The organism is Pseudomonas sp. MNR3A (assembly GCF_009650575.1).
In the GTDB taxonomy this organism is placed as follows: Bacteria; Pseudomonadota; Gammaproteobacteria; order Pseudomonadales; family Pseudomonadaceae; genus Aquipseudomonas; species Aquipseudomonas machongensis.
The window spans coordinates 226,736-325,614 of the sequence record NZ_VZZS01000002.1 but is presented as its reverse complement, the minus strand read 5'-3'; the positions used below and the strand labels follow the sequence as shown (position 1 = coordinate 325,614).

At 64.1% G+C, this 98,879-nt stretch carries 93 protein-coding genes and 1 tRNA gene (1 of these 94 cut by a window edge); 46 read left to right on the top strand and 48 right to left on the bottom strand.

Going from position 1 to position 98,879, the window contains the following annotated elements; translation table 11 throughout:
* The 3 genes from F6X62_RS01755 to F6X62_RS01745 form a co-directional block, all read left to right on the top strand.
* A partial coding sequence (locus tag F6X62_RS01755; RefSeq protein WP_153772510.1) for an isochorismatase family protein occupies positions 1 to 351 on the top strand: 351 nt, incomplete at its 5' end.
* Positions 352 to 466: 115 nt separating this feature from the next.
* Positions 467 to 1,285: an alpha/beta fold hydrolase gene (locus F6X62_RS01750; RefSeq protein ID WP_153772509.1), complete on the top strand. Its 819-nt coding sequence runs from the start codon at positions 467 to 469 to the stop codon at positions 1,283 to 1,285.
* A 268-nt stretch (positions 1,286 to 1,553) separates the two neighbouring features.
* On the top strand, positions 1,554 to 1,838 hold the full coding sequence (locus F6X62_RS01745; RefSeq protein WP_081255182.1) for a HigA family addiction module antitoxin: 285 nt from the start codon (positions 1,554 to 1,556) through the stop codon (positions 1,836 to 1,838).
* 89 nt (positions 1,839 to 1,927) lie between these two features.
* Here the strand turns inward: F6X62_RS01745 and F6X62_RS01740 are convergent, their stop codons facing one another.
* The 12 genes from F6X62_RS01740 to F6X62_RS01685 form a co-directional block, all read right to left on the bottom strand.
* Positions 1,928 to 3,715: a monovalent cation:proton antiporter-2 (CPA2) family protein gene (locus F6X62_RS01740; RefSeq protein WP_054893705.1), complete on the bottom strand. Its 1,788-nt coding sequence runs from the start codon at positions 3,713 to 3,715 to the stop codon at positions 1,928 to 1,930.
* Between the two features lie 222 nt (positions 3,716 to 3,937).
* Positions 3,938 to 4,954, bottom strand: a complete 1,017-nt coding sequence (locus tag F6X62_RS01735; RefSeq protein WP_153772508.1) for an alpha/beta hydrolase — start codon at positions 4,952 to 4,954, stop codon at positions 3,938 to 3,940.
* Between the two features lie 33 nt (positions 4,955 to 4,987).
* Complete coding sequence (locus F6X62_RS01730; protein ID WP_065861739.1) at positions 4,988 to 5,242, bottom strand: DUF2790 domain-containing protein; 255 nt, start codon at positions 5,240 to 5,242, stop codon at positions 4,988 to 4,990.
* A gap of 143 nt (positions 5,243 to 5,385) precedes the next feature.
* A complete protein-coding gene (locus F6X62_RS01725) occupies positions 5,386 to 6,873 on the bottom strand; it encodes a YifB family Mg chelatase-like AAA ATPase (RefSeq protein ID WP_153772507.1) in 1,488 nt (495 codons plus the stop codon).
* Between the two features lie 380 nt (positions 6,874 to 7,253).
* Positions 7,254 to 8,000 (bottom strand): hypothetical protein, encoded by a 747-nt coding sequence (locus F6X62_RS01720; protein ID WP_218572542.1) that lies wholly within the window; start codon positions 7,998 to 8,000, stop codon positions 7,254 to 7,256.
* 159 nt (positions 8,001 to 8,159) lie between these two features.
* On the bottom strand, positions 8,160 to 8,411 hold the full coding sequence (locus F6X62_RS01715; RefSeq protein WP_153772506.1) for a DUF3077 domain-containing protein: 252 nt from the start codon (positions 8,409 to 8,411) through the stop codon (positions 8,160 to 8,162).
* 27 nt (positions 8,412 to 8,438) lie between these two features.
* On the bottom strand, positions 8,439 to 8,687 hold the full coding sequence (locus F6X62_RS01710; protein WP_054893665.1) for a hypothetical protein: 249 nt from the start codon (positions 8,685 to 8,687) through the stop codon (positions 8,439 to 8,441).
* A gap of 488 nt (positions 8,688 to 9,175) precedes the next feature.
* Positions 9,176 to 9,343, bottom strand: coding sequence for a hypothetical protein (locus F6X62_RS01705; RefSeq protein WP_153772505.1), 168 nt, complete (start codon positions 9,341 to 9,343; stop codon positions 9,176 to 9,178).
* Positions 9,333 to 9,719, bottom strand: coding sequence for a DUF2493 domain-containing protein (locus tag F6X62_RS01700; protein WP_063542109.1), 387 nt, complete (start codon positions 9,717 to 9,719; stop codon positions 9,333 to 9,335). The genes F6X62_RS01705 and F6X62_RS01700 overlap by 11 nt, the downstream gene beginning before the upstream one ends.
* 20 nt (positions 9,720 to 9,739) lie before the next feature.
* Positions 9,740 to 12,454 (bottom strand): magnesium-translocating P-type ATPase, encoded by a 2,715-nt coding sequence (mgtA, locus tag F6X62_RS01695; protein WP_153772504.1) that lies wholly within the window; start codon positions 12,452 to 12,454, stop codon positions 9,740 to 9,742.
* A 286-nt stretch (positions 12,455 to 12,740) separates the two neighbouring features.
* Positions 12,741 to 12,992, bottom strand: a complete 252-nt coding sequence (locus F6X62_RS01690) for a hypothetical protein (protein ID WP_153772503.1) — start codon at positions 12,990 to 12,992, stop codon at positions 12,741 to 12,743.
* Positions 12,993 to 13,354: 362 nt separating this feature from the next.
* Positions 13,355 to 13,618 carry an accessory factor UbiK family protein gene (locus tag F6X62_RS01685; RefSeq protein ID WP_065861730.1) on the bottom strand — a complete coding sequence of 88 codons (264 nt, stop codon included), beginning with the start codon at positions 13,616 to 13,618 and terminating at the stop codon, positions 13,355 to 13,357.
* Positions 13,619 to 14,030: 412 nt separating this feature from the next.
* Here F6X62_RS01685 and glnK point away from each other — a divergent pair, with 412 nt between their 5' ends.
* The 3 genes from glnK to sutA all read left to right on the top strand — a co-directional run bounded on the left by glnK (position 14,031) and on the right by sutA (position 16,519).
* The gene (gene glnK / locus F6X62_RS01680) at positions 14,031 to 14,369 is read left to right on the top strand and encodes a P-II family nitrogen regulator (protein WP_002555808.1); all 339 of its coding nucleotides are present in this window, start codon (positions 14,031 to 14,033) and stop codon (positions 14,367 to 14,369) included.
* Between the two features lie 47 nt (positions 14,370 to 14,416).
* Positions 14,417 to 15,751: an ammonium transporter gene (locus F6X62_RS01675; protein WP_054891597.1), complete on the top strand. Its 1,335-nt coding sequence runs from the start codon at positions 14,417 to 14,419 to the stop codon at positions 15,749 to 15,751.
* A 438-nt stretch (positions 15,752 to 16,189) separates the two neighbouring features.
* Positions 16,190 to 16,519 carry a transcriptional regulator SutA gene (sutA, locus tag F6X62_RS01670; RefSeq protein ID WP_054891598.1) on the top strand — a complete coding sequence of 110 codons (330 nt, stop codon included), beginning with the start codon at positions 16,190 to 16,192 and terminating at the stop codon, positions 16,517 to 16,519.
* Positions 16,520 to 16,611: 92 nt separating this feature from the next.
* Here the strand turns inward: sutA and F6X62_RS01665 are convergent, their stop codons facing one another.
* Genes F6X62_RS01665 through F6X62_RS01640 form a run of 6 tightly spaced genes read right to left on the bottom strand, consistent with a single transcriptional unit; the run spans position 16,612 to position 21,222 of the window.
* A complete protein-coding gene (locus F6X62_RS01665; protein WP_151925470.1) occupies positions 16,612 to 17,307 on the bottom strand; it encodes an HAD family hydrolase in 696 nt (231 codons plus the stop codon).
* Positions 17,304 to 18,203 (bottom strand): tyrosine recombinase XerC, encoded by a 900-nt coding sequence (xerC, locus tag F6X62_RS01660; RefSeq protein WP_063542116.1) that lies wholly within the window; start codon positions 18,201 to 18,203, stop codon positions 17,304 to 17,306. The genes F6X62_RS01665 and xerC overlap by 4 nt, the downstream gene beginning before the upstream one ends.
* On the bottom strand, positions 18,203 to 18,913 hold the full coding sequence (locus tag F6X62_RS01655; RefSeq protein WP_054891601.1) for a DUF484 family protein: 711 nt from the start codon (positions 18,911 to 18,913) through the stop codon (positions 18,203 to 18,205). Before F6X62_RS01655 ends, xerC begins: the two co-directional genes overlap by 1 nt.
* A 13-nt stretch (positions 18,914 to 18,926) precedes the next feature.
* Complete coding sequence (gene dapF, locus F6X62_RS01650) at positions 18,927 to 19,757, bottom strand: diaminopimelate epimerase (protein ID WP_112897096.1); 831 nt, start codon at positions 19,755 to 19,757, stop codon at positions 18,927 to 18,929.
* A gap of 4 nt (positions 19,758 to 19,761) precedes the next feature.
* Entirely contained in the window at positions 19,762 to 21,009 is a 1,248-nt protein-coding gene (gene lysA, locus F6X62_RS01645) for a diaminopimelate decarboxylase (RefSeq protein ID WP_151925471.1), read from the bottom strand.
* 9 nt (positions 21,010 to 21,018) lie between these two features.
* On the bottom strand, positions 21,019 to 21,222 hold the full coding sequence (locus F6X62_RS01640) for a lipoprotein (protein WP_054891604.1): 204 nt from the start codon (positions 21,220 to 21,222) through the stop codon (positions 21,019 to 21,021).
* 211 nt (positions 21,223 to 21,433) lie between these two features.
* On the opposite strand from F6X62_RS01640, the gene cyaY reads away from it, so the two are divergent.
* The 3 genes from cyaY (at position 21,434) to rnk (ending at position 22,531) form a co-directional block, all read left to right on the top strand.
* Positions 21,434 to 21,766: an iron donor protein CyaY gene (gene cyaY, locus F6X62_RS01635; protein WP_054891605.1), complete on the top strand. Its 333-nt coding sequence runs from the start codon at positions 21,434 to 21,436 to the stop codon at positions 21,764 to 21,766.
* A 1-nt stretch (position 21,767) separates the two neighbouring features.
* Positions 21,768 to 21,989, top strand: a complete 222-nt coding sequence (locus F6X62_RS01630; protein WP_054891606.1) for a DUF1289 domain-containing protein — start codon at positions 21,768 to 21,770, stop codon at positions 21,987 to 21,989.
* Positions 21,990 to 22,120: 131 nt separating this feature from the next.
* Positions 22,121 to 22,531, top strand: a complete 411-nt coding sequence (gene rnk, locus F6X62_RS01625; protein ID WP_054891607.1) for a nucleoside diphosphate kinase regulator — start codon at positions 22,121 to 22,123, stop codon at positions 22,529 to 22,531.
* Between the two features lie 10 nt (positions 22,532 to 22,541).
* On the opposite strand, the gene F6X62_RS01620 is transcribed toward rnk, so the two are convergent.
* The 3 genes from F6X62_RS01620 to F6X62_RS01610 form a co-directional block, all read right to left on the bottom strand.
* Positions 22,542 to 25,400 carry a class I adenylate cyclase gene (locus F6X62_RS01620; protein ID WP_153772502.1) on the bottom strand — a complete coding sequence of 953 codons (2,859 nt, stop codon included), beginning with the start codon at positions 25,398 to 25,400 and terminating at the stop codon, positions 22,542 to 22,544.
* Between the two features lie 226 nt (positions 25,401 to 25,626).
* Positions 25,627 to 25,872: a TIGR02647 family protein gene (locus tag F6X62_RS01615; protein ID WP_112897099.1), complete on the bottom strand. Its 246-nt coding sequence runs from the start codon at positions 25,870 to 25,872 to the stop codon at positions 25,627 to 25,629.
* A gap of 47 nt (positions 25,873 to 25,919) precedes the next feature.
* Positions 25,920 to 26,225, bottom strand: a complete 306-nt coding sequence (locus F6X62_RS01610; protein ID WP_054891610.1) for a hypothetical protein — start codon at positions 26,223 to 26,225, stop codon at positions 25,920 to 25,922.
* A 146-nt stretch (positions 26,226 to 26,371) separates the two neighbouring features.
* On the opposite strand from F6X62_RS01610, the gene F6X62_RS01605 reads away from it, so the two are divergent.
* A complete protein-coding gene (locus F6X62_RS01605; RefSeq protein WP_153772501.1) occupies positions 26,372 to 27,031 on the top strand; it encodes a glutathione S-transferase in 660 nt (219 codons plus the stop codon).
* Positions 27,032 to 27,147: 116 nt separating this feature from the next.
* Here the strand turns inward: F6X62_RS01605 and argH are convergent, their stop codons facing one another.
* On the bottom strand, positions 27,148 to 28,542 hold the full coding sequence (gene argH, locus F6X62_RS01600) for an argininosuccinate lyase (protein WP_063542128.1): 1,395 nt from the start codon (positions 28,540 to 28,542) through the stop codon (positions 27,148 to 27,150).
* A 309-nt stretch (positions 28,543 to 28,851) separates the two neighbouring features.
* Here argH and F6X62_RS01595 point away from each other — a divergent pair, with 309 nt between their 5' ends.
* The 7 genes from F6X62_RS01595 (at position 28,852) to rsd (ending at position 35,255) form a co-directional block, all read left to right on the top strand.
* Positions 28,852 to 29,592 carry a LytTR family DNA-binding domain-containing protein gene (locus tag F6X62_RS01595; protein ID WP_054891613.1) on the top strand — a complete coding sequence of 247 codons (741 nt, stop codon included), beginning with the start codon at positions 28,852 to 28,854 and terminating at the stop codon, positions 29,590 to 29,592.
* A gap of 115 nt (positions 29,593 to 29,707) precedes the next feature.
* Positions 29,708 to 30,649 carry a hydroxymethylbilane synthase gene (gene hemC, locus F6X62_RS01590; protein ID WP_153772500.1) on the top strand — a complete coding sequence of 314 codons (942 nt, stop codon included), beginning with the start codon at positions 29,708 to 29,710 and terminating at the stop codon, positions 30,647 to 30,649.
* Complete coding sequence (locus F6X62_RS01585; protein WP_063542134.1) at positions 30,646 to 31,413, top strand: uroporphyrinogen-III synthase; 768 nt, start codon at positions 30,646 to 30,648, stop codon at positions 31,411 to 31,413. Before hemC ends, F6X62_RS01585 begins: the two co-directional genes overlap by 4 nt.
* Positions 31,414 to 31,459: 46 nt before the next feature.
* Positions 31,460 to 32,560, top strand: a complete 1,101-nt coding sequence (locus F6X62_RS01580; RefSeq protein ID WP_054891616.1) for a uroporphyrinogen-III C-methyltransferase — start codon at positions 31,460 to 31,462, stop codon at positions 32,558 to 32,560.
* Positions 32,557 to 33,798, top strand: coding sequence for a heme biosynthesis HemY N-terminal domain-containing protein (locus F6X62_RS01575; RefSeq protein ID WP_153772499.1), 1,242 nt, complete (start codon positions 32,557 to 32,559; stop codon positions 33,796 to 33,798). The genes F6X62_RS01580 and F6X62_RS01575 overlap by 4 nt, the downstream gene beginning before the upstream one ends.
* A 264-nt stretch (positions 33,799 to 34,062) precedes the next feature.
* A complete protein-coding gene (locus tag F6X62_RS01570; RefSeq protein ID WP_153772498.1) occupies positions 34,063 to 34,563 on the top strand; it encodes a disulfide bond formation protein B in 501 nt (166 codons plus the stop codon).
* 221 nt (positions 34,564 to 34,784) lie between these two features.
* The gene (gene rsd / locus F6X62_RS01565) at positions 34,785 to 35,255 is read left to right on the top strand and encodes a sigma D regulator (protein WP_153772497.1); all 471 of its coding nucleotides are present in this window, start codon (positions 34,785 to 34,787) and stop codon (positions 35,253 to 35,255) included.
* 9 nt (positions 35,256 to 35,264) lie between these two features.
* Here the strand turns inward: rsd and F6X62_RS01560 are convergent, their stop codons facing one another.
* Entirely contained in the window at positions 35,265 to 35,930 is a 666-nt protein-coding gene (locus F6X62_RS01560; protein WP_153772496.1) for an FKBP-type peptidyl-prolyl cis-trans isomerase, read from the bottom strand.
* A 226-nt stretch (positions 35,931 to 36,156) separates the two neighbouring features.
* Here F6X62_RS01560 and F6X62_RS01555 point away from each other — a divergent pair, with 226 nt between their 5' ends.
* The gene (locus F6X62_RS01555; RefSeq protein ID WP_153772495.1) at positions 36,157 to 37,284 is read left to right on the top strand and encodes an AlgP family protein; all 1,128 of its coding nucleotides are present in this window, start codon (positions 36,157 to 36,159) and stop codon (positions 37,282 to 37,284) included.
* Here F6X62_RS01555 and F6X62_RS01550 read toward each other — a convergent pair.
* Positions 37,260 to 37,742, bottom strand: a complete 483-nt coding sequence (locus F6X62_RS01550; protein ID WP_153772494.1) for a TIGR02444 family protein — start codon at positions 37,740 to 37,742, stop codon at positions 37,260 to 37,262. The two genes, F6X62_RS01555 and F6X62_RS01550, sit on opposite strands and share 25 nt — an antisense overlap.
* Before the next feature lie 70 nt (positions 37,743 to 37,812).
* On the opposite strand from F6X62_RS01550, the gene F6X62_RS01545 reads away from it, so the two are divergent.
* From F6X62_RS01545 to F6X62_RS01525, 5 genes are all read left to right on the top strand, one after another.
* A complete protein-coding gene (locus tag F6X62_RS01545) occupies positions 37,813 to 39,723 on the top strand; it encodes an ATP-binding cassette domain-containing protein (protein ID WP_063542148.1) in 1,911 nt (636 codons plus the stop codon).
* Complete coding sequence (locus tag F6X62_RS01540) at positions 39,723 to 40,310, top strand: mechanosensitive ion channel family protein (RefSeq protein ID WP_054891622.1); 588 nt, start codon at positions 39,723 to 39,725, stop codon at positions 40,308 to 40,310. The genes F6X62_RS01545 and F6X62_RS01540 overlap by 1 nt, the downstream gene beginning before the upstream one ends.
* Before the next feature lie 133 nt (positions 40,311 to 40,443).
* Positions 40,444 to 41,076 (top strand): LysE family transporter, encoded by a 633-nt coding sequence (locus F6X62_RS01535; RefSeq protein ID WP_054891623.1) that lies wholly within the window; start codon positions 40,444 to 40,446, stop codon positions 41,074 to 41,076.
* 134 nt (positions 41,077 to 41,210) lie between these two features.
* Positions 41,211 to 41,453 carry a DUF2789 domain-containing protein gene (locus tag F6X62_RS01530; RefSeq protein ID WP_054891624.1) on the top strand — a complete coding sequence of 81 codons (243 nt, stop codon included), beginning with the start codon at positions 41,211 to 41,213 and terminating at the stop codon, positions 41,451 to 41,453.
* 70 nt (positions 41,454 to 41,523) lie between these two features.
* Positions 41,524 to 42,162 carry a hypothetical protein gene (locus F6X62_RS01525; protein WP_054891625.1) on the top strand — a complete coding sequence of 213 codons (639 nt, stop codon included), beginning with the start codon at positions 41,524 to 41,526 and terminating at the stop codon, positions 42,160 to 42,162.
* Positions 42,163 to 42,171: 9 nt separating this feature from the next.
* On the opposite strand, the gene F6X62_RS01520 is transcribed toward F6X62_RS01525, so the two are convergent.
* From F6X62_RS01520 to F6X62_RS01500, 5 genes are all read right to left on the bottom strand, one after another.
* Positions 42,172 to 42,609 carry a CBS domain-containing protein gene (locus tag F6X62_RS01520; RefSeq protein WP_063542152.1) on the bottom strand — a complete coding sequence of 146 codons (438 nt, stop codon included), beginning with the start codon at positions 42,607 to 42,609 and terminating at the stop codon, positions 42,172 to 42,174.
* Between the two features lie 156 nt (positions 42,610 to 42,765).
* Positions 42,766 to 44,496 (bottom strand): dipeptidase, encoded by a 1,731-nt coding sequence (locus tag F6X62_RS01515; protein ID WP_153772493.1) that lies wholly within the window; start codon positions 44,494 to 44,496, stop codon positions 42,766 to 42,768.
* Between the two features lie 157 nt (positions 44,497 to 44,653).
* Positions 44,654 to 44,730, bottom strand: a tRNA-Arg gene (locus tag F6X62_RS01510).
* Between the two features lie 131 nt (positions 44,731 to 44,861).
* Positions 44,862 to 45,107, bottom strand: a complete 246-nt coding sequence (locus F6X62_RS01505) for a DUF3077 domain-containing protein (RefSeq protein WP_153772492.1) — start codon at positions 45,105 to 45,107, stop codon at positions 44,862 to 44,864.
* Between the two features lie 10 nt (positions 45,108 to 45,117).
* The gene (locus F6X62_RS01500) at positions 45,118 to 45,366 is read right to left on the bottom strand and encodes a hypothetical protein (RefSeq protein ID WP_054891629.1); all 249 of its coding nucleotides are present in this window, start codon (positions 45,364 to 45,366) and stop codon (positions 45,118 to 45,120) included.
* 532 nt (positions 45,367 to 45,898) lie between these two features.
* On the opposite strand from F6X62_RS01500, the gene F6X62_RS01495 reads away from it, so the two are divergent.
* From F6X62_RS01495 to F6X62_RS01460, 8 genes are all read left to right on the top strand, one after another.
* The gene (locus F6X62_RS01495; protein ID WP_054891630.1) at positions 45,899 to 46,648 is read left to right on the top strand and encodes a GntR family transcriptional regulator; all 750 of its coding nucleotides are present in this window, start codon (positions 45,899 to 45,901) and stop codon (positions 46,646 to 46,648) included.
* Positions 46,645 to 48,369 (top strand): fumarate reductase/succinate dehydrogenase flavoprotein subunit, encoded by a 1,725-nt coding sequence (locus F6X62_RS01490; protein ID WP_063542162.1) that lies wholly within the window; start codon positions 46,645 to 46,647, stop codon positions 48,367 to 48,369. Before F6X62_RS01495 ends, F6X62_RS01490 begins: the two co-directional genes overlap by 4 nt.
* Positions 48,370 to 48,543: 174 nt before the next feature.
* Positions 48,544 to 48,789 carry a ferredoxin family protein gene (locus tag F6X62_RS01485; protein WP_008096634.1) on the top strand — a complete coding sequence of 82 codons (246 nt, stop codon included), beginning with the start codon at positions 48,544 to 48,546 and terminating at the stop codon, positions 48,787 to 48,789.
* Positions 48,790 to 48,909: 120 nt separating this feature from the next.
* Complete coding sequence (locus F6X62_RS01480) at positions 48,910 to 50,316, top strand: ABC transporter substrate-binding protein (protein WP_153772491.1); 1,407 nt, start codon at positions 48,910 to 48,912, stop codon at positions 50,314 to 50,316.
* A 24-nt stretch (positions 50,317 to 50,340) separates the two neighbouring features.
* Entirely contained in the window at positions 50,341 to 51,123 is a 783-nt protein-coding gene (locus F6X62_RS01475; RefSeq protein ID WP_065861707.1) for an ABC transporter permease, read from the top strand.
* Positions 51,123 to 51,980 (top strand): ABC transporter ATP-binding protein, encoded by an 858-nt coding sequence (locus tag F6X62_RS01470; protein WP_063542168.1) that lies wholly within the window; start codon positions 51,123 to 51,125, stop codon positions 51,978 to 51,980. The genes F6X62_RS01475 and F6X62_RS01470 overlap by 1 nt, the downstream gene beginning before the upstream one ends.
* Positions 51,977 to 52,942, top strand: coding sequence for a HEAT repeat domain-containing protein (locus F6X62_RS01465; protein ID WP_153772490.1), 966 nt, complete (start codon positions 51,977 to 51,979; stop codon positions 52,940 to 52,942). The genes F6X62_RS01470 and F6X62_RS01465 overlap by 4 nt, the downstream gene beginning before the upstream one ends.
* A complete protein-coding gene (locus F6X62_RS01460; RefSeq protein WP_153772489.1) occupies positions 52,942 to 53,217 on the top strand; it encodes a gamma-butyrobetaine hydroxylase-like domain-containing protein in 276 nt (91 codons plus the stop codon). The genes F6X62_RS01465 and F6X62_RS01460 overlap by 1 nt, the downstream gene beginning before the upstream one ends.
* An 88-nt stretch (positions 53,218 to 53,305) precedes the next feature.
* On the opposite strand, the gene F6X62_RS01455 is transcribed toward F6X62_RS01460, so the two are convergent.
* Positions 53,306 to 54,169, bottom strand: coding sequence for an ABC transporter ATP-binding protein (locus F6X62_RS01455; protein ID WP_054891637.1), 864 nt, complete (start codon positions 54,167 to 54,169; stop codon positions 53,306 to 53,308).
* On the bottom strand, positions 54,166 to 55,746 hold the full coding sequence (locus tag F6X62_RS01450; protein ID WP_153772488.1) for an ABC transporter permease: 1,581 nt from the start codon (positions 55,744 to 55,746) through the stop codon (positions 54,166 to 54,168). The genes F6X62_RS01455 and F6X62_RS01450 overlap by 4 nt, the downstream gene beginning before the upstream one ends.
* Positions 55,747 to 56,044: 298 nt before the next feature.
* Between F6X62_RS01450 and F6X62_RS01445 the strand changes: the two genes are divergently transcribed.
* Positions 56,045 to 57,085, top strand: coding sequence for an ABC transporter substrate-binding protein (locus F6X62_RS01445; protein WP_153772487.1), 1,041 nt, complete (start codon positions 56,045 to 56,047; stop codon positions 57,083 to 57,085).
* Positions 57,086 to 57,106: 21 nt separating this feature from the next.
* Positions 57,107 to 58,012 (top strand): TauD/TfdA family dioxygenase, encoded by a 906-nt coding sequence (locus F6X62_RS01440; RefSeq protein ID WP_054891639.1) that lies wholly within the window; start codon positions 57,107 to 57,109, stop codon positions 58,010 to 58,012.
* 86 nt (positions 58,013 to 58,098) lie between these two features.
* Here F6X62_RS01440 and F6X62_RS01435 read toward each other — a convergent pair whose 3' ends face one another.
* Positions 58,099 to 59,013, bottom strand: coding sequence for a LysR family transcriptional regulator (locus F6X62_RS01435; protein ID WP_153772486.1), 915 nt, complete (start codon positions 59,011 to 59,013; stop codon positions 58,099 to 58,101).
* Between the two features lie 192 nt (positions 59,014 to 59,205).
* Between F6X62_RS01435 and F6X62_RS01430 the strand changes: the two genes are divergently transcribed.
* The 4 genes from F6X62_RS01430 to gabT all read left to right on the top strand — a co-directional run bounded on the left by F6X62_RS01430 (position 59,206) and on the right by gabT (position 66,471).
* Positions 59,206 to 61,545: a TonB-dependent receptor gene (locus F6X62_RS01430; protein WP_112897113.1), complete on the top strand. Its 2,340-nt coding sequence runs from the start codon at positions 59,206 to 59,208 to the stop codon at positions 61,543 to 61,545.
* Positions 61,546 to 61,562: 17 nt separating this feature from the next.
* A complete protein-coding gene (locus tag F6X62_RS01425) occupies positions 61,563 to 63,239 on the top strand; it encodes an aryl-sulfate sulfotransferase (RefSeq protein WP_153772485.1) in 1,677 nt (558 codons plus the stop codon).
* Positions 63,240 to 63,571: 332 nt separating this feature from the next.
* Entirely contained in the window at positions 63,572 to 65,014 is a 1,443-nt protein-coding gene (gene gabD / locus F6X62_RS01420) for an NADP-dependent succinate-semialdehyde dehydrogenase (protein ID WP_054891643.1), read from the top strand.
* 179 nt (positions 65,015 to 65,193) lie between these two features.
* Positions 65,194 to 66,471, top strand: a complete 1,278-nt coding sequence (gene gabT, locus F6X62_RS01415; RefSeq protein WP_063542182.1) for a 4-aminobutyrate--2-oxoglutarate transaminase — start codon at positions 65,194 to 65,196, stop codon at positions 66,469 to 66,471.
* Positions 66,472 to 66,538: 67 nt separating this feature from the next.
* Here the strand turns inward: gabT and F6X62_RS01410 are convergent, their stop codons facing one another.
* Positions 66,539 to 71,290, bottom strand: a complete 4,752-nt coding sequence (locus F6X62_RS01410) for a dermonecrotic toxin domain-containing protein (RefSeq protein ID WP_153772484.1) — start codon at positions 71,288 to 71,290, stop codon at positions 66,539 to 66,541.
* 245 nt (positions 71,291 to 71,535) lie between these two features.
* Here F6X62_RS01410 and F6X62_RS01405 point away from each other — a divergent pair, with 245 nt between their 5' ends.
* The gene (locus tag F6X62_RS01405) at positions 71,536 to 72,861 is read left to right on the top strand and encodes a response regulator (protein WP_125930998.1); all 1,326 of its coding nucleotides are present in this window, start codon (positions 71,536 to 71,538) and stop codon (positions 72,859 to 72,861) included.
* Positions 72,862 to 72,871: 10 nt separating this feature from the next.
* On the opposite strand, the gene F6X62_RS01400 is transcribed toward F6X62_RS01405, so the two are convergent.
* Positions 72,872 to 73,861, bottom strand: coding sequence for a sensor domain-containing diguanylate cyclase (locus F6X62_RS01400; RefSeq protein WP_151925496.1), 990 nt, complete (start codon positions 73,859 to 73,861; stop codon positions 72,872 to 72,874).
* Between the two features lie 140 nt (positions 73,862 to 74,001).
* Positions 74,002 to 75,186 (bottom strand): delta-9 fatty acid desaturase DesA, encoded by a 1,185-nt coding sequence (gene desA / locus F6X62_RS01395; RefSeq protein ID WP_153772483.1) that lies wholly within the window; start codon positions 75,184 to 75,186, stop codon positions 74,002 to 74,004.
* Between the two features lie 252 nt (positions 75,187 to 75,438).
* Here desA and dibA point away from each other — a divergent pair, with 252 nt between their 5' ends.
* Positions 75,439 to 77,334, top strand: a complete 1,896-nt coding sequence (gene dibA / locus F6X62_RS01390; RefSeq protein ID WP_063542190.1) for a phosphodiesterase DibA — start codon at positions 75,439 to 75,441, stop codon at positions 77,332 to 77,334.
* A 15-nt stretch (positions 77,335 to 77,349) separates the two neighbouring features.
* On the opposite strand, the gene F6X62_RS01385 is transcribed toward dibA, so the two are convergent.
* From F6X62_RS01385 to tcyJ, 9 genes are all read right to left on the bottom strand, one after another.
* Positions 77,350 to 77,994, bottom strand: coding sequence for a methionine ABC transporter permease (locus F6X62_RS01385; protein ID WP_153772482.1), 645 nt, complete (start codon positions 77,992 to 77,994; stop codon positions 77,350 to 77,352).
* Positions 77,984 to 79,093 carry a methionine ABC transporter ATP-binding protein gene (locus F6X62_RS01380; RefSeq protein WP_153772481.1) on the bottom strand — a complete coding sequence of 370 codons (1,110 nt, stop codon included), beginning with the start codon at positions 79,091 to 79,093 and terminating at the stop codon, positions 77,984 to 77,986. Before F6X62_RS01380 ends, F6X62_RS01385 begins: the two co-directional genes overlap by 11 nt.
* 1 nt (position 79,094) lies before the next feature.
* Complete coding sequence (locus F6X62_RS01375; protein ID WP_065864446.1) at positions 79,095 to 79,895, bottom strand: MetQ/NlpA family ABC transporter substrate-binding protein; 801 nt, start codon at positions 79,893 to 79,895, stop codon at positions 79,095 to 79,097.
* Complete coding sequence (locus F6X62_RS01370) at positions 79,888 to 81,276, bottom strand: LLM class flavin-dependent oxidoreductase (RefSeq protein WP_054925365.1); 1,389 nt, start codon at positions 81,274 to 81,276, stop codon at positions 79,888 to 79,890. Before F6X62_RS01370 ends, F6X62_RS01375 begins: the two co-directional genes overlap by 8 nt.
* A complete protein-coding gene (locus F6X62_RS01365) occupies positions 81,276 to 82,457 on the bottom strand; it encodes an SfnB family sulfur acquisition oxidoreductase (protein WP_153772480.1) in 1,182 nt (393 codons plus the stop codon). Before F6X62_RS01365 ends, F6X62_RS01370 begins: the two co-directional genes overlap by 1 nt.
* Positions 82,458 to 82,549: 92 nt before the next feature.
* Positions 82,550 to 83,791 (bottom strand): SfnB family sulfur acquisition oxidoreductase, encoded by a 1,242-nt coding sequence (locus tag F6X62_RS01360; protein WP_153772479.1) that lies wholly within the window; start codon positions 83,789 to 83,791, stop codon positions 82,550 to 82,552.
* 330 nt (positions 83,792 to 84,121) lie between these two features.
* A complete protein-coding gene (gene tcyN / locus F6X62_RS01355; protein WP_054891653.1) occupies positions 84,122 to 84,883 on the bottom strand; it encodes an L-cystine ABC transporter ATP-binding protein TcyN in 762 nt (253 codons plus the stop codon).
* Between the two features lie 2 nt (positions 84,884 to 84,885).
* A complete protein-coding gene (gene tcyL / locus F6X62_RS01350; protein ID WP_054891654.1) occupies positions 84,886 to 85,554 on the bottom strand; it encodes a cystine ABC transporter permease in 669 nt (222 codons plus the stop codon).
* Positions 85,551 to 86,345: a cystine ABC transporter substrate-binding protein gene (gene tcyJ, locus F6X62_RS01345; RefSeq protein ID WP_054891655.1), complete on the bottom strand. Its 795-nt coding sequence runs from the start codon at positions 86,343 to 86,345 to the stop codon at positions 85,551 to 85,553. Before tcyJ ends, tcyL begins: the two co-directional genes overlap by 4 nt.
* Before the next feature lie 283 nt (positions 86,346 to 86,628).
* Here tcyJ and epsC point away from each other — a divergent pair, with 283 nt between their 5' ends.
* Positions 86,629 to 87,567: a serine O-acetyltransferase EpsC gene (gene epsC, locus F6X62_RS01340; RefSeq protein WP_153772478.1), complete on the top strand. Its 939-nt coding sequence runs from the start codon at positions 86,629 to 86,631 to the stop codon at positions 87,565 to 87,567.
* Between the two features lie 312 nt (positions 87,568 to 87,879).
* Positions 87,880 to 89,841, top strand: coding sequence for a choline transporter BetT (gene betT / locus F6X62_RS01335; protein ID WP_176717885.1), 1,962 nt, complete (start codon positions 87,880 to 87,882; stop codon positions 89,839 to 89,841).
* A 132-nt stretch (positions 89,842 to 89,973) separates the two neighbouring features.
* On the opposite strand, the gene tauD is transcribed toward betT, so the two are convergent.
* From tauD to tauA, 4 genes are all read right to left on the bottom strand, one after another.
* Positions 89,974 to 90,807, bottom strand: a complete 834-nt coding sequence (gene tauD / locus F6X62_RS01330) for a taurine dioxygenase (RefSeq protein ID WP_153772477.1) — start codon at positions 90,805 to 90,807, stop codon at positions 89,974 to 89,976.
* 123 nt (positions 90,808 to 90,930) lie between these two features.
* On the bottom strand, positions 90,931 to 91,770 hold the full coding sequence (gene tauC / locus F6X62_RS01325) for a taurine ABC transporter permease TauC (RefSeq protein ID WP_153772476.1): 840 nt from the start codon (positions 91,768 to 91,770) through the stop codon (positions 90,931 to 90,933).
* Positions 91,767 to 92,558 carry a taurine ABC transporter ATP-binding subunit gene (gene tauB, locus F6X62_RS01320; RefSeq protein ID WP_054891660.1) on the bottom strand — a complete coding sequence of 264 codons (792 nt, stop codon included), beginning with the start codon at positions 92,556 to 92,558 and terminating at the stop codon, positions 91,767 to 91,769. The genes tauC and tauB overlap by 4 nt, the downstream gene beginning before the upstream one ends.
* A gap of 58 nt (positions 92,559 to 92,616) precedes the next feature.
* Complete coding sequence (gene tauA / locus F6X62_RS01315; protein WP_153772475.1) at positions 92,617 to 93,588, bottom strand: taurine ABC transporter substrate-binding protein; 972 nt, start codon at positions 93,586 to 93,588, stop codon at positions 92,617 to 92,619.
* Positions 93,589 to 94,072: 484 nt separating this feature from the next.
* Here tauA and F6X62_RS01310 point away from each other — a divergent pair, with 484 nt between their 5' ends.
* The 5 genes from F6X62_RS01310 to ssuD form a co-directional block, all read left to right on the top strand.
* Positions 94,073 to 95,425, top strand: coding sequence for an OprD family porin (locus tag F6X62_RS01310; RefSeq protein WP_054891662.1), 1,353 nt, complete (start codon positions 94,073 to 94,075; stop codon positions 95,423 to 95,425).
* Positions 95,426 to 95,590: 165 nt separating this feature from the next.
* Positions 95,591 to 96,229, top strand: coding sequence for a peroxiredoxin (locus F6X62_RS01305; RefSeq protein WP_054891663.1), 639 nt, complete (start codon positions 95,591 to 95,593; stop codon positions 96,227 to 96,229).
* 253 nt (positions 96,230 to 96,482) lie between these two features.
* Positions 96,483 to 97,076: an NADPH-dependent FMN reductase gene (gene ssuE, locus F6X62_RS01300; protein ID WP_054891664.1), complete on the top strand. Its 594-nt coding sequence runs from the start codon at positions 96,483 to 96,485 to the stop codon at positions 97,074 to 97,076.
* A 95-nt stretch (positions 97,077 to 97,171) separates the two neighbouring features.
* Positions 97,172 to 98,137, top strand: a complete 966-nt coding sequence (locus F6X62_RS01295; RefSeq protein ID WP_153772474.1) for a sulfonate ABC transporter substrate-binding protein — start codon at positions 97,172 to 97,174, stop codon at positions 98,135 to 98,137.
* Between the two features lie 60 nt (positions 98,138 to 98,197).
* A protein-coding gene (ssuD, locus tag F6X62_RS01290) for an FMNH2-dependent alkanesulfonate monooxygenase (protein WP_112897126.1) crosses the window boundary here: on the top strand, positions 98,198 to 98,879 show its 5' portion. It continues 467 nt past the right edge of the window; only the first 682 of its 1,149 coding nucleotides appear in the window; the start codon lies at positions 98,198 to 98,200; its stop codon lies off the right edge, out of view.

Below are 98,879 nucleotides of genomic sequence, written 5' to 3'. Positions count from 1 at the left end.
AACGAAGATTTCGTCAAGGCGGTGAAGGCCACCGGCAAGAAGCAGCTGATCATCGCCGGTGTCGTGACTGAAGTGTGCGTGGCCTTCCCGGCACTGTCGGCCCTGGCCGAGGACTTCGAAGTGTTCGTGGTGGCCGATGCCTCCGGCACCTTCAACGAGATGACCCGCGATGCCGCCTGGCGCCGGATGGAAGCTGCCGGTGCGCAACTGATGACCTGGTTCGGCGTGGCCTGCGAGCTGCACCGTGACTGGCGCAACGACGTCGAAGGCCTGGCTGCGCTGTGCTCCAACCACATCCCGGACTACCGCAACCTGATCACCAGCTACAACGCCCTCACCGCGGGCAAGTGACCCAACCAATGGCCGGTCGGTACGCCTCGTGAGCGACCGGCCAGCCGCGCGATGGAATGTTCCTCGCGCCCCGCACTCAAGATCCAGACCTACCCGACTTTCAGGAGATTCCGAGATGAGCACACTAGTTACCCGCGATGGCACCGCGATCTATTACAAGGACTGGGGCAGCGGCAAGCCCGTGCTGTTCAGCCACGGCTGGCCGCTGGACGCCGACATGTGGGATGGCCAGATGGAGTTCCTGGCCAGCCGCGGCTATCGCACCATCGCCTTCGACCGCCGCGGCTTTGGACGCTCCAGCCAGCCGTGGAACGGTTACGACTACGACACCTTTGCCGACGACATCGCCCAGTTGATCGAGCACCTGGACCTGCGTGACGTGACCCTGGTCGGCTTCTCCATGGGCGGTGGCGATGTCACCCGCTACATCGCCAAGCAGGGTAGCGAGCGTGTGGCCGGGCTGGTGCTGCTGGGTGCGGTGACGCCACTGTTCATCAAGACCGCCGACAACCCCGAGGGCGTCGACAAGTCGGTATTCGACGGTATTCGCGACGGCCTGCGTGCCGACCGTGCGCAGTTCATTTCCGACTTCGCCGCGCCGTTCTATGGCATCAACCACGGGCAGAAAGTCTCCCAGGGCGTGCAGGCCCAGACCCTGAACATTGCCCTGCTGGCCTCGCTCAAAGGCACCATCGACTGCGTGACGGCGTTCTCCGAAACGGATTTCCGCCCGGACATGGCGAGGATCGATGTACCGACACTGGTGATCCACGGCGATGACGACCAGATCGTGCCGTTCGAGACCACCGGCAAGAAAGCCGCCGAGATGATCGAGGGGGCGCAGTTGAAGGTGTATCAGGGTGCACCACACGGCTTTGCCGTGACCCACGCGCAGCAATTGAACGACGACTTGCTGGCGTTTCTGGCGAAGTGACTGGCTGAGGCCGGGCCTGCGCAACTGCGGGATTGAGGGCGACTGGAGACAGTCGCCCTTTTTGCTGTTTGTGTGGTGGGTTTTCGCAGGTATCAGATCACGCCAGTGCATAGGAAGGCTCTCACGCCTTAGGCGGAAAGCTGAAACTCCCCTCCGGAACGCCTTCCCTCCAGAATTGTGCAGTCTGTATAGAGGGGCTGGTGTTTCGCTTTGTCGGCACTGATGCAGAGCTTGTGGACTATCTGGACTATCACTAGGAGGCACTGTCATGCCCATGCATAACCCCCCCCATCCAGGTGAAGCGTTGCGCGAGGATGTCCTGCCGGCGATTGGCCTGAGTGTCTCTGCGCTTGCTCGTCATCTCGGTTATTCCCGAGGTCAACTGTCCACTGTGATGAACGGGCGCGCAGCTATCTCCGCCGATCTTGCGTACCGGCTTGAATTGGCTGGTCTGGGCAGTGCCCGCCAATATCTGGCAGAGCAGGCGGCGTATGATCTATGGCAGGCTGCTCATCGTGAGCACCCGCCTATCGCGCGGCTGGGATTTGCTTGAGCCGAAGCTGATTTTCACCCTTCCTGGCACGGCGTCGAGCAGGTGCCGTGTCGCCGCAGGGGCTACATGGAGGCCCTGCGGCATACAGCTCAGTCGCTATCCGATTCGAACAACCGCTCCAGCTCCACCCTGGCCTCCTTGGCCGTCTGCATCACCTTCGCCCGGTCATCGCGAACCCGTCCCTGTGCTTCCAGCACCTGCTGGTCATGCTCGGTGAAGCGCTGAATGCGGTCTGCCGCCTGGGCCTCGCTCAGGCCAAGGCCGATCAGGGTCAGGCGGGTCATCTCCAGGCTCGAGTAGAAGGTCTCGCGAATCGGCTCGGCGCCGACGTCGAGCAACTTGTGCACGTGCTGGCGGTTACGCGCCCTGGCGATCACTTTCAGGTGTGGGTACTCATGCTTGACCCGCTCGGCGATGCGAATGGTCGCTTCCGGATCGTCGGTGGTGATGACGAAGTACTCGGCCTCGCCGACCTTGGCCGCATGCAGCACCTCGGGGCGCATCGGGTCGCCGTAGAACACCGGGGCCTGTTCGAAGGTGCGGGTCATCTCGATGGCATCGACCGAGGTGTCCAGGGCGATGAAGGAGACTTTCTGGGCCCGCAGGATACGCGCCACGATCTGGCCCATGCGGCCCATGCCGATGATCACCACGCGCGGGGCGTCGGCCTGGATCGTGCGGTATTGCTCTGGCACTTCGCGGGCTGGCGCCGGGCGCTTGATCAGGCGCGAGCTGGCCAGCAGCAACATCGGCGTCAGGGCCATCGACAGGGTGATGGTCATCAGCAGCAGATCGTAGGTGTAGGTGTCGAACAGGTTCTGGTCCTTGCCCAGCTTGAACACCACGAAAGCGAACTCACCGCCCGCCGCCAGCACCAGCCCCAGGCGCAGCGCGCTCAGGTTGCTCAGGCCGCCCACCGCACGGCCGACCAGCATCAGCAGTGGCAGTTTCACCGCTACCAGCAGCAGGGTCAGGCCCAGCAACAGCGCGGGTGCCTCCAGCAGCAGGCCAAGGTTGGCGCCCATGCCAACGCTGATGAAGAACAGCCCCAGCAGCAGGCCCTTGAATGGCTCGATCTGCGACTCCAGCTCGTGCCGGTATTCCGAGTCGGCCAGCAGCAGGCCCGCGAGGAACGCGCCCAGTGCCATGGAAATGCCGGCTTCCTCCATCAGCCAGGCGGTGCCGATCACCACCAGCAGCGCGGTGGCCGTGGACACCTCCGGCAGGCCGGTACGGGCGACGATGCGGAACAGCGGGCGCAGCAGGTAGCGTCCGCCGACGATGACGATGGCGATGCTGCCGAACACCCGCAGGCCATGTTCGATGCTGTCGCCGTGGCTGGTGTCCGGCCCGCTGGCCGCCAGCAAGGGCACCAGCGCGATCAGCGGGATTGCCGCGATGTCCTGGAACAACAGGATGGCAAAGGCCAGGCGCCCATGGGGGGCGTTCAGTTGCTTGCTTTCGGCCAGGCTCTGCAGGCCCAGCGCGGTGGATGACAACGCCAGGCCCAGGCCGAGCACCACGGCTGCTGGCAGGGATTGGGCAAAGCCGAACAGGGCGATGGCACCGATGATCGCGCCAGTCAGCACCACTTGTGCCAGGCCTACGCCGAACACCGCCTTGCGCATCAGCCACAGACGTCGGGGGGAAAGTTCGAGGCCGATGATGAACAGCAGCAGGACTACGCCCAGTTCAGAAATGTGCGCCACGCTCTCGGTGTCGCGGATCAGGCCCAGTGCTTGTGGTCCGATGGCCACGCCGGCGAGCAGGTAGCCGATGACGGCACCCAGTTGCAGGCGCTTGGCAAGGGGCACGGCGACGACGGCGGCAAGCAGGAAGATCACTGCGGTCTGCAGGATGCTGCCTTCATGTGGCATGGGTAGAACTCCAGGAGGCTTGGATGAAGCGCTGTGTGAGCAGGCGCCGGGGACGGTAGGCATTTTCGTCTCGGCGGGGGGAGGGGGCAACCGTCGGGGGTGGGAAGCAGCGTTCAGGATCTGGAGCCTTTGTAGCCCTCACCGGCCTCTTCGCGGGCAAGCCCGCTCCTACAAATGTGGGAGCGGGCTTGCCCGCGAAGAGGCCGGTGAGGCCACCTATCGTTATTGCAGATGTTCCTTCAGCGCCTGCGCCGCCTGGCCCATCGCGCTACGAGTTCCGGGCACCTGCCCCAGCACGTTCAGCAATCCGAAGTCATGGATCATGCCGTTGTAGCGCACGGCAGTCACCGGCACACCGGCAGCATCGAGCTTGCGGGCGTAGGCTTCGCCTTCGTCACGCAGCACATCCATCTCGGCAGTCTGCACCAGTGCTGGTGGCAGGCCTTTGAGTTGATCCAGGCTGGCCCGCAGCGGCGAAGCATGGATGTCGTCACGCTGGCGCGGGTCGGTGGTGTAGCTGTCCCAGAACCACTGCATCATGTTGCGGGTCAGGAAGTGCCCTTCGGCAAACTGGTTGTAAGACGCATTGTTGAAGTTGGCATCGGTGACCGGCCACAACAGCGCCTGGAAGCGCAGCTTGGGTGTACCCGCTTCCTTGGCCTTGATCGCCACCACCGCCGCCATGTTGCCGCCGACGCTGTTACCGGCCACGGCCAGTCGGCTGCCATCGACACCGATTTCCTTGCCGTGCTCGGCTACCCAGCGGGTCGCGGCGTAGGCCTGGTTGATTGCGGTGGGGAACTTGGCTTCTGGCGATGGCGTGTAGTCGACATAGACCGCCGCCGCGCCGGAGCCGATCACCAGATCATGGATCAGCCGCTCGTGGGTCGGGTAGTCGCCCAGCACCCAGCCGCCGCCGTGGAAGAACATGAACACTGGCAGCTCACCCTTCGCGCCTTGCGGGCGCACCACGCGGATGTCCAGCGGCTTGCCGTCGATCTGCAGCGTGCGACGCTCGACCTCGATACCCGAGAGGTCGACCTTGACGCTGGCCTGCGCACCGCTGAGCACGGCCCGTGCGTCTTTGGGCGCCAAGGTTTCCAGCGGCTTGCCGCCACCGGCGGCCAGCGCGTCGAGGAAGCCCTGGGTGGTGTGCTCGACGCCGGGGCTACCGGCGGCGAAGGCGCTGTTGACGGCGAGGGCCAGCAGGCCGGTGGTCAGGGTGCGGGACAGTTTCATGGTTCAAGCTCCTCTGGTGTCGGGCCGTGGTGTTCAGTTCTGGTTGGCGGCGGTGGTGGGGTGGATGTAGCTGACCTTCTGCACCTGGCCGCTGCTGTCGCGGTAGGTGAGGGTGGCGGCCGAGGCATGGCTGCGGGTGCTGTTCGGGGCATCGACCGCGATGACCTGGGCGATGTCCAGGTTCATGCCGTAGTGGTACGGCGTGGCCTCGATGGACTGGGCGAAGGCGCCTGCAGTGGTGCCGAGGGTCAGGGTGGCGATGGCGAAGGCTTTGCGAAGAGTGGTCATGATCGTTCTCCAAGGGTTCGGTAAGGGGTCAGCGACTGCTTGCTGCTTGAAGTGAATATTGCGCGCAAATATTTAGTGCGCAAAATATATTTCCGCTATGGAGAAGATTGAGTGGGGTAATCGGTGGTTGTGCGGACGTCGGGTCAACTACCGGGGCGGTATTGCAGGGCCTCAGCCAGATGGGGGCGGGCGATGCGCTCGGCTTGTTCGAGGTCGGCCAGGGTGCGGGCAACCTTGAGCAGACGGTGAGCGGCGCGCAGCGAAAGGTTGAGTCGCTCGCACGCGCCCTCCAGCCATGACTGGTCGGCGGCTTTCAGGTCGCAATGTTTGCGCAGGCCTGGCATATCGAGAAACGCGTTGGCACAACCCTGGCGACGCTGTTGCCGCTCGCGGGTCTGGGCGACCTGGGTGGCGACGCTGGCGCTGGTCTCGCCACTGGGCTGGTGGCTGAGGGTGGTGCTTTCGCGTGCGACCGTCAGGTGCAGGTCGATGCGGTCGAGCAGCGGGCCCGAGAGCTTGTTGCGGTAGCGCTGGATCTGCTCAGGGCTGCACCGGCAGCGGGCTGCCGGGTCGCCCAGGTAGCCGCAGGGGCAGGGGTTCATCGCCGCTACAAGCTGAAAGCGCGCAGGAAAGCGCACCCGGTCCCGGGCCCGTGAAATCACGATCTCGCCAGACTCCAGCGGCTCGCGCAGCACCTCCAGCACACGCCGTTCGAACTCGGGCAGTTCGTCAAGAAACAGCACCCCATGATGGGCCAGGGTGATTTCCCCAGGCTGCGGCCGACTGCCGCCACCGACCAGTGCCGGGCCCGACGCGCTGTGATGAGGATGGCGAAACGGCCGCTGCGGCCAGCAGTCGATCGGTGCCTTGCCGCTGACCGACTGGATGGCCGCAACCTCCAGCGCCTCGTGTTCGTCCAGCGGTGGCAGCAACCCTGGCAGGCGGCTGGCGAGCAAGGTCTTGCCAGTGCCGGGTGGCCCGGTGAACAGCAGGTTGTGCGCCCCCGCCGCCGCGACCAGCAGGGCGCGCTTTGCCGCGATTTGCCCCTGTACTTCGCTGAGGTCCGGATAGGGGCGCGCGCGCAGTGTCAGTCCATTGGCGGCATAGGCTGGCAGCGGTGCCTGGCCATTGAGGTGCGCTACCAGCTCTTGCAGATGCCCGACCGCATACACCACCAGCCCGCTGGCCAGGCTCGCCTCCTCGGCATTCTCCCGCGGCACCACCAGTGCCCGCCCGGCCTCCCGCGCCGCCAGCGCCGCTGGCAGCACGCCCTGCACCGGGCGCAACGCCCCGGATAGCGCCAACTCTCCCAGGCATTCGAAATCGACCAAGGTCGCCACCGGCACCTGGCCATTGGCGGCGAGGATGCCCAGGGCGATGGCCAGATCGTAGCGCCCGCCATCCTTGGGCAGGTCGGCTGGCGCGAGGTTCTGGGTGATGCGCCGGGCCGGGTATTCAAGGCCCGAATTGACGATGGCACTGCGTACCCGGTCCTTGCTTTCCTTGACCGTGGCCTCGGGCAGGCCGACCAGGGTGAGGTTGGGCAGGCCGTTGGCCAGGTGGGTTTCGACGCTGACAGCGGGTGCCAGCACCCCGACCTGGGCGCGGCTGTGGACGAGGGCGAGAGACATGGACACTCCTTGGTCACTGGGGATGCCGCGTCCTGCGGCAGGGGCAAGGATAGTGTCGGTGGCCGGATATGCAGGGGAAAGAGTACGACGGGGTTTTGCCGAGGGCTTGAGGCTCGGTTTCGAGAGGTGGTGGCTTGGCCCCTTGGCGTTTGGTGCGAGTGTTGTGGCGCCGGATGGGAAGCTGTATTTCTATAGCGAGTCGGCGTTGGTGCCCAAGGAGCGGGAGATTGTGGCTGGGAAGGCGGGGTAGTGCAAAAACAACAGGCCAGACGTTATGCACGGTCGAAGTAAGCTCTGGTGGAAAGGGTTGACTTTAAAAATACGCCTGGAGGTGTGGGTTGTTCTATCTGCTTACTGCACCCCCTCCATCCTTCACAGCGCTACATTCGCTGTGCCATTAGCAGATCCAGCAATGACTGTAGTTGATCCTTACTGTGTGACTGCGAGTTCTCGGCGTGCGCAATCAATGTGCTCAGGTCTTGTTCGTAGCTGTCTGGCAGTTGAGCCTCCATGATCGGCGGCAGGCTTTTGTAGTAGTCGAGGATGCCCTTGAGGGTCTTTGGTGACAGATAGCCGTTGCGGTTGTAGTCGTCCATCAATTGCGCAGAGACGGCGCGCGCCCAGGCTTGATACTGATCGTCGGAAGCGGTCAAGGCCGCCCTGCGTTCATTGACTGTGAAGGCGCCGCTCTCATCATGGATGATCAGGGACAACTGTTCGCGGGACAGGCTGCTGAAAGGATTGGCGCCTTTGCCCTCTAGAAAGGCAGTCGCCTGCCGGGCTTGCTGCAAGCGTTGCGGATCATTGGATTGCGGCAGTTCGGCGTCGCGAGCGGTCTTGGTCTGTTCGAATACGGGGCTGTGAATCGGCTGGGTCGCGCGCGCGGCGATGGTCGCCAGGCTCTTGCGGTCATTGCTGGTGTCGCGCTCGGCGGCACGTGTTGCAGCTTCGCTGAGCATCTGCGCCAGTGAAGACAACTTCGCGGTGTCGGTGCTAACCGCTGCCGGTACGGCAGTTGTGTTCGACTTGGCGCCGGCTTTGGCTGACTCATCCAGCGACTTTACCCGACTGTCCTGAGCGTTTGCGGTGGGTGCGGATGGTATGCCTGTGCCATTGATGCTGGTCATGCTGACCTCCTTGTTAACTCGACTTCTCCATTTGAGGCAGTTAACGGCGTGGTGGAGGAATACTTTAATGACCGGACTTTTGCGTTGGTTTTCATGGAAATGGGAGGTCATTCACTAGCGCCTTCGATGCCGGATGGCATCGAGGCGATTGGCCTGGTCTCAGTCGCCAGCGTTGCGGCTGACTTCAAGATCATTCAACAACGCCTTGGCCAGGGCGCTGAGGTAGTGCAGGGCGGTGATTGCCGCAGGGTTTGCCTCCCCTGTGAACTGATCGCTCAGATCACGTGTACAGCCCACCAGCACTGAGATTTCTTCGATGGCGCGCTCATAGGGGACACCGGGCTGTACGCGAAACATCTCGAGAAAGGTGGCAACACCTGCGGTGGTGCGACCGGATTGGTTACCGCTCATGTTCATCACTCCTTGACGGGCTCAGGGTCACATCCGGTTCAACGCATGTTCGATCAGCGCGCGAGCCGTTTCGGCGGAGTGCGCGGCGTTCGACAGCATGTGCAGGCCGGGTACACCGGCATAGGTCCGGCAGTGTTCGTCGATGGTTTCGGCGACACCGCGCAACAGCTCGCTGGCGTGGGCCAGGGCGTCGGGAGGAGTCATGTCGGTGTGGATGGAGAAGTAGGGGTTGTTGATGAGCTTGAGGCGGGGTGGGTCGGGGACGAGTTTCTTCATGGTTCAACTCCTGGACGACATCTGGAGCTGCCACCAGAACCCTTCTCACGGATTAGGGTGGCAGCCGTGCACGAGGTGAGAAGTCCGTGGTCCAGGGACACGGCCAGGTCGAAACCTGCTCGCGCACGGCTACCATGACGGGAAGCCATTCCTGAAACACTTGGGCTTCTCACACCCAGCCGCCAATGTGGGCGACCCAGCGAAGTTATCCCTGAGGCATTTCCCCGACAATTAAGAGGCTTCCGCGAAGCGCGTAGGATACTTCCCAAGGTCTACGGATCGAAGGCTCCTGCTAGAGGTTTCCGATCTTTCGTACGTTGACGGCCGCTGCGCGCCCGATCGCGGGACAAGCCCGCTCCCACAGGGGGCACAGCCACCGGAGTCGGTGCAGCACTTGTGGGAGCGGGCTTGCCCGCGAAGCAGACACCGTGGTGGGTGGCGCCGGCTATGCCGGCGTTCACTGCGCCCCACGAGCCTGTTGCGGCGCATCATCCAGACAACCGCGCCTCGACCCCAAACAACACCACCAACACACCACTCAACACCAAGGTCACGATCACAAACAGCACATTGCGCCGCGCCGCCCGGGCCTGGGCGGGTGGCAGGTCGTGGGTGAGCGAGAAGCGGGCTCGCTCATCAGGCTTTTCAGGCGTCATGGCAATGCTCCTCTCGCTCGGGTTGTCGTGGTTGCCTGCCGCAGATCACCTGCACACCAGCGCCGCGAGCCCTGGCCAGCAGCTCCTCGGTGTCGTCGCCCCCGGGCAGGGCGAGCAACAACTCGGGGCGGCTGTCGGTGAACATGAACAGGTTGCGCAGGCGTTCGGCCTGCTTGCCGTGCAACTGCCAGTTGGGCGGGTAGCGCACCAGGTCGGCGCCGTGCTCGCGTGCCCAGCTTTCGATCTCGCCGCCGAGGAACTGGCTGCCGCCGTGGATCAACACCCGGATCGGCCGCTGGCGCTGGACGTCGTCCAGCGCCTGGCGGCAGCGCCGGGTGTCGGCGTAGTTGCGTCCCGCACAGATCAGTACGCGCATGGTCTGCTCTCCCTGCAGGTTCAGAACCACTGTCCGAAGCGGCGGATGTAGAGGGTTTTCATGGTCTGTGCGACCACGCAGTAGCCCAGCAGGGTGGCGACCAGCCAAGGGAAGTATTCCCACGGCAGCGGCACCAGGCCGACCATAGCGCCCACCGGCGAGAACGGGATGTAGATCCCCAGCGCCATCACCAGGCCCGTGGCCAGGATCACCGGCAGCGCTGCTGTGCTCTGGAAGAACGGCACCTTGCGCGTGCGCAGCATGTGCACCACCAGGGTTTGCGACAGCAGGCCTTCGATGAACCAGCCAGACTGGAACAGCGCCTGCATCTCGACACTGTTGGCGGCGAACACGTACCACATCAGGGCAAAGGTGGTGATGTCGAAGATCGACGAGGTCGGGCCGATCCACAGCATGAAGCGGCCGATGTTGCGGGCATCCCACTTGCGCGGTTCGCTGAGGAACTCCTTGTCCATGCGGTCCCACGGCAGCGACAGCTGGGAGAAGTCGTACATCAGGTTCTGCAGCAGCAGGTGGATCGCCAGCATCGGCAGGAAGGGAATGAACGCACTGGCCACCAGCACCGAGAACACGTTGCCGAAGTTGGAACTGGCGGTCATGCACAGGTACTTCATGATGTTGCCGAAGGTTTCGCGACCTTTGAGCACGCCCTCCTCAAGCACCATCAGGCTTTTTTCCAGCAGGATGATATCGGCCGATTCCTTGGCGATATCGGTGCCGCTGTCTACCGAGATACCGACGTCGGCGTCGCGCAGGGCGGCGGCGTCGTTGATGCCGTCGCCGAGGAAGCCCACGGTGTGACCGTTGGCCTGCAGCGCCTTGAGCACGCGGGACTTTTGCAGTGGGGTGAGCTTGGCGAAAACGGTGCGTTCTTCGACCTGAATCTTCAGGGTGGTGTCGTCCATGCGCTCGATGTCCTGGCCGAGCAGCGGCAGGCCGGGCTCCAGGCCGACTTCACGGCACACCTTGCAGGTGACCACCGGGTTGTCGCCGGTCAGCACCTTGACCCTTACACCCATGTCGCGCAGGGCGGCAATGGCTGGGCCGGCGGTTTCCTTGGGCGGGTCGAGGAAGGTCAGGAAGCCCTGGATCACCAGGTCGCGCTCGTCGTCGGTGTGGTACTGCGCCTTGCCTTCGCTTGCCGGAATGTCGCGGGTGGCGACCACCAGCACGCGGAAGCCGTCGCGGTTGAAGGCATCGGCGCTGGCCAGCAGGCGCTGGCGCCGACGCTCATCGAGGGCCACGACGCTGTCACCTTCCTGCACATGGGTGGCGATGGCGAGCATTTCCTCGACGGCGCCCTTGCTCACCATCAGGTGATCGCCCAAGGCGTTCTTCACCACGACCGAAAGGCGACGGCGAATGAAGTCGAACGGCAACTCGTCGACCTTGGCGTAGGCGTAGGGCGCCTGGAACTCACGCTCCTGGCCTGCGAAGTGCAGCACGGCCTGGTCCATCAGGTTGCGCACGCCGCTCTGGTGGTGGCTGTTGAGCCAGGCCAGTTCCAGCACGCGTTTGTCGCGCTCACCGTCGATGCGCACATGGTGCTCGAGGATGATCCGGTCCTGGGTGAGGGTGCCGGTCTTGTCGGTGCACAGCACATCCATCGAACCGAGGTTCTGGATGGCGTTCAGGCGCTTGACCACCACCTTGCGCCGGGCCATGGCCACGGCGCCCTTGGCCAGGTTGGCGCTGACGATCATCGGCAGCATTTCCGGGGTCAGGCCCACGGCCACGGCGAGCGCGAAGAGGAAGGCATCGCCCCAGTCGCCCTTGACCAGGCCGTTGATCATGAACACCACCGGTACCATCACCAGCATGAAGCGGATCAGCAGGCTGCTGACGCTGTTCACGCCGCGGTCGAAGGCGGTCTGGCTGCGCGAGCCGGAGATGGCCTTGGCCAGGGAGCCGAAGTAGGTGCGCCGGCCGGTGGCGACCACCACGGCGCGGGCGCGGCCGCTGACCACGTTGGTGCCCATGAAGCAGATGTTCGGCAACTCGAGCAGGTTGTCCTGGTTGCCGCTGTCATCGGTGGCGGACTTCTGCGCGACATTGCCCAGGGTGTCGTACTTCTCGACCGGCAGTGCCTCGCCGGTGAGCACCGCCTGGCTGATGAACAGGTCGCGTGATTCGAGCAGGCGGATGTCGGCGGGGATCATGTCGCCCGCCGAAAGCTGCACGATGTCGCCGGCCACCAGTTCGTCCATGGGCACTTCGCGCAGGCGCGGCGGCTGGCCGAACTGTTCGCGGCGCAGCACGGTGGCGGTGGTGCGCACCATCGCCTTGAGGGCGTCGGCGGCCTTGTTCGAGCGGTACTCCTGCCAGAAGCGCAGCAGGCTGCTGAGGCTGACCATGGTCATGATGATGATGACCTTGGTCAGGTCGGCGTCGTCCGCTTCACCTGCGCTGATCGGCATCCAGTAGTCGGTGACGAAACTGATCCCGGCCAGGGTCAGCAGGACGTAGATGAAGGGGTTGTGCAGGGCCTTGAGCAGTTGCACCAGGGCGTGGGGTTGCTGGTCGTGGGCCACCTGGTTGGCGCCGTCGCGCTGCAGGCGCTTGGCGGCTTCGTGTTCGGTCAGGCCATGCTCGCTGGCATCGAGGTTGGCGAGGGTGACGGACAGGCCATTGCGCGCTTCACGGGCGGCGCGGGTGGACAGGCGGGTTTCGCGTTCGGCCTTGGCCGATGGGGTGTTGCGGTGTTTGACGGTCATGTTGCTGTGCTCCTGCCGCTGCGGCGGCACGACACACAGACGTTTCACTCAGGGGGTGAACGTAGGCATGTCGGGTCGCAGAAAAATGCTTGGTTTTTCCGACAGTTGTCTGTCCGCTGCCGAGAGTCGGAAGTTGTTTCGGCAGCGAACTTTCTACTCGCGCAGTCCATGTTTGTATTCCTCGTTGATAAATAATGGGCAATAACGGTCCGGCGAACTTTCAATGTTGAAAGTTCGATCAAAAGTTACTGTTCAATATCAGTTGTTCAGTGGAGTGTGTGGGGTCTCAGGCGAGCGCAAAGCGTGCCAGCGGCCCCCGTCTACCTGGTGGGTCCTGGCTGTCGTCGTGGTGCCAGTGCAGGCGCAACTGGAGTTTTCCGTGGCAGGGGTGTGCCTGCCATACGGCACGCAACTGCGGGCCGCGCACGGCGGCCGAGGGCTGGGCTGGAGCGCACGGGCCACGAGGCGGCCAGGCGCGGGCCTGCAAACGCGCGAGGCAGGCGTGCAGGCGATGTGAAACGAATGACGTGAGGTTCATGAGCTTGCCTCCAACCGGCGGACACCGGCTGTGGCAAGTCACGGCGGAGCATCAGGCTCTGGCGCGGCTTGCCCGACCAGGGTGTCGGGACCGGTGTTCCGGTTCAAGTGCCTGACCGGGCCGTGCGGCGGCGGTCAGGCAGCGACTAGATACTGTGTCCATTGAATTCTTCAGTGAATGGAAAAAAGGCCCCTTCTCTCAGGGGCGAGCGAACTTTATTCAAGGGTAGTATCGAAGTCAACCGGGGAGGTGAACTTTAAATAAGTTTCATCTTGTTTGAATGCTCCCTGGTGTTTGTAGGAAGCGTTTGAAGTTTGCGGCCGGCCTCTGCGCGGAGGCCGGCCGTATATCCCTCAGGGTGGCTAGTCCTGGGCTGGTGGCGCCATGCGCGCTTCCAGCTCGGCCACTTGCTTCTCCAGGGCTTCGAGGCGCGCGCGGGTGCGCGCCAGGACCACCATCTGGCTGTCGAATTCTTCCCGGCTGACCAGGTCCAGTTTGCTGAACGCGCTCTGCATCAGGATCTTGAACTGGCTTTCGAGTTCGGCGCGCGGCTGCGCGGTGTCGCCGCTGAACAGGCGCGAGGCCTGGTCGCTCAGGGCGTCGAGAAGGGCTTTGGGCGCGAGCATGGGTCAGGCTGTTCCGTGGCGTGTGAAAGGTGGGCAGTGTAGCACGGCGCATTTCGACGGTCGGACGCACACTTTTTGAGCAGCTGCCGGCGGCTCGATGCACCAGAATCGTGCAGCTTTCAGCGTACTGGCCATGGGCTAATCCCGAGCATTGTGCGCAACTACTTGTTTTCCGGCCCTTTGCCGGATCTGGCAAGGTTTCTGCAAAGGCCTCTGTGCGCCATGCACTGATGCAGTCCCTTGTGATCGGGCAGTGTGCAGGCGGAGCCGCAAGGCTCCCTCTTCACTCGCCGAAAACGTGTGTCGGTGGGGGAATGGAGCCGACGACGCGTTACAAAGCCAGGCGCTGCGCTTAGACTTGAGACGGGTTTGTTTTCCTGGGGCAAGTCCACCAAATCGGGAGAAGAGTTTCATGAAGCTAGTCACTGCCATCATCAAGCCGTTCAAGCTGGACGACGTGCGCGAGTCGCTGTCGGAAATCGGCGTGCAAGGCATCACCGTGACCGAAGTCAAGGGCTTCGGCCGGCAGAAAGGCCACACCGAGCTGTACCGTGGCGCCGAATACGTGGTCGATTTCCTGCCCAAGGTCAAGATCGATGTCGCCATCGATGACAAGGACCTGGACCGGGTGATCGAAGCCATCACCAAGGCGGCCAACACCGGCAAGATCGGCGACGGCAAGATCTTCGTGGTGAATCTGGAGCAGGCGATCCGCATCCGTACCGGCGAGACCGATACCGACGCGATCTAAGCGACACAACAAGCCTCACCAAACCCAAACGCCCCAGGAGAAAACAAATGACTCTGCGCAAGATCGCAGGGCTAGGAGCCCTATTGTCCCTCGTAATGCCTGGCCTGGCCCTGGCAGAGGAAGCAGCCGCCCCGGTACTGAACTCCGGCGACACCGCCTGGATGCTCACGGCCACGGCGCTGGTACTGTTCATGACCATCCCGGGCCTGGCCCTGTTCTACGGTGGCATGGTGCGCTCCAAGAACCTGCTGTCGGTGATGATGCAGTGCTTTGCCATCACCGGTCTGATCAGCATCCTGTGGGTCATCTACGGCTACAGCATCGCCTTCGATACCACCGGTATGGAAAAGGGCGTGCTCAACTTCAACTCGTTCATCGGCGGCTTCTCCAAAGCCTTCCTCGCCGGTGTGACGCCGTCTGGCCTGACCTCGGCCACCGCGCTGTTCCCTGAGGCGGTGTTCATCACCTTCCAGATGACTTTCGCCATCATCACTCCGGCACTGATCGTCGGTGCCTTTGCCGAACGCATGAAGTTCTCCGCCATGCTGGTGTTCATGGGCGTGTGGTTCACCCTGGTCTATGCGCCGATCGCGCACATGGTCTGGAGCGGTGACGGCGCACTGATGTGGGACTGGGGCGTACTGGACTTCGCGGGCGGCACCGTGGTGCACATCAACGCCGGTATCGCAGGCCTGGTGGCGTGCCTGGTACTGGGCAAGCGCAAAGGCTACCCGACCACGCCGATGGCTCCGCACAACCTCGGCTACACTCTGGTCGGCGCTGCCATGCTGTGGATCGGCTGGTTCGGCTTCAACGCAGGTTCCGCTGCAGCGGCCAACGGCACTGCCGGCATGGCCATGCTGGTGACCCAGATCGCCACCGCCGCCGCCGCGCTGGGCTGGATGTTCGCCGAGTGGATCGGCCACGGCAAACCAAGCGCCCTGGGCATCGCTTCGGGTGTGGTCGCCGGCCTGGTCGCCATCACTCCGGCTGCCGGCACCGTCGGCCCGATGGGCGCCCTGGTAATCGGCCTGGCGTCGGGTGTGATCTGCTACTTCTGCGCCACCAGCCTCAAGCGCAAGCTGGGTTACGACGACTCGCTGGATGCCTTCGGTGTGCATGGTATCGGCGGTATCGTCGGCGCGATTCTCACCGGTGTGTTCGCAGCACCGGCCCTGGGCGGCTTCGGCGCGGTCACCGATATCGGTGCGCAGGTCTGGGTCCAGGCCAAGGGCGTGATCTTCACCGTGGCCTACACCGCCATCGTCACCTACGTGATCCTCAAGGTGCTGGACGTGGTAATGGGCCTGCGGGTCAACGAAGAAGAAGAGTCGGTCGGCCTCGACCTGGCTCAGCACAACGAGCGCGGCTACAACCTGTAACCGCCCTGCAGTAAAAAACTTGCCCGGCTTGTCCGGGCATTTTTTTGCCTGATTTTTACCGTTTCGCCGATAGGCAAACGGTTTATCCGGCACGTTCGTGACGCAGGCAGAAAACTTACAGAAAAGCGGGTACTGATGGAGCTTTGTTTTTTCTCCCGGCGCGCTAGAATGCGCGCCGGAAGGGTGTTTGCAGTGCCTTCCACACACTTCGCCACGCTTTGCTAGGCTTGCCAATAGCGCAAGGCCAGCAGCGGTGGCTCAAGGATTTCGTCAGATCCCGCCAGGAGCTGGGATCTGCTGGGTGAAACGCCCTCACCAGGGGCCGTACATCCAAGGCAGTGGCCAACCCACGGCCAGTTGAATTTTCACTGGTGGCTGCCGGTCTACGGCATCACTGGTCTATAACTAACCTGCTTTTCGCAAGTCATGAGGTAGAACATGAGCGACGACGATCTGGAAAATGATGACCTCGAAGTAGGCGACGAAGACGAGGGTGATGAGGCCCTTGAAGCGGCATCCGACGACGGCGCGGAAGACGCCGGCGACGACGACAGCAGCCCTGCACCTGCCGCCAAAGGCAAGTCCAAGGCGGCAGTCTCGGTAGACGAGATGCCGAGCATGGAAGCCAAGCAGAAGGAACGCGACGCGCTGGCGCGCGCCATGGAAGAGTTCCTGGCACGCGGTGGCAAGGTCCAGGAAGTCGAGGCCAACGTGGTCGCCGATCCGCCCAAGAAGCCGGACAACAAGTACGGCAGCCGCCCTATCTGAGTGGCTGGATACAAAAAAAGCCCGCGGTCGCTGCGGGCTTTTTTGTGGGTGGAATTTGGGTGTTCGTGCGGGCTTGCCCCGCGATAGGGCGGTCAGCGCCAGCGTGCCAGCACCTCGGGCAACTGCGACAGGCGCTGGATCTCGGCATCGGGCGCCTGCTCGCCGGCCCAGGCCTTGCCCTGGGGGTTGAACCAGACTGCGCGTAAGCCGGCGCGTTGGGCCCCGGCGATGTCGTCACCCGGATGATCGCCGACATGCACTGCGGCACTGGCCTCCACTTCACCGCGCTTGAGGGCTTCGCGGAAGGGCGCAGGGTCGGGCTTGCCGATCCCCAGGTCCTCGGCGCACAGGGCGAAGCGGAAGTAGTCCGAAATCCCCAGCCGCCGCACATCGGCATTGCCGTTGGTCACGACGCCCAGCACATAGTGATGGCGCAGGATCTCCAGCACCGGCTGCACTTCGGGAAACACCTCGACCTGATGCCGGGCATGCAGGAACACCTCGAAGGCCTCATTGGCGAGCGACTGGGCGTGTTGCTCGCTGTAGCCGACCTCGGACAGTGCGTGGAACAGCACACGCCGGCGCAGGGCGCTGATGCGGTGCTTGAGGCCCGGTTCGGCCTGCACCAAGCGTTCGCGGATGGCATACAGGTGCTCGACCGGCACACCGCCCAGGGTTGGGGCATTGGCGGCAAGCCAGTCGCGCAGGACGGTCTCGGCACTGGTGATCACCGGTGCGGTATCCCACAGGGTGTCGTCCAGGTCGAAGGTGATCAGCTTGATACTCATGAGTCGCTGCCTTTGCTGCGTTTGGCTCGGGGATGGGCGCTGTCGTAGACGGCGGCCAGGTGCTGGAAGTCCAGGTGGGTGTAGATCTGCGTGGTGCTGATGTCGGCGTGACCGAGCATCTCCTGTACCGCGCGCAGGTCCTGGGACGATTCGAGCAGGTGGCTGGCGAAGGAGTGGCGGAGCATGTGCGGGTGCAGGTGCTGGCCCAGTTCGCGTTCTCCGGCGACCTTGACCCGCAACTGGATGGCCCGTGGTCCCAGGCGCTTGCCTTGGCGGGTGACGAACATCGCACCGTCGCGTGGCGCGCTGATCCCGCGCAGTTTCAGCCACGCCTGCAGCGCTTCACGCGCCTTGCGCCCGACCGGCAGGACGCGGGCCTTGCCACCCTTGCCCTGCACCTGGACCAGTCCGCCGGCCAGGTCCAGTTGTTCGAGGTCGAGGTTGGTCAGTTCCGACAGGCGCAGGCCCGAGGAGTAGAACAGTTCGAGAATGGCCTGGTCGCGACGGGCGATGAAGTCGTCGTCGACGCCGCCGTCGAGCAGTTGCAGGGCGCGGTCGGTGTCGAGGGTCTTGGGCAGGCGACGCTCACCCTTGGGCGGGGTCAGGCCGTTGGCCGGATCGTGCTGGCACAGCCCCTCACGGTTGAGGTAGCGATACAGGCCGCGCACCGCCGAGAGCAGGCGCGCCAGGCTGCGCGATGACTGGCCGTGGTGGTGCAGGCGTGCGATCAACTGGCGCAGTTGCTGGATCTGCAGGGCCTGCCAGCTGGCGATGCCCTGGGTGTTGCAGAATTCGACCACTTTTTCCAGGTCGCGGCGGTAGGCCAGCTGGGTGTGCTCGGACACCTGGCGCTCGTTGCGCAGGTGCGCGCAATAAGCTTCCAGCTGGCGTTCCATCAGCGTACCGAGCGCAGCGTCTGGGTGAAGCGCGGAACCACGCGACCGAGGACTTCGGCGATGTAGGTGAGGAACAGGGTGCCGACGCTGCTCTTGTAGTGCTGCGGGTCGCGGCTGCCAATGGCCAGCACGCCGTGCAAGCCCTGATGCTCCAGCGAGGCGACGGCACTGGAGCCGACGTCCTTGCGCTGGTCTTCGCCGAACAGGAATGCCAGCTCATGCTCGCGCAGGTTGCCGCTGACCGTCTTGCCACTGCCCAGCAGCCCACCGATGGCTTGTTGCGCCTCGGCACTGCTGACCCAGCGGCCGACCGGGGCGGCGTTCTCACCGAACAGGATCAGGCTGACGAAGGGCACCTGGAACTCCTGGCGCAAGCTGTCTTCGACCGCCATTACCACTTCCTCCAGGCTGCTGGCGTCGAGCAGGTCGAGGATGAGGCGGCGGGTCTTGTCGAACAGTCGGTCGTTGTCGCGGGCCACATCCATCAATTGCGACAGGCGATGGCGCATCTCGATGTTGCGGTCACGCAGCAGCTTGAGCTGACGTTCCACCAGCGACACGCTGTCGCCGCGCTGGTGGGGGATGCGCTGCTCGATGAGCAGTTCGTCATGTTCGGAGAAGAAGGTTGGGTGGGCACGCAGGTAGGCGACCACCGCCTCGGCGTCGAGGTCGGCGGCTTGCTTGGGTACAACCTGTGGCTGATCGGTCATGGCGGATACTCGCTTAGAGACGAACCTGTCCTTCGTAGACGCGTACGGCTGGGCCGGTCATCAATACCGGTTTGCCGGGGCCAGCCCATTCGATGCTCAGGCGCCCGCCTGGCAGGTCGATGGACACGGGAGAGTCCATCCAGCCCTGGGCGATGGCTGCCACGGCGGCGGCGCAGGCGCCGGTACCGCAGGCCTGTGTTTCGCCGGCACCGCGCTCCCAGACCCGCAGGTTGGCACGGTGGCGGTCGACGACCTGGATGAAGCCGGCGTTGACCCGCTGCGGGAAGCGCGGGTGGTGCTCGATCTTGGGGCCCAGCTCATGCACGGGGGCACTGCGCACGTCATCGACGCGCAGCACCGAATGCGGGTTGCCCATGGACACGGCGGCGATCGAGTGAACCTGGCCATCGACTTCCAGTGGATAGCTCAGCGCCTGCTGGTCGGCAACGAAGGGGATATCGGCCGGGATGAAGCGCGGCGGGCCCATGTCGACACAGACCTGGCCGTCGTTCTGCACATCAAGCTCGATGACACCGCCTTTGGTTTCGACGCGGATACGCTTCTTCGCGGTCAGGCGCTTGTCCAGTACGAAACGGGCAAAGCAGCGCGCGCCGTTGCCGCACTGTTCGACTTCGGAGCCATCGGCATTGAAGATCCGGTAGCGGAAATCCACTTCCGGATTGCTTGGTGCCTCGACGATCAGCAGCTGGTCGAAGCCGATGCCGGTGTGGCGATCACCCCACTGCTTGGCATGCTTGGGCTGGATGTGCGCGTGCTGACTGACCAGGTCCAGGACCATGAAGTCGTTGCCCAGCCCGTGCATCTTGGTGAAACGCAGCAGCATGGGTTCACTCCGGCAGCAGGCTTTCGCCGGCGAACAGTTCGGCAATGGTCTCGCGGCGGCGGACTTCGAAGGCCTGGTCGCCATCGACCAGGATTTCGGCGCAACGGCCACGGGTGTTGTAGTTCGAACTCATGACGAAACCATAGGCGCCCGCGGACTGCACGGCCAGCAGATCGCCTTCGGCCAGGTTCAGCTGGCGGTCCTTGGCGAGGAAGTCACCGGTTTCGCAGATCGGGCCGACCAGGTCGTAGGCGCGGCCTTCGCCTTCACGTGGCTTGACCGCGCTGACGCCCATCCAGGCCTGGTACAGCGCCGGACGGATCAGGTCGTTCATCGCTGCATCGATGATGGCGAAGTCCTTGTGCTCGGTGTGCTTGAGGTATTCGACGCGGGTCAGCAGCACGCCGCCGTTGGCGACGATGTAGCGGCCCGGCTCGAACACCAGGGCCAGGTCGCGTGCGCCGACGCGTTCACGGATGGCCTTGATGTAGTCGGCCACCAGCGGGGGTTGTTCGTCGCGATAGCGCACGCCAACGCCGCCGCCCAGGTCGAGGTGACGCAGGTGAATACCGCAGTCGGCAAGGCGGTCGACCAGGTCGAGCAGGCGGTCGAGGGCGTCAAGGAATGGGTCGACGGTAGTCAGTTGCGAGCCGATGTGGCAGTCGACACCGACCACGTCCAGGTTGGGCAACTGTGCGGCGCGCACGTAGATGGCTTCGGCATCGGCGATGGCGATACCGAACTTGTTCTCTTTGAGACCAGTGGAGATGTACGGGTGGGTGCCGGCATCGACGTCCGGGTTGACCCGCAGCGAGACCGGGGCGACCTTGCCCATTTCGGCGGCCACCACTTGCAGGCGCTCGAGTTCGTCGGTGGATTCGACGTTGAAGCAGTGCACGCCGACTTCCAGCGCGCGGCGCATGTCTTCACGGGTTTTGCCGACGCCGGAGAACACCACACGGTCGGCCCGGCCGCCGGCGGCCAGCACACGCTCCAGTTCGCCACCGGAAACGATGTCGAAGCCCGCGCCAAGGCGTGCAAGCAGGTTCAGCACGCCGAGGTTGGAGTTGGCCTTGACCGCGAAGCACACCAGGTGCTCGACGCCTTGCAGGGCGTCGGTATAGCTACGGTACTGGCCCTCGATGTGGGCGCGCGAGTAGACGTAGGTGGGCGTGCCGAAACGTTCGGCGATGGCCGACAGGGCCACGCCTTCCGCGAACAGTTCACCGTCGCGGTAGTTGAATGCGTCCATTGGATTTCCTTACTGCTCTGGCGACTGCTCTGGCAGCGATTCTTCGTCTTGCGGGGCGGCCTTGGCCGGCTGCGCGTGCTGGTGCGACGACTTGCGTGCGCTCTTGCCGTCCTTGCCGTCTTCAGGCAGGTACAGGGGGCCTTTCTGACCGCAGGCCGAAACGAGGCAGGCTACAGCGACCAGCGCCGCAATGGAGGAAATCAGGCGCTTCATGGGTGAAATCCTTTGAAATAAGCAGTATTGCGCCCGAGTATACCGAGCGACCAGCGGATTGCCTATGCAAGGGCCGGTCCGTCGGGCGGGCCAGGCTTGCTGGCTGTGAGGGTTGGGCTCGGTGCTGCCGGTCGCTAGTCTTTGCAATCAGCGCCCAGCGGTCGTATCGTGCCCGGCTTGCGTGTGTGCAGCCATTTTCGAGGTTCCTGCAATGAGTTTGAGCGAAGCGCGTTTCCACGACCTGGTCGACGCGACCCAACAGGCCCTGGAGGATCTGTTCGATGAGACCGACCTGGATCTGGACATGGAAAACTCCGCCGGTGTCCTGACGATCAAGTTCGACAACGGCAGCCAACTGATCTTCAGCCGCCAGGAGCCGCTGCGTCAGCTGTGGCTGGCCGACCGCTCGGGCGGTTTCCACTTCGACTATGACGAAGAGAGCGGCAAGTGGGTCTGCGAGAAGAGCGAAGAACTGCTCGGTGAGATGCTTGAGCGCATCGTCTGGGAGCGAGTCGGCGAGAAGCTGGACTTCGACGAGATCTGAGATGAGCGAGCAACCGCGGCCGCCCAAGCCGCTCTACAGCAACGTCAGCCCGGCCGTGCCTTCGCCGTGCATCAGCGTCTGCCGTCTCGACGAGCGTCGGGTCTGCACCGGATGCATGCGGCATGTGGAGCATATCCGTGAATGGCGTTCGGCCGATGACGAACGGCGGCGGCAGATCTGCCGCGAGGCCGATGCGTTGAGGGCTTCGACGCCACAGGCTTGAGTATTTGCCCGGCTGTGGTAGTGTCAATCCGGTACTGGCCGCGCCAGAAGCATTCTCAAACCCCGCCCTTGGGCGGGGTTTTGCTTTATCTACAGCTTGAAATACTTCGTTGAAAGGAGTCTGACTGGACCATGAGCACCAAGCCTTCCCTCATCCTCACCCGACTGGACGTGCAGCGTCTTGAGCGTCTGCTCGACAGCCTCGACGAAAGCACGCCGGGTGTGCTCGCCCTGCAGGACGAGCTGGACCGCGCCGAACAGGTGGTCGGCCACGAGGAGGTCCCGGCGGGCGTGGTGACCATGAACTCGCGCGTGCACTGCCGCGAGGAAGCCACCGGCAAGGATTATCACCTGACCCTGGTCTACCCGAAGGATGCTGGCGTGGAAGGCAACGTCTCGATCCTGGCGCCGATCGGCTGTGCGCTGCTGGGGTTGTCGGTGGGCGACCAGATCGACTGGCCGGCGCCGGGTGGCAAGACGCTCAAGCTCAAGCTGCTCGAGGTGGAATACCAGCCTGAAGCGGCGGGTGATTTCGACCTCTGAACGGCATCACCTACAAACCAGCCTGTAGCTGCTCCAGCCCATCATTGAGCGACTGCTCCAGTTCGCGTTTGTAGCGCAGGAACAGCACCGTCGAGCCCTGTTCGTCCTCAAGCAGTTCGGACAGATCCAGGTCGGTGATGTAGCAGCGGTAGTTCCCGGCGCTGCGGCGCTGGCGCAGAATCTGCCGGGCGACCACGGCATACAGCTGGTCGCCGTGATCGAGCTGGGAAAACTCCTGCTGGTCGCAATACAGCGTGACATGCACGTCATCTCCCGCGCCTGCCTGGAGAATCGCCTGCACTTCGTAGTACGGCTGGCCGCCCGCGACCTGTGGCGCGGGCCGAGGCTCCAGGGCACGGCATTTGCCTGGGCCGTTGGGCAGTAGCTGGTAGTAGAGGATGTCCAGCGCGGCCTGTTGCAGGCTGTCGAGTGGCAGTTGGGCATCGCGGCGTACCACGACCGACTGCAGAAAGCGTTGCAGGGGCAGCAGCAGGTGGCTTTCGTCCTGCAGTGGCAGCCGCTGCTGCCAGAGTGCGTTGTACTCGTCGAGTACGTAGAGTTCGGCCCAGCCTTCGTGCAGGCGATAGAACACCTGGATGCAACCCGGCTGGCCCTGCTCCAGCACCAGCGGCAGGTCGTGGTCCTGCAGGGCGTTGGCATCGAGGTACAGCGGGCTGTACTGGCTGCGCTCCTCGCCGAGGTGGGCGAGCACGGCATCCTGGTCGTCCAGGGTAGTCAGGCTGACCTGGCCGGGCACCAGGTCCAGCACATGGGTGTGCTGCGCCACCTGCAGCAGGTAGCGGTGGTTCAGGCCCTGATCCAGCAGCGACTGCACGGTCTCGAAGATGTCCTCGACGCGCTGGGCGATCGCTTGCGCGCGGTTGTGGCAGAAACAGCGCACCCGTAACCGCGGACGCTGCGTGCGTGGGCCTTGGCTGTTGAGAAAATCACGCAAGCAGCGCATCAGCGCGTGCTCGCCGTCGTAGCGCTGCACCAGCACTTCGTTCCAGCTGTTCAGGGTGATCTGGTCGAAGGTCAGCACCAGGTTTTCGCGCACCCCGGCATAGCTCAGCGAGTCGGTGCGCTCGGTGGTCATCAGGATGTTCAGGTCGCGGTGATGACGCAGCGGGTCGATGCCAACGTTGACCAGCAACAGGATTTCGTCGGCCACGCTTGGTTGCAGGAGGCGGATTTCGCTGACGGTTTCCAGCGGTAGCGCGATGGTCTGCTGCAGGCTTCCCAGCAGGTTGAACAGCTCGAATTCGCTCAGGTCGCTGACACCAGGGTGCAGAGCCAGGCGGGTGCTGCTGTCGATGACGCCGTTGCGGTGCGCCCAGGTCAGCAGTTCGAGCAGTTCGCGGCAGCGTTTGATCGGGCTGAAATGTTCCCACTCGTGCACGCCCAGGTTGCCGTTGTACAGGCCCCAGTGGTGGGTGCCTGGCTCCTTGCGGTTGGGCGACTGGACGAGGGTGAGCGTGTCTTCGGCGACGTCCGGGGCGATGCCCGGGTTGATGACCTCGATCTTGCCGGCGCGGCGCTCGAAGGCCGCGTACAGGCGCCGGCCCAGCACGTTGAGGTCGCGTTGATCGGCGCGGCTGCTGGCGTTCTGGTCGCGGGCGAACTGGCTGAGGAAGCGGTAGCTGTAATTCAGCTCGGACACCAGCTCGCGACGCTCGACCGCCACCTGGCGGACCTTCCACTGGCTGCGGCTGTCGAGCAGGGCCAGTTGGCGCTCGTCCCAGCCCCACTCCTCGGTCAGGCGCTCCAGGAGCTGGCGCTGCCAGCCGGTGCTGCGTGTGCGGGCCAGGGCGCTGAGCTTCTTGTTGACCTTCAGGTAGAGGCTGCGTCGCACCAGCTCCAGGCGCGCGTGCTCGCCGCGGCGCTGCAGGTACTGCTCGATCCGCCGGTAGACCATGACATAAGGGTCCAGCTCGTCGAGGTCCAGGCGGTTGGCGAACACCGCACGTTTGTAGTCCAGGCTCAGGCAGCGCACTTCGGGGTGCTCGCTGGCGTAGACCTCGGTCAGCAGCAGCTTGAGCAGCGATTTGTAGGGCGAGTCGATGCCCTTGAACAGTTGCCACAGCCCGGCGCCGACGAACTCACCCGGCGGGATGTGCGCCAGGTGGCCGAGGTCGAGGTCGTCCTGGGAGCGAATGAAGCGCTTGGACAGCAGCGTCTGGGTGTAAGCCTGGTAGTTGTGCTCTTCGTAGACCGGCACCAGCCACCACAGCGGCGTGCGTCCGGCCAGCCAGATCGCCGTGCGATAGAACTCGTCGAGCAGCAGGTAATGCTGGGTGGTGCCGCAGTCGTCCGAACTGAGCTGGCTGTCGCGTTCGCCCTGGACAAAGCCCTGGGGCTCGATCAGGAAGAAATGCGCCTCGGCGCCTTGGGTAGCGGCCCAGGCCTCGAGCAACTGGCATTTGCGCCGCAGCTCGGCCAGGGCGCCCTCGCCAATCCCCGGCGCATGACAGACCCACAGGTCCATGTCGCTTTGCTCGGCCTGGGCCAGGGTGCCGAGGCTGCCCATGAGGAACAGCCCGTGAATCGGCCGTGGCGGGTTGCCGTGGCGGGCCTTGTAGGTGAAGGAGCGGGTCAGGCGCTGGGCCTCGGCCAACAGATCGGCGTCCGGCTCGAAGCCCGAGACGCCCGCTGGCGTGCTGCCCGACACATAGCCCGGCAGCAGCGGATGATTGACGTGGAAGAACAGCGGCAGCAGCGTCAGTACCTGCTGCTGGCGGCTGGACAGCCCTTCCATGGCCCGCTCGAGACGCCCCTGGTTCAGCTGGAGAAAGCGCCCGCGCAGGGTCGACAGCACCTTGCGGTCGATACCGTCGTGCAGATCGGGGCGAATTTCATGGGGGTGGTTCATGACGCACTCAGACAGGCCGGGGGAGCACCGGCGAGTTTAGCCTGAGTGGCGAGGTCGGATAAGAGGGTGAGTGGCATTTTGACGCCATTTTTCCAGCGCCCAAGAAAGTGCGGTGTCTTTACGGGCCTCATCGCGGGACAAGCCCGCTCCCACAGATCCCACCAGACCCTTGAAAACGGTGCTGCACCTGTGGGAGCGGGCTTGTCCCGCGATGAGGCCGGTGCAGTTATGCAGGCTGTGGGTTTTTCAGCACATTCAACAGCAACTGCACGCTCTCCACCGCATCGTGTCCCAGGCTGGTCAGGTAACCGCCGTCTGGCTGATCGGTGAGTTGCTTGTCATGCAGGCGTTTGGCCGCAGCGACCAGGGCTGGCGAGGCATTGGCGTGAATCTTGATCCCTTCCTGGCTGCTGTCGAGGTTGAACAGCGCAAGGACTTCCAGTTCGGCGACCAATTCGGGGGTAAAGGACATGGGGCGACTCCTGACTTCTCAGACGAGGATGGAAGTCAGGAGTGTAGTCAGGCTTCGTCGTCGTCGCCTTGATTTGCCTCAGGTGGCAATTCGGGCAGGGCACGCAGGGCATTTTCGTACCACTCGGTATCGAATGCGCGGTCCTCGGTGAGCAGCGCGTCGATCTCGATGGCCAGCACGTGGGCCATGAGGTTGAGGATGTCTTCGCGTTCGTAGCCGACCAGGGTCAGCTTATTGAAGGTGGCCTTGGCCGCAGGCGGATTGCCGCTCTCGATCTGGTTCTCGATGGCCTGGGTCAGCGTCGCCTCGGCGAATTCTTCGTCGTCGTTTTCGATGTCGGTGGGTTCGCTCATGGCGCTACTCCTGTGATGAAAGCGACAGTGTGCCATGCCTGTGTCGGCAATGCCCGGTCATCGACGCGCGCCATGATGCTGGTCAGGGGGTGGCCAGGCGGCTATAACAGCCAGGCCAACCCCTTACGGCCTGGAGGCTGTCGTTCATGCTCAAGCTCTACGGATTCGCGGTCAGCAACTACTACAACATGGTCAAGCTGGCCCTGCTCGAAAAAGGCGTGCCCTTCGAGGAAGTGCCGTTCGTTTCCGGGCAGACACCCGAGGTGCTGGCCATCAGCCCGCGTGGCAAGGTTCCGGTGCTGGGAACCGAACACGGCTTTCTCAGTGAGACAAACGTGATCCTCGATTACATCGAGCAGACCCACCCCGAGCATCCGCTGCTGCCCAGTGATGCATTCGGGCAGGCCAAGGTGCGTGAGTTACTCAAGGAGATCGAGCTGTACATCGAGCTGCCAGCACGTACCTGCTACGCCGAAGCGTTCTTCGGCACGGCGGTGGAGCCGCTGATCAAGGAGCGGGCGCGCAGCGAGCTGCTTGCAGGTTTTGCCACGCTCAAGCGCAACGGCAGGTTCGCGCCTTATGTCGCTGGCGAAAAGCTGACCCTGGCTGACCTGATGTTCTGCTTCTCGGTCGACCTGGCGTGTGCGGTAGGCAAGAAGGTGCTGGGGATCGATTTCCTGGCGGACTTCCCCCAGGCAGCAGCGCTGTTGGGGAAGCTGCGCGAGCATCCGCACATGGCGCGGATCGTGGCGGACAAGGAAGCGGCGATGCCGAGGTTCATGGAGATGGTGCGGAACAAGCGGTGATGGGAAGAAGGGCCGCTGTGCGGCCCATCACGGCACAAGGCCGCTTCACAGGGTTCGAGGTGTCCTGTGGCAGCGGCCTTGTGTGGTGATTCGAGGGCGAGGCCCTCGGTACGCGCTTAGCGGGAAGCCAGCAGCGCCTTGCCACGCGCCACCGCTGCACGCACTTGTGCCGGCGCGGTGCCGCCGATGTGGTTGCGCGCGTTCACCGAGCCTTCCAGGGTGAGTACGGCAAACACATCCTGCTCGATCTGATCGCTGAACTGACGCAGCTCGTCCAGGCTCATCTCGGCCAGGTCCTTGCCGGTGTCGACGCCGTACTTCACGGCGTGCCCGACAATCTCGTGGCAGTCGCGGAATGGCAGGCCGCGACGCACCAGGTAGTCGGCAAGGTCGGTGGCGGTGGAGAAACCACGCAGCGCCGCTTCACGCATGATTGCGTGCTTGGGCTTGATCGCCGGGATCATGTCGGCAAAGGCACGCAGCGAGTCGCGCAGGGTGTCGGCGGCGTCGAACAGCGGTTCCTTGTCTTCCTGGTTATCCTTGTTGTAGGCCAGCGGCTGGCCTTTCATCAGCGTGAGCAGGCCGGTCAGGGCGCCGAACACGCGGCCGGTCTTGCCACGCACCAGCTCCGGGACGTCCGGGTTCTTCTTCTGCGGCATGATCGAGCTACCGGTGCAGAAGCGATCAGGCAGGTCGATGAACTGGAACTGCGCACTGGTCCACAGCACCAGCTCTTCGGAGAAGCGCGACAGGTGCATCATCGCCACGCTGGCGGCCGCACAGAATTCGATGGCGAAGTCACGGTCCGAGACGCCGTCCAGCGAGTTGCCGGCCACGGCTTCGAAGCCCAGCAGCTTGCAGGTCAGCTCACGGTCGATCGGGTAGGTGGTGCCGGCCAGCGCCGCGCTGCCCAGCGGCATGCGGTTGGCGCGCTTGCGGCAGTCGACCAGGCGCTCGTAGTCGCGGCTGAGCATTTCGAACCAGGCCAGCAGATGGTGGCCGAAGGTCACCGGCTGGGCGGTCTGCAGGTGGGTGAAGCCGGGCATGACGGTTTCGGCTTCGCGCTCGGCCTGCTCCAGCAGACCCTGTTGCAGGCGGGTGATCTCGTCCAGGATCAGGTCGATCTCGTCACGCAGCCACAGGCGGATGTCGGTGGCGACCTGGTCGTTGCGGCTACGGCCGGTGTGCAGTTTCTTGCCAGTGATACCGATGCGGTCGGTCAGGCGCGCCTCGATGTTCATGTGCACGTCTTCGAGGTCGACACGCCAGTCGAACTGACCCGCTTCGATTTCACCCTGGATGGTTTGCAGGCCATCGATGATGGTGTCGCGCTCGGCGTCGGAGAGTACGCCGACCTGCGCCAGCATGGTGGCGTGGGCGATCGAACCCATGATGTCGTGACGGTACAGGCGCTTGTCGAAATCGACCGAGGCGGTGAAACGGGCGACGAAGGCGTCGACGGGCTCACTGAAGCGGCCGCCCCAGGACTGGTTGGTCTTGTCGGTGCTCATGGATCCACTCATAGAAGGCGTGAATGAAAAAGTGGCGCCGATCATAGCAGGGTTGGGCTTCGCTAAGCAGGGCGCCGGTCGCGAGAAATTGCCGGTGTACGCCGGGTGGCGGGCGCCACAGGATATTCAACGATTGAACGGCAGTGTTCCACGGACCGTCTACAGTTGGACAGAGGACTGGCAGCGATTCTGCCAGACCAGTGAATCTTTGGCCTTCGCATGGGTCTGTAGCGTGACCGTTACAACGGTCACCGACTCCTGTCTACGCTTGTACCCACTGCGAGACTCACTCAGGAATCCAGCGCAATTATGAATGTCCTGATCGTTGATGATGAACCCCAGGCCCGCGAGCGCCTGAGCCGACTGCTTGGTGAGCTCGAGGGCTATACGGTGCTTGAGCCCAGTGCCACCAATGGCGAGGAGGCCCTGGCGCTGATCGATAGCCTCAAACCCGATGTCGTCCTGCTGGACACCCGCATGCCGGGCCTCGATGGCCTGCAGGTGGCGGCGCGTCTGTGCGAACGCGAGGCGCCACCGGCGCTGGTGTTCTGCCTCGATGACGACGAGCAGGAGGCATTCAGCCAGAGCGCCCTCAGCCATGTAGGTCGCACGACCCAGCCCCAGGCCCTGCGCGATGCCCTGCGCAAGGCGGAAAAACCCAACCGCACCCAGCTCGCCGCCCTGACCCGCCCGTCCACCGAAAGCGGAGGCGGCCCGCGTAGCCATATCAGTGCGCGAACGCGCAAGGGTATCGAGCTGATTCCCCTGCCCCAGGTGATCTACTTCATTGCCGACCACAAGTACGTGACCCTGCGCCACGAGTCTGGCGAGGTGCTGCTGGACGAGCCGCTGAAATCGCTGGAAGACGAATTCGGCGAGCGCTTCGTGCGTATCCATCGCAACGCCCTGGTGGCCCGCGAGCGTATCGAGCGCCTGCAGCGCACACCGCTGGGGCATTTCCAGCTGTTTCTCAAAGGCCTCGACGGCGATGCCCTGACTGTCAGCCGCCGGCATGTGGCCGGTGTGCGCAAGATGATGCAGACGCTCTGACCGAGGTGAATGCCGGCCGCTGCCAGGGATGGCGGGCCAGGTGATGACCTGGATCTGCTAGCGAGGCTGGCGGAGCTGTTATCATCGGCGGCATTTCTCTGCTTCGGGGCGTTACATGTCCACTCGCGAAATCCGCATTGCCACCCGTAAAAGTGCCCTGGCCCTGTGGCAGGCCGACTATGTCAAAGCTCGCCTTGAGCAGGCCCATCCGGGCCTGGTCGTGACACTGGTGCCGATGGTCAGCCGCGGCGACAAGCTGCTCGACTCGCCCCTGGCGAAAATCGGCGGCAAGGGCCTGTTCGTCAAGGAGCTGGAAACCGCCCTGCTCGACAACGAAGCCGATATCGCCGTGCATTCGATGAAGGATGTGCCCATGGACTTCCCCGAAGGCCTGGGCCTGTACTGCATCTGCGAGCGCGAAGACCCGCGCGACGCCTTCGTTTCCAACACGTTCGACAGCCTTGAGGCGCTGCCGGCCGGCAGCGTCGTCGGCACCTCCAGCCTGCGCCGCCAGGCCCAGTTGCTGGCGCGCCGCCCTGATCTGGAAATCCGCTTTCTGCGCGGCAACGTCAATACCCGCCTGGCCAAGCTCGACGCCGGTGAGTACGACGCCATCATCCTGGCTGCCGCAGGCTTGATCCGCCTGGGCTTCGAAGACCGCATCACCTCCAGCATCAGTGTCGATGACAGCCTGCCGGCCGGTGGCCAGGGGGCTGTCGGTATAGAGTGTCGCAGCGCCGACCGCGAGATCCACGCCCTGCTGGCGCCGCTCAACCACCCCGATACCGCTGACCGCGTGAAGGCCGAGCGGGCGATGAACAAGCACCTCAACGGTGGCTGCCAGGTGCCGATCGCCTGCTATGCCGTGCTTGAAGGCGATCAATTGTGGCTGCGTGGCCTGGTCGGCCAGCCCAGTGGCGGGACGTTACTGATGGCAGATGCCCGCGCCCCGCGTGCCGACGCCGAAACCCTGGGCGTGCAGGTGGCCGAAGACCTGCTGGGGCAGGGCGCCGAGGCGATCCTCAAGGAAGTCTACGGCGAGGCCGGCCATCCGTGAGCGGCTGGCGCCTGCTGCTGACCCGCCCCGAAGAGGAGTGCGCGGCTTTGGCGCAGAGCCTGGCTGCTGTCGGAATCGCCAGCAGCCGCTTGCCCTTGCTGGCGATCGACCCGCTGACCCTGGATCAAACGGCCCAGGCGCGACTGGCCGACATCGGCCAGTACCAGGCGATCATCGTGGTGAGCAAACCCGCAGCGCGCCTGCTGCTCGAGCGGCTTGCCGACGAGGGCATCGCGGCGCCGCTTCAGGGCTGGTTCACTGTGGGGGAGGCGACGGCACGCATTCTCCAGGCTGCCGATCTGCAGGTGACTTTCCCTACAGCGGGTGATGACAGCGAGGCCTTGCTCGGTCTATCTGTCCTGCGAGAGGCTGTCGCAGTTCCTACAGCACGCGTCCTGATTGTCCGCGGTGTCGGTGGTCGTGAATGGCTGGCCGAGCGTCTTGGTGAGCAAGGTGCTAGTGTCGATTATCTGGAACTGTATGAACGTCGCCTGCCGGATTATCCCCCAGGCAGCCTGATGCGCCGGATCCAAGCGGAACGCCTGAACGGGCTGGTGGTCAGCAGTGGGCAGGGTTTCGAACACCTGCTCCAGCTGGCCGGTGCGGATTGGCCGCGTCTGGCGGGGCTTGCGCTGTTCGTGCCAAGCCCGCGCGTGGCCGAACAGGCCAGGGCGGCAGGCGCCCAACAGGTTGTGGATTGCCGTGGCGCGAGCGCCGCGGCCTTGCTGGCAGCCGTGCAGCGCAGCGCTGCACCTGCCTCCTAAGGCGTCGAGCGGATTGCGACGACGCCCCCATGCAAAGGATGGATACGTGAGCGAGACTGTCTTGTCCAACAACGAACAACCTTCGGCGATCGATGCGCCGCAGACTCCCGTCGAGCAACCGGCCAAGCGCGCCGGCAATGGCCTGGCCCTGCTGGCGCTGTTGATCGGCGCCGCCGGTGTGGCCGTCGGTGGTTGGGGCGCATGGCAGGTGCGCCAGCTGCAAGGCAGCGAGCAGGGGCAGGGCGAGCATATCGAGGCGCTGAACCAGCGCGCCGAAGCGCTGCAACAACGCCAGCAGCAATTCGGCTCGCAACTCGCGACCTTGCCCGCAGCCAGCGAACTCGAAGACCGCCGCCGCCTGGTGGCACAGTTGCAGAGTGACCAGCAAAGGCTCAGCCAGCGCCTGGAAACCGTGCTTGGCGAAAGCCGCAAGGAGTGGCGTCTGGCCGAGGCCGAGCATCTGTTGCGCCTGGCCACCCTGCGCCTGTCGGCGCTGCAGGACATCGCCAGTGCCAAGGCGTTGGTCGAAGGTGCCGACGAGATCCTGCGCGAGCAGAGCGATCCGGGCGCCTTCGCGGCGCGCGAGCAACTGGCGCGCAGCCTGGCGACGCTCAACAGCACCCAGCAACCCGACCGTACCGGATTGTTCCTCAAGCTCGCCGCCCAGCGCGAGCAGGTACAGCAACTGAGTGCCCAGTCGCCTGAATTCAACAGCGATGCCGATGCCCTTGGTGCGCTGACCGCCGACGGCGATGGTGCAAGCCGCCTGTCCCGGTGGTGGGCAGAGATTTCCAAGTACTTCCAGATCGATTTCGACGCCGACCAGAACGTACGCCCGTTGCTGGCCGGGCAATCGCTCAACCAGCTGCGTCTCGCGCTGAGCCTTACCATCGAGCAAGCCCAGTGGGCGGCGCTCAATGGCCAGGCCAAGGTCTACAGCCAGGCGCTGGACGATGCGCGCAGCGTGCTGCTGGCCAACTTCAACCCGGACAACCCGCAAAGCAAGGCCATGCTCGACAGCCTCAACGCACTGGCCGAGCAGCCCGTCTCGGTGGTCGTGCCTGACCTGAGCGAAAGCCTCGCCGCCGTGCAGGCCTATATCCAGCGGCGCCATCTGCCGGCCGAAGGCGAAGGGGGCAAGCCATGAAGCGTGTCTACCTGCTGGCGGTGGTGGCGATCGTCATCGCCGCGGCCTTGGGCGTTGCCATCGCCAAGCACAGTGGCTACGTGCTGATCGCCTATGGCGGCTTCCGTTACCAGTCTGGGCTGTGGGCGGCGCTCGCGGCACTGGTGGTGCTGGTGCTGGCGCTGCTGTTGCTGCGTTACCTGGTCGGCCTGGTGCTGGCCTCCAGCGGGGTGGTCAACCCTTGGTCGCGACGCAATCGCAGCCGACGTGTGCGTATCGCCATCGAGCAGGGCCAACTGGACCTCGCCGAAGGTCGTTGGGCCAGCGCTCAGCGCCACCTGCACCGCGCCGCCGAAGCCGAGCGTCAACCCTTGCTGTACTATCTCGGCGCCGCCCGCGCGGCCAACGAGCAGGGGCGCACCGAAGACAGCGACAACCTGCTCGAGCGCGCCTTGGAGCGTCAGCCCCAGGCGGAGCTGGGTATCGCCCTGACCCATGCGCAGCTGCAGATGGACCGCGGCGACAGTGGCGGTGCCCTGGAAACCCTGCTGGCGATGCAGGCACGGCATCCGCACAACGCCCAGGTGCTGCGTTTGCTGCAGCGGTTGCACCGCGAGCGCGGTGACTGGCCGGCGTTGATCCGCCTGCTGCCGGACCTGCGCAAGGGCAAGGTGCTGCCGGGCAACGAGCTGGCCGAGCTGGAGCAGCGTGCCTGGGGCCAGAACCTGACGCTGGCCGCAACCCGGGGCGAGGACTCTCAAGCCGCCCGCCAGTCGCTGGAGCGCGCCTGGCAACAGCTCACCTCGGCCCAGCGCCAGGAGCCGCAACTGGTGCTGGCCTATGCCGAGCAACTGCGCCAGGTCGACGCCCAGGGTGAAGCCGAGCAGGTGCTGCGTACCGCGCTGAAGCGTCAGTTCGAGAGCCACCTGGCGCGCCTTTATGGCCTGGTGCGCGGCGATGACCCGGCGCGCCAATTGCAGACCGCCGAAGGCTGGCTCAAGGATCATCCCCAAGACCCTAGCTTGCTGCTTACCCTGGGTCGCCTGAGCCTGCAGAACCGCCTATGGGGCAAGGCGCGCGACTACCTCGAAAGCAGCCTGCGCATGGAGCGTAACCCGGAAACCTGCGCCGAGCTTGCGCGGTTGTTGGCTGGGTTGGGCGAAACCGAGCGCAGCAACCAGCTGTTCCAGGAGGGCCTTGGCCTACTGGACGAGCGCTTGCTGGCCTTGCCGTTGCCTGAGGGTGTGCACGCTTCCTGAGCTCGCCTTGGCCACTGCGTAGCCCAATCGCAACACCAGGCACCTGCTGCCTGGTGTTGCGATCGGGCACATCCAATGGGCTATTTCCCGTGGCAGTGGTAGGACGGAGTTTGCCCAGTGGCCAAGCTTCGGATATCTCCTACCAAGATCCGAAAACTTTCCCTTTGAATCAGCGACTTGTCCCAGCTGTAGTAACTTGAAACAGTGATCCTCTTTCCTCTACCGTTTCAAGCCCCTACTGCTCTTCCGGGATTTCCATCACTCATGTCGCTGGCTCGCTCGCGCTCCTTGTTCTTTGCAGCCTTCTTCGCCTCGCTCGCCACCTTGAGCGGGGCGAGTTTGCTTGAGAACTGGCTCGGCCTGGTTCCGTGCCCCCTGTGCCTGACCCAGCGCCTGTTGCTGGGGCTCTACGCCCTGGTCTGCCTGTGCGCCATGCTGCATGCCCCGGGTGCAGCCGGCATGCGTGTCTATGCGTGGCTGGCAGGTGGTTTTTCCTGTGCCGGTGTCGCGCTGGCGTCACGACAGGTGTGGCTGCAAGGTGAGTGGCTTGCGGTTACCCCCGAACCTTTCGCGCATACACTCCAGCGCTCCTGGCCAGAGGCGTTGGAGCGTCTGCTGATCGGCGGCTCCGAATGTGTTTCGATCAGCTGGAGCTTCCTCGACCTCACGCTCCCCGAATGGAGCCTGATGGCCTTCCTGCTGCTGACGGCGCTGCCCTTGTACTACCTGCTGGCGTATCGTTTCCGCAACCCTGGCGGCAGTTGACCCAGCGCAATTGCGCGACCAATGGTCCCGTGCATGGGCATCAAACGCTTGTATGAACTTAGTCCACTGCGTACCTTGATGGTCAGCACGCGCGGGAATAATCTCCCCTGCACGCACATTGAAAACATACGGTTCGATGCCGCTCTGCGGATGTCACCTTTGTGTCGCGCAGTTGTGACGCGAGGTGCAGCGGCATCTGCCCAGCTAGGGATGAGACTGCCATGCTCGATAGTTGCCAGAACGCCCAGGAACGATGGGGTGGGGTTCACAAGCTGATCGACCGTTGGCTGGAGGAGCGTCATGAACTGGTGCAGGCCTTCCGCGCACTGCGCGATGCCAAGCCAGCCTTCGCCGACAAGGACAAGAACCGCGACTTCTGCGCGATCCTGGTCGACTACGTGTCGGCCTGGCATTTCGAGGTCAGCGAGCAGTTGGTCACTGAAGCAAAGGCTTTCGGCGACGAGCAGGCGCTCAAGCTGGCCGAGGAAATCAACCCCCGGATCAATGACATCACCCAGATCGCTCTGGCTTTCAATGACCATTGCGAGAAAGGCGAATGCACGGATACCGAGCGTTTCGCCGATAAGCTCGGCAAGCTGGGCAGCCTGTTGCATGAACGCTTCGAGCTCGAAGACTGCCTGATCGAAGTGCTGCACAACGCGCACAAGGAAGAGGATGCGGTACAGGCCTGACGGCCTGTCTCAGTCGCCAACTGCCAGCAGTTCGATCTCGAACACCAGCGGGGTATAGGGCGCGATCAGGTCGCCCGCCCCATCGGCGCCATAAGCCTGCGCCGACGGAATCACCAGTCGCCACTTGGCGCCTGTCTTCATGTGTGGCAATGCCACCTGCCATCCTTCGATCACCGAGCCCAGGCTGAACCACTGCGGTTGCTGGCTCTGGTCGAACACCGAGCCGTCCGGCAGCTTGCCGACATACCGAACCTGCACTTTCCCACCCGCCTTGGGTTGCGCGCCGCTGCCGCTGGCCAGCTCGCTGTAGAGCACACCCTCGGGCAGTTCGTGCACGCCGTTGCGGGCGCGCTCGTTGGCCATGAAGCGTTTTTCTGCGACCAGCAACTTGTCGACCTGCGCCTGCTGTGCGGCAGCGTTGGCTTGCTCGTCATGCTGTTGGAGGATCGCCTGCATGCGCGTCTTGTCGATGCGCGGCGGCTGGCCTTGGTAGGCCTGGCGCAGACCCTCGACCAGCTCATCTAGCTGCAGGTCGGGCATCTCCTGGCGCAGGCGTTCGCCAAGGCTTGCGCCGAGGCTGTAGGCCAGGTCCTGGTCATTGGCGGGGGGCGTTTGAGGGGCGGCCAGGGCAGAGGCTGCCAACAGGCTCAAGCCGAGAATCAGATAACGAGGCACGGGCAACTCCTGCGGCGATGAAGGCGAAGTATGCCAGCCTTTGTTGTCGGGCCAATGTGTAAATGTCAGCAATCATTTAATCGACTACTACACTTGCACCGAGCTGCAAGATAACAACTTTGCCCAGGCATGCAACGCGGCGCAAACAATACTGTCAACATGCCCTAGCGGCGGTAGCAGCAGAAGCATAGTATGAGCCGCAATCTCGTCAGCCAGGAGGTAAGCCATGTCGGCCAAAAAGAAGCCCGTCAGTACGCCGTTGCATCTGCTCCAGCAACTTTCCGGTAGCCTGCTCGAACATCTGGAAGAGGCTTGCTCGCAAGCGCTGGCGGATGCAGAGAAACTGCTCGCCAAGTTGGAAAAACAACGCGGCAAGGCGCAGGAGAAACTGCACAATGCCCGCCTGAAGTTGCAGGACTCTGCCAAGGCCGGCAAGGCCAAGGCACAAAGCAAGGCCCAAGGGGCAGTCGGTGAACTTGAAGCACTTCTCGATTCGCTGAAAGATCGCCAGACCCAGACGCGTACCTATATTCAGCAACTCAAGCGTGATGCCCAGGAGAGCCTGAAACTGGCCCAGGGTGTTGGCAAGGTGCGTGAAGCCGCTGGCAAGGCACTCGGCCTGCGTGCGGCAGCCAAGCCTGCGACCAAGGCTGCTGCAAAACCTGCTGCAAAACCTGCCACCAAGGTCGCGGCCGCCAAGCCTGCCACCAAGGCTACTGCTGCCAAGCCCGCCGCCAAGGCACCCGTGAAAACCGCCGCTGCCAAGCCTGCTGCTAAAGCCGCCGCCAAACCGGCCGCTGCCAAGGCTCCGGCCAAAGCGGTAGCCGCCAAGCCTGCTGCGAAAACCGCTGCGGCCAAACCTGCTGCTACCAAATCTGCTGCCAAACCTGCTGCTGCCAAGGCCCCGGCCAAGCCAGCAGCCAAAGCAGCTGCGGCCAAACCTGCGACCAAGCCAGCTGCTGCCAAGCCGGTTGCCGCCAAACCAGCAGCCAAACCGGCAGCCGCTAAACCTGCTGCCAAGCCCGCTGCTGCCAAAGCTCCAGCCAAAGCCGCCGCCAAGCCGGTTGCAGCCAAGCCTGCAGCGGCTGCCAAACCAGCAGCTAAACCAGCAGCCAAGCCAGCGGCAGCCAAACCTGCCGTGAAGCCAGCAGCGGCAAAACCGGCTGCGAAACCGGCAGCCAAACCCGCCGCGAAACCTGCCGCGAAACCTGCCGCCAAGCCAGCTGCCACCAAGGCTCCTGCCAAGCCTGTCGAAGCCAAGCCCGCAGCTCCTGCTGCCAGCAGCACTCCGGCTTCTCCAGCGCCATCGGCTCCGGCCAGCACCCCGGCTCAGTCGCCGTCTTCGGCGTCCTGAAGCGCTCTGGCCGCGGCGCGCAACTGATGCAGCGCGTCGTGGTCACGGGCCTGGTCCGGCGCTAGCCGCTCCAGCCAATCGTCGGCGTGTCCGTCCGGGCTCGCCGACCACTTTGCGGCGCACGTCTGCAACCGCGCCAGCAAGGCTCGCTCCGCCTCTAGTTCCAACCCTTTCACCTGCTCCCGTAATGCCGCCAGGTACGGATCGCCTTGTGCCTGTGCACGCCACGCCTGACGCAGCGTGCGCAAGGGTGTAACCACCTCTTGCTGCCAGGGGCCGGCTACTTGCCGTAGTGCTTCCACTCGCCGCGCATCGGGGGCTACCCGCCGTGCCTGCAGCCAGGTGCCGCACAGCAGCAGGCAGACATCGCCGCCCAAGGCCTGCAAGGTCAGGCAGGCATTCTCGACCCCTGGACGGCCGTAGAGGGCCAGGGCGTGGTTCCACAATTCGCTGTGCATGATTCGACTCGCGCCAATGATCGAGTGGCCTGTGTGGGCCACCCGGAAGCTGATAGACTCCGCGACCATCATGATCAGACTATCCAACCTCACTTTACAGCGTGGTCCTCAGCGCTTGCTAGAAGGCGCCGAGATGACCCTGCACACCGGTCACAAGGCCGGCCTCATCGGCGCCAACGGCGCCGGCAAATCCAGCCTGTTCGCCCTGCTGCGCGGTGAGTTGTCGCCCGACGCCGGCGATTGCCAGATCCCCGCCGATTGGCGCATCGCTCACATGCGTCAGGAGGTCGACACCCTCGATCGCCTGGCGGTGGACTATGTGCTCGACGGCGACCTGCGCCTGCGCAAGGTTCAGGCTGACCTGGCCGCTGCCGAGCAGGCCCATGACGGCACGGCGCTGGCGCGCCTGCACAGTGAGCTGGACAGTGCCGATGGCTACACCGCCGACGCCCGCGCCCGCAAGCTGCTGGCCGGGCTGGGCTTCACCGCCGAGCAGATGGACCGCCGCGTCGGCGACTTCTCCGGTGGCTGGCGGATGCGCCTGAACCTGGCCCAGGCGCTGATGTGCCCGTCCGACCTGCTGTTGCTCGACGAGCCCACCAACCACTTGGACCTCGACGCGATCCTCTGGCTCGAAGACTGGCTCAAGGGTTATCCGGGCACGCTGCTGCTGATCTCCCACGACCGCGACTTCCTCGATGCCGTGGTCGACCATGTGCTGCATGTCGAACAGCGCAAGCTCAATCTCTACAAGGGCGGCTACAGCGCCTTCGAGCGCACCCGCGCCGAGCGTCTGGCGCAGCAGCAGCAGGCTTACGAGAAGCAGCAGGCGCAGCGCGCGCACATGGAAAAGTACATCGCCCGCTTCAAGGCCCAGGCCACCAAGGCCCGCCAGGCGCAGAGCCGGATCAAGGCCCTGGAGCGCATGGAGGAGCTGTCGGCAGCGCACGTCGACTCGCCGTTCGACTTCGTCTTCCGCGAAGCCCACAAGATCTCCAGCCCCCTGCTCGACCTCGCCGAAGGACGCCTGGGTTATGGCGACAAGACCATTCTCGAGAAGGTCAAGCTGCAACTCACCCCCGGTGCGCGCATCGGCCTGCTCGGCCCGAACGGTGCCGGCAAGTCCACCTTGATCAAGAACCTGGCCGGCGAACTCGAACCGCTGTCCGGGCGCCTGGCGCGTGGCGAGAACCTCGCTGTCGGCTACTTCGCCCAGCATCAGCTCGACTCGCTGGACGACAAGGCCAGCCCGCTGCTGCATCTGCAGCGCCTCGCCCCGGCAGAGCGCGAGCAGACCCTGCGCGACTTCCTCGGCGGCTTCGACTTCCGTGGCGATCGCATCGACGAGCCGGTGGTCAACTTCTCCGGTGGCGAGAAGGCCCGCCTGGCCCTGGCACTGATCGCCTGGGAGCGGCCGAACCTGCTGCTGCTCGACGAACCGACCAACCACCTCGATCTGGAGATGCGCCTGGCCCTGACCATGGCGTTGCAGGAGTTCGCCGGTGCCGTGGTGGTCGTGTCCCACGACCGTCACCTGCTCAAGAGCACCACCAACGACTTCCTGCTGGTGGCCGATGGCAAGGTCGACACCTTCGATGGCGACCTGGACGACTACAGCCGCTGGCTGATCGACTACCGCCAGCGCACCGCCCCGGTCAGCAACACGCCGGTCAACCCGGACAAGACCGACAAGAAGGCCCAGCGCCAGGCCGCCGCCGCCCTGCGTCAGCAACTGGCACCGCACAAGAAGGCCGCCGACAAGCTGGAGACCGAACTGGGCCAGGTGCACGCGCAACTGGCCGAGATCGAGACCGCGCTGGGCGACAGCGGCCTTTACGACGCCGCCCGCAAGGATGAGCTGCGCGACCTGTTGGCCCGCCAGACCAAGCTCAAGCAGCGCGAAGGCGAGCTTGAAGAGGCCTGGATGGAGGCGCTGGAAACGCTGGAAAGCATGCAGGCCGAGCTGGAGGCGCTGTCCTGATGGAGGAGCTGCGCTCGCTGTTGCCGGGGCAATGGATGGATGCGTTCTGGCTGGGCTTGCAGATCCTGCTGATCCTGGCGCTGGCCTTCGTGCTGCAGCGCGTTGTCGCCCGCACCTTGAGCCGTCTTGGCCAGCGCTACCCGCTGCCGCCGGAGCTGCTGGTGCCGGTGCGCGGCGGTTTACGCTGGCTGATCATGGGCAGTGCGCTGCTGTTCGTGCTGGAGCGCATGGGGGTGTCGGCCACGGTGTTGTGGACGGCGCTGTCGGGCTTCGTCGCGGTGGCGGCGGTGGCGTTCTTCGCGATCTGGAGCGTGCTGTCGAACCTGCTGTGCGCGGTGCTGATCTTCACCGTCGGGCCGTTTCGCATTGGCGACGTGGTCGAGCTGGTCGATACCCTCGACAAGCCGGGGGTGAAGGGACGGGTGATCGCCATCAACCTGCTGTACACCACGCTGATGGAAACGCCGGAGGCGGGTGGGGCGCTGGTGCAGGTGCCCAACAGTCAGTTCTTCCAGAAGTCGGTGCGGCGCTGGCGGGGGACTGAGGTGCAGGGCGCCAACAACGGTACATCGGCCGAGACTGATTGAACCTCTGCCGACCCTGTCGCGGGGCCGGCCAAGGCACAGAAAAAACCAAGGCCTCGCCACAAATTCCACTGGTTATTTTTTCACCAAAACCTTAGCTTAACGTTTTGCAACATTCGTTCGAGCGAGGTGTGTGATGTCGATGGAAACCTGGTTGGCCTTCTTTGCCGCGTGCTGGGTCATCAGCCTGTCGCCGGGGGCCGGGGCCATCGCCTCGATGTCCAGCGGCCTGCAATACGGTTTCTGGCGTGGCTACTGGAACGCCCTGGGCCTGCAACTGGGCCTGATCGTGCAGATCGCCATCATCGCCGCCGGTGTCGGCGCGATCCTCGCCGCATCGGCTACTGCCTTCCAGATCATCAAGTGGTTCGGTGTCGCCTACCTCGTGTACCTGGCGTACCGGCAATGGCGTGCGCTGCCGATGGACATGAGCGAAGAGTCTGCCGTGCGCCCTATCGGCAAGCCATTGAGCCTGGTGTTCCGGGGCTTTCTGGTCAACGTCAGCAACCCCAAGGCGCTGGTGTTCATGCTCGCGGTATTGCCGCAGTTCATCGACCCGCACCAGCCACTGCTGGCGCAATACCTGGCGATCACCGCGACCATGATCAGCGTCGACATGCTGGTGATGGCAGGTTACACCGGCTTGGCCTCGCGGGTGCTGCGCCTGTTGCGCACGCCGAAACAGCAGAAGCGCCTGAACCGTACCTTCGCGGGGCTGTTCATCGGTGCGGCGACCTTCCTCGCCACCTTGCGTCGCGCGCCGATCTGATCGTCCGGTCATGCCATGAAGGGGCCCACAGCGGCCCCTTTTTTCATGGTGCAGCGCATTCGATCGAGTCAGGGTGGGGTCTACGCTGTCTAGTGGTAGGCAATTCAAACCAGGCCAAGCCGGAGGCATGCACCATGGACGCACCGATTCATCCGTTCTCTGAAATCTTCAAGCAACTGGGCCTTGATGACGACCCGGTGGAGATCGACCGTTTCATCACTACCCACTCGCCGCTGGACGATGGCGTGAAACTGGTGGATGCGCCGTTCTGGAACGATTCCCAGCGCGCGTTCCTCAAGGAAAACTACATCGCCGATTCCGATTGGATAGTCATGATCGATCAACTGAACGAGGCGCTGCACCCACGCAAGCAATAAAGCGCCGAGCGGCACCTGATGGTTGATTTCAGCGTTGCTATGCTCAGGAAAACAAAAAGGGGATAGCGCGATGAAAGATCCCTACGCACCAGGCTTCTGGTGCACCGTGATGATCCTGGGCACCCTGACGGCTGGCTACTTCTACGGTATCCGGCACACCCATCAGATGAACCAGGCGGTGCAGTTTCTGTATGCCGCCGCTGCGGTCACCGCGGCGGTGGCCCTCTGCGGCCTGGCGTGGATCGCCTGGCAGCAGTTGCACCTGAACAAGCGTGAAGTGGCCCAGGGCCGAACGCTGGTGGCCATCTGGAACACCAAGGTCGCCCTGCGTCGGGTCGAAACGGTGTTCGACCGCTATTTCTGGGGCAGCTACTGGCATTCCGGACGCACCTTCGAGGAGGTCATGGGCGAGCTCAAGGGCACGCCGCTGGATCAGTGCCTTGATGCGCTCAAGCGCCAATGTCGAGCGCTGGACCGGGAGGTGCACGATCACCATCACCACTGGCTGGCCAATGCCCGTGACCTGTCGAGTGTGGCCACGGCCATGGCGCGCGAGCGGTATCAGCTCGACCTGTGCGACCCGCAGGGGCGTGACGGTGGTAATACCGCGGTGCTCAATCGTGACCTGGAGGTGTTGGTGTACACCTGGTCGGCGCGTCTGCGCAGCTTCGACCATCAGCTGGACGAGCTGGAGCGCGCCTACCACTGAACCGGCGGCTCATTCGCCGCGGATGTACTGTTCCAGTTGCAGGATCAGGTTGGCCTGTTCGGCAATGGTTTCCTTGACCAGGTCGCCGATCGACAGCAGGCCCAGCAGTTGGCCATTGTCGACCACCGGCAGGTGGCGCAGGTGACGGTTGGTCATCAGGTTCATGCAGTACTCGAGGTTCTGCTTGGGATCGACGGTGACCACCGGCGAACTCATGATCTCGCGTACGGGCGTGGCTGCCGACGAGCGGCCCTTGAGCACCAGCTTGCGCGCATAGTCGCGTTCGCTGACGATGCCCACCACTTGTTTGTTCTCCACCACGGGCAGCGCGCCGATGTTCTTTTCTGCCAGCAGCTTCAGCGCCTCGAGCACCGAGTCGTCAGGCCCTATGGTGTAGACGGTCTGGTGCTGGGACTTGGTCTTGAGAATCTGTTCGACGTTCTTCATGGGGGCCTCGTGGGTGGAAAAAGCGCTGTCCTGGATTAAATAAAGCATCCGGGACCGCGCTCTGCACGGCAATGCAGGAAACGGCATCGAGGCGATTGAAAAACGTCATTGGTCGCAGCGCACGAGGGCCGACGGGCGGCCCTCGCCGGGAGTCGCTCAGAGCTTGGGCATCTGCCCGATCCGCGCGACCATTTCGCTGATCACCTGCAGGTCGAGCATGAACTGCTCCACGGTCTTGAACTCGTTGTCGTTGTGGCCGGTGTACTTCACGCCGGGCATCGACAGGCCGAACTGTACGCCGTTGGGCAAGTCGTGCACCGAGGTGGCGCCAGCAGAGGTGCCGAACTCATGGGGCAGGCCGAGGTTCTCGGTGGCCACATCCAGCAGCGCCTTCACCCACTCGCCTTCGGGGTTGCGGTACATCGGCTCGTCCAGGGTGTACTCGAAGGCCACCGAGGTGTGGCTGGTACGCGCCCAATCACCGAGCTTGTCAGCCAACTCGTCCTTGATCGTGTCGATCGGCTTGCCTTTGGGGATGCGCAGGTTCACCGCCAGCTTCAGGGCTTTCTGGTCCAGGCCGACGTAGGTCAGCGAGGCGGTCAGCGGCCCCATGAAATCGTCCTTGAAGCCGACCCCCAGTTTGGTGCCCAGGTAGTCCAGCCCCCAGTTGTCGGCGGCGTAGCGTGCGGCATCGGTGATGTGGTTGTGCTTGAGCGGCACGCGATCGCCCAGGCCGTTGAGGAAGTCGAGCATGCGTGCCACCGGGTTGACCCCTGACTGTGGCGAAGAGGAGTGCGCGGAGACGCCGGTCACGGTCAGGATCACCTGCTTGCCGGAGACCACGGTGTCGATCTTGAAGTCCTTGCCGTTGGCCTTGCGGTACTCGTTGCCAGCCTTTTTCAGACGCCGGGCCAGATCGGCCGGATGGTCACCGATCAGCGTCGCCACCGAGGTGGTGGGGATCTGGTTGGTGGCCAGGCCGCCTGTGAGGTTGATCACCTCTGCGCCCTTGCCTTCACCCGCGCGCTTGCTGAAGCTGGCCATGACGGTGCCATAGCCCTTTTCGGCGATCACCACCGGGTAGCCGCCATCCAGCGCCAGGTTGTAGTCCGGCGTGGCGTTGCGGGCGAAGTAGTAGGGAATGGCGTCGCCGGAGGTTTCTTCGGTGGTATCCACCAACAGCTTGAACTGACGCGCCAATGGCAGCTTCTCGTCCTTGGCGACCTTCAGTGCGTAGAGCGCGACGACGATGCCGTTCTTGTCATCCTCGGTGCCACGGCCGTACATGCGATCACCCACCAGGGTGACCTTGAACGGATCGAGGCGCGTGCCGTCTTCCAGCTTCCAGTTGTCCGGATTGACCGGCACCACGTCGGCGTGAGCATGGATGCCGATCACTTCCTTGCCTTCGCCGAGGGTGATCTCGTAGACGCGGTTGTCGATGTTGCGGAACTCAAGGCCGAAGCTTTCGGCCAGTGCCTTGATCTTGTCGGCGATCTTGTGGAATTCAGGGTTCTCGTGCTGTGGCAGGCCCTCGACCTGGAAGGTCGGGATCTCTACCAGCTCGCGCAGGGTCTCGGTGGCGGCCTTGCCGTACTTGATGCGGGTGTACAGGCCCAGCAGGCGGTTGATTTCGTTCTGCTGCTCGGCGGCGAGCGGTTTGCCAGCGAGATAGGCCTTGAGGGTTTCGTCGAGCTTGTCGGCCTTGGCCAGTTCGCTGTTGGCCAGCTTGTCGATGAATTGCTTGAAGTCGGCCGGGTCGCTGCCATCGTAGGCCTTGAGGATGGCGGCAGACTGTTGCGGGTTGAGGTTGGCGTGGGCTGGGATGGCGAACAGCGCAAGGCTGGCGAGCATTACGGAGACGGCAGAAAGCTTGGGCAAGGGCATGGGTAAGCGCATTCCTTCGCGAAGGGTTTAAAAGGGATGTCCATTGGTAGGAAACATGCCCACGCTAACACCAATGGGCGGTGTCGGGGGAGTGGCGGGAACGCGACGTGGCGCACAAACGAAAAAGCCCCGGGAGATTTCCCGGGGCTTTCGGAGATGGCGCACTCGGCGGGATTCGAACCCACGACCCCTGCCTTCGGAGGGCAGTACTCTATCCAGCTGAGCTACGAGTGCAACGCGGCGCAATGATACCCATCTGCGCCGGTGGCGTCCATCGCCTTGATCCGTGGGTGTTTTTCCCGGGGGACCGGCGCTGCCTGCTTCGCGGGCAAACCCGCGAAGAGGTCACCAGAGTACTGGATGGCTCAATGCACGCTGTTGCGCGCTATCTCCAGATCATTCATCAACCCCTTGGCCAGGGCGCTGAGGTAGTGCAGTGCCGTTACTGCGGCAGGGCGCGCGTCTTCCTGGTCGCTCAGGTCACGGATGCAGCCGAGCACGACCGAGACTTCCTCCAGCACCCGCTCCAGCGGTACGCCGGGCTGCACCCTGAACATATCCAGGAATGTGGCGATGCCGGCAGTGGTGTAGTGGTTCGATTGATCGTCCATGGACATTCCCTCAGATCCGGTTCAAGGCATGTTCAACCAGTGCCCGCGCGGTTTCGGCGCTTTGGGCAGCGTTGGCCAGCATGTTCAGGCCGGGCGCTCCGGCGCAGGCGCGGCAATGCTCGTCGATGGTTTCGGCAACGCCGAGCAGCAGTGCGCTGGCGTGGGCCAGGGCGTCGGGGGCGATCATGTCGGTTTGGATGGAGAAGGCGGGGTTGGTGATGAGGGTGAGGCGGGGTGGGTCGGGAACGCGTTTTTTCATGGCTACAGCTCCGTCTTGTTAGAGCTGCCGCAGACCCGTGGCTAAACGAATAGGTGGCAGCTGTACGCGGGTTAGCCAACCGGGAAGACGGCACCCGGCGCACCCAAGGGTGCCCCACGCACAGCCGCCATGAAGCACCCGAGCAATGCTCTGGAATGTGCAGGCGAGGTGCGACCGTCTTTGATCCGAGTGGCTAAACCCGATCGTTGATTTGGCAACGACCGGGCGAGCCTAGAGGGCGCCGCACGCCTCTCGCAATGGCTTGAGTGCGGCAAAAGTGTCTTTGGGAAATGGACTACGCGCAATGGGGAAAATCTGATGTAGGCCGAGGTGGAGGGCACCGGCTTTGCCGGTGTTCGCGGGCAAGCCCGCTCCTACAGGTTTTTCACAGATGTGGGAGCGGGCTTGCCCGCGAATGAGGTCGCCGCCGCTCTATCCATATGCCATATCGATATTTCCCCAACCCCACTTATACCCTCTATCCTCTGGTCACAACTTGTTATAACAAGTCAGCCGACTAGCGAAGAGACCCATGGCCGAACTGCTCCCCCTGTCCCCGGTACCGCTCTACACCCAGCTCAAGGAACTGCTGCGCGAGCGCATCCTCGATGGCACCTACCCGCCGCACAGCCGCATGCCGTCGGAAAGCGAGCTGGGCAAGGCGTTCGGGGTCAGTCGTATCACCGTGCGCCAGGCGCTGGGTGATCTGCAGAAAGAGGGGCTGATCTTCAAGATCCATGGCAAGGGCACCTTCGTCGCCAAGCCCAAGGCGTTCCAGAACGTCAGCACCCTGCAGGGCCTGGCCGAGTCGATGACGCAGATGGGCTACGAAGTGCTCAACCGACTGCGCAGCTTTCGCCATGTGCCGGCCACTGCGCTGGTGGCGGCGCGCTTGCAGGTCGAGGAGGGCAGCCTAGTGACCGAGATTCGCCGGGTGCGGCTGATCAACCGCGAGCCGATCTCGCTGGAGCTGACCTGGCTGCCCAAGCATGTCGGCGAGAAGCTGGAAAAGGCCGACCTGGTCACCCGCGACATCTTCCTGCTGCTGGAAAACGACTGTGGAATCGCCCTGGGCCATGCCGACCTTGCCATCGACGCGGTACTCGCCGACAGCGACCTGACCCAGGCGCTGGAAGTGGAAGAGGGCTCGCCGATCATGCGCATCGAGCGCCTGACCCACGCCGCCGACGGCACGCCGCTGGACTTCGAACACCTCTATTACCGCGGCGATGCCTTCCAGTACCGCCTGCGCATCGACCGCCAGAAAGGGGGCAAGGCATGAGCATCCAGACCCAGGACTACGACATCATCGTCATCGGCGGCGGCACCGCCGGGCCGATGGCGGCGATCAAGGCCAAAGAGCACGACAAGCGCTTGCGCGTGCTGTTGCTCGACAAGGCCAACGTCAAGCGCAGTGGCGCCATCAGCATGGGCATGGATGGCCTGAACAACGCGATCATCCCCGGACACGCCACCCCTGAGCAGTACACCAAGGAAATCACCGTCGCCAACGATGGCATCGTCAACCAGGCCACGGTGCACGCCTACGCCACCAAGAGCTTCGAGACCATCGAGCAGCTCGACCGCTGGGGCGTGAAGTTCGAGAAGGACGAGACCGGCGACTACGCGGTGAAGAAGGTCCACCACATGGGCGCCTACGTGCTGCCGATGCCCGAGGGCCACGACATCAAGAAGGTGCTGTACCGCCAGCTCAAGCGCGCCCGTGTGGAGATCAGCAACCGCATGGTCTGCACCCGCGTGCTGCTTGACGCTGAAGGCGCTGCGGCCGGGGTGCTGGGCTTCGATTGCCGCAGCGGTGAATTCCGCGTGGTCCGCGCCAAGGCGGTGATCCTTGCCTGCGGTGCGGCGGGGCGCCTCGGGCTGCCCTCGTCGGGCTACCTGATGGGCACCTACGAGAACCCGACCAACGCCGGCGACGGCTATGCCATGGCCTATCACGCCGGTGCAGAGCTGGCGAATCTCGAGTGCTTCCAGATCAACCCGCTGATCAAGGACTACAACGGCCCGGCCTGCGCCTACGTCACCGGCCCCCTGGGCGGCTACACCGCCAACAGCAAGGGCGAGCGCTTCATCGAGTGCGACTACTGGAGCGGGCAGATGATGTGGGAGTTCCACCAGGAGCTCGAAGGCGGTAACGGCCCGGTGTTCCTCAAGCTCGATCACCTGGCCGAGGAAACCATCCAGAACATCGAAGAGATCCTGCACAGCAACGAGCGCCCCAGCCGTGGCCAGTTCCACGCCGGGCGCGGCACCGACTATCGCCAGCACATGGTGGAGATGCACATCTCCGAAATCGGTTTCTGCTCCGGGCATTCGGCCTCGGGGGTGTGGGTCAACGAGAAGGCCGAGACCAGCGTCAAGGGCCTGTATGCCGCCGGTGACATGGCAGCGGTGCCGCACAACTACATGCTCGGTGCCTTCACCTACGGCTGGTTCGCCGGGATCAATGCCGCGCGTTACGTCGCCGGGCGCGAGCTGGCCGAGGTCGATGTGGCCCAGGTCGAGCGCGAGCAGGCGCGGGTGTTCGCGCCGCTGCAGCGCGAGCACGGCCTGCCGCCGGCGCAGGTCGAGTACAAGCTGCGGCGCATGGTCAACGACTACCTGCAGCCGCCGAAAGTGACCAAGAAAATGGAGATCGGCCTGACCCGTTTCGCCGAGATCGAGCGCGACCTCGAGCAGATGAAGGCCAGCAACCCCCATGAACTGATGCGAGCCATGGAAGTGAGCGTGATCCGCGACTGCGCCGAGATGGCGGCGCGGGCCTCGTTGTTCCGCCAGGAGAGCCGCTGGGGGCTGTACCACCACCGGGTCGATTTCCCCGAGCGCAACGATGCCGAGTGGTTCTGCCACTGCCATCTGAAGAAGGGTGAGGACGGCGAGATGACCAGCTTCAAGAAGCCGGTGGAGCCGTACCTGATTGCCCTGGATGCCGAGGAGCAGAGTGCCTACGACCGACTGCGGGTGAAGGCCGACGCGGCCTGAGCAGCGCCGCGACCTGTTGGAACCACATTCACTCTGTGGGAGCGGGTTTACCCGCGAAGACAACACCGCGGTGCATGGCCAGGGCTTTGCCCTGGTTCGCGGGTAAACCCGCTCCCACAGGGGCGCGCGCACCCTTATAGAAACGAGGGCCACAGGCCCCGAGGACCCCGTGAAATGGCCTACCAACCCCAGGAAATCTTCTTTCGCAGCAGCGCCCCGGTCACCATCGACGAAGACAAGTGCATCGCCGAAAAAGGCTGCACCGTCTGCGTCGAGGTGTGCCCGATGGACCTCTTGGCCATCAACCCAGCCACGCAGAAGGCCTACATGGCCTTCGACGAGTGCTGGTACTGCATGCCCTGCGAGAAAGACTGCCCGACCGGCGCCGTGAAGGTGGATATCCCCTACCTGCTGCGCTGAAAACACCCCCGCCATCCGGCGAACCACCGGACGCCCACACCGCAAGCCCCTCGTTTCCCACCACCCAAGCCTGGTGGCGGAGACGATTCCAATACCTAGACGATTCGAGGGGAAACACCCATGCGCCTTGCAGCAACCGTGGCCGGCCTCGCGCTGGCGATCACTGGCCTGAACGCCAGCGCCGAAACCATCCGTGTGGCCATCGGCACCCAGGACACCACCATCAACTGCGCCACTGGCGGCCTGCTGATCCGTGAGCTGGGCCTGTTGGAGAAGTACCTGCCCCACGACGGCAAGTACAAGGATGCGACCTACCAGGTGGAGTGGAAGAACTTCACCAGCGGCGCGCCGCTGACCAACGAAATGGTCGCCGGCAAGCTCGACTTCGGCGCCATGGCCGACTTCCCCGGCTCGTTCAACGGTGTCGCCCATCTCGATGCCGGCAAGCGCAGCCTGTTCATCAGCGTGCTGTCGGGCAGCGTGCATGGCAGCGGCAACGGCATCGTGGTGCCCGCCGCCTCCAGCGTGCAGTCGCTGGCCGAACTCAAGGGCCAGACCATCTCCGTGCCCTTCGCCTCCACCGCCCACGGCATGCTGCTGCGCGCCATCGCCGCCCAGGGCTGGGACCCGCAGAAGGATGTGCGGATCATCGCCCAGGCCCCGGAAATTGCAGGTTCTGCGCTGCGCAGCAACCGCATCGAGGCCCACGCCGATTTCGTGCCCTTCGCCGAGCTGTTCCCCAACCGTGGCTTCGCTCGCAAGATCTACGACGGCTCCCAGGCCAACGCGCCGACCTTCCACGGCGCACTGGTCGATGCGGACTATGCGAAGAAATACCCGGAGGTGGTCACCGCCTACCTGCGCGCCAGCCTTGAAGCCGATCGCCTGATCGCGGCCGAACCTGAAAAGTACAGCGAGCTGATCGAGAAGGTCACCGGCATCGAGGCCGAGGTCAATTACCTGTTCCACGGCCCCCTCGGCCTGCAGACCCGCGATCTGACCTGGAAGCCCGAGTATCGCCAGGCCGTCAACACCTCGATCGACACCCTCAAGCTGCTGAAAAAGACCGATCGCGGCCTGGACACCGACCGCTTCATCGACGACCAGTACATCCGCGCAGCCTTCAAGCAGGCTGGCCTGGACTACGACAAGGCACTCAAGAACTACGCCCCATCGCCGCTGAATGCCAATGACGCCTTGACCGGCAAGCCGATCACCGACTTCAGTCGCCTGGCGCAGATCTGGGTGCGCGGCGAAGACAAGGTCCGTCATTACGCCTCGCCGGAAGCCGCCCTTAGCGCCCTCGCCCAGCTCGAGCAGGAGGGCAAGGATATCCGCGCGATCTACGCCCAGGCCGCCGACAGTGGCATCAAGCTGTTGGCCAACCAGGCGTGGTTCGTGCGCAACGCCAAGGGCGAGCTGTCAGCCTTCCTGCTCAAGGACCAGGCTGAGCAGTACGCCAAGGCCCACGGCGGCGAAGCGCTGGACTTCGGCGACGCCAACCGCAAGTTCATCGCTCAGCGCTGAGTGAATGGAGCCGGGAGAATCCACATGAGCCGTTCCCTCGCGCGCTGGCCGTTGCGCCTGGCTTCGTTGCTGGCCTGCCTGCTGTTCTGGCAGGTGGCGGCCAGCCACAAGCTGAACTTCGGCCTGTTCACCTTCACCTATGTGCCGACGCCCGGCGCGGTGCTCGATGCGGCCTGGCAGCTGCTGGCCTCCAATGCGCTGCTGGCGCACCTGGGTAGCAGCCTGTCGCGGGTATTCGCTGGCTATCTGGCCGCAGCAGTGCTGGGGGTGGTGTTGGGGCTGTTGATCGGTCGCTCGAAATGGGCCGAAGACACCCTGCTACCGCCGCTGGAAGTGCTGCGGCCGATCCCGGCGGTGGCGTGGATTCCCCTGGCGATCCTGATGTTTCCGTCCTCGGAGCTGTCGATGGTGTTCATCACCTTCACCGGCGCGTTGTTCCCGATCCTGCTCAACACCGTGCATGGCGTCGAGGCGGTCGACCCACGGCTGGTCGCCTCGGCGCGCAGCCTGGGGGCAGGGCGCTGGGCGATCCTGCGGGAAGTGGTGCTGCCTGGTGCATTGCCAAGCATCGTCACGGGCCTGGCCATCGGCATGGGCACCTCGTGGTTCTGCCTGGTGACCGCCGAGATGATCTCCGGGCAGTTCGGCATTGGCTACTACACCTGGGAGTCCTACACCTTGCAGAACTACCCGGACATCATCGTCGGGATGTTGCTGATCGGCCTGTTGGGCATGGGCAGTAGTGCCCTGGTCAAGCGCCTCGGTGCGCTGGCCACGCCCTGGTACCGCGCGCGGAGGAGTTCGTGATGGGCCGTTATCAGCAGGCGCCAACGCCGGGGCGTATCGAGGCGCAGGGCGTGTCGATACGTCTGGGGCAGGGCCGCGAGGCGTTCGAGGCCGTGCAGGCGCTGGACTTTGCCATCGCCCCGGGCGAATTCGTGTGCATCCTTGGCCCCTCCGGGTGTGGCAAGTCCACCCTGCTCGGTGCCCTGGCCGGCCACCTGATGCCGGCCGGCGGCCAGTTGCACGTCGATGGCCAGCCCATCGACGGCCCGTCGCCCGAGCGCGGCATGGTGTTCCAGCACCATACCCTGCTGCCCTGGCGCAGCGTGCTCGACAACGTCGCTTTCGGCCTGAAGATGCAGGGGGTGGCCAAGCCCGAACGCCAGCGCCGCGCCCATGAAATGCTTCAACTCGTGGGGCTTGCCGACTTCGCCGAGCGTTGGCCCAGCCAGTTGTCTGGCGGCATGCAGCAACGGGCCGAGATTGCCCGGGTGCTGATCAACCATCCGCGCCTGCTGTTGATGGACGAACCCTTCGGTGCCCTCGACGCACAGACCCGCTCGCGCATGCAGGAGTTGCTGCTGGATATCTGGACGCGCATCCGCACCACCGTGGTGTTCGTCACCCACGATATCGACGAAGCGCTGTTCCTGGCCGACCGCATCCTGGTGATGAGCCCGCGCCCCGGGCGCTTCATCGAAGACCTGCGGCTGGACTTCGCCCGCCCGCGTCGCGCGAGCCTGCTGACCAGCCCGGCGTTCACCCACCTCAAGCGTCACTGCCTGGCGCTGCTGCGCCATGAAGAAGGCCGCGAACTGCCGCGCCTGACACCGTTGGGCCTGCCCGACACCGACCCTCCTGCGCTACGGATCGCCCTATGACTGATCGAATCACCGACAACCCCGACATCCTCGACCTGCTGCCACGCTTGGGCGATGGCGACGCTGGCGTACGGCGCATCGCGCTGATCGAGCTGGCCGATCTCGAAGACCCCGAAAGCCTGCCTTGGCTGACCGATGCGCTGCTGGTCGACACCCACGCCGAAGTGCGCGCCGAGGCCGCGCGTCTGCTGGAGGCCTGGGAGGAACCCGAAGTGGTGCAGGCCCTGTGTGCGGCGTTGGCCGATGCCGCCGAACCCGTGCGCCTGGCGGCGGCGCAGAGCTTGAGTGAGCTTAAGAGCCTGGAGGCAGGGCTGTTGATCTTGCCGTGGGTCAATCACGCCGAGCCTTTCGTGCGTGCCAGCGCGCTGCGTGCCTTGCGCGAGCTGCGCCTGGAAGAGGCAGCCGCACCCGCGCTGCTGGCGTTGGACGACAGCGAGGCCGCGGTGCGTCGCGAGGCCGTGGGGATTCTCGGTTGGCTCAAGCATGAACCGGCACTGCCGGCCTTGGCGCGGCTGGCTGGTGAAGAGGTGGATACCGACGTGCGCCGCGCGGCCATCGGCGCACTGGGCCTGGCCCGTGACGGCAGTGTATTGCCGGCGTTGATTGCCGCGCTGGGCGACCCCGCCTGGCAGGTGCGCGAAGAAGCCGCCACGACCTTGGGCAAGGTGGGCGAGGCGCAGGCAGGCAATGCACTGATTGCCGCGTTGAATGACAGCTATTGGCAAGTGCGTCTGCGGGCCGCCCGGGCGCTTGGCCGCCTGCGCCACCGCCCAGCGCTGGACGGCTTGGCCGTGCTGCTCGGCCATGGCATCGCCAACCTGCGCAAGGAGGCTGCCCTGGCCCTGGGCGAGCTGGGCGATGCGCGGGCTTTGGCGGTGCTGCGGGGGGCCGAAGACGACAGCGACCCCGAAGTGCGCAAGGCAATACGTATCGCCCTGGCGCAGTTGCAGGGTGTGGCGTGATGGATGTGCCCAGTGGCGTGTCGAACCAGCGCAGCGAGGGCGAGCTGGCGCTGCAATGGGGCGAGGTGCGCCAGGTGATCAGCCATGCTCGCCTGCGTGGTGCCTGCCCTTGCTCGCAGTGCCGTGCGGCCAGGTTGCGTGGCGGGATCAGCCTGGTGGCGGAAGATGTGCGGATAGAGCGCATCGAGCTGCAGGGATATGGCCTGCAACTGATGTTCAGCGATGGGCATGATCGAGGGATCTATCCCTGGGCGTATTTGCGCGAGCTGCAGTGACCGGGCAGGCTCCTTCGCGGGCAAGCCTGCACCCACAGAAGTTGCACGCGAACCCAAGCCTCCAAGAGCAGGCTTACCCGCGAAGCACTCACAGCGCAATCAGCTCCGGCCGCAACCCCTCCACCCGGCTCGGCGCGGGCCTCAGGTGGTCACCCGCTCCGGTGATCTGCTGCAGCACCTTTTCGCGCAGGCCGTGCAAGGCCACGCCCGTGCGCAAGCGCGGATGCGGCAGCTCGATCTCGACCACCGCCTTGATCCGCCCTGGGCGTGGCTCCAGCACCACCACTCGGTCTGCCAGATACGTGGCTTCTTCGGCATCATGGGTGACCAGCAAGATGGTCACCCCCGACCGTTCGCGAATCGCCAGCAATTCGTCCTGCAACTGCTGCCGGGTCAAGGCATCCAGTGCGCCGAAGGGCTCGTCCAGCAGCAGGATGCGCGGGCTTGCCACCAGCCCGCGGGCGATCGCCACGCGCTGTGCCATGCCCCCGGAAAGCTGGTGCGGATAGGCTGACTCGAACCCCGTCAGCCCCACCAGTTGCACGAACTCATGCACCTTGCGCGCTCGCTCGCCCTGGGTGAGCGGGTCGTTGACCAGGCCCAGGGCGATGTTTTGCTCGACCGTCAGCCAAGGGAACAGGCGATGCTCCTGGAACACGATGCCGCGTTCGCCGCCGATGCCGGTCACCGGCTTGCCGTCGATGCGGATGCTGCCGTTGAAGTCGGTGTCCAGCCCCACCAGCAGGCGCAACAGGGTGGACTTGCCACAGCCCGAGGCGCCCACGATGGCGATGAATTCACCTTCGTTGATCGACAGGTCGAAGCCGCGAATGGCTTCGAACGGTTGGCCGTCGACGCTGAAGGTCTTACCGACGTTTTCGAAGCTGACCAGCGGCGGGGTGGCGTCGGGTTGATTGGCGGCGTGCAGGGCCGAGGTGTTGAAGGCGTTCATGCGGTTCTCCAGCGCGTGGCGCGCGATTCGAGGCGTTGTCCGAGGTTGCCGAGCAGGGCACCGACCAGGCCGATCAGCACCATCGCGGCCATCACCTGGTCCATGCGAAACAGCTGTTGAGCGCCCAGCATCAGGCTGGCGATACCGCCGTCCGAAGGCATGAAGTATTCCGCGCCGATGGTGCCCAGCCAGGCGTAGATCAACGACAGGCGCAGGCCGGCGAAAATAGCCGGGGCGGCGCCGGGCAACACCAGCAGGCGCAGGCGATGGGGCAGGTCCAGGCGCAGTGTGCGTGCCGCTTCCCCAAGCTGCGGCGACAGGCTGGCGATGCCACGCTGGGTGGCGATCAGCAACGGGAAGAACGCTGCCAGCCCGACGAACACCAGCTTCGACCCTTCACCCAGGCCGAACCAGGCGGTCAGCAGCGGCACCCAGGCGAACAGCGCGACCTGGCGCAGCGCCGACAAGCTTGGCCCGAACAGGCGCTCGCCGGTGCGCGACAATCCCAGCACCAGGCCCACGGCAAAGCCTGCGCCACCGCCGAGCAGCAGGCCGAGCAGGGTGCGCTGCAGGCTGCGCGCCATGGCGTCGGGGAGCGAGCCATCGAACAGGCCGCCAATCAGGCTGCGCAGCACCTCGAGCGGTGAGGTGAGGATATTGCCGTCGACCCAACCGAAACTGTTGCAGGCCTGCCACAACGCCAGCAACGCCAGCGGCAGCAGCCATCCCTGCCAGGCGCGCGAGGTATCACGCAGGCGTTGTTCGCCGGTCGCCGATTGCGGCCAGTACAGCAGCCGGCGCTCCAGGCGCGAGAAGCCGTGTTCCATGCCGGCCCCGACCACACCGATCAGCAGGATGCAGAGAAACACCAGGTCGAGCATGAACAACTGCCGGCCCCAGACCATCAGGTAACCGATGCCTTCACTGGAGGCCAGCAGTTCCACTGCCAGCAAAGAGGTCCAGCCGGTTGCCAGGCCCAGGCGCACGCCGGCCAGGAACGCGGGCAGGGCGGCGGGCAGCAGCAGGCGCAGGAACAACAGGTGTGGCGGCAGGCGCAGCACGGCGGCGGCCTCGCGCAGCCGGGGCTGGGCGTCGCGTATACCGATCAGTGTGTGCAGGGTGACCGGTACCACCACGGCCTTGACCAGCACCACCAGCTTGAGCCATTCGCCGATGCCGAAGAACAGCATGAACAGCGGGATCCAGGCCAGTGTCGGGATCTGCGCGAGGGCGATGAAGGTTGGTAGCACCAGGGTTTGGGCGCGGCGAGAGCTGCCCAGCCAGGTGCCGAGCAACAGGCCGCTGACGATCCCGGCGAGCAGACCCCAGAGCAGGCGCTGCAGGCTTATCCACAGGTGGCCCCAGAGCTCGCCCGAGCCGTACTCCAGGGCCGTCTGCCAGACCAATGACGGAGCCGGCAGGATCTGCTCGCTCATCCAGTGCCGCTGGCTGGCCACCCACCACAAAAGCGCCACGGCGACCGGGATCACCCAGGGGATCGCCTTGTCTGCCCAGCCGCGCCTCGCGAAGGATACCCGCCAACCGCCCTGGCTCAACGCTGTCGTGCTCTCGCTCATCGATCCCTCTCTAGAAGCGTTTCAAGCTTATGCGCTAAAGGAATAAAAAATATTCAATGCCAATATCAAAGAAATAAGAGCATGCATCCTGTGCATCGGGAAGCCCCCGGACATTGCGTTTTGCTCATATTTGCGATGCGTCCTGCGCAAGCCGGGCGCAGAGCCGCGTCTTTGCTCATTTATAGCTTTCGGTTACTTGAGCATGAGTTTTCGGTCTTTGCCGGTTCTAAGCGGGGCGGCCTAGCGTTTGGCCAACGCGCCGGTCATCGCCGGCGGCAGCCTGCCAAGGAGCCATGCCATGAAAACCCCGTTCCGCCACCTATTGCTCGCCGCGCTGTGCAGCGTCCTGCCGCTGGCCGCTCAGGCCGCTGACAGCGCCAAGCCCGAGGTCATCCGTATCGCCGTGCCTGACCTGAGCGCTGGCAGCAAACCCAGCGCCGGGGGCGTGGTCGATGTGCTGCGTGATCAGCAATTGCTGGAAAAAGCCTTCGCCCAGGATGGCATTCGCATCGACTGGCGCTTCTTCAAGGGTGCCGGGCCCGCAGTCAACGAAGCTCTGGCCAACGGCCAGGCAGACTTCGCCTACCTGGGCGACCTGGCCGCGATCATCGGCAAGTCCAGCGGCCTGGACACCCATGTGCTGGCGGCCGGGGTGCGTGGGGTGAAGAGCTACCTGGGGGTGGTGCCGGGCTCCGGCATCCGCAGCCTGGCGGATCTGAAGGGCAAGCGCGTGGCGGTGTTCCGTGGCACCGCCAACCAGCTGTCGTTTGCCAGCGCCCTGGCCAGCCAGGGCCTCTCGGAGCGCGACCTGAAAGTCATCAACCTGGACTTCAACGCGTCCAACGCGGCGCTCGCCGCCAAGCAGATCGACGCCACCTGGGGCCTGTCGAACCTGCTGTCGCTGCGTGACCGCGGGCTGGTCGAGCTGCCGGTCAACTCGCGCGACCTCAAAGGCGCTGGCAGTACCCAGTCGGTACTCGTAGGCACGGGCGAGTTCATCCGCAAGCACCCGGACCTGGTCCAGCGCCTGGTCAGCACCCAGCAGCAGGCGGTGAACTGGCTGCGTGACGAGCGCAACCGCGAGGCGTACCTGGATCTGGTGTCGAGCACCGCCAACTGGCCGCGCAGCGTGCTCAGTGACGACCTGGCCCAGGAAAACCTCGCCCACTATTTCGATCCGCGCCTGGACGGCGAATTCGTCGGCCTGCTGCAGCAGGGCGTCGACCTGGCCGCCAAGGAGCGCCTGATTCGCCGCAGCTTCCAGGTATCCGACTGGATCGACCCTCGTTTCATCGATACCGCCCTGCAACAGGAACAGGCCGTCCAGGCCGCCCGCTGAATCCATCGTAAGGAGCACGACATGAGCAACGCCGCATTGGCCGCCGCGCCACAAGCCCTGGAACTCGATATCCATCCGGTCGCCGGCCGCATCGGTGCCGAGATCCGCAACCTGAAGCTGTCCGCTGACCTGGACACTGCCACCGTCGACGCCCTCCAGGCGGCGCTGGTGCGGTACAAGGTGATCTTCTTCCGTAACCAGACCCACCTCGACGACCAGGGCCAGGAAGCCTTCGCCAAGCGGCTCGGCGAGCCAATCGCCCACCCCACCGTGCCGGTGGTCGATGGCACCCGCTACCTGTTGCAGCTCGACGGCGCCGAGGGCCAGCGCGCCAACTCCTGGCACACCGACGTGACCTTCGTCGACGCCTACCCCAAGGCGTCGATCCTGCGCAGCGTGGTGGCGCCGGCCTCCGGTGGTGATACGGTCTGGGCCAACACCGCGAGCGCGTATCAAGAGCTGCCTGAACCGCTGCGCGAGCTGGCCGACAAGCTCTGGGCCGTGCACAGCAACGAGTACGACTATGCCGGCGCCAAGCCGGATGTGGACCCCGAGCGGCTGGAGCGCTACCGCAAGGTGTTCACCTCGACCGTGTACGAGACCGAGCATCCGCTGGTGCGCGTGCACCCGATCAGCGGTGAACGGGTGCTGCAGCTGGGGCACTTCGTCAAGCGCATCAAGGGGTATTCACAGGCGGATTCGAACCACCTGTTCAACTTGCTGCAGGGGCATGTGACGCGTCTGGAGAACACCGTGCGCTGGCGCTGGCAGGCGGGGGACGTGGCAATCTGGGATAACCGCGCGACGCAGCACTATGCGGTGGACGATTACGGCACCCAGCCGCGGATCGTGCGGCGGGTGACCCTGGCCGGTGAGGTGCCGGTGGGGGTGGATGGGCAGTTGAGTCGGACCACACGCAAGGGGTGATCCTGTAGCGGGTGTGTCGGCTTTTTCGCGGGCAAGTCCGCTCCCTGTGGGAGCGCGCTTGCCCGCGAAAAGTCCACGACCGATCCCTAACCTTCCCTATCACAAGCAATCAACTGCCGCACCAACCCCTGCGCCAATGGGGACAACCCATAGCCCACCCGGCTGACGATGCCGTAGCGGGTATGGCAAGCCTCTTCCTGTTCCGCCGTCAGGTCCACCAGCTCCAGCGCCACCAGCCGCTCTTCATCCTGATAAGGCCGCAAGTTGCCCCGGCAGGCGATGCCGATGGTGTCTGACTGCATCACCACGTTGAGCAGCGCATAGCCATGCTCGCACTCCACGTTGGGCAGGAAGTCCTGGCGGCCGCTCATCTCGCTGAGCACCTTGCGGATGTTCGGCGGGCGCAAGGTGGTGGCCATCGGGTAGTCGAACAGGTCACGCGCGCGCACCTCGTTGCGCTCGGTCAGCGGATGCCCGGCGCGGCAACAGAAGTACCAGCGTTGCGGCGTGAGTTTGTGCACCCGGTAGTCCGGGTCGGCTTCGAACTGACGGGTGTCGGCGACGAAGAACTCGATCTCCTCGGCCATCAGCCTGCGGTTCAACGCCTGCCAGTTATCCACCTGGAAGCAGGTGCGCGCCGCCGGAAACTCGGTCACGAAGCGCGCCACCGCGCGTGGCACCAGCCCACCGGCAGGCGCCGGCCCCGAACCGAAGCGCACCATGCCGGTCGTCGCGCCATTGAACTGGTTGATCTCGTTGACCAGGTTGTGCGCGCCATGCACCAGGCGCCGCGAATGCTCCAGTACCAACTGGCCCTGGCGGGTCGGTGCCAGCTCCTTGCTGGCGCGGTCGACCAGGCGACAGCCGACGTTGTGCTCCAGCGTCTGGATGCTGCGGCTGAAGGCCGATTGCGACAGGTTCACGGCCGCGGCGGCGGCGACGAAGCTGCGGTGCTCGACCAGGGCGATGAAGTGGCGAAGCTGACGGAGATCGATATGCATTTTCTACATGAAAACTTTCGGTGAAATGCAATTGCTGACAAGGGTTGTGAACCTTATAAATGCAGTTACTTATTCCACAAAATATGAAATGCAAATATTTATATCTCTTAAAAGAATATAAGCCCCTCTGACTGCGATTCGGTTCCGTCAACGGAAATGCTCGCCAGGGCCCATGCCTCAAGGAGCATCTGCATGTCGCGAGTTTTCCGTTGGCCGACGCGTGCGTCGCTGTTCACCCTGCAACCCCTGGCCGCTGGTGTGCTGTTGGCGACCGCCGGTCATGTCCTCGCCGAGCCGGCGCCTGCCGACGCTGCACCCACCGTCGAACAGGACGCCAAGCTTGGCACCGTCACGGTCAATGCCCGGCGCCGCGAGGAAACCTCGCAGAGCGTGCCCACGCCCATCAGCGTGCTGGGCAGCGAAACCCTGGAAACCCAGCGTATCTACCGAGTGCAGGACCTGCAGCAACTGGTGCCCAGCACCAATGTCGCCTACGTCCATGCGCGCCAGTCGAGCATCTCGATCCGCGGCCTGGGCAACAACCCGGCCAGCGATGGCCTCGAAGGCAGCGTCGGGGTGTATCTGGACAACGTCTATCTGGGGCGCCCCGGCATGGCCGTGTTCGACCTGCTCGACGTGGAGCAGCTCGAAGTGCTGCGTGGCCCGCAGGGCACGCTGTTCGGCAAGAACACCACGGCCGGGGTACTCAACATCACCACCCGCAAGCCGACCTTCCAGCGCGAGGGCAGCGTGCAATCGTCGTTGGGGGAGGACGGCTACTGGCAAACGCAAGGCAGTTTCTCCGGCCCGATCACCGACACCCTCGCCGGGCGCATCAGCGCTTACCGCACCGAGGACGACGGCTATGTGAAGAACCTCTACAACGGCGACGATCTCAACGGTGGCAAGCGCCAGGGTTTTCGCACCCAGTTGCTGTTCAAGCCCAGCGATACCTTCAACCTGCGCTGGATCGGCGAGTACAACGAAGAAGACTCCAACAACGGCATCCTCAGCCTCTACAGCACCGGCCCGACCATCAACGGCGTCAACCGCTACGAAAGCCTGGCCAGCCAGGCTGGCGCCACCTTGGTGTCGGGCAAGAAGCGCAAGGTCAACTTCGATGCCGACCAGATGGTCAAGGTGTTCCAGGGCGGCACTTCGGTCGAGGCCAACTGGACGCTGCCCAACGACTTCACCCTGACCTCGATCACCGCCTACCGCTGGTGGGATTTCACGCCACGCAACGACGACGGCCTCAACGTGCCCGCCGCCTACAACGCGGGCGTGTCGGTGCGCGACAAGCAGTACTCGCAGGAACTGCGCCTGGCCTCGCCCACCGGCGGCTTCTTCGACTACGTGCTGGGGGCCTACTACTTCAAGCAGGACCTGGACAACAAGTCGTTCACCTATTACGGCCCCCAGGCCGACATCTGGAACGCCACCCCGGCCGGTGCCTTGGCCAACGTCACCACCCTCGGCAACGGCCATATCGATACCGACAGCTATGCGTTGTTCGCCCAGGGCACCTGGCACCTGACCGAGCGCCTGGACTTCACCGCAGGCGTGCGCGGCACTTATGAAGAGAAGAATGCCTGGGTGACCCGCGATGATCCCTTTGGCGGTGCCGCGGTCACCGGTGCAGCCGCGACAGCACGCCAGGGCCGCGTGGGGGCCTACGATTCGGGCGACCTCAGCCAGTACAGTTTCGCGCCGTCGGGGCTGCTGAGCCTGAGTTACCGCTTCAACGACGAGGTGCTTGGCTACGCCAGCCTTTCGCACGGCGAAAAGTCGGGTGGCGTGAACCTGACCGTCGGCGCCGCCCCGCGCCTGGGCACCGACTCGCTGCAGGTCGGCACCGAGCGGATCAACAACGCCGAGCTCGGGGTCAAGAGCACGCTGCTCGACAACCGCCTGCAACTCAATGCCAACCTGTTCTGGGCGCAAGTACATGGCTACCAGGCCAACGTCTACGACCAGGTCAATCGCGTGCAGTACCTGGCCAACGCCGGCAGCGTGCGCTCGCGTGGTTTCGAATTCGAGGCCACGGCCGTGCCATTGCGCGGCCTGACCTTGAACTTCAACGGCTCGTGGAACGACGTGCGCTACACCGAGTACAAGGACGCCCCGTGCCCGCCGGAGGTCAGCCTGGTCAATGCCGCCGCGACTTGCGACTTGTCCGGCCACCAGGTGGTCGGTGCCTCCAAGTACATCGCCAACCTCAACGCCCAGTACAAGTGGCAACTGGCCGAGCGCATCGAGCCCTATGTCACCGCCAGCTACGCCTTCCGCTCTCGCGCAGTGGGCACCATCGACGACTCGGACTACGGCCAGATCCCCAGCTACGCCATCGTCAACCTCTCCACCGGCGTGCGCCTGGACCAGGGCGACGGCGTGCTCGACCTGTCGCTGTGGGTGAAGAACGCCGGCGACAAGACCTATTTCACCAGCCTGTGGAATTCCGCCAACGGCGGCTATGCCGGCGTGCTCGGCACGCCGCGCACCGTGGGCGCCACCGCCCGCTACGACTTCTGAGGACAAGGAGCTTTGCCATGAACGCCAAGACCGAAACCCCCGCCCTGCCCGAGGGCGCTTGCATCACCGCGAAAGTGCCCACCGACGACCAGGCGCTGCTCGGGGACATCGTCGTCAACCCTTACCGCCTGGCGCCGCTGACCGCGATCATCCGCGACGGCGGGCGCACCATCAGTAACGCCCATGTGCGTGTGCTGGGCCGTGGCGAGCGGGGTGTGGACATTGCCTACGACGTCTCGAACCGCTCGCTGTGGACTTACGGCGGCATCCCGGTGTTCGGGCTCTACCCGGACCACGTCAACCAGGTCGAGGTCAGCTACAAGCTCGACGGTGAGCGCGTGCGTGAGCGTTATGAAATCTACGCCCCGGCCGTGCGCCTGCCGGTCGTGGCGAAACAGACGGCGGCGCTGCCGCTGGTCGAACCGATCAAGGTGGCGCCGGGCTTCGAGAAACGTCTCTACCTGTTCAACCACCTGCTGGGCGAGATCCCCGGTGGCCGTGCCTTCAAGTGGAACGGCCTGGGCGGTGCTGCCGAGTGGGATCAGGTCGGCAACAACTGGATCGCCGACAGCAATGGCGATGTGCGCTGGTACCTGGATATCGAGCAGATCCACGACTCCAACCGCCGCGATGGCCTGGGGGGGACCATGGGCTTCCAGCAGACCCGCGACGGCAAGCTGATCTGGGGCCAGGGCCAGACCTACTCCAAGTTCGACCTGCTGGGGCGGCGTGTCTGGCAGCGCAACCTGCCGGACAAGTTCGCCGACTTCTCCCACGAGATCCGCGAAACGGCACAGGGCACCTACCTGCTGCGGGTCGGCACCAGCGACTACCGGCGTCCGGACGGCAAGCGCGTGCGCTCGATCCGCGACCACATCATCGAGGTTGACGAGGCGGGGGATGTCCTGGACTTCTGGGACCTCAACCAGATCCTCGACCCCTACCGCGGCGACCTGCTGGAAACCCTCGGCAAGGCGGCGATCCAGTTGCCGGCGGGCGTGCACAAGCAGGACGAGCGCCTGGCCAACGAGCTGGCCGAAGGCGATCTGCCGTTCGGCGACACTCCCGGCGTCGGCACCGGGCGCAACTGGGCGCATGTCAATGCCATCGACTACGACGCCAATGACGACAGCATCATCGTTTCAGCGCGCCATCAAGGGGTGGTGAAGATCGGGCGTGACAAGCAGGTGAAGTGGATCCTCGCCTCGCCCCAGGGCTGGCCCGCGCGGCTGAAGGCCAAGGTGCTGACGCCAGTTGGCGGCGATGGCTTCGACTGGTCGTGGACGCAGCACACCGCCTGGCTCACCGGCAAGGGTACGCTGACCGTGTTCGACAACGGCTGGGGCCGCGATTTCGCCCCGACCAAGCTCAGCGGCAACTACAGCCGCGCGGTGGAGTACCGCATCGATGAGGCCAAGGGTACGGTCGAGCAGGTGTGGGAATACGGCAAAGAGCGAGGCGACGAGTGGTATAGCCCGATCACTTCGGTGGTGGCCTACCGTCCGGAGACCGATACCCAGTTCATCTATTCCGCCTCGGTGGGCTACCTGACGCCGGAGAAGCTCACCACTACGGTGCTCAATGAGGTGCGCCGTGGCACTCAGGAGGTGTTGGTGGAGTTGAAGGTGCACAGCCGTCAGCCGGGGAGTGTGGGGTATCGGGCTCTGGTGATCGAGCTGGACAAGGCCTTCTGATAGAGCGGCATCACATTTTCGTCAGCTCGATCGTCTAATCTTTGCTGGCCCTATCGCGGGACAAGCCCGCTCCCACAACCTGTGGGTGTAGGCTTGTCCCGCGATAGGGCCAGCGCTGTCTAAAGACCATTCGTTCTTTTTTTCGAACAGCCTATTGTCCAACACCCCAGCACCCGCTTAGCATTCGTTTGAGATTTCAAACGCTCGATGCCCAATATTGAACACTTGGCTCGTTTGGGTGCCAGAATTCCTGACGGCAGCCCCACCAGGGGCGCCTTTCAACAATCAACAAGACGTTCCGTGCCAGCGCGGCGCGGTCAAGGGAAGCCGACATGCAGCTCAAAGACGCTCAGTTGTTCCGCCAGCAAGCCTTCATCAACGGTGAATGGCTGGATGCGGACAGCGGTCAGACCATCAAGGTGACCAACCCGGCCACCGGCGAAGTCATCGGTACCGTGCCGAAGATGGGGGCTGCGGAAACCCGCCGCGCCATCGAAGCCGCCGACAAGGCCCTGCCGGCCTGGCGTGCCCTGACCGCCAAGGAGCGTTCGAACAAGCTGCGCCGCTGGTTCGAGCTGATGATCGAGAACCAGGACGACCTGGCTCGCCTGATGACCACCGAGCAGGGCAAGCCGCTGGCCGAAGCCAAGGGCGAAATCGCCTATGCCGCCTCGTTCATCGAGTGGTTCGCCGAGGAAGCCAAGCGCGTCTACGGCGACACCATCCCGGGTCACCAGCCAGACAAGCGCCTGATCGTCATCAAGCAGCCGATCGGTGTCACCGCGGCCATCACCCCGTGGAACTTCCCGGCGGCGATGATCACCCGTAAAGCCGGCCCGGCCCTGGCCGCTGGCTGCACCATGGTGCTCAAGCCTGCTTCGCAGACCCCATACTCCGCCCTGGCCCTGGTCGAGCTGGCCACCCGCGCCGGTATCCCGGCTGGCGTGCTGAGCGTTGTTACCGGCAGCGCCGGCGAAGTCGGCGGCGAGCTGACTGGCAACTCCCTGGTACGCAAACTGTCCTTCACCGGCTCGACCGAAATCGGTCGCCAGCTGATGGAAGAATGCGCCAAGGACATCAAGAAAGTGTCCCTGGAGCTGGGCGGCAACGCTCCGTTCATCGTGTTCGACGACGCCGACCTGGACAAGGCGGTCGAGGGCGCGATCATCTCCAAGTATCGCAACAACGGCCAGACCTGCGTCTGCGCCAACCGTATCTACGTGCAGGACGGCGTCTACGACGCGTTCGCCGAGAAGCTCAAGGCTGCCGTTGGCAAGCTGAAGATCGGTAACGGCCTGGAAGAAGGCACCACCACTGGCCCGCTGATCGACAACAAGGCGGTCGCCAAGGTCCAGGAGCACATCGAGGACGCCGTCTCCAAGGGCGCCAAGGTGCTGTCCGGCGGCAAGCTGATCGAAGGCAACTTCTTCGAGCCGACCATCCTGGTCGACGTACCGAAGACTGCCGCCGTCGCCAAGGAAGAGACCTTCGGCCCGCTCGCGCCGCTGTTCCGCTTCAAGGACGAGGCCGAAGTCATCGCCATGTCCAACGACACCGAGTTCGGCCTGGCCTCGTACTTCTATGCCCGCGACATGAGCCGCGTGTTCCGCGTCGCCGAGGCCCTGGAATACGGCATGGTCGGCATCAACACCGGCCTGATCTCCAACGAAGTCGCGCCGTTCGGCGGTATCAAGGCCTCGGGCCTGGGCCGCGAAGGTTCCAAGTACGGCATCGAGGACTACCTCGAAATCAAATACCTGTGCATCAGCGTCTGATGCGCTAAGGGCTTTACCTCTGCCAGCGGGGCGCGAGAGCGACGTCTCGCTGGTTTTTTTGACATGCAGTACCTGGTGGCCAGGGCGCCGGTGACAGTCGATCAACGAATACTGTTCGCAGGCACACCCAGCCACCCCCGAATAACAGCGCCGTCAGAGTCGGCGCGAATGAGGGCATTATGAGCAAGACCAACGAATCCTTGATGCAACGCCGTGTCGCCGCCGTCCCACGTGGCGTCGGCCAGATCCACCCGATCTTCGTCGAGTCGGCGAAGAACTCCACGGTGATCGACGTTGAAGGCCGCGAACTGATCGACTTCGCCGGCGGCATCGCAGTACTGAACACCGGCCACCTGCACCCGAAAGTGGTCGCTGCCGTTCAAGAGCAGCTGACCAAGGTCAGCCACACCTGCTTCCAGGTGCTGGCCTACGAGCCTTATGTCGAGCTGTGCGAAAAGATCAACAAGCTGGTTCCGGGTAACTTCGACAAGAAGACCCTGCTGGTTTCCACCGGCTCCGAAGCCGTTGAAAACGCCGTGAAGATCGCCCGTGCCGCCACTGGCCGTGCCGGTGTGATCGCCTTCACCGGTGGCTACCACGGTCGTACCATGATGACCCTGGGCCTGACCGGCAAGGTCGTGCCGTACTCCGCAGGCATGGGCCTGATGCCAGGCGGCGTGTTCCGTGCTCTGTTCCCGAGCGAGCTGCACGGCGTGAGCGTCGATGACGCCATCGCGTCGGTCGAGCGCATCTTCAAGAACGACGCCGAGCCACGCGACATCGCTGCGATCATCCTCGAGCCAGTACAAGGCGAAGGTGGTTTCCTGCCAGCGCCGAAAGAGCTGATGCAGCGCCTGCGCGCCCTGTGCGACCAGCACGGCATCCTGCTGATCGCCGACGAAGTGCAGACCGGCGCTGGCCGTACCGGCACCTTCTTCGCCATGGAGCAGATGGGCGTCGCGCCTGACCTGACCACCTTCGCCAAGTCCATCGCTGGCGGCTTCCCGCTGGCCGGTGTGTGCGGCAAGGCCGAATACATGGACGCCATCGCCCCAGGTGGCCTGGGCGGCACCTACGCCGGTTCGCCGATCGCCTGCGCCGCGGCCCTGGCCGTCATCCAGGTGTTCGAAGAAGAGAAACTGCTGGACCGCAGCAAGGCCGTTGGCGAGCGCCTGACCGCCGGCCTGCGTGAAATCCAGAAGAAGCACTCGATCATCGGTGACGTCCGTGGTCTGGGTTCGATGATCGCCGTGGAAGTGTTCGAGAAGGGCACCCACACCCCGAACGCTGCCGCCGTGGCCCAAGTGGTCGCCAAGGCCCGTGACAAGGGTCTGATCCTGCTGTCCTGCGGCACCTACGGCAACGTTCTGCGGATCCTGGTTCCGCTGACCGCCGAAGACGCCCTGCTGGACAAAGGCCTGGCCATCATCGAAGAGTGCTTCGCTGAATTGGCTTGATTGCCGATCCGCGTAGCCGATAAAAAACGCCCAGGCATTGCCTGGGCGTTTTTTTTCAACCTGAGGATCAGGTGCTCGAAGGGCTGGGAGGTGTCCAGTCGGCAGCAGGGAAGAAGCGTTCGACCAGGTCGTCGTTCTTGAGCATGGCGGCGTACTCGTCGCGCTTGAACGGGTTGCCAGTGCGCAGATCGTATACCGGGTGCACCACGGGCGCTGTGCTCGGGATCTCCTTGAGCTTCACATTGACGAAGCGGAAGTCGTCACCCACGACCTCGCCGATGTCTTCGATCTCGAAACGGCACCCTGGCGGGAACAGGGTTTCCGCCTCTGTTTTTGTCCATGACAGGGGTGCTATGGGCACCCCGCTCTGGTATTGGCCCGCGGGTATCTCGAAAACCACCGATGTGTCGTCGAACGTGCCCTTCACGATGTCCGGCGAGGACAGCTCATCGCTGGCGAAGGCGCGTATCACGTAGGGATTCTCGGTAAAGGACGTCAGGTCCGAGTTGACCAACACATCGCCCTTCTTGAGTTTTCCGCTGCGAAAGTGCGCGCCCGATGTGCTTCTCGTTCCGTTGCCTCCGCGGTAGAGAGCGACCGTGTTGCTCTTGGGCAGGGTTTCCAGCGAGTCCACCAGCTTGTCGACGAAAGTGTCCGAATCGCAGAACGGGAACTCATGCACCCCGCGGCGCAGGTAGCTGTTGATTTGCGAGTTTTCATCCGTGTAGTTGCCGATGAGGCGGTTTACGTAGTCTTCGTCTTCCTTGTAGGTGTAGGTGATGCCTTCGTCGGTTTGCAGGCACTCGAAATCATGTTCGTCCATGTGCGCATCTTCGCCATCCTCCAGGCGGGCGATGTCGGTGTCGTCCAACAGCGCGCGATGACGGGCCTGGGCCTGGTTCGAGAGCAGTTCGCTTTGCGCCGCGTCCTCTTTCATGTGGATATCCCAGAAGCTCGAGCGGTCGCTGGGCAGGCTCACGACGTTGTCGCCACCCGCCACAGGTGGGGTTACGGTTTCAGGCGGGGGTACCAGGTTGTTATCGCCAGGGTTCCCACCCCGCAACCCGCCACTGTCGACGCGCTTCCAGGTACCGTCCGCCTGGCGCGCCAATGGCTGGCGTCCGAAGAAGGCGAAGGGATTGTCCGGATCGATGATCGACCATTGCGCGGTTTGCGCATCGAATTGCACCTGGAACACCTGGTCATCGATCTGCACGTAGTGGCGGCCATTGACCAGGGTGACACCTTGCGCATGTGTGCCAGTTGCCGGTGTGCCACCTTCCAGCGAGATGGCGACGGCGTGCTTGTCGGGGACTGGCTGGCCGATAGTGTTTTCCGCGTGCTCCACCGGGGTCCAGTCACCCAGCTTGTCCTGCCGGGCGTAACGTCCGGTGTCGATCAGTTCACCGCTTGCGTTACGCCTGGCTATCCGCGCCAATCCCTGTGCGGAAGGGGGGCCGAGCAGCACCGACTGGCCCTTCAGCTCGACGGGCTTGAGCTCACGCTCGGTGAGACCGAGCACTGCCGTTTTCGTGTCTGCCCAGCGCCGTGGTTGGCTGGGCAGCCGCTCGGCATTGCGTAGCAGGCTGCCAAAACCTTTCATGCCGTGCGCCAGGTCACCATAGGCGCCTGCGCCGTTGAGCAGCGAAGACAACAGGTACAGGCTCGCGGTGCCGGCATCGCGATTGATGAATGCGCTCAGTGCGCCGACATAGTCGCGCAGGGCAAGTGCGGCGCCCACTGTGAAGGCGGCAGGCGGGAAGGGCAGCGTCACGATCTGGACCACCGTTTCCAGCGTGTTCCAGACGATGCTCGCGATCATGTCGGCGCGACCCTTGGTGACATCGCGCACATCGACGATGCGCTGGCGCAGCCCATCGTCGTAGCACAGGATGCGCAGGTCGTCCGTGGGGGCTTCGGGCACGCTTGGCACCGGGCTCGCTCCGCCCTCGCGCAGGTCCTTGAACAGGAAGGCCAGCAGTTGCCCGGCTTGCCTGCGACTGCGGTCCTTGTAGTAGTCGATCATGCCTGGGGTGGCGAGCGACTGGACGAAGCTGCTGAAGGGCCGAAAGTCGATGCCGTCTGCAGCCGCGGGAGTGTAGAGCAACGTCTGCGAGGGGTGTCCTTCCGGCGACTTGAGCAGGTAGCAACCGAGGATGACTTCTTCGCGGTAGGGCGGGGTCTTGCCCATGATCCGGTACAGCGCGTTGAACAACTTGCCGATTGCCGGCTCGTCGGCCAGGAACTCGTTGTCGATACGCACTACCAATCGGTAGAACGCATGACGCTTGCGCTGGGTGTCGGCAGTCTGGTGCATGCTCTGGATGCTCGCCAGCAGCCAGGCGTACTGGTCGGCATCCAGATGCCCTTGCAGGAGGCTGCGCAGCGCCGCCAGTTGCATCTGCAGTTGTACGATCAACACGCTCTGCCGACGACGCCAGGCGTAGCCGGTGTGTATGGGTGAGAGCAGGGTCTCCTCGATCAGGCTGACGTAGCGGTCGGATACCCACTGACCGCGTACGGAGCCTGTGACCGACTGCGGCGTCAACGCCGAAAGATCAACCCCGTCGGGGCCTTCGAGGGTTGCCGTGGTATCCGCTGTGGCCGTGAACAAGCCCAGGCTGTCGTCATAGCCGTTGCGCAGCAATTGGGTGTAGGTAAGGGTCTCCCTGGGTGACTTGATGATCACGCTGTCCGGATCGATGCTGTCGTCACGGTTGCCGAGCAACTGCTTGAGCTTGTCACGGGCCTGGGCGTGGACATACGCCTCGAAATCCGGCAGTTGCGCATGCTTGGCCTCGGCATACTGCTGCTCTGCAGCCTGGATCTGGTCTTCCAGGCGCGTCAGCTGGCCACGCTGGGAGGCACTGGCCGCCCGCAACCAGGCGGGTGCGCGCGCGGCTGTGTTGGCCTCGGCAACCTCGATGCGGTTTTGGGTCAGGGCTTTGACCCCTTCCTGGCCCGTGAAGCGCACCAGTGTCATGAACTGCTCGTAGAGCTTTTCCGGGGTAGGGATCTGCTGACGCTGCCTGCGGATATCCAGGTACCAGGTGTCCCAGACCTGCGCCTCGATGCTGGCGGGCTGTTGCTGTGTCTGCGGGAATGGTTTGTTGGCGATCTGGCTGATCAGGGCGGCGAACGAGGTGCGCTGCTGGGCTATCACGTTCTGCAGCAGGTAGGCCTGGGTGTCCGCTTCTGCGAACCAGCCCACCACCTCGACGAGCAACTGCCGTTCGCTGTCGAAACCCAGCACCGGCTTGTGCGGATGTTGCGGGCAGCAGAGCAGCAGACGCTGCAGGCCTCCCTCGGCGTCTTCCTGGCGCACCAGCAGGGCATCGCTGAGCAGGTACTGGTCCGCCAGGAGCAGGTTGGCACTGGACAACCTGTCGTAGCCCGTGCCGCTTCCGGCGGCGAAGGTTGCCAGCGTCTGCTGGTCATCGGGCGTGATCTGGCCTTGCAGGCGTGCGCACCAGGCTTGGGCCGCGATCTGCTGCAAGAGGGCGGCGTTCATCAGCGACCGGCTGCTGTCCTGCTTGTGTGCGGCTCTCTGAGCGGGGGCGAACTTGCCGTGCAGCGCCAGTGTTTCGATCAGCTTGCAGACATAAGCGGGCGTGAGTGTGGCGTACGCCTCAGGCAGTGGCCGGTCTTGTTGCTCGAAGCGCGTGGCGGTGATGAATTCCGAGGCCGGTTGGTCGTCGCCGTCGTGCAGGCCCTGCAACGCCAGGTGCACAAGGCTGCGCCGGATCTCGTAGGGGGCGGCGGTTTCGGGCAGCGTACGCGTGGTCACCAGCATGATCTGCTCGGGGTCCAGGTCCAGGCCCAGGTCGTTGGCGATACTGCTGCGCAGATGGGTCGCGGCGAAGCTTTCTATACTGTCGCAGGCGCCCAGCGCACTGAGCATGGCGGCACGCGCGTGGTCGTATTCCTGGAGTGCCTTCAGGCATTGACTGGCCTGGTCCTCAGGCGCGTATCGCAGCCATTCAGGTGCTTTTGGCGGTGTCTTGAGTGCTTCGTCGAGGGTGGCGTCGAGCGCGCTGCCTGGCCCAAGGGCAAGCGGCAGGCGCAGGGCATCCTCGACGCGCCCGGAACGGGATTCACCAGGCGCCAGCCCGGCCTGCAAGGCGTGCTTGATATCGTGCAGTTGCAGGCTGCGCAGTTGTCGATGCAGCTCGGCAAAGGCCTTGCGCGGTGCGGGCCTGATCACCCAGTGGCGCTGTTCGTAGGTTTGCACTGCCGATGCCTGGGTCATCGCGAGGCGCTGCGTGCGGGGCAGGGTATCGGTGATGCTGGCCCTGGCCACCGGCTGGTTCACCAGCGCGGTCAGCGCTGCGATTGCCAGGTCGCGCGTGGCGAAAGCGGCCCATTGCCGGCCTGCGAGCCACACGAGGGTCGGGCCGCTGTCCAGGCTGAACATCAGGCAGCCATGCAGTGTGGCTGTGCGGCTTGCCTCGAGCTTGAGGCTCAGGGTGCTGATGCTCAGGTCATTCTGATCGAGCGAAGCGGGCAGGCAGGTGGCATAGATCGGATGGATCCTGCCGGCGGCGATCTGGACATCGAGCAATTGGCGCAGCGTGGCCTCGATATCTTCGATGTGACACTGGCGCCTCGTCATGGCGGGCTTTTCGAGCGACTCCCAGTAGTCGTGCAGGGTGCTCCTGATCGTCAGCTCGATGCTCGTAGCTTCTGCGTCTGTCAGAGCCTGGTCCAGATTGACCAGCCCCATGCGCTCAAGCGAGGGGTGCTCTTCAAGGCGTTGGTCGATGCGGGTGCGCAGGGTCGAAAGGGCGTGTTGGGTGATGGATGAAAGGTTGAGCGTCATGAGCTCCTCGCTGGCCGTGCGTGTTGTACGGCTTTGTGATGGGGGCATCACTAGAGCCAGGCGGGCGCTGGGCGAGGTGGTAGTTAATGCATGCACGGATGCTGCGACGAAGATGAACAAACTGTGAACTGCATGCCATCGCGGGTTTTTTTATGCCAATTCGCGGCAGGTGGCGCTATGGTTAAACGATGGACGTGTTTGGAAGCCGCGATGGACTGCGTGTCAGGATTATTCAGGAGTTGCCCATGAGCGCTGCAGACCCCCTCCCACCCCGCGTGCTGATCGCCGAGAGCGATCCCTGGGTGCGCGACATGCTTCGCGAGATGCTGCTCAGCGTGCGCTGCGATGCCCGGCTGGAGGTTTGTGCCGATGGCTCCCAGGCCCTGACGGCGCTGTCGAGCAAGCCCGACCTGATCATCGCCGCCCGAGAGCTGTCCGGTGTCGATGGCCTCGACCTGTTGCGCAAGGTGCGCGCCAAGAGCGACAAGCCTGGGCTGCCGTTCATCCTCATGAGCGAACGCACTGACAGCGCCAGTGTGAAAGAAGCGCTGCCGCTGCATCCCACCGCCTACCTGAGCAAACCGCTGAACCTGGACAACCTGCGCAAACGCCTGGAAAACCTGTTGCTCGAAGTCGGCGAGCAGATCGCCTGCCCCGTGCCGCCCCTTCAGCCGGGTGCCAGCTTGCCGGCCTACCTCGAGCAGCGCCGCGCTACTGCCGATGGCGGCCCGCTGTTTGCCGATGTACAGGTGGCGATCAAGCGCGCCCTCAACCCGCAGGGGCTGAACCTGCGTGTGCTGGAAGAGGAGGTGCGCAATGACCCGCAGATCACCGGCGTGCTCATCGCCGCGGCCAACAGTGCCGCCATGCATAGCGATGCGCCGGTGCAGACCCTGCTGCAGGCGCTGAACAAGCTGGGCAGCACCCAGAGCATGAACCTGATCCTGGGCCTCACGCTGAAGCGCAGCGCACGCTTGAGCGACCCGCTGCTGGCGCAGCATGCCGCGCGCTTCTGGAACATCTCGCTGCATACCGCCGAATTCGCGCGTACCTTGGCACGCATGCTCGAGCTGGACCAGGAGCGCTGCTACTGCGCGGGCCTGCTGCATTGCCTGGGTGACCTGGCCGTGTTGCGTACCCTGCAGGAGTGGCGTCTGGCCGGTGGCGAGCTGGACGAAGACCAGGTGCAGTTGTCGCTCAATGAGTTTGGCGCGCCATTCGGTTCGGCCCTGCGCACCCGCTGGCGCCTGCCGCTGAACCTGCGCGAGCTGATCGCTGCGATCTATCAGCTGGGTGGTGGCGTGTATTCGCGAGAGATTCTGGCGATGAACCTGGCCGGCCAGTTGTCGCGGGCACTACCGACCCAGGGCAACGAGAAGATCGCCAGCAGCAAGACCGCACGCCTGCTCAAGCTCGGCCTGCCTGAGCTCAACCGCCTGCGCGAGCCACCCGCGCCGCCGGCGGTGATCACAACGCCTGAGGTCGAAGCCGCGAACGTTGAAGCTGAGGTTGTGGAAGAGGTGCCTCAGGCCCAGGACACCGACGAAGACAGCGCCACGGAAAAACCGTGAGCGCTACCGCTCATCCGCGCACGATCTGGTTCTTGCCCTGGCGCTTGGCCTGGTACATCGCCGCGTCGGCGCGACCGAACAGGTTGTCCAGGTCGGTATCCTGATCGCTCAGCTCGGTCAGCCCCTGGCTCACGGTCACGCCGTAGGTCTGCTGGCCGTAGGTGAAGCTCAGGCGCTGGATTTCTCGCTGCAAGCGCTCGGCGATCTGCTCGGCGACCTGTGCCGTGCAGCCTGGGAATACCGCCGCGAATTCCTCGCCGCCAATACGGCCGAACAGATCGCCCCGGCGCAGCACTGCCTTGCCGCTGTCGGCGATGCGCTGTAGCACCTGGTCGCCTTCCGGATGCCCGTAGCTGTCGTTGATGTGCTTGAAGTCGTCGATGTCCAGGAGCAGGAATGCCATTGGCGTGCCGTCTTCTCGGGCGCGGTCGAACGCTTGCTGGGCGCATTCGAAGAAGTGCCGACGATTGCTGCTCTGGGTCAGGACGTCGGTGGTGGCAAGGCGCTGCAATTCGCCTTCGAGCTGTTTCTTCTCGGTGATGTCCTCGGCAATGCCGACGATGATCACCCGCTCGCCTTCGCGCTGTTGGTTGATGTAGCACTTGTCGCTGAGCCAGCGCACTTCGCCTGCGCCGTTGATGATGCGGTATTCGCGGTCCTCGACGGTGCCCTGGAGCAGTACCTGGGCCAGGCTGCGCTCGGCGTAGTCGAGGTCGTCGGGGTGGATTGCATCGCGCCATTCGTTGTAGTCGGCCATCACCAGGCTGGCCGGGCGGCCAAAAATACGTTCGTAGGCGGGGCTGACGTACAGCACCTGGCGGGTTTCCCAGTCGAAGGCCCAGAGCACGGCGTTGACGCTGTCGAGCAGCGAGCTGTAGAGCTGCTCGCGCTCGCTCAGGCGCGCCACTTCACCCTGGGCATGCAGCAGGGCGAGCAGGGTCTGGGCAGCTTCGGGGCGGGGTGGACCGGTCTGGATCGAGGGGTGACGTTCTTTGGCCATGTGCACGGATCGGATCTCGACGAATGTGCGTGCGGCCACGACTCGGCCCGCCACGCGGGCGATATGCCGATTTTGAGTCGAGCAGGGGGGTGAAGTTCCGGTCGGCATGCCCTCGGGCGGGGCATGCCGATCAACGGCAGTCAGGCGCCGGTAGGGCGTAGGGAGTAGGTCTTGAGCTGTGCGGCGAAGTCGCGCAGCGACTGGATACCGCTGGCTTCGGCCTCGTGTACCCAGTCTTTCATGGCCGCCAGCATGTCGTGGCCGTTGGCGCTGGTGCGTGCCCAGATCTGTTGCAGCGCCAGACGCTTCTCGTAGATGGTCTTGAGCGTCTGACTGTGCGTCAGCATCGATTCGATACGTACGTGGTGGCGATCCTGCAGCAGGCTGGTCTCGCGTGACAGCAGGCGCTTGGCACGGCGGAAGTGGTGGCGCACCGAGGTGTCGACCTTTTCCAGCTCCTGCTTGACCAGCGGGCCGATCACCAGCTTGCGGTATTGGGCCATGATCTGGAAGCGGTTGTTGAGGATCGCCATGGCGGTGTCCATGTCCAGCGAGGCCTTGCCTTCCACCCGGTGGGCGATTGGCGCCACGCGCTGCACCTTGGCCAGGCGCAGCAGGCACAGCAGCCGAATCCACATCCAGCCCATGTCGAACTCCCAGCGGCGCACCGACAGCTTGGCCGAATTGGGGTAGGTGTGGTGGTTGTTGTGCAGCTCTTCGCCGCCGATGATGATGCCCCAGGGCACCAGGTTGGTGGCCGCGTCGCGGCACTCGAAGTTGCGATAGCCGACTGCATGGCCCAGACCGTTGACCACACCGGCTGCCCAGAATGGAATCCACATCATCTGGATCGCCCAGATGGTGATGCCGATGGTGCCGAACAGCAGCAGATCGAGCACGGCCATCAGGGCGATGCCGCCCATTTTGTAGCGCGAGTAGAGGTTGCGTTCGATCCAGTCATCCGGGCAGTTCTTGCCATAGATGCGCAGGGTTTCCTCGTTGCGCGCCTCTTCCCGGTACAGCTCCGCACCTTTGCGCAGGACCGTGCCCAGGCCCTTGTACACCGGGCTGTGCGGGTCGTCGGGGGTTTCGCACTTGGCGTGGTGCTTGCGATGGATCGCTGTCCATTCACGGGTGTTCTGCGCCGTGGTCAGCCACAGCCAGAAGCGGAAGAAATGCTTGAGCCCGGCATTGAGCTCCAGGGAGCGGTGCGCCGAGTAGCGATGCAGGTAGATCGTGACGCTGACGATGGTCACGTGGGTCATCAGCAGGGTGACCGCGACCAGTTGCCAGGCCGACAGGTCGAGCAGACCGTTGTACCACATAGTTGGAAAGACCCTCGGGAAAACAGGGGAAACAACGGGCGCATTATCCCTCGACGGGGAAATAAAACCAGTCGTGCTTTCGCCGGGATCGTCACCGCCGGTCACCTTGCCGTCGGCGAGGGTGTCGCCAAGGCAGGCTGGACGGGCCGGGACGGCGGGAACCGCGACTTATTTATGAGCCGGGATTTAAAGTCACGGCATGTTTCAACCTTTATACTGCGCCATCATTTCCCATGGACTGATGCACCCGACATGTCTGTTTCTGTTCGCGACGCCTTGCGCATGGCTGCGCTCTACGTTGTGTTGTCGTTCCTCTGGCTGGTGCTGTCGGAGTGGGTGCTGCGTGGCATGACCGACAACGACCTGGCGCTGACCGTCGGGCGGCAGATCAACGTGGTGGTCTGGGTGCTGCTCAGCGCCTTGCTGATCTTCGTGTCACGGGCCCGGCTGCTCAACTTCATCGGCGTGGGTGCGCGTCTGCGCAGCGAGGATCGCGAACGCCTGCGCATGGCGGCAGCGGTCTTCGACAGCACCTTGGAAGGTGTACTGGTGACCGATCGCAACGGCCTGATCGTGCATGTGAACCGCGCCTTCATGCGCATCACCGGTTATCACCAGGACGAAGTGCTGGGCCAGCGCCCGAGCAAGTTCAAGTCGGGACGCCATGGGGCGCCTTTCTACCAGCAGATCTACGCGACCTTGGCCGAAAAAGGCGAGTGGAGCGGGGAAATCTGGAATCGCCGCAAGAGTGGCGAGATCTATCCGCAATGGCAGACGATCTGCGCGATTCGCGACGACAGCGGTGAGCTGAGCCACTACGTTGCGGTGTTCAGCGACATCAGTGCGATCAAGCATTCCGAGCAAGAGCTGGCCTACCTCGCCCATCACGACCCCTTGACCGGCCTGCCCAACCGCCTGCTGTTCAGCGACCGTGCCGAGCAGGCGTTGGCGGCGGCGCAGGCGAACAAGCGTGGCTGCGCCTTGCTGCTGCTCGACCTCGACCACTTCCAGAGCATCAACGACAGCCTGGGGCACACCATTGGCGACCAGTTGCTCAAGCTGGTGGGCGAGCGTTTGCAGGAGCAGCTGGGTAGCGGCGTGACCCTGGCGCGCCTGGGCGGCGACGAGTTCGCGGTACTGCTCGAGGGGTGCCAGCAGGTCGCCCAGGCGGCGACCACTGCACAGGGCATCCTCGAACGCCTCCGCCAGCCGTTCGCGTTCGAAGGGCAGCAGCTGTTCATCGGTGCGAGCATCGGTATCAGCCTGTTCCCCAGCGACGCGCTGAGCGCCGAGCAACTGTTGCGCAATGCCGACTCGGCGCTGTTCAAGGCCAAGAGCAATGGTCGCGCCTGCTATGCGCTGTACACCGAAGAACTTACCGCTCACGCCCAGCATCGCGTCGAGACCGCCGGTGAACTGCGCCGGGCCCTGGCCCAGGAAGAGCTGCGCGTGTTCTACCAGCCGGTGCACGACCTGTTCACCGGGAGCATGGTCGGGGTCGAGGCGCTGGTGCGCTGGCAGCATCCCGAGCGCGGCCTGGTGCCGCCGGGCGAGTTCATCCCGATCGCCGAGCGCACCGGGCTGATCGTCGATATCGATGCCTGGGTGCTGCGCCAGGCCTGTCGGCAGATGGTGCAGTGGCAAGCCGAGGGGCGAGTGCTGGACTTCGTCGCGGTGAACCTGTCGAGTCGCCTGTTCGGCCAGCGTGGCCTGTATCGGCAAGTGGCCGAGGTGCTGGACGAGACCGGCCTGGACCCGGCGCTGCTGGAGCTGGAAGTGACCGAGAGTGCGGTGATGGAGGACCCGGAGGTGGCGCTGGAGCAGTTGCACCGTCTGCGCGAACTGGGCTTGCGCCTGGCGATCGACGATTTCGGCACCGGCTATTCGTCACTGTTGCGGCTCAAGCGCCTGCCGGTGCAGAAGCTGAAGATCGACCAGGGCTTCGTCGCCGGATTGCCCAATGACGAAGACGACATCGCCATCGTGCGGGTGATCATCGCCCTGGCGCGCAGCATGGGTATGCAGGTGCATGCCGAGGGGATCGAGCAGGCCGAGCAGGCGCGACTGCTGCTGGAGCAGCAGTGCGACCTGGGGCAGGGCTACTGGTTCGGACGGCCCGTGGCGGCCGAGAACCTGCGCTGGTCGTAGGAACTCGATTTCAGCTCAGCGCTTGTTCAAGCCTTTGGCCAACCGATCTCCGCCCAACTGGATCACCGCCACCAAGGCCACCAGCATGACGATCACCGTCAGCATGATCTGGCTGTCGAAGCGTTGGTACCCATAGCGGTAGGCGATGTCACCCAGACCACCGGCACCGATCGCGCCGGCCATGGCCGAGGAGTTGATCATGGTCACCAGGGTGATGGTGAAGCCGCCGACGATCCCTGGCAGCGCTTCGGGCAGCAGCACATGCCAGATGATGTGCCAGCGTCGGCAGCCCATGGCCTGCGCCGCTTCGATCAGGCCTTGGTCGACCTCGCGCAGGCTGACTTCGGCGATTCGGGCGAAGAATGGCGTGGCAGCGATGGTCAACGGCACCACGGCCGCCCAGACGCCATAGGTGGTACCGACGATCAGTCGGGTAAAGGGGATCAGTGCCACCATCAGGATCAGGAAGGGGATCGAGCGGAACAGGTTGACGAAGGCGCCGAGCACGCGGTTGAGCAGCGGCGCTTCGTAGATGCCGCCCTTGCCGCTGGTGACCAGCAGCACCGCCATCGGAATCCCCACCAGCAGCGCGATCAACGAAGACACCCCCACCATCAGCAGGGTATCGATCAGGCCTTGCAGCAGGCGTTCAGTCCACATAACCCAGCACCTCCACATCGGCAGCCCAGCGCCGGGCGCGTTCGAGCAGTTGATGAGCCCCGAGCGCGGAGCCGCGCACGGCCAGGACCAGTTGGCCCAAGGCGTGCTCGCCAATGGTCTCGACACCCCCCTGGAGCAGACGCACACGCCCACCGAGATCGGTGAACAATGCCGACAGCTCCGGCTCGCCGACCAGTTGCAGGCGCAACACCACGGCAGCGTCCTGGCTGACCGGTTGAGCCCGCAAATTGGCCTGCAAGGCTGCGGGTAGCTTGGTCTGCAAGGGGGCGAGCAAGGTGCGGGTCACTTCGTGGCGCGGCGCGCCGAATACCTGCCAGACCTCGCCCTGCTCGACTACTTCGCCACGTTCGAGCACCACCACGCGCTGGCAGATGTCGCGGATCACCGCCATCTCGTGAGTGATCAGCACGATGGTCAGGCCAAGGCGCTGGTTGATATCGCGCAGCAGGTCGAGGATCGAGGCGGTGGTTTCAGGGTCCAGTGCCGAGGTCGCTTCGTCGCACAACAGGATCTGCGGATCGTGCACCAGCGCGCGGGCGATGCCGACACGCTGCTTCTGACCGCCGGACAACTGCGCCGGATAGACATGGTGTTTCTGTTCCAGGCCTACCAGCTCCAGCAACTCGCGCACTTTACGCTGACGCTCGGCCTTGGCCACGCCGGCGACCTTCAAGGGGAGCTCGACGTTCTGCCACACGGTCTTGGCCGACATCAGGTTGAAGTGCTGGAAGATCATGCCGATGCGTCGGCGCAGCGACACCAGGCGATCCTCGTCGAACGGAGCGATGTCGACCTGGTCGATCAGCACGCGCCCTTCGCTGGGTTGCTCCAGGCGGTTGATGGTGCGCAGCAGTGACGACTTGCCGGCGCCGCTGCGGCCGATGATGCCGAAGATCTCGCCGCGGCGGATGTTCAGGTCGATGCCGTGCAGGGCAGGGTGAGCTTGCCCGGGGTAGGTCTTGCCCAACCCGATGAAGCGTACATGGGCCTCGTTCACCTCCGGGCGCAATACCTGCTCGCGCGCCGGGGCCGGCGTGGCGTGGGGGACGGGCGCCCTGAGGGCGCTGGCGCTACTCATCTCAGCCCTCCCAGCCAGCCTGGTACAGGCTGCCGTGGGCCTTGTTCAGGGCTTCACGCACGGCCGGCGAATGCTGGTAGATATCGACGAACTTGGCCAGGCGCGGGTCGTCCTTGCTTTGCGGGCGGATCACGAACTGGATCACGTACTCCTTGTTCTCCAGGCCGTCGAACAGCAACGCCGAGGTGGCATCGAAGCTGTTGGCCAGGCGGATGTAGGCCGGGTAGCCCTGCACCAGGTCGGCATCGTCGTAGGCCCGCACCAGTTGCACGGCCTCGACCTGAAGAATCTTGAGCTTCTTCGGGTTGGCGACGATGTCATCTTCGGTGGCCTTGTAACCCACGCCAGGCTTGAGCGTGATCAGCCCGGCCTTGGCCAGCAACTGCAGGCCGCGCCCGCTGTTGATCGGGTCGTTGGCGATGGCCACGCTGGCGCCTTCGGGCAGTTCGGCGAAGCTCTTGTACTTCTTCGAATACAGGCCGACGTTGTTGATGATCCCCGGTGCATAGGGCACCAGGTTGAAGCCTGCTGCGGCCTTGGCGTTTTCCAGGAAAGGAATGTGCTGGAAGTAGTTCACGTCGATGTCGCCGCTGTTGAGGCTGACGTTGGGGGCGATCCAGTCGCTGAACTCGATCAGCTTCACCTCGAGGCCTTGCTTGTGCGCTTCTGCCACGGCCGCTTCGAGCGGAATGGCGAAGGCGGCCGTGGTACCGATCTTCAGGGGTTCGGCTGCCAGCGCGGCGCCGGCAAGGCCCAGGGACAGCAGGGCGGCCGCGACGGGCCGATAGAGTTTCTCAAGCATGATGCGCGGCTCCGGTGGGGGCGTTGGTCGGGGTGCGGTAGGTGCTGCCGGGATGGTCAGCGGGCAGATGTGCGCTGGGGCTGGCGAACAGCTTCTGGCGCAGGCTGCCCTCGGCGTAGGCGGTCTTGTAGCGGCCTCGGCGTTGCAGTTCGGGGACCACCAGGTCGATGAAGTCTTCGTAGCTTTCCGGGGTGACGGTGCGTGCCAGGTTGAAGCCGTCCAGGCCGGTCTCGTCGATCCAGCCGATCAGTTGCTCGGCGACCTGGTCAGGCGCACCGACCAGGGTCACGTAGCGTCCGCCCAGGGCGTGTTGTTCCAGCAGGCGGCGGCGGGTCCAGGCGTTGTCCTGCAAGAGCTTGGTGGCGGACTGGATCGCATTGCCCTGGCCTGCGTTGATCGGCTCGTCGAGGTCGAAGGCGGCGAAGTCGATGCCGGTGGAGGCGGCAAAGTGCGCCACACCGGCTTCGGCGCTGGCGTGGCGCAAATACTCGGCGTGCTTGGCGCGGGCCTGCTCCTCGGTCGGTGCGACGATCACGGTGATGCCCATGAACACCTTGATCGCCTGAGGGTCGCGGCCGGCGGCGAGGGCGGCTGCGCGCACCTTGTCGACCTGGGCACGGGTGCCTGAGTGGGTCTGGCCGCCGATGAACACGCACTCGGCGTGGTTGCCGGCAAATGCCAGGCCGCGTGCCGAGCTGCCCGCCTGGAACAGCACCGGTGTGCGCTGCGGCGAGGGTTCGCACAGGTGATAGCCCTCGACCTTGTAGAACTCGCCTCGGTGCTCGACCTTGCGCACTTTATCGGGCCGGGCATAGACGCGCTGCTTGCGGTCTTCGACCACGGCATCGTCCGCCCAACTGCCTTCGAGCAGCTTGTACAGCACCTGCAGGTATTCGTCGGCCTGGTCGTAGCGCCGGTCGTGCTCGGGCTGTTGTTCCAGGCCCATGGCACGGGCCGCGCTGTCGAGGTAGCCGGTGACGATGTTCCAGCCGACCCTGCCCTTGCTCAGGTGGTCGAGGGTCGAGAGCCTGCGGGCGAACAGATACGGCGGCTCGTAGGTGAGGTTGGCGGTCAGGCCGAACCCCAGGTTGCGGGTCACCGCGGCCATGGCCGAGACCAGCAGCAGCGGGTCGTTGACCGGCAGCTGGATCGACTCCTTGAGCGTGACGTCGACCGAGTCGCCGTAGATGTCGTAGGTGCCGACGATGTCGGCGATGAACAGCCCGTCGAACAGCCCGCGCTCCAGCAGGCGCGCGAGGTCGGTCCAGTACTCGATGTCCTTGTAGCGGGTCGAGGTGTCGCGCGGATGGGTCCACAGGCCGTGGTTGATATGGCCAATGCAGTTCATGTTGAAGGCGTTGAGCAGGATCTGCTTGCTCATCAGATGGTCCCTCGCAGCGGTGGGTTTTCGCCGTTGAGGTAGTAGTTGCCGATGGCGTGGTACTTCCAGCGCACCGGGTCGTGCAGGGTGTGGACCCGGGCGTTGCGCCAGTGGCGGTCGAGGTTGTGTTCGGCCAGGGTGGCGCGGCTGCCGGCCAGCTCGAACAGAGTGCTGCCGGCGGCCAGGGAAATCTCGGTGCTGATCGCGCGGGCCTCGGCGACGGCGATGGAGGCGGCGGCCACGCTGCTGGCGTTGCTGTCGCGCTGGGCCTGGTCGAGGATTTCGCCGGCCCGCTCAAGCAGTGCTTCGGCGGCATGCAGGCGGATGCTCAGGCGACCGAAGCTGTTGAGTGTCAGTGGATCGGCCGAGGCCTGGTCGACACCTGCGTCGATCCATGGGCGGCTGTGGTTGCGCACGAAGTGCAGGGCGTCTTCGACTGCGGCGCGAGCGATGCCGGTGTCGATGGCAGCGTGGAGAATCTGGGCCAATGGGCCGACTGTGGTCGGGCGTTCGAACGCGGCCTGGAAGGGCACCAGGTCGGTAGCCTCGACACGGACATTGTCGAACAGCACCGAACCGCTGCCGGTGGTGCGCTGGCCGAAGCCGCTCCAGTCGTCGATCACCTGCACACCGGGGCTGTTGGCGGGCACGAACGCCAGTTGCTGCACGCCCTCGTCATCGACCACCGAGGTGGGGATGCGCTGGGCGTAGATCGCGCCGGTGGCGTAGAACTTGCGGCCGTTGATGCGGTAGCCGCCGCCGTCGCGGGTCAGGCGGGTGGTGCGGTCGCTGGAGGTCCTGGTGCCGAGTTCGGCCAGGGCATTGCCGAAGCGCTTGCCGGCCAGCACCTCGGCGTAGAGACGCTGTTGCTGTTCGAGGGTGCCGTTCACGCGCAGCACTTCGAGGGCGTAGAAGTGGTTCTGCGGAATCTGCCCGAGCGAGGCGTCGGCCTGGGCGATGCGGGCGATGACCTTGGCCAGGGTGACGTTCGATACTTCGGCGCCGCCGAAGGCCTTGGGTACGCTGATCGCCCACAGGCCGGAGCGGGTGAACAGTTCCAGTTCGGCGTGCGGCAGACGGCGCTCACGGTCGCGCAGGGCGCTGTCGCGGTGCAGTTGCCGGGCGATGTCTTCAGCGACGGCCAGGGCTTGGGCGTCGCTGGTGATCACGGATGTGGTCATGTTGTTCTCCGGGGCGTTTCGCGGGCAAGCCCGCTCCTACAGAGGATCGCGATCACCTGTAGGAGCGGGCTTGCCCGCGAAAGGCCCTCAAGTCAAATCCAGGAATGCCGCGCAGGCAGCGTGCCGTTGAGGTAGTAGGCGCCGACCGCGTGGTACTTCCAGCGCACCGGATCGTGCAGCGTGTGCACCCGGGCGTTGCGCCAGTGGCGGTCGAGGTTGAATTCGGCGAGGGTGGCGCGGCTGCCGGCGAGCTCGAGCAGCTTCTCGCTGGCCTGCAGCGAAATCTCGGTGGTCAGCACCTTGGCCTCGGCAACGGCAATCGAGGCGCGCGCCGCAGCAGCGGCATCGATAGGCGTTGCATTGACTTCATCCAGCACCTGCGCGGCCTTGCGTAGCAGGGCTTCGGCGGCATGCAACTCGAGCTTGAGGCGGCCGATGTCGGCGATCACATAGAGGTCGTCACTGGCACGCTCGACCTTGGCATCGATCCACGGCCGCGACTTGTCACGCACGAAGGCGATGGCGTCGTCGATGGCCGCTTCGGCGATCCCGGCGTCGATGGCAGCCTGAATCAGTTGCGAGACCGCGCCCTGGATATTGGGCTGGTCGGCCTGGCGCCAGTTGTCGATCACCAGGTCCGCGTCCACCGGCACCTGGTCGAGCAGCACCGTGCCGCTGGCGGTGGTGCGCTGGCCGAAGCCGGACCAGTCGTCGACGATGCGCAGCCCAGGGCTGCCACGGCGTACGAAGGCCAGGCGCTGGCGACCTTCGTCGTCCAGGGCCTTGACCGCCACCCAGTGGGCGAACAGGGCGCCGGTGGAGTAGAACTTCTCGCCGCTGATGCGGTAGGTGTCGCCGTCGCGGGTGATGCGGGCCTTGAGGGTCAAGGTGTCTTTGGTGCTGCGTTCGGGGCCGGCATTGCCGATGCGCCAGCCGTCCAGCACCGAGCGGAAGATCAGCGCCTGCTGCGCCTCGCTGGCGGTCAGGCGCAGCAGTTGCAACAGGCCGAACTGATTCTGCGGGATCTGCCCCAACGCCGGGTCGGCGGCGCTGATCAGGCGAAAGACTTCGGCGATGGTCGCGAACGACACATCCGGGCCGCCATGGGCCTTGGGCACGCTGATGCTGCCAAGCCCCGAGCGGGTGAACAGCTCGATCTCGGCCCACGGCAGCTTGCGTTGCTGGTCGCGGCGCGAGGCCTGCTGGCGCGCGACTTCGGCCAGTTCGCGGGCCGCTTGCAGGGCCTCGGCGTCATTGCGCAACACCTTGGCCGGCAGCAGCAGGGGCGAGCTGTCGATATCGCTGTGGAATTGGGTATTGGGTTGGCTGGACATCAGTGCCGCTCCTTGGCTGCACTCAATGCCCTGGCGTTACGCACTGGGGTGATTGTGTTCCTGACCATTCCTGAACCTCACGAAGTAGATGCGTCGCTACAGCTGGTCGCGACGGATGTGTGCGGGTCCGGTGGTCCGGTCTATATACCTTATGTGCTTATAAAAAGTTTATGAACTAACTCTTTGGAATATGAATAGAAGAGAGGCATTTGTCTGAGGTGCCGGACTCTTCGCGGGCAAGGCCCGCACCCACAGAGAACCGCACAGGCTTCATCGCCGGTGCGGCTCCTGTGGAAGCGGGACTTGCCCGCGAAGATCCAGCCGAGCTTTTCAGTCTTGCGAAGCAGTGGTCCCGAGGAACTTGCGCAGGAACTGCCGGGTGCGTTCCTCCTTCGGATTGGCGAACAGCGCCTTGGCCTCGCCCTGCTCGACGATCACGCCCTTGTCGAAGAAGATCACCCGGTTCGCCACATCACGTGCAAAGCTCATCTCGTGGGTGACGATGATCATGGTGCGCTTCTCTTCGGCCAGGCCGCGGATGGTCGCCAGCACTTCGCCGACCAGCTCGGGGTCGAGCGCGGAGGTCGGTTCGTCGAAGAGGATCACTTCAGGCTCCATCGCCAGGGCACGGGCGATGGCCACGCGCTGCTGCTGGCCGCCAGAAAGGCGCCGTGGATAGGCGTCTTCCTTGCCGGCCAGGCCGACCTTGGCGAGCAGCTTGCGGCCCAGTTCCAGGGCCTGGTCGCGCGGGGTCTTCTTGACGATCACCGGCCCTTCGATGACGTTCTCCAGGGCGGTGCGGTGCGGGAACAGGTTGAAGTTCTGGAACACGAACCCGGCCTGCTGGCGCAGACGGCGGATCGCGCTCTGCTGGCCGCCGAGCGGGCGGTCGGCGTCGATGTCGATATCGCCGATGCGGATTTTCCCGGCATCGGGTGTTTCCAGCAGGTTCAGACAGCGCAGGAAGGTGGTCTTGCCCGAGCCGCTGGGGCCGATGATGGCGACGACTTCACCGGCCTCGACTGTCAGGTCGATGCCCTTGAGCACGGTCTGGCCCTTGAACTGCTTGGTCAGGCCTTCTACTACGATCATCTTCAGTGCTCCTGGTCATGCTGGTTGACCCGCGCTTCCATGCGGTTCTGGAAGTGCGCCAGGATACTGCAGAGAATCCAGTAGATGACGGCCACGGCCAGGTACATGGTGAAGACTTCGAAGGTCCGTGCGGTGATCAACTGCGCCTGGCGGAACAGCTCTGGCACCTGGATGGTCGCCGCCAGGGCGGTATCCTTGACCAGCGAGATGAAGCTGTTGCCCAGCGGCGGCAAGGCGGTGCGCATGGCCTGGGGCAGGATCGCCCGGCGCATGGCCTGGGTACGGGTCATGCCGATGCTGGCTGCGGCTTCCCACTGGCCGCGGTCGATCGAGGAGATCGCCGCGCGCAGGATTTCGCAGATGTACGCCGCCATGTTCAGCGACAGGCCGATCAGCGAGGCGGGGATCGGATCGAGTTCGATGCCGATCTGTGGCATGCCGAAGTAGATCACGAACAGTTGCACCAGCAGCGGCGTGCCGCGGAAGAACGACACGTAGATCCGCGCCAGCCAGTCCAGCGGCAGGATCTTCGACAGGCGCATCAGTGCCAGGGCAAAGCCCAGCACCAGGCCGAAGAACATGCCGCCGACACTGAGCAGTACCGTGTAACCCGCGCCCTTGAGCAGGAAGGGCGTAGAGTCGATAACGAGTTGCAGGCTTTCAGAGATCATTTGGTGACGTCGGCACCGAAGTATTTCTCGGACAGCTTGGCCAGGGTGCCGTCAGCCTTGAGCTTGTCCAGCGCCTTGTTCACTGCTGCGAGCAGCTCAGGTTCGCCCTTGCGCAGGGCAACGCCGCTTTCCAGGCGCGAGAAGGCTTCGCCGGCAAGTTGAGTGTCCTTGGCCTTCTGTGCGTATTCCAGGGCGGCCAGGCGGTCGATCAGGATGGCGTCGATACGGCCGTTGCGCAGGTCAGCGAACTTGCTCGGATCGTCTTCATAGGTACGTACGTCGGCTTTGGGTACGTCCTGCTTGACCCACTGCTCGTAGTTGGTGCCCAGGCCCACCCCGACCTTCTTGCCCGCCAGGTCCTGCGCGGTCTTGATGTTCAGCTGCTCGGCCTTCTTCTTCAGGATCAGCGCCTGGATGCCGGAGATGGTGTAGGGCTCGGAGAAGTCATACTTCTTCTTGCGCTCTTCGGAGATGGTGACCTGGTTGATCACCACGTCCAGGCGCTTGGATTCCAGCGCGGCGAGGATGCCGTCCCACTTGGTTGGCTGGACCTTGGCCTTGACGCCCAGCTCCTTGGCCAGCAGTTCGGAGAGTTCCACTTCGAAACCGGTCAGCTTGCCGTTTTCGTCGACGAAGCTGAAGGGTGGGTAGGTGCCTTCCAGGCCGACGTTGATCACGCCTTTTTCCTGGATGGTCTTGAGCTGCTCACCCGCAAAGGCGTGACTGAACAGGCCGGTGCCCAGCAGGATGGCCAGGCTGGCATTGAGAAGTGGTTTGGTGAATTTGGTCATGGCTGTCCCCGCGCTTTGTTTTAAGTAGTGGGTGGCGACTATAGGGTGGGCTGTATAGCTCAGGAAATAATAAAAAATTATCTATTATTCCTTTCTGTTATTTCGTCCCTGAAGGGCAGTTTTGAGGGTAGCCGTGAACCGGGTCCCCGTCATCGCTGCTTATGCCCGACTTAGTGCAGGATGGAATAAAGCGTTGTTTTTTCCAAGGGAAGAATTTGCCGTAGAGTAATTCCTACAAGTGGCGGCTCTACCTACCGACACCGTCGCAAGCCAGGAGAACACCGTGAGCGAACATCCATCGACCGGCCATTGGCAATTGCCGGGCATCGTCAGCGAACTGCGCCAGGCACGTGACCAGTGGCGCAGTCGCAATGGCCGTTGCAGCAACAAGCAGGGCGGGCGCGAACTGCCCTCGCGCGAGGCGATGCGCGAGATCCTCGAGCAATTATGTGGAGCGTTGTTTCCCATGCGCCTGGGGCCTGTGGACCTGCGTGAGGAGGGCGAGGATTTCTATGTCGGCCACACCCTGGATGCGGCGCTGACCGCACTGCTCGACCAGGCGCGCCTGGAACTGCGCTACGCCGCGCGGCACGGCAACACCGAGGTCGAGCCCAAGGACGTAGATGCCCACGCACTGGGTCTGATCCAAGGCTTTGCCAAAGCCTTGCCAGGGTTGCGTGTACTGCTCGACACCGACGTGCTGGCGGCCTACCACGGCGACCCCGCGGCGCGTAGCGTGGACGAGGTGTTGCTGTGCTATCCCGGCATCCTGGCGATCATCCACCACCGCCTGGCGCACTACCTCTACCAGTCCGGGCTGCCACTGCTGGCGCGAATCAGCTCGGAGCTGGCGCATTCGGCCACCGGCATCGACATCCACCCCGGCGCGCAGATTGGCCAGAGTTTCTTCATCGACCACGGCACAGGCGTGGTGATCGGCGAGACAGCGATCATCGGCGAGCGCGTGCGCATCTATCAAGCGGTGACCCTTGGTGCCAAACGCTTCCCGTCGGACGAGTCGGGCACCTTGCACAAGGGCCTGGCGCGCCACCCGATCGTCGAGGATGACGTGGTCATCTATGCCGGTGCGACCATTCTGGGGCGCATCACCATCGGCAAGGGTTCGACCATTGGCGGCAATGTCTGGCTGACTCGCAGCGTGCCCGCCGAGAGCAACATCACCCAGGCGAACCTGCAACTCGATTGCCAGGACAAACAGTGAGGTAGGCCCGGCGGGCCCTATCGCGGGACAAGTCCGCTCCCACAGAGTGGAGCGGGCTTGTCCCGCGATAGGGCCGGAACTGCTGGCAAAGAGCAAAGGTCAATTGGTCGCCCGCCAGCGACCACAGGTCGCATTGAAATCCGATCCATGTTTAACTTGAACGCTTGTTCAAATTAAAACGCTGGTCCGCTGCCGGTGTTCAACAGGAGGATTCCCTTTGCTGAACCCGTTCAATACGAGCCTTTTCACTGCTGTAGAGGTGCCCGTTTCATGAGTGCACCGACGCCTTCCCTTGCCAATGGCAAGATCCGCATGAACCCCCCGGTGTTCTACTTCGCGGCAAGTTTCATCCTCATCTTCGGCCTGGTGGTCATCGCCAACCCGCAAGCGGCGGGCGACTGGTTGCTGGCTGCACAGAACTGGGCGGCCAACACGGTCGGCTGGTACTACATGCTGGCCATGACCCTGTACCTGGTGTTCGTGGTGGTCACTGCGGTGTCCGGCTACGGCAAGATCAAGCTCGGCGCCGACCATGACGAGCCCGAGTTCAGCTACCTGTCCTGGGCCGGTATGCTGTTCGCTGCCGGCATCAGCATCACGTTGTTCTTCTTCTGCGTCTCCGAGCCCCTGACCCACATGCTCCAGCCGCCCCAGGGCGAGGCGGGCACGGCCGAGGCCGGGCGCCAGGCGATGCAGATCCTGTTCCTGCACTGGGGGCTGCATGGTTGGGGCGTGTTCGCCTTCGTCGGCATGGCCCTGGCGTATTTCGCCTACCGCCACAACCTACCATTGGCATTGCGCTCGGCGCTGTACCCGCTGATCGGCAAGCGCATCAACGGGCCGATTGGCTACGCAGTGGACGGCTTCGGCATCATCGCCACGGTGTTCGGCCTGGGCGCGGACATGGGCTTCGGCGTGCTGCACCTTAACGCCGGCCTCGACTACCTGTTCGGCATCGACCACAGCCAGTGGGTGCAGGTGCTGCTGATCGCCCTGATGATGGGTGCGGCGGTGGCCGTTGCAGTTGCCGGGGTGGAGAAGGGCGTGCGGGTGATGAGCGACATCAACCTGTTCCTGGCCTGCGCGCTGCTGTTGTTCGTGCTCTTCGCCGGGCCCACGCAGCACCTGTTCAACACCCTGATCCAGAACCTTGGTGACTACCTCGGCGCCCTGCCGCGCAAGAGTTTCGACGTCTATGCCTACGGCGAGAACCGCGACTGGCTAGGTGGCTGGACGGTGTTCTACTGGGCCTGGTGGATCGCCTGGTCGCCCTTCGTCGGGCTGTTCATCGCGCGCATCTCGCGTGGCCGCACCATCCGCGAATTCGTCTTCGGCGTGCTGCTGATCCCGCTGGGCTTCACCCTCGCGTGGATGTCGATCTTCGGCAACAGCGCGCTGGATCAGGTGATCAACCACGGCATGACCGCGCTGGGGCAGTCGGCGTTGGACAACCCGTCGATGAGCCTGTACCTGCTGCTGGAGACCTATCCATGGAGCAAGACGGTGATTGCCGTCACCGTGTTCATCAGCTTCGTGTTCTTCGTCACCTCCGCCGACTCCGGCACCGTGGTGCTGTCGACGCTTTCTGCCAAAGGCGGCGACGCTGACGAGGACGGGCCGAACTGGCTGCGGATCTTCTGGGGCGCGATGACTGCGCTGGTCACCAGCGGCTTGCTGTTCGCTGGCAGCATTGATTCGCTGAAGTCGGCGGTGGTGCTGACGTCGCTGCCATTCTCGCTGATCTTGCTGTGCATGATGTGGGGCTTGCACAAGGCGTTCTACCTGGAGAGCCAGCGGCAGATCGCGCAGATGCACTCGCTGGCACCGTTCGCCCAGTCCCGCCGCGGACGCGGTGGCTGGCGCCAGCGCTTGAGTCAGGCCGTGCACTTCCCATCACGCGACGAGGTGTATCGCTTCATGGATGACGTGGTGCGCCCGGCGATTGCCGACGTGACCGAGGTGTTCGAGCAGAAGGGCCTGGCGCTGATCACCCAGGACGACCCGAGCCATGACAACGTCAGCCTGAAGATCGGCCATGGCGAGGAGCAGCCGTTCATCTACCAGGTGCAGATGCGTGGCTACTTCACGCCGTCGTTCGCGCTGGGTGGGCTGGGTACGCAGGAGCTGAAGAACCGCCGCTACTACCGCGCCGAGGTGCACCTGGCCGAAGGCAGCCAGAACTATGACCTGGTCGGCTACAGCAAGGAGCAGATCATCAACGACATCCTCGACCAGTACGAGCGGCACATGCAGTTCCTGCACCTGGTCAGGTAACGCGCGGCGCTTCCATTCGCGGGCAAGTCGGAGCGCCGAACCGCCGCTCCCACAGGTGCAACACAGTTGCTGACGACTGTGGTGCACCTGTGGGAGCGGCGGTTCGGCGCTCCGACTTGCCCGCGAATGGTTTCAGAACGGTGCGTCGCCGAGAATCGTCGCCCGGTGCATCACCCGCCGCTGCGGCCGGTAGTCGTCCACCGCGTAATGCTGGGTCACGCGGTTGTCCCAGAACGCCACGTCATTCTCCTGCCAACGCCAGCGAATGCTGAATTCCGGCCGTGTGGCATGGGCGAACAGCAGCTTGAGCAGCGCCTCGCTCTCGTGGTCGGCAAGCTCGTTGATCCGCGTGGTGAACCCTTCGTTGACGAACAACGCCTTGCGCCCGCTCACCGGATGGGTGCGCACCACCGGGTGCGACAGCGGTGGGTTGTTGCGGCGGGTGGCTTCCCAGCGCTCCAGGTCCTGGGCAGTGGTGCCGAAGCGCTCGAGCGGGAACGACTTGGTGAAGTCGTGGGTGGCCGTGAGGCCGTCGAGCAGGGTGCGCAGGGGCGCCGACAAGGCTTCGAACGCAGCGATGCCGCTGGCCCACAAGGTGTCACCGCCGTAGGCGGGCAGTTGCTTGGCGCTGAGCACCGCGCCCAGTGCCGGGGTCGGCAGGAAGGTAACGTCGGTGTGCCAGACCGCGTTGTCGCGCACGTCGGTGACTGCGGTGTCGAGAATCAGCACCTGCGGGGTTTCCGGCACGTTGGGATAGATCGGATGGATGTGCAGGTCGCCGAAGCGCGCAGCGAAGCGAGCCTGCTGGGCGGGGTCGATCGATTGTTCGCGGAAGAACAGCACCTGGTGCTCGAGCAGCGCCTGCTCGATGGCGTCGCGCTGTGCATCGGTGATGTCGCGGGACAGGTCGACGCCGCTGATCTGCGCGCCGAGGGCCGGGCTGAGGGGGGTGATGGTCAGGCTCATGTCGGTCTCGAATGGGGGCGGTTGGCGGTGTCGTTGCGGGCCTTATCGCGGGGCAAGCCCGCTCCTGCAGGTAGCTCTGTGAACTTGTAGGAGCGGGCTTGCCCCGTGATGAGGCCGGAAAGGTCAGTGACTTTGTCCATGCCAAGGCACGAGGCGGCGCTGCAGGACGCGCAGGCCCATCTCCAGGGCAAAGGCGATCAGCGCGATCAGCAAGATGCCCAGCACCACCACATCGGTGACCAGGAACTGCGCGGCTGACTGGACCATGAAGCCCAGGCCGCTGGTAGCGGCGATCAGTTCGGCGGCGACCAGGGTCGACCAGCCGACCCCGAGGCCGATGCGAATGCCGGTGAGGATGTCGGGCAAGGCGCTGGGCAGGATCACATGGCGAATCAGTTGTACCTTGCTCGCTCCCAGCGACTGCGCGGCGCGCAGCTTGGCCGGGTCGACGGTGCGCACGCCGGTGGCGGTGGCGATGGCGATCGGGGCGAAGATCGCCAGGTAGATCAGCAGCACCTTCGACAACTCGCCGATCCCGCACCAGATCACGATCAGCGGCAGGTAGGCCAGTGGCGGGATCGGCCGGTAGAACTCGATCAGTGGATCGAGGATGCCGCGGGCCACGCGGTTGTAGCCGATGGCGATGCCGACCGGAATCGCGGTCAGGGTTGCCGCCAGCAACGCCACGCCAATACGGCCCAGGCTCGCGCCCAGGTGCTGCCAGAGGCTGGCGTCCATATAGCCTTGGGTCAGCAGCACCCAAGCCTTGGCCAGGATGTCGCCGGGGGCGGGCAGGAACAGTGGCTCGACCCAGCCGACAGCGGTCACCAGCCACCAGATCAGCAGCAGGCTACCCAGGGTCAGGGCGCTGATCCAACGGGTCGGCAGCGGGCGGCGGGCCTTGATCGCCGATGCGGTGCGGGTGTCGGTTTTGCCGGCGACCGGCAGGTCCAGGCTGCTCATGCGGACTCCTCGCGGCGGGCGGCACGTTGGGAAAAGACTCGCGACAGCACATGCTCGCGGGTTTCGATGAAGCGTGGATCGGACTTGATCGCCCGCGCCGGTTCGCCCGCGGCATAGCGCTGGCCGAAGTCCAGTTGCAGGCGCTCGACCACGCGCCCCGGATTCGGTGCCAGCAACACCAGTTCGCTGGCCAGGAACACGGCTTCCTCGATGTCGTGGGTGATCAGGAACACCGGCTTTGCGGTGCGCTGCCAGACCTGCAGCAGCAACTCTTGCATCTGCTCGCGGGTGAAGGCATCGAGGGCGCCGAAGGGTTCGTCCATCAACAGTACGCGTGGGTCGGCAGCCAGGGCGCGGGCCAGGCCCACGCGTTGCTTCTGTCCGCCTGAAAGCTGCCAGATGCGCCGGTCGCCGAACCCGGCCAGATCGACCAGTGCCAGCATCTCACGCGCCTTGGCTTCACGCTGTGCGCGAGGTACGCCGGCCAGCTCCAGGCCGAAAGCGACATTGCCGAGCACGTCCTGCCAGGGCAGCAGGGCGTCATCCTGAAACACCACGCCGCGGTCGGCGCCTGGGCCTTGCACGGGCGCACCGTCAAGGGTGATGCGCCCGCCGCTGGGGGCGACGAAGCCGGCGATGAGATTGAGCAGCGAGGTCTTGCCGCTGCCGGAGGGCCCGAGGGCGACCAGCAGTTGGCGTGGCCCCAGCGTCAGGTTGATGTCATCCAGCACCGGGGTGGTGGCGCCGGGGTACTGTGCGCTGATGCGCTCCAGCTCGAGCAAGGCCATGATGGGCTCCGGTTCGGGGCGCAGGGCGCCCCTGGGTTCGATCGGTTGGGCAGGTGCTTCAGTTGGGCAGGAACTTGGCCGTTACGTACGGCGAGTAATCCGGCAGCACCGCCTCGACCTTGCCCTGCTCCTTGAGGAAGGTCGCGGTGTCGGTCAGTGCCTGGGTGGTAGGCGCGCCCAGTGCCGCGGTCTGGTCGGCGGCCAACGGGTAGACGTTGCCCTCCAGCAGGCCCGGGATATCGCCGGTCTTGGCGCCGGACAGCTTGGCGAGCTTGCTCACGTTGTCTGGATTGGCCAACCAGGCTTTCGGGTCCTTGCGGTAGTCGGCGTAGGCGTCAAGGGTGACCTTGGCGAACGACTTGACGATCTCCGGGTGCTTCTCGGCGAAGTCCTTGCGCACGATCCAGGCATCGAAGGTCGGGGCGCCTTTCTTTGCCAGTTCGCCAGAAGTGATCAGCACCTTGCCGTTTTCCTTGGCCACGCCCAGCGCTGGGTCCCAGACGTAGGTGGCGTCGATGTCGCCGCGTTTCCAGGCGGCGATGATCGCCGGTGGCGCGAGGTTGAGGATCTGCACCTTGGCCGGGTCGATGTTCCAGCTCTTGAGCGCCGCCAGCAGGCTGTAATGCCCGGTGGAGACGAAGGGCACGGCGACTTTCTTGCCGATCAGGTCCTGTGGACTCTTGATGCTGTCGCGGGCGACCAGTGCTTCACCGGCACCGATCTGGGTGGCGATGAGGAAGGTTTCCACCGGCACCTTGCGGGTGGTCGCGGCAGCCAGCGGGCTGGAGCCCAGGTAGCCGATCTGCACGTCGCCGGAGGCGACGGCGGCGATGATGTCGGCACCGTTGTCGAATTTGCGCCAGTCGATGCTGGCGTGGCTGGCTTTTTCGTAGCTGCCATCGGCCTGGGCCACCTTGGCCGGGTCCACGGTGGTCTGGTAGGCCACGGTCAGGTCGGCGGCCTGGGCGAACCAGCTGGCGCTGGCCAGGGTCAGCGCGGCGAACAGGCGCAGGGGGGCGTGGGGGATCATGATCGAACCTCTCGTCAGGCATCGGGTGATGAATGACGCGAAGACTAAATGATCTAAGAATTACAAAATAAATAACTTTTCAGAATTAGCTTAGGAGACAAAACGCTTAGAAATGGGCGCCGTCAGACGAAGGGTTGTGAAATTTTTGTGAAAGGCTACGCTTTCACAACTTTTCACGGAGCGCCCTCTGGCAAAGGGGTGCAGATAACCGGAAGCTATGAGCGAAGGACGTGCATACACCAAATGACGCTTAAGGTTCCGTAGTTATTCCGGAAAAATCTGACGATTTCATAAAACGGTCATTTTGGATTTATAGGATTGTCATTATCCTGTAGCGCAGGTGCATTAGACCAAAGTCGTGAAATCTCTGGTAACGATTGACTTACCAGTCACACTTTGGTGCTAAATCGCTTACCCGTGGCGAGGGGGGCAGCAGATCCCCCCGCCTTGAGAATACAAAAATTAGAATGTAGAGGAGCAAAGCATGTACAAGTCTAGCCTGGCCCTGGCCGTGGCACTGGGGGTTCTCGCCCAACAAGCGGGCGCCGCTGGCTTCATCGAAGACAGCAAGGTATCCATCAGCTCGCGCACCATGTACTTCAACAACGACGACCATGAAGTTCGCACGAACGCTCAGGGTCGTAACGGTGACCAGCGCGAAACCGCCCAAGGTTTCAAGCTCGACTACCTGTCCGGCTTCACCCAAGGCACCGTTGGTTTCGGTGTCGACGTTCAAGCTCTCTGGGGTATCCACCTCGATGGCGGCCGTGGCCGTCACCCGGATAACAACACCTTCTTCCCAAGCGACAGCGACGGCTCTGCCGTGAGCCAGTGGGCTCGCATCGGTGGTAACGCCAAGGCTCGCTTCTCCAAGACCGAAGTCCACTACGGCAGCGCCCTGGCGCCAAACCTGCCGATCCTGGTCTCCAACGACGGTCGTCTGCTGCCGCAAACCTTCGAGGGCGGTACCGTCCAGTCGAAGGAAATCGACAACGTTACCCTCAACGCGGGTCAGCTGACCCACGCCATGGGTCGTGCCTCGAGCAACCGCACCGGCCTGTCCGTTGGCGGCGCTTACCGCGACAGCAACAAGTTCCAGTTCGCCGGCGGCGACTGGAAGGTCACCAAAGACCTGACCCTGCAGTACTACTACTCGAACCTGGAAGACTTCTACAAGCAGCACTTCCTGGGTCTGACCCACGTCTACCAGATCGCCAACGATCAGTCGTTCAAGACCGACCTGCGCTGGTTCAAGAGCAGCAGCGACGGCAAGAACGGCGAAGCCGGCTACACCTTCAACAACAACGGTGGCTACGCCAAGAACGCAGGCGAGGTCGACAACAAGACCTGGTCCGCGATGTTCACCTACACCATCGGCGGCCACGCAATCATGCTGGGTCACCAACAGGTTGGCGACGACGGCGGTTTCGTCTGGCTGAACCAGGGTAACGTGCGCAAGGACGGCAGCACCTCGCCGCTGGAAGGCAACGGTGGCTCGAGCTTCTACCTGTTCACCGACAGCATGATCAACCAGTTCGCCCGTGCTGGCGAGAACACCACTTTCGGTCAGTACTCCTATGACTTCGCACGTCTGGGCGTACCGGGCCTGAAGGCATCCGTGGCCTACCTGCGCGGTGATGACATCAAGAACGCCCGCACCAGCGGCACCTACAGCGAGTGGGAGCGCGACGCGCGTATCGACTACGTACTGCAGGAAGGCACCCTCAAGGGCCTGGGCGTCAGCCTGCGTCACGGTACCTACCGTGGCGGCGGCGAGAGCATCAACGATGCCGATCAGACCCGTCTGATCTTCAACTACACTTACAACTTCATGTAAGTCGTAGCTGCAACGAAAGAGCCTCGCCTGGTGCGAGGCTTTTTTGTGCCTGCGAATTCGTATTCTTTCCGGTTATAAATAAATCAGTATTTATTCTTTTTGTTTTTAATCGGAAGCAGGCACATTGAATCCCACAAGGCCAGACACAGCACAGGAGCCGCTTCCATGAGCCTCAAACTCGGCGACATCGCCCCCGACTTCGAACAGGATTCCAGCGCCGGCAAGATCCGTTTCCATGAGTGGCTGGGCAACAGCTGGGGCGTGCTGTTCTCCCACCCGGCGGACTTCACCCCGGTGTGCACCACCGAACTGGGCCTGACCGCCAAGCTCAAGGATGAGTTCGCCAAGCGCGGCGTCAAGGCTATCGCGCTGTCGGTGGACCCGGTCGACTCACACCACAAGTGGATCGATGACATCAACGAGACCCAGAACACCGTGGTCAACTTCCCGATCATCGCCGATGCCGATCGCAAGGTGTCCGACCTGTACGACCTGATCCACCCCAACGCCAACGACACCCTTACCGTACGCTCGCTGTTCGTGATCGACCCGAACAAGAAGGTACGCCTGACCATCACCTATCCAGCCAGCACCGGGCGCAACTTCAACGAGATCCTGCGGGTGATCGATTCGTTGCAGCTGACCGACAACTACAAGGTCGCCACCCCGGGTAACTGGCAGGACGGCGACGAGGTAGTGATCGTGCCTTCGCTGAAGGATGAGGACGAGATCAAGCAGCGCTTCCCGAAAGGTTATCGGGCAGTCAAACCCTATCTGCGCCTCACCCCGCAACCCAATCGTTGAATCCTCGTTGCATTGTTCTTAGCCATAGCAGGGATTTCGGGCCGTTTCGACGGCCCTTTTTTATGCCTGCTCTTCGTGCGGGCAGGCTTGCCAGTGAAGCGAATGAGAAGGCGCGCTTCAGGGTGAAAAGCTATATCTCCATAACGAATAAACAAATGAAAAAATATGATTTCTAGATATATGTGGCGAGCTGCTAATGTCGGAGTCATTCACAGGGGCCACACCCCGGAACCGAATTGAAGGAAGCGCTGCAATGCTGGTTGTTTCGATAGGTGGTAGCCCCAGTACCCGTTCACGCTCCGGCGTGCTGCTCGAGCGTTCGCGCCAGTGGTTGCAGGATCGTGGTGTGGAGGTGGTGACCTTCCAGGTGCGCGAGTTTCCGGCAGAGGACCTGCTCCACGCACGTTTCGACAGCCCGCAGGTGCAGCACTTCCAGCAACTGGTAGCCCAGGCTGATGGGCTGGTGGTGTCGACCCCGGTGTACAAGGCATCGTTCGCCGGGGCCCTGAAGACGTTGCTCGACCTGCTGCCCGAGCGTGCGCTGGAACACAAGGTGGTCCTGCCGATCGCGACCGGCGGCAGCATCGCCCACATGCTGGCGGTGGATTACGCATTGAAGCCTGTGCTGTCGGCACTCAAGGCGCAGGAGACCCTTCAAGGGATCTTCGCCGACGACAGCCAGGTCGCTTACGCCGAAGGCAATCGCCCGGCACAGTTGGCCGAGGCCCTGGAGGCCCGCCTGCTGGACTCGCTGGAAACCTTCCACAGTGCCCTGGCGCGTCGGCCCAAGCCGGTCGCTCCAGGTGTACTCAACGAACGCCTGATCAGTGCTCGCTGGAGCATCTGAACGACCCGGCAAATGCGTCACCGTTTTTCCACCTTACTCGCCCGACAACGAGGCAAGCAGGTGCAACCCGAACCTCATTCGCACAGGAGAGCGCCATGCGCACAGTCTTCTTGCGTCGTGGTCTGGTCGCCCTGTTTGCGGCGGCTGTGTCCTTCGGCGCCATCACCCAAGCCCAGGCCGAGAGCCTGCGCATCGGTTACCAGAAATACGGCACCCTGGTGCTGCTCAAGGCCAAGGGCTCGCTGGAAAAGCGCCTGAAGGAACAGGGCATCGACGTGCAGTGGACCGAGTTCCCCGGTGGCCCGCAGCTGCTCGAAGGGCTGAACGTCGGCTCGATCGATTTCGGTGTCACCGGCGAAACGCCACCCGTCTTCGCCCAGGCCGCCGGTGCCGACCTGCTCTACGTGGCCTATGAGCCGCCTGCGCCGCACAGCGAGGCGATCCTCGTGCCCAAGGGCTCGACGATCCAGTCGGTGAAGGAGCTCAAAGGCAAGAAAGTCGCGCTGAACAAAGGCTCCAACGTGCACTACCTGCTGGTCCGCGCCCTTGAGGACGCCGGCCTGAAATACAGCGACATCCAGCCCGTGTACCTGCCGCCTGCCGATGCCCGCGCCGCCTTCGAGCGTGGCAGCGTCGATGCCTGGGTGATCTGGGACCCGTACCAGGCTGCCGCCGAACAGCAGTTGCAGGCCCGTACCCTGCGTGATGGCAAGGACCTGGTCGACAACCACCAGTTCTACCTGGCCACCCGCAGCTACGCGACCCAGCACCCGGCAGTGATCAGCACCCTGATCGACGAGGTGCGCGCCGTGGGCGAATGGTCCCAGGCCAACCCGCAGCAAGTGACCGACCAGGTCGCGCCGCTGCTCGGCCTGCCGGCCGACATCACCCTGACCTCGGTCAAGCGCCAGGGCTACGGCGCTGCGCCGCTGACGCCCGAAGTGATCGCCGCGCAACAGAAGATCGCCGACACCTTCCAGGCTCTGAAGCTGATTCCCAAGCCCTTGAGCATCAAGGACGTGATCTGGACCCCACCGGCCAAGGTCGCCAGCGCACCTTGAACGATTCGCCTGCGCCGCAGCATCGCTGCGGCTTGAGCCACCCTTGAGGAGACAACTCCAATGAGCCTTAACATTTTCTGGTTCCTCCCCACCCACGGTGACGGCAAGTACCTGGGTACCACCGAAGGCGCACGCGCCGTCGATCACGGCTACCTGACCCAGGTCGCCCAGGCGGCCGACCGCCTGGGTTTCGGTGGTGTGCTGATCCCTACCGGTCGCTCCTGCGAGGACTCCTGGCTGGTCGCGGCGTCACTGATTCCGGTGACCCAGAACCTGAAGTTCCTGGTTGCGCTGCGCCCGGGCATCATTTCGCCGACCGTGGCCGCTCGCCAGGCAGCGACCCTGGATCGCCTGTCCAACGGCCGTGCGCTGTTCAATCTGGTGACCGGCGGCGATCCGGACGAGCTGGCCGGTGATGGTCTGCACCTGAACCACCAGGAGCGCTACGAAGCCTCGGTCGAGTTCACCCGCATCTGGCGCAAGGTGCTGGAAGGCGAAGTGGTCGACTATGACGGCAAGCACATCCAGGTGAAGGGCGCCAAGCTGCTTTATCCGCCGATCCAGCAGCCGCGTCCGCCGCTGTATTTCGGCGGTTCGTCCGAGGCCGCACAGGATCTGGCCGCCGAGCAGGTCGAGCTGTACCTGACCTGGGGTGAACCACCGGCTGCCGTTGCGGAGAAGATCGCCGCAGTGCGCGAGAAAGCCGCTGCGCAAGGCCGCGAGGTGCGCTTCGGTATCCGCT

Excerpts from the sequence above, each read along its gene's own strand:
- dapF (WP_112897096.1), bottom strand. The coding sequence starts at position 19,757 with ATGCTGCTGCGTTTCACCAAGATGCACGGGCTGGGCAACGACTTCATG.
- F6X62_RS01505 (WP_153772492.1), bottom strand. The coding sequence starts at position 45,107 with ATGGACGATCAATCGAACCACTACACCACTGCCGGCATCGCCACATTC.
- argH (WP_063542128.1), bottom strand. The coding sequence starts at position 28,542 with ATGAGCACCGACAAGACCAACCAGTCCTGGGGCGGCCGCTTCAGTGAG.
- F6X62_RS01545 (WP_063542148.1), top strand. The coding sequence starts at position 37,813 with ATGATCAGACTATCCAACCTCACTTTACAGCGTGGTCCTCAGCGCTTG.
- F6X62_RS01425 (WP_153772485.1), top strand. The coding sequence starts at position 61,563 with ATGAACGCCAAGACCGAAACCCCCGCCCTGCCCGAGGGCGCTTGCATC.
- F6X62_RS01435 (WP_153772486.1), bottom strand. The coding sequence starts at position 59,013 with ATGCATATCGATCTCCGTCAGCTTCGCCACTTCATCGCCCTGGTCGAG.
- F6X62_RS01525 (WP_054891625.1), top strand. The coding sequence starts at position 41,524 with ATGAAAGATCCCTACGCACCAGGCTTCTGGTGCACCGTGATGATCCTG.
- F6X62_RS01720 (WP_218572542.1), bottom strand. The coding sequence starts at position 8,000 with ATGACCAGCATCAATGGCACAGGCATACCATCCGCACCCACCGCAAAC.
- F6X62_RS01445 (WP_153772487.1), top strand. The coding sequence starts at position 56,045 with ATGAAAACCCCGTTCCGCCACCTATTGCTCGCCGCGCTGTGCAGCGTC.
- F6X62_RS01725 (WP_153772507.1), bottom strand. The coding sequence starts at position 6,873 with ATGTCTCTCGCCCTCGTCCACAGCCGCGCCCAGGTCGGGGTGCTGGCA.
- F6X62_RS01690 (WP_153772503.1), bottom strand. The coding sequence starts at position 12,992 with ATGAACCTCACGTCATTCGTTTCACATCGCCTGCACGCCTGCCTCGCG.
- F6X62_RS01555 (WP_153772495.1), top strand. The coding sequence starts at position 36,157 with ATGTCGGCCAAAAAGAAGCCCGTCAGTACGCCGTTGCATCTGCTCCAG.
- sutA (WP_054891598.1), top strand. The coding sequence starts at position 16,190 with ATGAGCGACGACGATCTGGAAAATGATGACCTCGAAGTAGGCGACGAA.
- gabD (WP_054891643.1), top strand. The coding sequence starts at position 63,572 with ATGCAGCTCAAAGACGCTCAGTTGTTCCGCCAGCAAGCCTTCATCAAC.
- gabT (WP_063542182.1), top strand. The coding sequence starts at position 65,194 with ATGAGCAAGACCAACGAATCCTTGATGCAACGCCGTGTCGCCGCCGTC.
- F6X62_RS01375 (WP_065864446.1), bottom strand. The coding sequence starts at position 79,895 with ATGCTTGAGAAACTCTATCGGCCCGTCGCGGCCGCCCTGCTGTCCCTG.
- tauD (WP_153772477.1), bottom strand. The coding sequence starts at position 90,807 with ATGAGCCTGACCATCACCCCCCTCAGCCCGGCCCTCGGCGCGCAGATC.
- tcyN (WP_054891653.1), bottom strand. The coding sequence starts at position 84,883 with ATGATCGTAGTAGAAGGCCTGACCAAGCAGTTCAAGGGCCAGACCGTG.
- mgtA (WP_153772504.1), bottom strand. The coding sequence starts at position 12,454 with ATGACCGTCAAACACCGCAACACCCCATCGGCCAAGGCCGAACGCGAA.
- F6X62_RS01570 (WP_153772498.1), top strand. The coding sequence starts at position 34,063 with ATGTCGCTGGCTCGCTCGCGCTCCTTGTTCTTTGCAGCCTTCTTCGCC.
- F6X62_RS01500 (WP_054891629.1), bottom strand. The coding sequence starts at position 45,366 with ATGAAAAAACGCGTTCCCGACCCACCCCGCCTCACCCTCATCACCAAC.
- F6X62_RS01400 (WP_151925496.1), bottom strand. The coding sequence starts at position 73,861 with ATGGCCAAAGAACGTCACCCCTCGATCCAGACCGGTCCACCCCGCCCC.
- F6X62_RS01515 (WP_153772493.1), bottom strand. The coding sequence starts at position 44,496 with ATGCCCTTGCCCAAGCTTTCTGCCGTCTCCGTAATGCTCGCCAGCCTT.
- F6X62_RS01475 (WP_065861707.1), top strand. The coding sequence starts at position 50,341 with ATGAGCCGTTCCCTCGCGCGCTGGCCGTTGCGCCTGGCTTCGTTGCTG.
- F6X62_RS01735 (WP_153772508.1), bottom strand. The coding sequence starts at position 4,954 with ATGAAACTGTCCCGCACCCTGACCACCGGCCTGCTGGCCCTCGCCGTC.
- cyaY (WP_054891605.1), top strand. The coding sequence starts at position 21,434 with ATGAGTTTGAGCGAAGCGCGTTTCCACGACCTGGTCGACGCGACCCAA.
- F6X62_RS01705 (WP_153772505.1), bottom strand. The coding sequence starts at position 9,343 with ATGACGCCTGAAAAGCCTGATGAGCGAGCCCGCTTCTCGCTCACCCAC.
- F6X62_RS01520 (WP_063542152.1), bottom strand. The coding sequence starts at position 42,609 with ATGAAGAACGTCGAACAGATTCTCAAGACCAAGTCCCAGCACCAGACC.
- F6X62_RS01305 (WP_054891663.1), top strand. The coding sequence starts at position 95,591 with ATGAGCCTCAAACTCGGCGACATCGCCCCCGACTTCGAACAGGATTCC.
- F6X62_RS01450 (WP_153772488.1), bottom strand. The coding sequence starts at position 55,746 with ATGAGCGAGAGCACGACAGCGTTGAGCCAGGGCGGTTGGCGGGTATCC.
- F6X62_RS01665 (WP_151925470.1), bottom strand. The coding sequence starts at position 17,307 with ATGAGTATCAAGCTGATCACCTTCGACCTGGACGACACCCTGTGGGAT.
- F6X62_RS01485 (WP_008096634.1), top strand. The coding sequence starts at position 48,544 with ATGGCCTACCAACCCCAGGAAATCTTCTTTCGCAGCAGCGCCCCGGTC.
- F6X62_RS01365 (WP_153772480.1), bottom strand. The coding sequence starts at position 82,457 with ATGACCACATCCGTGATCACCAGCGACGCCCAAGCCCTGGCCGTCGCT.
- F6X62_RS01740 (WP_054893705.1), bottom strand. The coding sequence starts at position 3,715 with ATGCCACATGAAGGCAGCATCCTGCAGACCGCAGTGATCTTCCTGCTT.
- F6X62_RS01630 (WP_054891606.1), top strand. The coding sequence starts at position 21,768 with ATGAGCGAGCAACCGCGGCCGCCCAAGCCGCTCTACAGCAACGTCAGC.
- hemC (WP_153772500.1), top strand. The coding sequence starts at position 29,708 with ATGTCCACTCGCGAAATCCGCATTGCCACCCGTAAAAGTGCCCTGGCC.
- F6X62_RS01490 (WP_063542162.1), top strand. The coding sequence starts at position 46,645 with ATGAGCATCCAGACCCAGGACTACGACATCATCGTCATCGGCGGCGGC.
- tauC (WP_153772476.1), bottom strand. The coding sequence starts at position 91,770 with ATGAGCAGCCTGGACCTGCCGGTCGCCGGCAAAACCGACACCCGCACC.
- F6X62_RS01440 (WP_054891639.1), top strand. The coding sequence starts at position 57,107 with ATGAGCAACGCCGCATTGGCCGCCGCGCCACAAGCCCTGGAACTCGAT.
- F6X62_RS01540 (WP_054891622.1), top strand. The coding sequence starts at position 39,723 with ATGGAGGAGCTGCGCTCGCTGTTGCCGGGGCAATGGATGGATGCGTTC.
- tauA (WP_153772475.1), bottom strand. The coding sequence starts at position 93,588 with ATGATCCCCCACGCCCCCCTGCGCCTGTTCGCCGCGCTGACCCTGGCC.
- F6X62_RS01685 (WP_065861730.1), bottom strand. The coding sequence starts at position 13,618 with ATGCTCGCGCCCAAAGCCCTTCTCGACGCCCTGAGCGACCAGGCCTCG.
- glnK (WP_002555808.1), top strand. The coding sequence starts at position 14,031 with ATGAAGCTAGTCACTGCCATCATCAAGCCGTTCAAGCTGGACGACGTG.
- F6X62_RS01460 (WP_153772489.1), top strand. The coding sequence starts at position 52,942 with ATGGATGTGCCCAGTGGCGTGTCGAACCAGCGCAGCGAGGGCGAGCTG.
- F6X62_RS01710 (WP_054893665.1), bottom strand. The coding sequence starts at position 8,687 with ATGAAGAAACTCGTCCCCGACCCACCCCGCCTCAAGCTCATCAACAAC.
- F6X62_RS01610 (WP_054891610.1), bottom strand. The coding sequence starts at position 26,225 with ATGAGCGAACCCACCGACATCGAAAACGACGACGAAGAATTCGCCGAG.
- tcyJ (WP_054891655.1), bottom strand. The coding sequence starts at position 86,345 with ATGACCAAATTCACCAAACCACTTCTCAATGCCAGCCTGGCCATCCTG.
- F6X62_RS01495 (WP_054891630.1), top strand. The coding sequence starts at position 45,899 with ATGGCCGAACTGCTCCCCCTGTCCCCGGTACCGCTCTACACCCAGCTC.
- F6X62_RS01715 (WP_153772506.1), bottom strand. The coding sequence starts at position 8,411 with ATGAGCGGTAACCAATCCGGTCGCACCACCGCAGGTGTTGCCACCTTT.
- F6X62_RS01410 (WP_153772484.1), bottom strand. The coding sequence starts at position 71,290 with ATGACGCTCAACCTTTCATCCATCACCCAACACGCCCTTTCGACCCTG.
- tcyL (WP_054891654.1), bottom strand. The coding sequence starts at position 85,554 with ATGATCTCTGAAAGCCTGCAACTCGTTATCGACTCTACGCCCTTCCTG.
- xerC (WP_063542116.1), bottom strand. The coding sequence starts at position 18,203 with ATGGAACGCCAGCTGGAAGCTTATTGCGCGCACCTGCGCAACGAGCGC.
- F6X62_RS01360 (WP_153772479.1), bottom strand. The coding sequence starts at position 83,791 with ATGTCCAGCCAACCCAATACCCAATTCCACAGCGATATCGACAGCTCG.
- lysA (WP_151925471.1), bottom strand. The coding sequence starts at position 21,009 with ATGGACGCATTCAACTACCGCGACGGTGAACTGTTCGCGGAAGGCGTG.
- F6X62_RS01575 (WP_153772499.1), top strand. The coding sequence starts at position 32,557 with ATGAAGCGTGTCTACCTGCTGGCGGTGGTGGCGATCGTCATCGCCGCG.
- F6X62_RS01730 (WP_065861739.1), bottom strand. The coding sequence starts at position 5,242 with ATGACCACTCTTCGCAAAGCCTTCGCCATCGCCACCCTGACCCTCGGC.
- F6X62_RS01750 (WP_153772509.1), top strand. The coding sequence starts at position 467 with ATGAGCACACTAGTTACCCGCGATGGCACCGCGATCTATTACAAGGAC.
- F6X62_RS01405 (WP_125930998.1), top strand. The coding sequence starts at position 71,536 with ATGAGCGCTGCAGACCCCCTCCCACCCCGCGTGCTGATCGCCGAGAGC.
- dibA (WP_063542190.1), top strand. The coding sequence starts at position 75,439 with ATGTCTGTTTCTGTTCGCGACGCCTTGCGCATGGCTGCGCTCTACGTT.
- F6X62_RS01535 (WP_054891623.1), top strand. The coding sequence starts at position 40,444 with ATGTCGATGGAAACCTGGTTGGCCTTCTTTGCCGCGTGCTGGGTCATC.
- tauB (WP_054891660.1), bottom strand. The coding sequence starts at position 92,558 with ATGGCCTTGCTCGAGCTGGAGCGCATCAGCGCACAGTACCCCGGCGCC.
- F6X62_RS01655 (WP_054891601.1), bottom strand. The coding sequence starts at position 18,913 with ATGACCGATCAGCCACAGGTTGTACCCAAGCAAGCCGCCGACCTCGAC.
- F6X62_RS01465 (WP_153772490.1), top strand. The coding sequence starts at position 51,977 with ATGACTGATCGAATCACCGACAACCCCGACATCCTCGACCTGCTGCCA.
- F6X62_RS01700 (WP_063542109.1), bottom strand. The coding sequence starts at position 9,719 with ATGCGCGTACTGATCTGTGCGGGACGCAACTACGCCGACACCCGGCGC.
- F6X62_RS01550 (WP_153772494.1), bottom strand. The coding sequence starts at position 37,742 with ATGCACAGCGAATTGTGGAACCACGCCCTGGCCCTCTACGGCCGTCCA.
- F6X62_RS01455 (WP_054891637.1), bottom strand. The coding sequence starts at position 54,169 with ATGAACGCCTTCAACACCTCGGCCCTGCACGCCGCCAATCAACCCGAC.
- F6X62_RS01380 (WP_153772481.1), bottom strand. The coding sequence starts at position 79,093 with ATGAGTAGCGCCAGCGCCCTCAGGGCGCCCGTCCCCCACGCCACGCCG.
- F6X62_RS01615 (WP_112897099.1), bottom strand. The coding sequence starts at position 25,872 with ATGTCCTTTACCCCCGAATTGGTCGCCGAACTGGAAGTCCTTGCGCTG.
- F6X62_RS01295 (WP_153772474.1), top strand. The coding sequence starts at position 97,172 with ATGCGCACAGTCTTCTTGCGTCGTGGTCTGGTCGCCCTGTTTGCGGCG.
- F6X62_RS01745 (WP_081255182.1), top strand. The coding sequence starts at position 1,554 with ATGCCCATGCATAACCCCCCCCATCCAGGTGAAGCGTTGCGCGAGGAT.
- betT (WP_176717885.1), top strand. The coding sequence starts at position 87,880 with ATGAACCCCCCGGTGTTCTACTTCGCGGCAAGTTTCATCCTCATCTTC.
- rnk (WP_054891607.1), top strand. The coding sequence starts at position 22,121 with ATGAGCACCAAGCCTTCCCTCATCCTCACCCGACTGGACGTGCAGCGT.
- F6X62_RS01640 (WP_054891604.1), bottom strand. The coding sequence starts at position 21,222 with ATGAAGCGCCTGATTTCCTCCATTGCGGCGCTGGTCGCTGTAGCCTGC.
- ssuE (WP_054891664.1), top strand. The coding sequence starts at position 96,483 with ATGCTGGTTGTTTCGATAGGTGGTAGCCCCAGTACCCGTTCACGCTCC.
- F6X62_RS01470 (WP_063542168.1), top strand. The coding sequence starts at position 51,123 with ATGGGCCGTTATCAGCAGGCGCCAACGCCGGGGCGTATCGAGGCGCAG.
- F6X62_RS01370 (WP_054925365.1), bottom strand. The coding sequence starts at position 81,276 with ATGAGCAAGCAGATCCTGCTCAACGCCTTCAACATGAACTGCATTGGC.
- F6X62_RS01310 (WP_054891662.1), top strand. The coding sequence starts at position 94,073 with ATGTACAAGTCTAGCCTGGCCCTGGCCGTGGCACTGGGGGTTCTCGCC.
- F6X62_RS01530 (WP_054891624.1), top strand. The coding sequence starts at position 41,211 with ATGGACGCACCGATTCATCCGTTCTCTGAAATCTTCAAGCAACTGGGC.
- F6X62_RS01595 (WP_054891613.1), top strand. The coding sequence starts at position 28,852 with ATGAATGTCCTGATCGTTGATGATGAACCCCAGGCCCGCGAGCGCCTG.
- rsd (WP_153772497.1), top strand. The coding sequence starts at position 34,785 with ATGCTCGATAGTTGCCAGAACGCCCAGGAACGATGGGGTGGGGTTCAC.
- F6X62_RS01605 (WP_153772501.1), top strand. The coding sequence starts at position 26,372 with ATGCTCAAGCTCTACGGATTCGCGGTCAGCAACTACTACAACATGGTC.
- F6X62_RS01620 (WP_153772502.1), bottom strand. The coding sequence starts at position 25,400 with ATGAACCACCCCCATGAAATTCGCCCCGATCTGCACGACGGTATCGAC.
- F6X62_RS01480 (WP_153772491.1), top strand. The coding sequence starts at position 48,910 with ATGCGCCTTGCAGCAACCGTGGCCGGCCTCGCGCTGGCGATCACTGGC.
- F6X62_RS01385 (WP_153772482.1), bottom strand. The coding sequence starts at position 77,994 with ATGTGGACTGAACGCCTGCTGCAAGGCCTGATCGATACCCTGCTGATG.
- F6X62_RS01430 (WP_112897113.1), top strand. The coding sequence starts at position 59,206 with ATGTCGCGAGTTTTCCGTTGGCCGACGCGTGCGTCGCTGTTCACCCTG.
- desA (WP_153772483.1), bottom strand. The coding sequence starts at position 75,186 with ATGTGGTACAACGGTCTGCTCGACCTGTCGGCCTGGCAACTGGTCGCG.
- F6X62_RS01675 (WP_054891597.1), top strand. The coding sequence starts at position 14,417 with ATGACTCTGCGCAAGATCGCAGGGCTAGGAGCCCTATTGTCCCTCGTA.